Raw genomic sequence first — 115,343 nt, 5'->3', positions numbered from 1 at the left:
CATATTCCATTCCACAAATACATATCTGTAACAAGTATCAATGTTTCCTGAAAATCATATTCCATTCCACAAATACATATCTGTAACAAGTATCAATGTTCTCTGAAAATCATAAAATTTCCATACTTGCAACTAACGATTACTGTATTGTTTGGAGAATTACCAGACTTTTTTTGAGTTAAACTTTGAATGTTTTATCAGCAATAAGACATATCAGGACTATTCACACTAGAGGAGAAAGAACAATGTTTAAAATAATGTTAGATTACACCTACCTTAAAGCACTAATCTTTAAAAACCATCCAAAACACGAACTAGCTCAAAAAATGGCAGAAAACATCAGAAATACAGCTCACTTATACCTACCACCATATACTTTAAACCACATCTTCGAAGACATAAACAATAAACGCGACGAAAAAACAAAAAAACTATTTGAAAACCTCTGTTCAACCACCCGAAACATAACACCCCTAAGTCGAAAAACACAAAAATCAGCATACAAACTATATGAAACCACCAACACACTAACATATGAAGAATGTATAACCATCACATTAATGTACCTATACAAAATAAGACACATCCTCTCATTTAATGAAAACTACGACAACATAAAAAAGATCAACCGACTATTCGACATAGACAAATACAACAAAAAACAATTAAACTACCATACATATACCTAAACACAGAAAAATATAAAAATATATATATAACCCAAATTACATAACACCAATTAAGTGGTATAAACGTTAGACATTCTGTTAAATCACGGAGCTAACGCTAATTCCACTGTTAAACATGTTTTCATGTTTGTTAATGCTATAATGAAAACAATGTTATTATACAACAAATGTATCTTATAACAGATACAAATGTTGGGATATATAGTACTATTATTAGTACTATTATCTCTAACATAGTAATCACCCCCTCTAAGACCATAGAAGAAAAAAAAATAAGCTTCCATGCATTATTCAACTGCTAAGTCACATTTATAATAGTATTATTTTTATTAAATATTTAAAACTTTTACATAGACTATAACTTATTTAAAGCGATAAATAAGAGCTAAATTATTTAATCTTCATTATACCTCAAAATCTATTTATAGTAAAATTATTAAATAAAAAATAAAATGATTAATTTATATGAGAAAAAAAGTTAATAGTATAACTATATATACCAGAGGTTACATAATATCATGTAACGTGGTATAAAAGTTAGGCATTCTGTTAAATCATGGAGCTAACGCTAATTCCACTGTTAAACATGTTTTCATGTTTGTTAATGGTTAAATGAAAACAATGTTATTATACAACAAATGTATCTTATAACAGATACAAATGTTGGGATATATAGTACTATTATTAGTACTATTATCTCTAACATGTGATCACCTCCCACAAGATCATAGAAGAAAAAAAATAAGCTTCCATGCAACATTCAACTACTGGGCCATATTTAAAGTGGAAAACCAGGCTATTTTTATTACATGACACAGATGCCATAATAATAAATTAAAAAAATATTTTAATAGGAAATATATGTTATCTCCTGAAAAAAAATATTATTCTAACAATACACTACTTTCCCAGTTAGTTGCATCTTTTAGGATAATGGTACAATTAACCACCATTTATAAAGTTTTAGGAGTTATTTAGTAATTTAAGCTGTTTTAAGAACATTTTTATAAAAAGTTCTTCGTTATGCGCAGATATAACGAAACAGAAAAAAAATGATGATAGAACAAAACAGTTATTGTTAAAATTTAAGATGTTGTAAAATTGTATAGGCTTTTTTTGCGACAAATTTTTTACAAGTTTCTAATTTTTTTTCTTAATTTAAACTTGTAATTTACATAATAAAACTTATATTTTAGATTAAATCTTATATTGAATTCTATTATTAATTTTTATATTAATCTAAATTAAAATTAGCGTTAAATATACATTTAAAAAGAGAATATAAAATGTTAGTTAATGAATTAATGGTCAAACTTTCTTAACGCATAAGTTATTAATATCAACGTAGTTTTTATTGAAGATTATTTTAAATTTATTAAAGAGGAATTGGGATTTAAGCATTTACACAAATATACATTCCGATTCAATGCATAAAACCACTTCATTGATTGTACTATTGTCAGGCATAATCATAAAACTGTGTGTCAATACAAAAGTAGACTTCCAAAAGCTTTCTGAAAGTAAATATTTCTAGAACCCATAATATTATTTATATGCTTGATTGTATTAGGTATTTAAGTAGGGTAGATATTAAAAAGTCTCCTTTTTAAGAAATTCTTTAATGTTTAAATGTATGATACCATCTTCTGAAAAATCAAATGTATCATTTGAAATAATATATTTTTGGAAATTATCTTTGATTTTCTTCAAGGGTTTAAATTCTCTCTCACGTGTTTTGTCATCTTGAAGGCTTGTTGATACTTGTACGTATATTTTTTTCTTAAATTTTCGTGCAATAAAATCCACTTCTAAATTATTTACTTCACCTACAGTTACGGCATAGCCACGTCTTCTTAATTCATTATATACAATTGTTTCCAGTATTTGACCATAGTTACGTTTATTTTCATTAAGTAATGTGTAAAAGCCTAAGTCTACAACATAATATTTTTCTAAAAATTTCAGTTTTTTCTTTCCGATAATATCCTCTCGTTTACATTTTGATATAATCATAGATTTTTGTATATTATCATTATAATTTATTAAAGTTTTTACAGATATATCACTAGATTCACCTTTAATGTACTTATTGTCTTCCTTAAGATATTTTGAAATTGAATTAGCAGAATACATTTGTCCTGTATTACTTATAAGGAAATCTAATAATCTTTCCAATAAATCAAAATCTCTTATATTGCTTCTTTCAAGTATATCATGTAATACTATTGAATCATAAGTGGATTTTAAATAATTTTGTTTGGATTCATTTTCATTATACTGTAATAATCCCGGAAATCCACCATATTCCATGTATTCCTCAAATAATTTGCTTTCTAATTCTAATGTAACCTTTTTTTCCAATATTTTTTCATTGTATTCCATAATCTCCTTGAATGAAAATGGGAACAATTCTAGTGTCACATATCTTCCACTTAAATTTGTTGCTAATTCTCCAGATAACATTTTAGAATTTGAACCTGTAATATAAATATCACAGTTATAGTCAACAAGATAGGAGGCTATACTTTCTTCCCATCCGGACACTCGTTGAATTTCATCAAAAAGTAAGTATACTTTTTTATTGTTTTGTGGTATTATTGATTTGACTATTTCATCCAATTGAGTATCTATTCTAACTTTACGGTATTGTCCTGATTCAAATGATATAAAAATAATATTATCGTCATGTATCTGCCTATCTTTTAACTCTTCCATTATTGATTTTAAAAAATAGGTCTTTCCTGAACGACGAACACCGGTAATAAGTTTTATTTCATTCGTATCCATAAGCCTTTTAATTTTATCCAGGTAATAATGACGTTTTAGCATGAATTTTCACTTCCAGATAATGTAATTATAATAATTTCATGTAGTAAAAGAAATAAAATTTAATTTTTTATAATTTTTATGTATTATAATATATAAATCCTATATAATAGTTGTGTAGTATATATATAATTAATTATTTTAGATAATTTATGTAATATACAACATAAAATAACATATCATAGAAAAATAAGACTAAACTCCAATAAAGAACCTAATTTTATCAAAAATTACATATAGAAGAATTAAATTTATTATTTTAGAATATTAATAGCATAAATCAATAAAAAATTAAAAATGAGAATCAAAATAGAATTTTAGTCAAAAGTCAAAATATGATAAAAAAATTCACATCTATTCACATATTATAAAAGATATATAATACTTATTCCATAGAAAGAATTTTTTCCAAATATTTTCTAATTTCAGGAACATACTCCTGAATAATTTCCCAAATAATAACATCTACAATATTTCATAAAGAATTACTTTCGTTTTTTTATTTTCATTTCGTGATGTATCTTTCTGTTGTAACTAGTTGATCATACCAATTTGATGGAGCTATATCTTTTCTATGAATCTTTTTCTAACATCAGTTTCACTTAATGTTGGATCAAACATAAACATAACCATCACCCCATTATTATCCTGTAAGATTATATGTTTTGATTTCTTTAACTTTTTTAAACCATCCATCAAAGCTAACTATGTAATCTAAGTTGTATTGTTTGTAAAATAGTATTAATGAACAATCGATAAAGCTTAAATGGAATGTTTTCTGGTTGTACTTTTCAAATAAGTTCATTACTTGTGCATTGAAATTATGTGTGTCCTGTTCATTGATTATAGTGAAATTATCTAACATAAAGTAATATGCTTTTTTTGTAAGCTCTATATCTTTAGTTCTCATAGAAACTATTGTTATGACTTCATTAAGTACGTAGTTTGTAATATAACAATCGTGTTCTTCAATTATATGTTTATTTTTCTTTGCTATGTTGTATGCATCTTCATTTTTACGGAATAATGCAACAATGAATGATACATCCACTAATAGTTTGCTCATTCGTATATACTCCTTTTAAGTTCTACAGAACTTTTAGTACCATCATCATCCATCATACCGAGTACATCATCCACTTTTACTTTTTTTCTAAATTTTATTTGTGGTTCACCTTTATCATTTATTCCCCATTCTATAACCGTTTCTTTATCAATATGAAATTTTTCTCTCATTTCTTTTGGTATAGCAGTTTGATAATTGTTGTATACTTTGGTATTTGCTAACACTTCCATTAACTACACTTCCTATACTTTTTTATATATAATATCTAATTTCATTTATCTGTTAAATAATTTTTCCCTAAAAAAATAATTTATCTGTTAATTTCCCTTATTAAGTTTAAAATATGAAAAAACCATGTAAAGTAATTATAATAATTAATTCAACAATAATCACTACTTATATTCGTAACCTACAACCAAAAAAAAGAAACAATATCAAAATCAGCACAATACGAAGACAAATTAATAAACCAAAAACAATTCAGTGGGATGAGAAGATTAAACCCGAAATCAAATCAAAAGAAGTACAATACTAAATCACAAAGAAAATGGAAACAAATTATATATATATTCATAAAATGATGATGAAAGAAAGAATTCTATTACTAGGACAAGTAATACCAAAAAGATTTAATGGAAATTCTATTTTTTTTCAATTTACTAATGCTATATGCCATTATTTCTCTCATATTTCTAAAAATTTAATTACAAGAATTTTTAACCATGCTTGAATATTACTTCAAATATTATCATAATAAACGACGAAGAAGTGGAAAATTGGTGAGGAAAAATAACAAAGAATGATATTGATAAGATATTATAAAAAATAATAGTAAGAAAGAGAAATAAAAAGATAAAACACTGAAATTACGTGAAAATTAAACAAAATAATAAAAATATACTATTAACGAATATCTATTGTAATTATACTATTGATAGAAAAAAGATTAATAATATTAAAAATAACCTTAAGTTTCATAATTATGTTTAATGATATTTTTATTTAGGTAATAGGAATGTAAGATGACAAATATCACCTTGAAGTTATATTTTCATCTTACATACAATTATTAATATATATTCTATTAGATATTTTGTTAAATATAATAAATGTATTAAAACTAAACTCATTTATTTTTTTCTAAAACATCTAATAAATGTTTTCGCCATTCTGCAAAATCATACCATGCACAACCAATACAACCTAATTCTGCAGCTTTTCCTTTTTTAGGTATATCTTCATCCCAATTCACATCCCCTCTATAGAAATAATGAATATCAAAAGCAAAACTTCTTTTTCCTGATTGATAACATTGCTTACATACAGTCTTTTTTTCTCTGTATTACTTCTTTATTCAATAATTGAAATTTACTTTTAATTTCTTCATCACTCATCGTATCAAGATTTTCAGATATTGTATTCTCATCCCAACGAATTTCAGGAAAGTTATAATCAGGAAAACAATCTGGAGATTCTTTATCTTCATAAATATCAATATACCCTAATACAGCAATTATTCTTTTTCTTATCTTAGGAGTTAATGTTTTAACTCTTAATTTAACAGTTGATGAATTTGTAACTTTATCACTTCCAATTTCCTTTTTATAAAAATTTGTTTCCTTTTGGTTTTTAAGTAGAATACCAGAACCATTCATTAATTTCACCACTTAATTAATTTTTTTAATTTTAAGGATACCTGATGATTTTCTATGATGATTAGTATAATATTCCCCTTCCATACTTTTTAAATCATCAGAAATGAATAAACTACATGTACCTTCATGATTTCTCAATTCTTGATTATCTATACCTTTAGTTTCATTTAAATAAATATAATCTATCCTTAATTTATCTTCATTATCCATAAATAAACATTTGGTTTTTGAATAAGCTGTATCTGTAGTTAAAATCATGATTATTTCAGACCACGTTTGTATTATTTCAACATTTACTGTAATTGGAGCAAACTCATTATTATTTATTGTTCCTTTCCATTTTCCAGATATATTTGGATGTTTGTTAAATATTCCAAAAATTTTAGATTTCCATAGTTTTTCATTATATAAATAGTAAATTAATTTATATGAAGCAAAGTAAGTCAATAAAAAAATAATTGCTATCATCCAATCATTTATTAAGTCACTTAAACAAGTAACCACATAATTCATGATTAAATCAAAAAATCCAGATAATATTAATATTACAGTTAATATATCCTTTTTGTTATCCGGTTTTACTGTGTATGAATGCATATTATCACATATAACCATATATTTCTTCTAAAAATTTCTGTAATTCGAATTTTTTTAAATAATCACCTTCAATAATTGTTTCTTCTTCATCAGGAGTAAGCATTTCAGAATAATTTTCATAAGTATTTAAATAATCTAGTATTGATGTAAATCTTTCTAAAAGATTACTCTCTTTAAAATAATTATCTGGAACATTATAAAGGACTGATTCAATAATGTGGGAAGACAAATTCATATATTTTTCCGATGAATTTGTATTTATATAATTAAAAATATTTTTAAATATTCTAACCATAGATTTATAATTCTTATTTGTCTCAGTATTTTTAGAGGATAACTTTTCTTTGTAAAGTTTAGGAAAACTTATTGTTTTTGGATTTGATGGGATATAAATTCCTTCAATATAGTTAGGATATTCAGTAAATTTCTTATAACTACTACAAACTACAATATCTGCATTTATAGCTGTTCCTTCTGTAATTTTAAAACATTTATTTTTCTCAATGAATGTATAATTAGATTCATTTAATAATGTTCTAACTTGATTTTTATAATAGTTAATATCCTGTTTAGCATTAGAATAACGATTATGAAAATCGTTTTGTACTTCTGATGAAAATTCATTTATATTATGGCTAAATATTGATGTGAATTCTAGAATAATATCTACATCACTATCACCACGAATATTTGTATGATTTGCATAAGACCCTTGTAGATAAATGTCTAGATTTGCTTCTAAATTATTATTAAAGAAATTTTTTAGAATTTGGTATGTATTTTTTGAATTAATTAATGAACCTGGATTGGAATATGTTTCTAATTGTTGTTTATTGAGTTTAATATTATCATCTCCATAAAAAAATTAATGAATATTATCCTTTAATATTTCTTGATCATCTTCCTATTGTAAGTATTTGAAGCTCGAATTTTCCCATCACGTCTATGTACAATAACTTCTGTATCTTCATGTGTAATTGCTTTTGTTCTTGCAGCATCTATTGCTTCTTGTTGTGTTTCAAATAATGCTGTAACTCTTTGATTTCCACTAATGATATTTGTCCATTTATTTTCTCTTGGAGTTACATGGATTTGTCTTTGTTTAACTATTATTTCACCACCCTTGAATTTGTACTAATAATATAAAATATAATAAAAAAAAATATTACTTATTATTTTTTTCATACTTTATAATTAATATTACGATTAAGTATTATATAAATCTTTTTACAAAGTAATATTAATAAAGTATGTTGAGATGATATTATGGACGAGGGTATAGGTGATAGATTAAAATTTTTACGAAAAAAATATAATTTTACCCAAAAAGATATTGGGGATTTTTTAGATATTAGTCAAAGTTTATTAGCTAAAGTTGAATCTAACGAAAGAAATCTAAAATTATCAAAAATAACTAAATTATGTGATTTATATGATGTATCTGAAGAATATATCTTATATGGTGAAGGAGAACAAACTTCCAATATTCTAGCATTTAGAAAAGACAATAAAGCAATAGATTTAAAGACGATTGCCCGTATGAATAAAATAATGAATAATTTAAAAGAAATGAAAAAAATATATGAGGAGCATTATCAAGATGATTAATTCTACTTATTATTGGAATATGAATGATGAAGCTAATAAATTGAGACGCAAATGGTATATTGATGAATATGTTCCTATAGATATTTTTTCAATTATAAAAAATAAAATACCTAATTTAACTATGGTTTTTATGGATATGGGAGATAAAATTAGTGGAGCTTCAAGTGAATTTGAAGGATATACTATAATTTTTCTTAATTCTCAACAAACATATGGCAGACAACGTTTTAGTTTAGCACATGAACTATATCATTTATTAGTTGAAAAACATTCAGATAAAGAAGAAAATAAACAAGTAATTACATGTATGGAAAATAGCAACGAAAAAATTGAAAAACAAGCCGATGAATTTGCATCTTGTTTACTTCTACCACACAACGCATTAAAATATTATGAAGAGTTTAATGGTATCCAAAAAAATGAAGATTGGACAATAGAAAAAATTATAGATGCAGAACAATATTTTCAAATTAGTCATCATGCTTTAATGTGGAGATTAAGAAATTTAAATATGATAACTTATGAATTTTATCAAAAATATAAAAGTAATCCTGTAAAAAAAGCTCGAAAAATGGGTTATAACACTAAATTATATGAATCATACACAGGTAAAGAAGAAACTACTGATGGAATGTATATTTACTTACTTAATAAATTATATGATGATAACATAATTTCTATTGAAGAAAAAAATAAATATATAACTGATGCTTTTTGTGATTAAATAAAGGTGAAGAATAATGAAAAAATTAGATAAAATAATTAAGAACCTTGGAAAATTAGAGGGTACTCATGAATTTAGCTTATCAGAGATTTTATCTGATAAATTTATTGTCGAAAACACCAAATTTTCTTCATTTGATGATTTGGTTGAACAATCAGGATTAGAGTTTAATGTGGAAACCTATGAGGAATTATATAACAATAAAGAGTTAAATGAATTTATTTCCTTAAATACTAAATTTAACAGTTTATTTGGAATGGTTGAAGTGGCTTCCACTGAATTTATGAAAAACGAAATTTTAGAAAAATAATGTTACAGTAAATTTAATTAATCGTAATTTTTCTTTTTTTATATTATTCTTTAATTAGTGAACTACAACATTTTTCACACCCAATTTGTAGCATATTTCCTGTTTGTAGTACTTTCATGGTTTTTTGTGCTACTGTCCTTTTGTGCTACGAAATATTTTTTTTACTCATTATATGTGGATATAAGAAAAGAAAAAATATTCTGAATTTGTAAATTATAGATTGAAAAGTGAAAAAATATAGATTAACAAGAAATATTAGAATAATTATTGATAATTTCATATTTTAAGAAGTACAGAACAATAAAAAACACACACAAACAAATGAAAAACAGGTATATATCCTTAAAACTAAAAAAAAAACAAAATAAATCACATGAATAACTATTAAGAGTAACTCATAGATTTAGTATCATGAAAAAATTGTAACACAAAAATGAACTATCAGTATATTCGGAATATTTTTTTTTAATAAAAACAATAATTCATCTTATGAATTTCAATAAACTCATTTTTCAAAAGATTATTGATTATTAAATTATAGTTATTTTTTTAAAATATTGAATTTTAATGGCATATTTAACACTTAATTAGTCATGAACAATGATAAGGGATTACCCTAAAATTTATTTATTAAATTAATTAAATATATTATTATATTTTTTTCAAATAATTGTGAGTTAAAAACCATGTATAATGTTAAGTGGGATGAAAAAATAAATGGTATTTTATTAACTGATGAAGTTACTGAATTGCCATCACCACGACCAGTTTATTATGAAGAATTAGATCTTCTAGGTTTTAATGAGTTTTGGTCATATCCAAAAAGTGAAAAACCTTTATTATGGTCAGTCGGAAGAAAATATTTTTATAAAGGATTTCCAGTTGCTAGTACTAAAGGGGGGAATGCTTTAAAGTTACCCACTTTAAATATAGAAGATTCTTTTGAAAATCTAAAAATTAAAGAAGTTAATATTGAAAAAGTTATTAAAAAAAATGAGGATGCATTATTTGTTCTTGAGAATGATGCAATAGATTTTATCGAAAATGTATGTAAAAAATATGATAAATATCCATTGTCTGTATCATTTAGTGGAGGTAAAGATTCACAAGTAGTTCTTAATCTCATTACTCGTGTCATACACTCAGATAATATAGATATTATTTTTTCAGATACAACTTTAGAACACGAATATACATATCAAACAGTTGAAAGAACTATTGATTGTTATAAAGAAAAATATCCTGATTTAAAATTTAATAAGGCTAATCCTATTAAGCATTCAAAACTTTTTTTCGAAGATATGGGTTTACCAAGTAGATTTCACAGGTGGTGTACACCAGTACTTAAAACAGCACCTTATAATAATTTAATTAATAAATTAATTGGAACTAACACTAAGATAGTAGTTTTTGAGGGTGTTAGGGCTGAAGAAAGTCCACAACGTAGTAAATATAAACAAATAGCTGATGGAGTTAAAAATCCTGTTATTGTTAATGCAAGACCTATATTGTATTGGAATTATACAGAGGTATTTTTATATAATTTTTATAAAAATTTGCCTATTAACCCTTTATATAGATATGGTCTTACACGTGTGGGTTGTGAATTATGCCCTTATTCGTCAGAATGGTCAGAATGTATAACTTCTCATATTAATCCAAAATTTAAAGAAGAATATATTCCTTTAATTAAGGAATATGCTAAAAATAGAGGATTATTTGATGAGAAAGATTTAAACAAGTTTGTATCTGAAGGGCAATGGAAAAAAAGAGCTGGTGGGAAAGGAATAATTTCTGATTCATCTATTAATTTTACTCAAACACTAAAAAATTTCAAATCTATATCTATTAAACCAAATGAAAATTTTTTAGAATGGGTTAAAGTACTTGGTAATGTTAACTATTATCAAAAAAAAGATATTATTAAAGGAGAATTATATATTGATGGAATTTTTGTTCCTTTTTCATTAACTAAAAAGGATAATAAAGAAATTATCGAGTTTTATGATATTTTAGGTGATGTCAAACTTCAAAACAAATTGAAAAAAATATTGCAAAAATCTACATTTTGTGTTCATTGTGGTGTTTGTGATGTTCAATGTCCAGAAAATGCAATAAAAACTACTTCAAAACTACATATTGATTCAAATACATGTATTCACTGTGAACGATGCATAAATTTCACACGTTATGGCTGTTACCGTGCAAAATCTATTGATAGTGGATTGGGGGAAAATAGAATGAATAAAAAAACTACTGGAATTGATAAATATTCAACATTTGGGTTAAGAGAAGAGTGGTTAGAGGAATTTTTTTATTTTGGTGATGATTGGCTAGAAAACAATAATTTAGGACCTAAACAAGTTCCTGCATTATTAAATTGGTTATCTGAAGCAAATTTGATTAATCGAAAAACTAAAAAAATGACTCAATTAGCTAAAGATTTAAAAATTATATATGAAAATGAACCATTGTTTGTTTGGACTATAATCTGGATTAATTTATATTATAATTCTAAAGTTGTTAAATGGTATTGTGATACAATTGATTGGGGTACAAAAATATCAAAACAGGATTTATTAGAAAATATAATGCAATCATTTCCTAATTTAAGTAAAGGAACTTTAAACAATGCAATAAGTGCAATGATAAATATGTTTGATAATTCACCATTAGGTGAAACTTTTAATTTAGGTTCTCTTGAAAAAAAAGGTCGTGCAGTTAAATTTATTAATAAAGATTTTATTACTGATGAATTGGATATGATGGCTGTAGCTTATTCTTTATTTAAAATCAGCGAATATAACTCAAATTATGATTTAACAGTTACAGAATTATATGATGAAAACTTTGAAGGTGGACCCTATAAACAATTTGGAATTTCACAAAAAGATTTCGAACGAATTTTAAGGGGATTAAAAGAAAGAAAACACAATATATTGAAGGTAGATTTAGTTGCAGATTTAGATAATATCTTTTTAAATGAGGATATTTCTACTAATGATTTAATCAAATTTAAAAGGGATGATTATTATGAAATATAATAAAATTATTCATATAAATGAAAATTTTGTTCCAGTTTTCGATTTAGAAAATGAAGAAGAAAATTATTGGTCTTTATTTATACCAAATGAAAATTTTAGACATATTTTAAGATCTGTATTAAATTCTTTAAATATTAAAAATCCAAAGAATCCTGTTTGGTTACAAGGAACTTATGGGACTGGAAAAAGTCATGCTACTTCAGTAATTAAACATTTATTATGTGATGAGGTTTTATCGAATTCTTTTAATTTAGAAGATGAACAGTTAACAGCTAAGCTAAAAAGTTTCAGAGATAAAAATAAAGTATTTCCAGTAATAATTAAAGGTACTTCTACAATAGGAGACTCACGAAGGTTTACATTCACACTTCAAAGTGCTGTAAAAAAAGCTCTAAAAGAAAAAGATATGAATATAAGCATTCCTTCTGAATATGAAAACATGATTTCCATATTAAAGGAAGGGGGCTATGAGTTTCTAAGAGATGAAGATTTGAAAGGAACAACTTTAGAAGCTTATGGAAAAGATGAAATAATTTACAGGTTAGAAAATGAAGAGTCTGATATCTTATTAGAACTTGAAAATATTTTCATGAAAAAAAATTTAAGTCCAGTTACACAAGAAACTATTCATCAATGGTTAATTAATGTAAAAGATGAATTAAAAAATAAATATGATTATGATTATTTAATAATATTTTGGGATGAATTTACTGGTGCTTTAAATCTGCCTAACGTGGATGATATATTGTTACAAATTCAAAATATTGCTGAATCTAAAAATAAGGGTATATCTTTATTTATTGTTTCACATAGAACACGTACAAATCAAACTAATATCAATCAAGAATATATCGATAAAGTATTGGATAGATTTGAACCAATATATTATTCAATGGAATCCGTTGCAACTTACGAACTAATGGCAAGTAGTATTAATAGAGATACTGGTTGGGAAAAAGAAAAAAATAGGTTCATGGGACAATTACATCCTTTGATTGAAAAAATAAGTGCAAATGATAGTCCTAAAGTAAAAAAAGCACTTGAAGAATTATATCCAATTCATCCGTATACCGCACGTTTAGCCACAGCTATTGCAGAACATATTGGTTCATCAGAAAGAAGCATTTTTAAATTTTTACATGATGATCAAGAATTTGGATTTAAAAATTTTATTAATACTGTTGATATAGATGACAGATATTTCTTAACTGCAGAGTATTTATGGGATTTTTTTATTGATGATTTTATCAAAATTAATGATGAAAAAGTAAATAGTGCAATACAGAAATATAATATGTATCATTCTAGTCTTGAAAAAAAAGGAATTGAATATGTGACAATATTTAAAGTCATCCTTCTGTTAAATATATTATTTAAAATGGTTGATTCTAGTGGAGAATCCTTGTTAATACCATCAAGTGAAAATATTTTCAATGTTTATGTAGGTAGTATATATGAATCTAAAGTTGAAACAGTTTTAGATTATATTGATAAAAATAGAATCATTAATAAAAATCCAGAGAATATTTTTGAGTTAACAACAAATTCTTTACCTTCAGATCAAATTGATAAAGAAAAAAATAAAATAAAAAATGGTCTTAAATTAACTGATTTATTAGATTCTAAACAAAAAAATAATATTATAACTTTTGTAAGTAAAAAGTTAAATCGTGAAATGAATATGGAATTCATTGATGCGAATATTCGTGAAAACAACTTAATAGCAAGGTTAGAAAAAAATAAAGGAAATCCGGCATATTTGCAAATGTACTTATTCTTATGTCAAAATGCAAAAGAGTTTGATTCTATTAAAAAGAATATAAAATCAATTGCTGATAAAGGTTTATTAGATAATAAACTTATGATAATTTCAAAAGCAAGTTTTGATGTTGAATATTTGAATAAATATTTAGATTATAAAGCAAATTCAATAGTAGCCAAAAAACATAACTATGTAGAAGAATCTGCTCGTGATGAAAAATATGCTAAAAAAATTATTGATTCATGGGTAAATGATATTAAACGAAAATATGTTGAATATTATTTAAATGATATTCATGAAACAATATTATTCCCTGAGTTTATAGACAAGACTAATAGAAGTTTATCTAAGAAAATATTTAGTTATGGTTTAGAAAATATTGATGGTACAATTATAAATAGTAATTTATGGAGTAATTCCAAAGCAAAAGTCCTTTCAGAGAAATATATAACTTCAAAAAGTTATATAGAATTACGTGATTCATTAAACGGACTTGATAAAAAATCTACTGAAATTTTTTATGACAATAATATGAATCTTATAATAGATTCTAAATTTAATTTAGTTGATACAGTACCAGATAATCATCCTATCAAAATTTTACAAGATTTTGTTGATAAAAAATTACTTGAAGCACAAATTAATGGAAAATTTAATATAGGTGATGTATTAAAACCTTTAACTAAAACACCATATGGTTATTATCCTAATATACTTAATATTGCTGCAATTAGTTTCGTGTTAAGAAAATACGTGAATAAATTATATGATTCTAATGGACAACCAATTAATGAGACAAAAATGAAAAATAAAATTATTCCATTATTTAATTATTGGGAAAAAGGTAAAAATGAACAGGACTTATATGTTCGTTTTGGTTCAGAAGATGAAAAAAGATTGATAGATTTATTAAATGATGTATTTAATTTAGAATTAGATGTTGAAACACAATCAATAAGTAATGTTAGATGGGCAATTAAAGAATGGATAAAAAATAACAAAACTCCTCTTTGGTTGTTTGAATATTCAAATAATATAAATGAGGAATCAATAAATGCTTTAAAAGCTTTAAATGATTTATTAAAACCAGATGATTTAAATATTCCTGATAATCTTATTCAATCTTGTTATAATAGTTTAACACCAGTTAAATTTGATTTTAAGATATTCCTTAAGAGCGATAAGAATCAATTATTTGAAAAATTAATTCTTGAGATTGATGAGGAAGTAAATAAGGAAAAAATTCCTGATATAATAAAGTATATTATACAAAAAATGCCAGAAGAAGTTAATAACTGGAAAAAAGAAATTGTTATCACTGAAATTAGTAAATGGATAACTCAAGATTTAAGAAAACAAACTGATGTTAATGTGGATAAACCTGATAATTCAGAAGTACCTGCTGATGTTAGTGTAAGTAAGTCTGATAAATCAGAAGTACCTGCTGATGTTAGTGTAAGTAAGTCTGATAAATCAGAAGTACCTGCTGATGTTAGTGTAAGTAAGTCTGATAAATCAGAAGTACCTGCTGATGTTAGTGTAAGTAAGTCTGATAAATCAGAAGTACCTGCTGATGTTAGTGTAAGTAAGTCTGATAATTCAGAAGTATCTGCTGATAGTGTGGATAAGCCCGTTAAAACAGATATTAATACTCCTACAGAACCTGTAAAAGATATTTTAACTAAAGTTAGAAATATGGATGCTAATAAACTAAAAAGTATTCTTATTCAAGCATTAGAAGAGCATCATGAAATCCAAACTGTTCTTGATAACTATCTGGAGAAATGATATTATGGATTCAGAAAATATTTTTGAATATTCTAATTTAAATGATTTAAAAGAATCAGTTAAACTAGATTTAGAAGAATTTAACATTTCTTCTTCTCGTTTTCCTGTTAGATTTATTTTTTTAAATTCTTATGAAGAATTGAAAAATGTTGTTGAAATTTTGTCTGAAAATGCCACTAAAATAGAACTTAGTTCTTTTTTATTTTCTGAAAATAGTTGGTTTACAAATAGTGAGTTGATTAAAAAAATTAAAGAAATTAATGAAACTTCAGTAATAGTTCCCCTATCAGAATATATTAGATTTTTGGATGATGTTAGTTTTAATGAGATTTTTTCTTTATTGGCAGGTATTGAAAATACTAATATAAAATTATACATTCCATTAGTTGGATTATGGGAACGATTTAATGATGTTTTTTGGAATAATTTTTATAGAAAAAATAATTGGGCACCAATTTGGAAATTGAAATCTAATGCCAAACAAATTTGTATATATCAAATTGATGGATTTGATTTTAAAGATAATTTTGAAACTAATACTCTTTTATTGATTTCTAATACAAAACAATGGTTTGAATTGTGGAAGAAAGATAATGTTATGAAGATAATATCATTACCAAAACCTTTGTCTGTATATTTTGAAAATAGCTTACCGGATAAGACTTTCATGAGAGAAGTTATAACAACTCCTAAAGAATATTTATCTAAAATATTTGATATTAATTTAAATATAAATTATAACCCTAATGAAAAAGAATATTGGGAGTATTTATTAACAGATATTAGTAAAAAAAATCAAAAAAATATGTCTTTAAAAGATATATTTATAGAAAAATTTAATATTAATAATATTGCTAATTTAGAGTTAAAAGATTATTTGAATTATTATTTAGTTAGTAAAAATATTGATTGTTTTGATAAAGAGTACAGATATAAAAAATGGATTGTTAAAAATTTTTTCATTAATTCAGATAGTTTCAAAGATTCTTATCTTGCACATTGTTTAAGGAAAACAAATAATTTAGATAATATATCTTTAACTGTAAAAATATTTTTAGAAATTTTTAATTTAGAATATTCAGACAAATATTTAGAGGAAAGAAGATATTTGCTTAAAATTTTAAATCAAAAAGAATTTACTTTTCCTGAACAAGAGTTTGAAGAAAACTTTAATAAAATAACAAATATGAATTATAATTATCAACTAAATTATTTAACAAATACAACTTTTATAGAAAAAGAGAAAATAATTAATATAATGCAATCCAATAGAGAAGAATTTAATTTTATTACTTCAAAGTTGAAAGTTATATTTCCTGAATTATATAACTATTTAAATTGGAATTATTATTTGGATAATATTTCAGAATGGGTACTGAATTATTTTAAAGAATATAATAAGTGTAAAATATTAAACTCTAAAAGTGATAAATTAAAAACTTTGTTAGATGAACTAAATAGTAGTCCAAATAATTTTTATAAATGGTATTATGATTTATATAATAATCAAGAAATCGAATTAAATGATGATACATATGTTCTTTGGATTGATGCATTAGGAGTTGAATGGTTACCTTTATTTACTTATTTCTTGAATAATTATTTGCCAAAAAGTAATAAACAAATTAAATCAACATCAATACGTTCAGTAAATTTACCTAGTGCTACAGAATTCAATAAAATTGATTGTGATAAGAAAATATCCTATCTTGATAATTATATTCATAATAACCATTATGGATATCCAAAATCATTGATTGAAGAAATAGAAATAATTAGAGAAATTGCTAAAGAAATAGCTAACATAAATTCTTCAAAAGTTTTAATATATTCTGATCATGGATTTAGTTTTTTATGTAATAAAAAATTAGGAAATTCAAAAAAATATAATTTTGAAGGTTCTAGTCATGAGGGACGTTATCTTAAAATAACAAATCAAGAAATTTATGATACTGAAGATTATATGGTAACTGGAACTGAAAGTGATATTGATGAAAAATATAAATATCTTTTAACTTTAAAACATGTATCATTAAATAATACTCCTTCTCATGAGGTTCATGGTGGAGGTACTCCAGAAGAAGTATTAGTACCTTGCATACTAATTGAAGCGGATGATTTTTCAAACATTATTTATGATGTAATATGTGAAATTTCTGAAATTAATGTGTCACTTGAAAATAGAATACCTATAAAAATTTATCCAGAACCTAAGAATATGCCTTCTGCAATTTATAATGATGAAAAATTAAATGTTCTTAAAGAAGACAATTTTTATGTAATTGAGGTAAATCAAAGTTTAAGTAAAGGAAAACAGACAATTATTATTAAAATTAATAAGCAAGTAGAAGAAATAGAAATTAATATTAAGAAAGGTGGAATGGAGGAAGAAGAATATGACTTTGGATGGGAAAATTAAAAATATATTTTCTGAGGAATCTGTTTATAAAAATCCAGAGAAGTACAGTATTTTTTCTGGTTATAGCATCCCCTCTTTTGTAAAAGATTGGTTAATAAAACGATATTCTGATGATAATGATGATTTAGATGAATATGGTCTTAAAAATTTCATTGAAAACAACATGGCTTATAAAGACAGACAGATTAAAGGTACTTTGATGACTGAACATAGAAATCTAACATTACTTGCTAGGATTATCGTTGAGCCTGATGTTAAAGCAGGTATTTTAAGATTTTCTATACCTGATGCAGGTTTGAAAATGAATGAATGTCGTATTCCTGAATATGTAGCAAAGAACCATCATGAATTACGTGGTGGTGAAATATGGGGTATTGTTACTTTAAGTTATCTCGTACCAGAATCAAATGAAAAAGGAGTAATTGAATTAACAAAATTTAAATCTTTCAAACCATATACTGTTGATTTTGAATATTTTGCATCTAGACGAAAACAATTTACATTGATTGAATGGATTGATTTTTTAATTAGATCTATGGAATATAATCCAGAAGGTTTTGAATCTTTTACACAAAAATTAAGATTTATTTCCCGGTTATTAGTTTTTGTTGAGCCAAATCTCAATATGATGGAATTAGCTCCTAAAGGAACTGGAAAATCTTATGTGTTTTCTAATTTAAGTAAATATGGTTGGGTTGTTAGTGGAGGAACAGTTACAAGAGCTAAATTATTATATGATATAGCTCGTGAAAGTCCAGGATTACTTCAACAGTATCAATTTTTAGCTTTAGATGAAATCGAAACAATTAAATTTCAAGACGAAAATGAGTTGCGAGGTGCATTAAAAAATTATTTAGAATCAGGTTCATTTACAGTTGCTAAGTATAAAGGCGATTCTAATTGTGGTTTGATGGTTCTAGGTAACATACCCCTAGACGAAAATAGAAGACCTAAAAGTAAACAGTATTTTGCTAAATTACATAAGTTTTTCATGGATCCTGCATTACTTGATAGATTTCATGGTTTTATCGAAGGATGGTATCTTCCACGAATGAAAGAAGAATTAAAAATTAATGGTTACGGTTTAAATGTTGAATATTTCTCCGAAATATTAAATGAAATGAGAAGTATTCCTCATTTTGAACAAATTACACGTCAAATGATAGAGGTTCCACCTAAATCTGATACTCGTGATACCAAAGCAATAATTAAAATTACTACAGCTTATCTAAAATTATTATTCCCTCATGCACGTACTATTGATGATGTTTCTTCTGAAGATTTTGAGGAATATTGTTTAAAACCAGCAATAGAGATGAGAGGTATAATTAAATATCAAATAAGTTTAATTGATGATGAATTTACTGATAAGTTGCCTAATATTAAATTAAGATAGATAACAAGAACATTTTCTAAAATTATTTATTACTTTCATTGGTTTATAATTTGTTCATTTGGGTTTTAATTTTTCCTAATTTTACATTATATTCCAACTTTCTATTTTTTTATTATAAATTTACACATAATTCACAATTTTCACCAACATATCAAAACTTCTCAAATTTCACGCTATCTTATTCAATATTATTTTTTAATTTAGTTGTATTCTTTGAAATAAAAGGAGTTTTTTATAGTTTAAGTTATGGTTTAAATTTTAGAACATTTTGTTTTGTTATATGTGGAAAAAATGAAGAATAAGTATAAAAAAATAATAAAAAGGATATTGTAATTTTTTTTGGCGAACACCCATGTAAATAAAAAAAAAACATTCAGAATATTAAATTTTTAATGATTAAATTAAAATAATATATATAAAAATATCAAAACATTAAATAAGAATTATTAGTTAATGAATTCTTCAATATGAATAACGAGGTTGATTATTATGGGATATGAGAAAAAAAGTATCAAAGATATATTGGATTATATTAATCGAGGTGAAATATATCTTCCAGCTATTCAGCGAAAATATGTATGGACTGATGATCAGATTACAAGATTGTTGGACTCAATTATGTTAGGATATCCAATTGGTACATTTTTGTTTTGGAAAGTAAAGAAAGCAATTATAAATGATAAAGAGTATTCAATGTATGAATTTATAAAAGATTATCATGATAGAGATATGAATAATAATCCACCAGCACCACAACCATTTCCCAATCCGGGTGATGAAACTATGTGGGCAGTTTTAGATGGGCAACAGAGACTTACATCATTATATATTGCTCTTCAAGGGAGTATGAGTAGAAAACTTCCTAGAAAACGATGGAATAACGATGATGCTTTTCCAAAAAAAGAATTATATTTTGATTTAAGTAGTGAAAAGATTGATGATGAGGACATCACTTATACTTTTAAATTTTTAACTGTTGAAGATGTTAAAAAGAATAAAGATAATAGAATATGGTATAAAGTAAAGGATATTCTTAAATATTCAACTGAAGATTTGGCAGAAGTGATACTTAACAGTGACTTTGCAACAAATGAAGTTGCTAGAAAAAATTTGTCTCGATTACATACAAGATTAGTTCGTGATGATATAATAAATTATTTTGAAGTTGTAAATGATTCTATTGATAGTGTTTTAGATATTTTTGTAAGGGTAAATTCAGGAGGAACTGTACTATCAAAGACTGATTTGTTATTTTCAACTATTGTTTCTCATTGGGATGATGCTAGAGATAAGATTGATGATTTGCTTTCTGAAATTAATGGAATAGGGAAAGGATTCAAATTTTCTAATGATTTTATAATGCGCACATGCCTTTATCTATTAGATATGTCAGTGACATTAAAAGTAGAAACTTTCAAAAAGGATAGTGTACTGAAAATTAAAGATAATTGGGAAAATATTAGTAATTCCATTAAAAACACCGTGAAATTGTTAAACGAATTTGGATTTAATTCAGAGAATATGATTTCTTATGGTGCAGTAATTCCTATGGTTTATTATATATATAATGGTGGAGATTTTAAAGAAAACAGTAATAAAAACGAGTTAAGAAAATATATAGTCATAGCACAATTAAAACAGATTTTTGGTACAGCATCTCTAGATTCGTTGAAAAAAATAAGGGATGCATTAAAAAAAGCACCAAATGATTCCTTTAGTATGTCATATTTTAATCATGTTAAATTTACTGGTGATAGAACACTCGTTTACACTTCAGATGAAATTGATTCAATGTTTGATACATACGAAATGGGTTCATATACTTTCATGATTTTATCTCTATTGTACCCTGAATTGAATTATGATGAAATTGAATTCCATCAAGATCATATGCATCCACACACAAATTTTGAAGAAGAAAATCTTAATGACTTAATTCTTCCAGACAATAATGTGATTGATGAGAATACAAAAGAAGAATGGAAGAGACGTAGAGACACATTGGCAAATTTACAGTTGTTAGAAGGAAGAAAAAACGAACATAAAAATTCAATGCCACTTACAGATTGGCTTGACGAATATGGTAAAGAAAAAGTGAAATATCTTCCAGAGAATATATCATATGAACTTTCTAATTTCGAAGAGTTTATGACAAAACGACAAGAATTAATGAGCAAAGAATTAAAAAAATTATTATTATGATAAGAATTATTATGCTTAAAATACACGTGGATTTTAATTATAAATAGTTTCTATCTTCTTTTTCTTTTTATTAAAATATTGGTTTACTAATATTAGTATAATACGATTTCTATGTGCCATTATATTTTCCATAATTATTTGTAACATATTATAACTTTGTAGTACTTTTTTTATGGCTTATTTTATGCCATATTTCTTTTTGTTATATAATTTTCTCATTTTTTTTTCTTCATCTATGTGACTAAATGAATAATATTTTTTAATTTTTTTCCTTCTTTATACACAATATAACGAAACATAAAAAAACCAAAAATATTATTACACTAAAGCATATAGAAGATGAATAAATATGCAAAACATTAAAAGAATGTTCTTTGTATTAGCACTTGTTATGTTACTTGCAACAGTTGGTGCTGTACATACAGCAGATGATGCTGATAGTACAATTGCTACAGATACTAGTGTAAGTGATGTTGCAACAGTTAGTAATACTGCTGGTGATAATGTAGGGGTAAAACCTGTGCAAACTACAAGCAATGATAATAAAGTTGATACAAAAACAATAGAAAAAGAAGATAAACAAATAAAATCTGATAAATCATGTGTTGAAGTGAGTGTTTCGAAATAATAATTGTCTTTAATATATTTGATTTCCATAATTTATGATATGCAATACCATTATTAAAATTTTACTACATAAGTAATAATCATGAGACTTCGCATCAATGTTGTCAGTTCAATAAATTCAATAATATAATAACTTCTACCGAGTAGAGAGGGTGTGCGACAACTCTCAGACATAACTAATTTTTTTTATACTTTAAATCTTTCTATTTTTATTATAATTCAGTGATTTTAATTATTTTTTTTATATATTTTCTGTATTAATTTTTATTTTTAAAAAATAGAATATAATATTAAAATTGAATTAAAGTACCCATAACAATTATCCTAAAACACAATAATTGTCACACACTCTCACAAAACAAGAAAACAGATGTAACTCGTCCTGATTGTATTAAATAAGGATTTCTGCAGATTTCCACTGATTATAAGAAAATTAAAAATCTTTTAATTTAATAATGATTTTTCCTTGAGCATTATTGCTTTCCATTAGTTCATGTGCTTTGCTAATATCCTCTAAACTATTGTATACTCTGGATATTTGTGGTTTAATATTGTTATTTATTATATATTCAAATATGTTATCTATAATTTCCTGATTTGGGTAATTGCTGAAAAATGAGGTTAAATATTTTGCATTAGGAACATCTTTAATTGGATCAAAATTTTCAATTAACTCTTTGTTTCCAAGGATTCCTGTTACACAACAAATTCCATGCTTTTTTAATGCTTTAAATGAGTCATTTAATGTTTGTGGACCAACCAATTCTAAAATCTTATCCACACCTTCCAAATAAATTTCTTTCACTTTTTCTGATATGTTACCATCATCAATTACCACATAATCTGCACCTAAACTGGATAACTTATTTATTCTTTCATTATTTCTTGTTGTGGCTATAATTTTACATCCATATGCTCTTGCTAATTTTAGTGCTGCTATTCCTGTTGCACTTGTAGCTCCACGTATTAATAAAGTATCATGGGAGGATAATTGTAAGCATTCAAATAATGAAGCATAAGCTGTAAAATATGTTTCTGGCATGCTTGCAATTTCTTCAGTACTTAATTTATTCATAACATTATCTGATATTTTGAACGTGTTTTTTATGGGTAGTAATGCATATTCCTGATAACTGCCATTAAAGCTTCTTCCCATTCCACCCATTAGGGAAATAACTTTATCACCTACATTAAAATTAGTGTCGGAAGATTTTACTACTGTGCCAACACATTCAATTCCTGGTACTACTGGTAGTTTAATATAATCCTCTTCTGCTTCATATTGTCTTAAAATTATTTCTGAACGATTTATTCCAAAAGCATTTATTTGTACTAATAAGTAACCTTCCTTTAATGTTGGTTTTTTGATGTTAACTACTTTTAATTCATCTGCATTGCAACATTTTTCTAATAGTACTGCTTTCATCTTTTATCATACTTCCTTCCAGCATTGTGGGTCTGCTGAGTACATGTTATGTGTTGTTCCATAACTTACTGCTGGACATCCTCTGCAAAATCTTAATAATTCACATTTACTGCATTTTTCAAACTTTTCATATTGCCTGTAATGATTCATTTGTTCTCCAAAGAATATGTCATATATTTCTTCATCTAATGCATTACCTACTTTACTTTCCATTCTCCGACAGGCATATACATCTCCATTAGGCAATATTGTTATATGTGAATTTCCACAGTTACACCCATCATATATAAAATCTTCCTCTAAATCAGAGGGTATTGTGAAGAGGCCTTTTTCGTAGAGGAATAATGTCCATAGATGATCTTTAAGGTTAAAATTGGTATCTGATTTTTCATATTTTTTAAATTTTTCCCAGCATGTTTCTAGTAGGTTATGATATTCTTCTGGTGTCATTTGTGAACTTTTTTCTATGCTTGTTGGACAGTATCTTGCAAAAGAGAATAAATCTGCACCATGCTCTACGACTGTGTCGATAATCTCGGGTATTTCATTGATGTTAATCTTTGAAACTGTGGTCATAATGTTTGCATGTATCCCCGCATTTTTTAGACAAGATATTTTTTCTAGTGTTGTGTTATATGAGCCTTCTTTCTGAAGTAGTCATGTGTTTCTTTTAATCCATCTAAGGATAATTGATAAAATTTGCACCCGTATGAATGTAATTTCTGGCAAACTGTGTCATTTAAATGAAATGGATTGCCCAGTATTCCAAAAGGAATGTTGTTTTCCTTGAATAGTCCTAGAATTTTCCAGAAGTCGGGATGTAGTATTGGGTCGCCGCCTGTTAATATAAAGTATGCTTTTCTACCTGTTTTTTCACACATCCTTATACAATTTTGGAATACTTTTTCTATTATAGTATAACTCATTGTTATAATTGGTTTATTGTTTTCTTCTGAGAATATATAACAGTGCTTGCATCGTTGGTCACAATCATCTGTTATATGCCATTGGGAAGCAAAAAATTCTGTCATAAATAATCACATCAAAAAAAAAGATAATTTTGTAAAAAAAAATAGTGTTTTTATTATAATTGTCTTGTGATTATAATCTTTCACTGCCACATGGAACTGTGATTTCTGTACCACAAGCAGAAGAAACAACCTCACTACCACAAGCAGTACTTACTTCACCACCACAAGCAGAAGAAACAACCTCACTACCACAAGCAGTACTTACTTCACCACCACAAGCAGAAGAAACAATTTCTGTACCACAAGCAGTTTGAACTGTCTGATAATTATTTGCTATTTTTGAAACATTGAAACTTGTTTTTTCATTCCATGAATTTAATTTATACATTGTCTAAATTCCTCCTATGAACTATATAATTATATAGTTTTAATTTATACTATACATTTCATATATATAATAATTAAAGTAACCAAATGGTTACTTAAACAACATATACCTAGAACATCCATAACATAAAATAGAAAGGGAGAAATAATATGGAAAATGAAGTAAACATAGAAAAATGTCCAATAGACATAGCCCTAACCATAATTAACAAGAAATGGGTAATCTTAATAATTAGAGACATGTTCTTTGGAAAAAAACATTTCAACGAATTCAAAGAAAACAAACCACAACTATCCAACAAAGTATTATCAAACTGCCTAAAAGATATGGAAAATAATGGTTTAATAAAAAGAAATGAAGATGAAAATTCAAACATAACATACGAACTAACAGAAAAAGGCTTAGCATTAAACAAAGTACTATATGAACTAGTACGATTCACATTATACACTGACTTAAACAATACATACTACAATCGAGAAAATCAGCAAAAAGTCGAAGATCTATTCAAAAAAGTACTTAAAATAAAATAAAACAAACAAATTCCAATAATTATTTCATATATATCACCCCCAACAAAACAACTTAAGAAAAAAGATTAAACGAGATGAATATAATAAAATGATTACTAAAAAAGAATGTTTAGAACAAATACGCGAAGTTATTGATGGAGTACTCAGCACAGTTGATGAAAATGGCAATAGTCAAAGCAGAATCATTGATATCATGCATATTGACGAAGACACCATTTACTTTTTAACTGCACGAGGAAAAAACGTTTATAAAGAACTAATTAATCACCCACAGATAAGCTACGTGAATTTAAAAGATAACAAATCTGTAAGAATTAATGGTATAGCAAAAAAATTAGACGACCAAAAAAAGTGGATTGACCTGATGTTTGAAGAAAATCCTTTTATGAACAATGTATACCCAGGAGAAAGCAGATACATTCTTGAACCATTCAAAGTAGTTAGTGGAGAAATAGAATATTTTGATTTAACTCAAAAACCCATATTTAGACAAAATTTTAAAATCAACAATGGGACGATAAGTGAAAAAGGATACCTGATTACAGAAAAATGTATCGAATGTAGATTATGTGCAAAAATATGTCCTCAGAAAATAATAAACGAAGGAAAACCCTACACCATATCTAAAGAAAATTGTTTACATTGCGGACTATGTTATGAAAACTGTCCTGCAAAAGCAATAAAAATCTTAAACAAATAAAAATAGAAACAATACAATATGGAAATAACATAACAATAACAGGAACATTCACTGATGCTGATGGAAACCCAAGAACAAACAACAAACTAAACATAAACATCAACGGCAAAACAGGAAGTACAATTACAGATAAAAATGGTACATACACCTTCACAAGAAAGTAATAACCGATTACACAAGTGATACTAAAGAACTACTGGCTAATAAAATCAAAACACCAAACGGACAAGCACAATACAATAAGAGAATACCAATAATCGAACCACAATTCGCATACAACAAACACACACTAAAATACAGACAATACCACCATACTAGGACTAAACAACGCAAAAATACAACAAACACTCACGACCACAGCACAAAACATAGCAAAAATAACAACATAGAACAAAAAGAACAAACAAACAACAAAAAAATAATAAATCCAAATTAAAAAACTAGAATAAAAAGTAAATGATAAATTAGTGTCAAGGGACAATTATTCTAAAACCCAAAAATTGTTGCACACTCCCTATTTTTTTTTTCTTAAATAATTCTAGTGATAGTATAAAGTTGGAAGAATTTTCTCTTTTTGAATTTGTTTAAAGAATCTTAAATAGATGACTTTATAATTTATCTTTATTAGGATATTTTCGTAGATATATTGATATTTATCATAAAAAGTGATGTTAAGATATTATTGTTTTTTAATCCCCAAATGATTTTTATAATAATTTAATCATGAGTAACACTCTTATGGGTTAATATAATTACAGTAGTTAAAGATAGTGTTACAGACAAAGATGACTTTTATATATAATGTCATTTAGAGATGAATAAAATTTGTCTATTTCAATGATTTATTATTAACTTATAATATTAAGAAATTATTATAAAATCAATGCCGAGCACATCCAAAAGTGCTCTTTATATCAGGACGAAATATATTTACAATCGTGTAAGCTTAAAATGTTTTTTAAAGTCAATAATATTCAAATCTATTTATAATAGTTAAAATAATAATTCATATACATTTTAACAGGTATATTCAGAGTTTATTACCTAAATACAATTGTTTAATTAGAATCATGATATAATACCCATAACTAGTTAAATATAAATGTTAGTACATGATGATTCTATAAAAAAATCAACCATTTTGATAATAATTAAGTAACTACGAAAATGTTGCTTTGAAAGTTATTGGATAATGGATGAATAATTCTGTTAAATAACAATAAAATACCTTATAATTAATTAATGTTGAAATAAATATATATTAATAATTTATTTAAAACTTTAAATAATAGTGATTAAAATGTTAGTCTATGAAGATGTTAAGTCTAATTTTATGTCTGCAGTTAGGAATGATACTATTGCTGATGATATTTTAGAAAATTTTGAGGAAAAATTGGGTCATACTACTGGTCGAGCTGAGATTCGTTCTTGGGAAAATTCTATGCAGTATATGTATAAGGTTTTGGATGATGATAATATTCCTGAGGATGCTGGTGTTGCTATTGAGTTTAATATTCCTACCACTAGTAAGCGTATTGATTTTATGTTATCTGGGTTTACTAAAGAGAATTTGCCTTCTGTTGTTATTGTTGAGTTGAAGCAGTGGGAGGATGCGGATAAGGTTGAGGGTATGGATAATATTGTTCGTACTTATGTTGGTAAGGGTGTTCGTGAGGTTACTCATCCGTCTTATCAGGCTTGGAGTTATGCATCCTTATTGTATGATTTTAATGAGACTGTTCAGGAGGATGATATTAGTTTGCATCCTTGTGCTTATCTTCATAATTATAAGAAAAAAGAGGATGAGCCTATATTAGATAATATTTATTCTGATACGATAGAACAAGCCCCTTTATTCCGTAGAGGAGATGCAACCAAACTCACAGATTTTATTAAAAAATACATTAAATATGGTGATAATAAGGAAATATTATATAATATAGAATTTGGAAAAATCAGACCATCCAAACGTTTACAAGACACATTAAAAAGTATGCTTGAAGGAAACAAAGAGTTTTATATGATAGATGAACAAAAGGTAGCATATGAAACAGCTTTTGACATGGTAAAACAATCTAGAAAGAAAGACAAAAAGCAAGTATTAATAGTTGAAGGTGGACCAGGTACGGGAAAATCAGTGATAGCAATAAACTTATTAGTAAATCTCACTAACCAAAACTTAACAACGTTCTATGTTACAAAAAATAGTGCTCCAAGAGAAGTATATTATAAAGAACTAAAAGGATACAAAACACAAAAATATGTGAAAAATCTATTCAAAGGATCAGATGGATTCTATGATGCAGATTACAATGAATTTGATGTATTAATCGTAGATGAAGCACATAGACTTAAAGCTAAAAGTGGAATATTCAACAACAAAGGTGAAAACCAGATTGCAGAAATAATTAATTCATCAAAAACAACCATATTTTTCATAGATGATTACCAGAAAATACACATAAAAGATATAGGTAGAGTTTCAGAAATAAGAAAAATAGCAGAAGAACAGAATTGTGAAATTAAACATATAAAATTAGTATCACAATTCAGATGCAACGGATCTGACGGATATCTTTCCTGGTTAGACCATGCTCTTCAGATTAAGGAAACAGCAAATTTTGATGGATTTGAAGATTATGAATTCAAAGTTATGGATACTCCAGAAGAAATACAAGAGATAATCTATGAAAAAAATAAGATAAACAATAAATCAAGAATGCTTGCAGGATACTGCTGGAACTGGGACAAAGACAAAAGAGATGATACAAACCATCATGATATAGTAATAGGAAACTTTGGAATGAGCTGGAACCTTGGAAATACCAGTACATGGGCTATAGATGAAAAATCAGTACAAGAAATAGGATGTGTACACACATCACAAGGACTAGAATTTGACTATGTAGGAGTAATATTAGGTGAAGACATCCGATATAAAAATGGAAAAATAATAACAGACTTCAATAAAAGAGCTAAAACAGACAGATCACTATTCGGAATAAAAACATTATATAAAGAAGACCCTGAAAAAGCTCTTGAAATATCCGAAGAAATCATCAAAAACACATACAAAACCCTCATGAGTAGAGGAATGAAAGGATGCTATATATACTGTGTAGATAAAAACTTACAACAATACTTTAAACAATTAATAGAAAAAAATAATAAAAAATAAAATATGTATAATATAAAGTACATAATTATATAAAAAGAGTATAAGTTATGACATACACAACAACAAACATAAAAGAAACAATAAAAACAATACAAAACATAAAAAATACAGACAATACAACATTAACCCTATGGTTTGAAAATGACTACATAATAGAAATAAACAAAAAAGACCAAAAAGCAATACTATACGAATTTGAACCAAACACAGAACACTACCACTACCAAGGAGAATACAAAACATTAATAGAAGACTTACAAAAAGGACACATAAAATACGGAAAAAAACACAAATATTTAGGGATGGATGTAAATTAAAAAAATGATAATACACTATAAAATCCATAATGTTTATTGAAATCTTCTTACAACCCAATATTCATTTTTAAGTTTAACCGTCACAACATAAACCATTTTATAGATTATACAAAACAATACTTCTATGAACTAACATACAAATATTTCATTGACAAATATGAATTTTAACACAAAAAATGCATTCATTTTTCACACAGATGAAGATACAATAACAAGGATATGTTGAATTAGATTTCATCAAGGAATTAGAGAAAATACAGGTTATCATTACCTGCACCAAAAAGGTATGAACTACATTAAAAACATTCAAATAAATATTGAAGAATTACATTTGGATTATTTTCCATATTCAATTCAAAAATAATAATTGAAATGAATGATATTTTATTTTTTGAATTAATGTTATTTTGAATTAAAATCGTCTAATATCATATTTATCTTTTTTATTTCATCATCACGGTTGTAATATTCTAAAATGTATCCAAAATCCTTTAATTTTTTGATTTTTATATTAGATAATATTAAATAACCCAATATCTTCTCTGATATTGATTTTGCTAAATTCCTATCACTTTGCTCTATGATGTCAAATTTAAATTCATGTACATATTCATTTCGTTTTTTTTCAACGTATTTAATTTGTTCATATACACTTTCAGGATAACCTGTAATTATTAAAATATTTTTCATTAGTTTAATTAATTTTTCATTTTTAATATCCTCACCCATACTGTCTTTAATTATTCTTTCACTCAGTGACCAATATTTTAAGAAGGAACTTGATAAATCATCTTCAATCGATGCTAAATGATATAAGCTCAAATATATTTTTAATTCTTTTGATATGTGTTTATTCTTAAATTTTTCAATAAAAATTTCTTTAATTGATATTTTTTCTTTAGAAAAAGAAAGATCGAGATGTTCTAAACGATAACTTAGATAATCATAATGTTCTATAAATTCATTATTCACACGAACAACTTTCAATAAAATATTAAAATCTATTAATTTATATCTGTCTTGAAAATTATTTGAGAGAATTTTAGTAGTTTTATTATAATTATTTATTAAAGTTAAAAATCCTAAAAATCCATAAATATCATCAAATGATAAACCATATTGATAATCTAAATCCTTACCATTTGATTTATGTGAAATAATAACTTCATTTTTATAATTTTCATCTAGATTTAACTCTTTATTAGATTTATTCATTAAATATCTTTCTATACATTCAAATTCAAAAATTTTTAAATTAAACAGTTTAAGTGTTTCATCAAAAAGATTATCAATTTTCCTATTATCTATGTTCGTAAAATAAATAAATTCAAACTCAGTTTTATTTAAAGAATTTTTATACTCATCATATTCTCTATTTAAAATAAATATAAAATATTTATTTCTTGAACTTTTAGGCTTATTTTTTAATTCATACGCTGTATTTAATGGAAAAGATTTCTCCCAAGAATATAATGTTATTTTATCATTTTTGGCAACATCTTTTAATTTGGAATATCTATCCATATAATTCCAAAACAATATAACATAATTTTCTATTAAAGGAGTATACTCAAATCCATCATTAGTCTTTTTTAAATTAGTGATTAAGTAATCTAAAATTTTTTCAAATTCATGATTAATTGTTATTTCAATCTTTGAATTTAAAATTCTACCACATTGATCACAGTAGTATGCTTTCTCGCGAATTTTATTATTACAGTACCGACACCTTTTTATTTCAATCATCAACATAGATTATTAATATTTTTCTTCAAAAAACGTTTCATATAATAACTTTTTGAATTCTTCAGATATTTCATATCGTGGTTTATCATTTAATTCATATAACTTTCCTTTATAAAATAATTGATTATCTTTAACATAATTATAATCTAAATGAAAAACTCCATTAATGTTGTTATCTGTAAATTCAAAAATTCCCTTCTGATTTTCATATTCATTATGAATACCATAAATTGATTCATGGTACCTGAAATGATACGAACCATATAAAACATAGTATAAAGGTAACGGATTCTTTATATTACTATTATGATATTGATTTTGATATTTTTTATTCAATACATTAAACGGTTTATATTTTATTCCTTCAAAAGAAACAAAATTGCTACGATTATAGTTAGTGACACTATCTAATTTTAAATTAGCTATTTCAATATAAATTTTTTCACGTTTATATTTGACACAAAGATCAATATTAGTGATATTTTCATTTTCATTTAGAGGATAAATTTTAGATTCTAACTCAATATCAAAGTTTTTAATTAAACACCCAACTACTGCAATTTCACATAATACATCCTTTGCTCCATTAATATTAGAAATTTTACCTTTTTTAATAGTTATATTATTATCATTTAAATTTTTAAAAATTAATTCCCATTTTCTCTGTTTTTTGATATAATATTCCTTATAATCACCTATTTTTTTGGGATGTTTAAAAAATATTTGAACTAAAGGATGAGGATCATACTTATTTTTTTTCAAAGACTTACGTAAAATATCACCCATAAACAGATTAGTATTTGGGTATATCTTTAAACATTCATTTAAATCTTCAATATTTTTCGGTTCGTAATAAAGAATTCTGTCTATAGTGTATAATATAGAATAATCTGGATCTTCGTGTTTTTTAACATCATTAATATTAATATTTTTTTCTTTACCAATTTCAGTAAGTATTTCTTCAACAAAATCATTATCTTCAAAACTTATTACTTTTAATAAAACCAAAACAATTTTATCAAAATCATCCGATGATTTATGTATTCTAATCCATTTCATAATGTCTTCTTTGGATTGAAAAATAGAATTTATGTGATTTTCACAATCATCTTCAGTAAGTTGGTAATTTTTTAATTTTTCATTTAGTTCATGCAATATTCTATCTTTTTCTGATGTGGATAATTTGACATTATCATATATTAATTGTTTATAAGTATTAATGTTTAAAATAATAATTTCCAAAAATTTCTTTGAGTTAAATTCACATAACTTTTCTTGAATATCATAAAGCATTTGACTATTATCAAAATCATAATGTTTGTCATTGTATTTATCTAAAATAGCATATGATTTAAATAATAAGTCTTCATTTATTTTAAAATGACTGTATAAACTATTAAATATATATTTAGTTGAAAAAAGAGGATTATTTGAATTTAATTTTTCAGTGACTTTTTTAAAAATTTCTTCGTTATTACCCATAGATAAAATTAAACAATTAACATAATTATCATAATTATCTTCAAGTACACAATCTTCTAAATCAAGAAGAATATCTTCTTTAATAGAAAAATTATTTTTTAAAGATAAATTCAAAATTTCAATAGAACATTTTTGGATATTGACATTCTTCTTAAAAATATTTGTATAAATTTCTTTGTTAAGTAAAGAAGTATTATTAAATAAATAAAAACCAAATAAAATTTGAGGTTGATAATATTTACCTAAAGAATATTCATAAAATTCATATATTAAATCCGGATTTTTATTAACATATTCTTGAATAAGATCTATAAAATTAAATTCATAAAAGAAAATATCATTAAAACTTACTTTTTCAATCATTTCACAAAATAATTTAATAAATCGAATATTTGTAGAAAATAATCTCGTGTTAATATAGTTTATAGTTTTTGTAAAATCAAATACTCTTAAATATATTATTTCTTCTAAAATATCAAATAATTTCTGATTATTCATGCTTTTAAGACTATTGAATCTACAATCATCTAATTCTTTATCAGAAAATATTTTTAAATTCATTCATTAACACCTTATTTTAGTAATTATTATACTCTAAATCTTATAAAAAACATAATTTTCCATATTTTAAAAACAAATTTAATATTTTCTCATACTTTATATTTTACAATTTTGATAACTAACATTCAATACTTATTATAAATCACATATTATTTATTATTTATTTTGTGTTCTTTATGCTTTAAAACCAGTTATCCTTTATTCATAACTTATCATTAAGTGAGATTTTAAGTCGTTATTAAAATAATATTTTTAATCAAGTAGATTGTTAATTTTGATCATGAATATTTATTTATTATAGATAGATTAATGAATAATCTTCTTTTATTTTTTCATTCTCTATACTTAAATTAAACGAATGACATTTTTATATCTTTTTCTTCTATCAGATAATAACTAAATGTTTTCATAAATAAGAAGTATAGAATCTTTATTTCTTATTTTAATGATGTAAGTAAGCACTTGCAGTCGAAAATCTTTATATAAGAACCAATTCAAACTAATTAGTAGAGATGGAAAAGAAAAACACCCATCAGAAACATTATATTGTAGTGGTGAAGGATAATGAACCTAAAAAACATATTAATAATCGGATTAATCTTACTAGCTGCAGGCTCACTTATAGCAGCAGTCAATGCAGCCAGTAATGTGAACATAAACGGTGAAAACCTAAAAGTACTTAACGGATTTAAACCATATGAAAGCGATGTAGACACAACACACATGGACGAAGACGGCCTTGACGTAGAAGACATAGATGGAACAAGAGTAGACAACAAAGTAACACGTGAATACATAAACAGTAACGGTGACAAACTAGAACTAACAGTAGGAGTACTAAACAACGGCAAACCAATACAAGCACTAAACGCATACAGCTACACCAAAAAAGTAATCAATGGCAAAGATGGATACTACAAAACCGAGATGGATGACGGAAGACAACAATACAAATTCCAATACATCAAAGACGGAAAACTAGTAAAAATAGAAGCACCAACAGAAGACAGCATCAGCAAAGTAATGACATAAAAATTAAAAATAACAGGAAATTTGCATACGGAAGCTGAGCAAAGATTCCTGCAAACAGATTTACACTTAATCCTTCAAGACCTGCTGCAAAAGCAAATATGAGTGTTGAAATACTTGTCACCACAGTTAGAATAACAATCCAAACCAAAAACATTTACATTTATATATCATAATCTATATAATATACCTAACGAACGGTAGGTAGTAAATATGAATACTAAAGAAAAGATTTTTGAAGTATCTCTTGATTTATTTTCAAAGAAAGGGTATGATTCAGTTTCCCTTAGAGAAATTGCTGAAGAAGTAGGAATTAAAAAAAGTTCGATATATAGTCATTACTCCTCCAAAGAAGCAATACTTATGGACATATTCGACTATTTAACCAATATTTTTGAATATGATGAGATGCTCAATAGTAAAGATTTGGATTTGAATGCAAACAATGAAATACTGCTTCAAAATCCAGAAAAGTTTTATCATAAAGGTTCCGAAGCCATGAAGGAAATGTTCTCACAAGAAAAGAACCTTAAAATCTGGAAACTGTTATTCATTCAGATGCACCATAACGATGCAATCAGGAAATTTTTCCAAGATGAGATTCTTGCCAAGCCCCTTTTGTTTTGGGAGGGATTTTTCACCATTTTAAAAGAAAATCACATAATTCGCCCAGAATGCGATCCAAAGCTATTAGCAAAGGAATATTACAGTTTTCCAATTTATCTGATTTTGGAAATCTGTGTGGAATATGAGGATATTCCCCAAAGTTCTCTGGAGGATTTCTTTAACCAAGCAGAAGAGCATGCTAATTTCCTACTTGAATGTGTGAAGGTGAATTAAATGGATTTTGATATTCAAGATTATCTGGCCAAGGGTGTTGAAATCATCATGAAAGATGCAATGCGTGCAACACTAAAAAATCCAAAAGAAAGTTTATTTTTGATTAAGTTTTCAAAGTATGCAAAAAAAGCTACTAAAATCAGACAAAAGTATGATAAAAAAGGTAAAAACATTCCAGCTTTCTTGATAGCAAGCATTACAAGCAGTTGCAACCTGCACTGCACAGGATGTTATTCACGTGCACATGATGCATGTAATGACGGCAAGCCACAAAATCAACTTACAGATGATGAATGGGAAAACATATTCAAGCAGGCAAAGGAACTTGGAATAAGTTTCATTGTTCTTGCAGGTGGTGAACCAATGCTTAGAAGAGATGTCATACTAAAAGCCAGCAGATATCATGAAATTCTGTTTCCCATATTTACCAATGGCACCATGTTGGATGAAGAGTATTATGATCTGTTAGATAAAAATAGAAATCTAGTTCCAATTTTATCAATAGAAGGAAATGAAGAAATAACAGATTTTAGAAGAGGAAAAGGTGTTTATAGGCAATTAATTGATTCAATGGAATATATGAGAAAAAATAATGTCATCTTTGGAGCTTCACTCACATTTACAAAATGGAATTTGCCAACTATACTTTCAAATGAGTATATTCGTCAATTACATGATTTTGGATGCAAAGTATTATTTTTCATCGAATATGTCCCTGTTGATGCAGATACTGTAGATTTAGCCCCTAGTAATGAGGAGAGGGAATTATTATTGGATAGAATTAATTGTTTGCGTCAGAAATATTCTGACATGATATTTCTTTCATTTCCAGGAGATGAAAAGACATCAGGAGGATGTCTTGCAGCAGGAAGGGGATTTTTCCATATTAACTCACATGGTGGTGCTGAACCATGTCCCGCTTCACCATACTCCGATGTTAATGTCAAGGATGTATCCCTTATTGAAACTTTGAATTCAAACTTGTTTAAGTCATTAAGGGATGGAGATATTCTGATGGATGATCATGATGGTGGCTGTGTGTTGTTTGAGCATAAAGATGAAGTTGAAAGGATTTTGAACAGATGAATATTTAAAAATCAAATAATGTTGATCGCTTTGGTTCAATATATCTTATTACTTCTGTATCAATTAGATTATCATTTTCTTTAAGGTGTCCAAGCAATAATGGTGATTTCTCATAATGCAGTTTTATAACATTTTTGGGAATTTCAGGTTTTCGGTTGGCGTAGCAATATTTACATTCACTTAAACAGGAATTATAAGCCCCTATGTCTCTTGATGGAATTCAGTGACAGTTTTGTCTAATTCCGGTTCCTTTTACATTTTTATAAACTACATTGTGTGCCTGTTCTAATATTTCCCTTGTTGTACATCCTGCAGTATGAATATTATATTTTTCATAACTTTCATTTGTTGCACATGATTGAATAAACAGATTATACTTCCTGGATATATCACCGATTCCCTTCAATAGTCTAACCTTGTCAGATTCACTGAATGGAATTATCTCTGGCATGTTCTCTTCCACTTTCCTGTACATGTCAACAAAGCTGAAGATGCATCTGTAAACCAGTGGTGAAATTCTTTCGGCCATATATTCAAATGTTTCCAGATGTTTTTCAACAGTATATTTTTCAGTAAGAAGTATCGGATCATATCTCCAGAGAATCTTATTGCTACCAACAATATCAGATAATCTTTTCAACGTTTTAATAGATTGATTTATTGACGGGACTTTAGGTTCTATGTCCTTGCCATATGCAGTAATCGTGTAGTTGCACATGGTTGTTTATCTCTATTTTTAAGCTTTTTTTAGGAGTTTTTATTCTTTTTGGATATATTGTTTTTTGATATGGTGGGTGTGTTGTTGTGTTTTTTATACACTTTTTTTAGTGTATGTTTTTTGTTCATTTTGTGTTCGTGTTTTGTGTATTTTTTTAATATTGGTTAGAATTTTTAATGGGGCATGATGATTATGGGGTGGGAATATTAATCTAACTTTGTGGTGGTTTTTAGCATGGATGAATTTTTGTTTCGTTATATGCAAGCATAGCGAAAAAGTATTTAATTATCTTTTTTTAGAACACAAACAAACATTTTTTATAAATAACCATTTATAACCTTTATTTCTTATTTTAACGATGTAAGTAAGCACTTGCAGTCGAGAATCTTTATATAAGAACCAATACAGACTAATTAGTAGAGATGGGAAAGAAAAACACCCATCAGAAACATTATATTCTAGTGGTGAAGGATAATGAACCTAAAAAAACATATTAATGATCGGATTAATACTAATAGCTGCAGGATCACTCATAACAGCAGTCAACGCAGCAGAAAACGTGAACATAAACGGTGAAAACCTAAAAGAACTAGACAGCTTCAAAGCATACGAAAATGATGTAGACACAACACACATGGACGAAGACGGCCTGGATGTAGAAGACATAGACGGAACAAGAGTAGACAACAAAGTAACAAGAGAATACATAAACGGTGACGGTGACAAACTCGAACTAACAGTAGGAGTACTAAACAATGGCAAACCAGTACAAGCACTAAATGCTTACGGCTACGCTAAAAAATCAATAGCTGGAAAAGATGGATTCTTCAAAACTGAAATGGATGATGGTAGACAACAATACAAATTCCAATACCTAGAAAACGGAAAATTAGTAAAAATTGAAGCACCAACTGAAGACAGTATCAGCAAAGTAATGGCATGAAAAGAGTATTTTCCTCCCCCCTTTTCCTCCCATTAAAAAAAATATATATGTGGTGTTGATGATGATATTAACAATTTTATCAGAATATTATAATTTCTTTTAATACTTATTATGGATAATAATCCATTTATTATTAATTAATAGAATAAGATAAATTTATTCGGAAAAAAAATTTTTAATCCCCCTTGTTTAGTCACAATCTAAAGACTATTTTAAGAAACACATGAATAAAACTCCTAAGATAATAGAAAAGAAATTGGAGGTTAAACAATTACTAACTTCAATAAATTATTTTTTTTAGGATGTTTTAGAATACTGGTTTTACTATTACTATTATTCCTAAGCTTTTTGAGTTATGAATTTCATTTTTTTGTTATATGAGATATAACGAACAACTTTTTAACAAAATGTTCTTAAAACAGCTTAAATTACTAAATAACTCCTAAAATTTTATAAATAATAAAAAAAATAGATTGTAATTAGTGGTTAATTGTACCATTATCCTAAAAGATGCAACTGACTGGGAAAGTAGTGTATTGTTAGAATAATATTTTTTTTCAGGAGATAACATATATTTCCTGTTAAATATTTTTTTATGGTATCTGTGTCATGTAATAAAAATAGCCTGGTTTTCCACTCTAAATATGACCCAGTAGTTGAACAATGCATAGAAGCTTATTTTCTTTCTTCTATGATCTAGCAGGAGGTGATTACTATGTTAGACATAGTAGTACTAATAATAGTACTACATATGCCAACATTTGTATCTGTTATAAGATACTTATGTTGTATAATAACATTGTTTTCATTTAACAACTTCTAATAAACATGAAAACATGTTAGGTTAGTGGATATTCTAAGGCTATTATTAATTGACAAGATGCCTAGAATAGTTATGTATTCCACGTTACATAATGGTTTGTAACCTCTGTTATATATAACTATTCTATTTTAATTATTTTATTTTAACCATACTCATGTTTTAATTATTATTTTATTTCTTTTTCTAAGTATAACGAACAACTTTTTAAAAAAATGTTCTTAAATAGTTTAAATTCTATAATAATCCATAAAAGTTTAATAATAAAAATAATACATAATAATTAGTGGTTAGTTATACCATTATCCTTAAAGATGCAACCAACTGGAAAAGTAGTGTATTGTTAGAAAAAATATATAGGAAATTAAATTATAAATTTCCTATTTAATATTTTTTTAAAATTTAATTATGGAATCTGTGTCATGCAAAAAAAAATAGTCCTGTTTTCCACTCTAAATATGGGCTTCGTAGTTGAACAATGCATATAATCTTATTTTCTTTCATCTATAATCTAGTAAAAGATGATTACTATGTTAGACATAGTAGTACTATGTGCAGTACTACTACATATGCCAACATTTGTATCTATTATAAGATACTTATGCTTGTAAATAACATTGTTTTCATTTAACACTTTCTAACAACATGAAAACATGTTAGTTTAGTGGATATTCTAGAGCTATTATTAATTGACAAGATGCCTAGAATAGTTATATATTCCAATTAATAGTTTGTAACTTATACTATATATAATTTTATTCTTTAGATTGGTTTATTTTAATCATGTTCATTCCACCACTACTCATTTTTTCATTTTTCAATATATAACGAACAACTTTTTAAAAAAATGTTCCTAAATATGTTTAAAAGTAAAATAACTCATAAAACTTCATAAATAAATCATAAATAGTGATTTAGAATAAAATATTTTTTTTATATGATAACTTAACGTTGTTATATCCAAGTTAAATAATATATAACTATTTGAGAAAACAGTCAACCAAATGAAAAGATTAATTTAAGATATGAATTTTCTATGTGAATTTTTTACATTGCTTTGATTAACCATTGCATAACCCATTGTGGTATCAATTTGAACATAACCCAATAACTTTTGTACATGTTCAATATACATTCCTTTATCAATAGCCATAGTTGCTAATGTTCTTCTAAACTTATGTGGATGCACTCTCTTATTTATATTTGATTTAACACCTAATTCCCTAATCCTTGTTTCCACACCAGTAATGCCAAGACGTTCATGTGGTTTGTTTAATGTAACAAATAATGCAGGATTATTATCTTTTCTTGAATGTATGTAATCTAATAAATGAATTTTTGTACGAGCATCAAAGTATACTATTCTTTCACTTTCTCCTTTACCAAATACCACACATTCTCTTTCATAAAAGTCAATGTCATTAATGTTTAAATTTACTAGTTCTCCTACTCTTACACCAGTAGAGATTAATAATTCAACCATTGCCAAATCCCTTTTTTCAATACAGGCATCTCTTATTTTTTCCAAGTCTTCATCTGTTAGGGTGTCTTTGATTACACGTCCTTGTTTTACTTTATGTATTCTTTTAACAGGGTTCTTAATAATGTAATCTTCTTCTTCAAGCCAAGAAAAAAAACTTGAGAATATTCTACGTATATTATCTAATGTAACTTTTGAAGAATTTCGTTCTTTCCTATGATTTGATAAAAATTCTCTAAGATCATCAGTAGATACATTTAACACATCTTTATTAACTTTATTTAACATATAATTGATAGTAGTTTTATAATAAGCTACTGTTTTTTTAGAACATCCTTCAACTTGTTTTGCTGATAAAAATAGATTTAACAATTTAGAATTATGTTCTACATAATTATTATCATCAAATTTTTTCAATTCAATATGTTTTACATTATCAAAACAATCCAATAATGATTTTAATAACAAATTCTGCTGTTTCATATTTAAATAAGGTTTCATACTACTTTGTATATCATTAATTAATTTAGTCTTCATAAATTACTATGTGTAAAAAACTATGCAATAAATATACTATAATAAACAAAAGTTATTGTTTATTATATTGTTTATATTTTTAGGGGGGGGTTTTTTGGTTTTTTTTATGGTTTATTTGTTCTTTTTGGTGTATGTGGTTTTGTTAGTGGTTTGTAATATGTTTGTAAGTTTCTTATTTTTCTATTTTGGTTGTATCCTTCTTGTTTTGCTTTAATTGGTTATATTATTTATTTTTAGGTGGATAACTATATATATGTGTTGTTTTATATTATTATTCATGTTTTTAAGGTGTGATGGTTCTTGTCATGCTATTAGAAATGTTTAAATGTTAGTTAATTTATTATAGGATGGGAGGTTAATCTTATGAAATTGAAATCAGTTGTTATTTTAGGATTATTCTTATTTGCGCTTTGTGGTTTTTCAGCTGTTTATGCTGATACATTTGTTGTTGGTAATTCGAGTTTTTCGTTGCCTGATGGTTATATGCTTCAGGAAAGTGGTAATCAGGTGATTCTTTCGAATGATGAGTATGTGATGACGATGTATGAAGGTCCGATTATTGATACAAATAGGGCGAGAACTAATCGTATTAACAGTGGTTATATGTTGATGGGGGAACGGAATTATACGTTTGGTAAGGCTAAAATTAATCAGCAGAATTATAGGAAGGATGGTATTATTTCGTGTGTTTATACGGTTAAAAAGTATGGTCAATCGTATATTATTACTTTGAATTTGTATGATAATCAGACTGTGCCTGAGTATGAAGATAATCCTGTTACTATGATTATTGATACTTTAGAACCTAATAAGTAGTACCATAATATTATTTTTTTTTATTTAATTATTTTTTTTATATAACAATTAAGGGTGTGTATCTAGTGAAAAGTAGAAATTTGATGATTGTATTGTTGATTTTATTGTTTTTGTTGGTTCCAGTAACAATTGCGGGGGATGGAGACTATAAAATTCCTAGTGTTGTTAAAGATGTAACAGTAAATAATGATGGATCAGTACATATCTCCGAGAAGATAGTTTATGATATTGAGGGAAGTGTTAACGGAGTATACAGGAATATACCTTTAACTGGCAGGCAATCTGTGAGGAACATCTCGGTTAAAACTCCCGGTTACTATAATACGTTGGAAGTTGATAGAAATGATAATAGTACCATATTAAGGGTATGGTTATATGAGGATAAGGATAAAACACGAAAAACAGAAAATGCTAAGGTGGAAGTTACCTATGATTACACCATACGTAAGGGTGTGAAAGTATATAATGACATTGCAGAAATGCAGTACATGACATGGGGAAGTGAGTGGAATTCAAAAGTAGATAGTATGGAATCAAACATCCACGTACCGGGCACAAAAAATGATATAGAATACTGGAACAATCCGGAGGATAATGTAGTATCAAGTCAGTGGACAAGTGATGATACATTAACAGTTAAACTTGAAAATATTGATGCACATACCTCATTTGAACAAAGAATTTTAATGCCCAAAAATTATATTAAAAACACAACTTTTGCTCAGGTAATACATGTTGATGCAAAACAAAGGATAGAAGATGATCAGAGAAAGTATGAGGAAGAACATAATAAACAAAATATTATAGTTACTCTTGCATGGACAATACTGGGTTTACTGTTATTAGTACCCTTCGGAATATACTGGTTTTTTGGAAGAGAACCAAAAATTGAATACAATGCAGAATACGAGTATGACCTGCCGAGTGATGCAACACCACTACAGGTAAACATATTAATAAATGGGAATGTGGGAGTTATAACAGATGATGCGATGTATGCAACAATTCTTGACCTGATTAACAGGAAATACTTTAAAATAGTGGTGAATGATAGGGACAATACGATTATCAGACAAACTAGTAAGGACATGGGCCACTTACGTGAATATGAGTTGTCATTAATTGATTTTTTATCCTCGTTTGCTCAGGATGGTGATATATCAATAGGTTATGTGGGCAGACGATCACACTATCATCAATTCCAGAGATTCAGTGCCAAATGGTATAAACAGGCACGTGAAGAAACATCAGACACATGGATAAAACAGTACTTTGATGACAGAGGCTCAAATCTCTTATTGTACTGTGGAATAATGTATTGGATATTGTTTATCCTAACGATAATTGGAATGGAATTTATGCTGATACCAGCTTATTTGACAACATTAGCACTTGTTTCAATGATTGTTTTCATGATAGGTGCCGTACTGCTCTTTATTGTACCGAACACTGTTCCGGGAAGATGGACATCGGAGGGAAAGGAATTTTATGACAAATGGAAAAACTTTGAAAAATACATAAAAGATTATAGTCTGATAAAGGAAAGGCCACCATCATCAGTACAGGTATGGGGAAAATACCTTGTATACGCTTCGGCACTAGGCTGTGCCGACAGGGTAACAAAAAACATGAAACAATACTTTAAGTCAGTGAATATTGCTGAAGATACATTCACGGACAGCAGTGCAGTATCATTTGCTTACTATAATGGATTTGCTCATGTGGAATCATCATTCAACACATTATCAGAATCTGAAAGTGATTCAAGTGGATCAATAGGAAGCAGTGGCAGTGGAGGATTTGGTGGCGGAGGTGGAGGAACCTTCTAAAAAAAAATCCTCCTCAAAATTACAATAGTTGGGAGAGTGTGTTAGTATAAATGCAGGAAAAATGTTAGTATTATCATTGATTTTACTGTTTATGTTAATGCCCATATCTCTGGCAACTGAAGGTGATTTTACCATACCATCAGTTATTAAGGATATCACAGTAAAAGAAGATGGTTCAACAGTAATCATGGAAGAAATAATATATAATATTCAGGGAAGGGTTAATGGAGTATTCAGAGATATTCCACTTAATCAAAATCAGACAATACGAAATATTTCAGTAGAAACTCCAGGATACTATAATAAATTAGAGGTAATAAGGTATGGCAATTGTACAAAGCTTAGGGTATGGCTCTACAGTGATAGGGCTAAAACACAGAAAACACGCGATGCAAAGGTATCAGTAACATACAAGTATACAATAGATAAAGGTTTGAAAGTTTATAATGATATAGCAGAATTGCAGTATATGACTTGGGGTGGTGAATGGAATACAAGTGTAGATTACCTGGAATCTACCATTCACATACCATACACTAAGGAATATGTAAAATACTGGAACAACCCCGAGGATAATGTTATCTTAAGCCAGTGGACGAGTGAGGATACATTAACTGCTAAACTGGAAAACATTGGTGCACACATATCATTTGAACAGAGATTAATAATGCCTAAAGACAATTTCAAACATGCAATATATGCTCAACACATAAAAGGTGATGCAAGAGAACTCATAGAACAAGACCAAAATTATTACTCAGAAAAAAAAGACAAGAACAATGATTATGCTCAAGGAAAATATTATGATAATATCAGAGTAACATTTTTCTTCACAGCATTAAGTATACTCACAATCATTCCAATAGGAATCTATGGATTGTATGGCAGAGAACCAAAAATAGATTATAATGCAAAGTATGAGTATGATCTTCCTACACATGAATCTCCAGTACAGGTATATGCAATTACAAGAGGAAAACTTAAAAATATAGGTAATGATGCAATGTATGCAACAATACTTGACCTAATAGATAAAAACTACTTTAAAATATTGTATTCCAATGATGATACAATTATCAGATGTACCAATAAAGATACAACCACCTTGAAAGAACATGAAAAAATAATAATAGGATTTTTATCATCCAATGCAGTAAATGGTGACATATTCCTTGGAGATATAGTAAGATCAGATCGTATGGCATTCCAGAATTTCAGAAACACGTGGATAAAACAGGCCAAAGAGGAAATTCCCGATTCATATGTTGAAAAATATTTTGATGATCAGGGATTGAAAGTCTTACAAAAAATACGACGTACGTATTTTTTAATAGTAATAATTATATTTATTGTAATATTCTTTAAACTTATACCATCAATGTTCATTCTGGAATTAATGGCTGTATTAATGATGCTTATGATGGTATTTGCTATATTATTGTTTTTTATTCCAAAATTTGTTGTTGGAAGACGGACACCACAGGGAAAAGAGACATATCATAAATGGAAAAACTTTGAACGATACATAAAAGACTACAGTCTAATCAGCCAAAGACCACCATCATCAGTACACGTATGGGGAAGATACCTAGTATATGCCACAGCACTTGGATGCGCAGATAATGCAACAAAAAACATGAGAAAATACTTCCAAACAAACAGAATACAATATGATTCATTTAATAACAATGCAGTATCCTTCACATATCATGGAGGTCTTGCTGTTATGCAATCTTCATTCAATATATTATCAAGAACAGACACTTCTACTTCAGGAATTGGAAGGGCTGGTAGTGGAGGATTTGGTGGCGGAGGTGGAGGAACCTTCTAAAAAACAAGACTACTAATTCAACCACACACCCTTCAAAAATAAAATAATGGTAAAATATAAGAACATCATACCATTACATATAATCATCCTTTCTATTCTTTTTTAATTATTAGGTATATACATGTAATGATTACTTTTCAGTTTTTTAATAATGTTATTTGTTTATTGTAGTAATTATCTGTTATTATTTGTACAATTTATTTTGTTTTCTTTTTTTATTTTTAATCATTTCTTTAGTATTATTATTCGTGTTTAATGCTTAGTTTCATAAAACATTATTCTATAAACAATGTTTAGGGAAACTATTGTCTTGTTTTTTTAATATTTGTCATGCTATATTTTTCTATAAAAACAATAATATTTTCACATCATTTGTATAAATTAAGTAATTTAAAATTACCTAAACAGTATGTGTTCCAAAACTTATTAACATACCGATATAACTATATGGTTGGAAGTGTAGCTACTGGTACAACAGTTCTAGCATTACCTAAAAAGGATTTAGAAAAATACATTATTATTCCAGAAAAAGATATTCTCATAAAATATGAAAATATTATGGATAGGATCCAAAAAGACAAAGAAAGAATATGTTTTGAGAATATAAAACTTACAAAACTTCGGGACACATTATTACCTAAGTTAATGTCTGGTGAGATTGATGTATCTGGTATAAATTTTGATTAAGTTTACAATTATCCATAAAGATTCAATTATCTGGAAAAGTAGTGTAAGTAAAAATACAGGATTGCTTTTAATAATTTAGTCTATGTTAGCATATTATATTATATTCTTAAGAACCCCAAAAATTATTATATAATGCAAAATTTATCAAAAAATGATATTAATATGGTGAGTTATTATTCAATTAATTATCATTTTTGATTTTTTAAAACTTTTTTTTGTGATTTTTACGTTTTTGAATCTTTATATGGAATTGTCCATTTGTTTAATAGGATATTTGTATGTTCTGGTAAATAAGAGTATTAAGTCTATTATCATTACTATAATTGCAGCAATCATTACATACTGAACTCCCATTCCTGCAACTACTGCTCCGGCAATCGTGGTACCTAAAGTAACTCCAACATTTCCCATGCTTAAGAATATTCCGTTTGCAAATTCTGGTGCTTCAGGTGCTGCTGATACCATCCAGTATTGTGAAATATCGTTAGCTATACCTGCAAGAATTCCCCATGCAAACATTAAGATTATTACTGGTAGTTTAGCTCTGCTGAATATAAATAATCCTATCATTAATATTGAAAAAACTATTGGAAAGATCAGTGCTGTTTTTTTGCTGTTACTGTTTAATAATTTGGCTCCAAGCCAATTTCCAATAATTGAAGCTATACCATATATAAACAATACTATGCTTAATTCAAATCCTAAAATATGAGTTATCATATTTAAAAATTCTGAGATATATGCATATGCTGTATACAGTCCTCCATTTAAGAATATTACTCCTAATACTGATATTATAAATACTCCTGTGGTTGCTACTTTCACCTGGTTTCCATAGGATTGTTTTTTTCCTGGAAGACTTGGGAAAAAGATTATTGTTGCAATTAAAGCTATGAATGTCACTAGACTGAACCATAGCATAGCATACTGGTATCCTAGAGTTGTTGCAATAAATGTTGTTATTGGAACACCAATTATCATCCCTGCTGAGACGCCCATAATGACTTTACTTACTGCATCTTGTGCTTTTTCTGGTTCAACAATTTCGGCTGCTACAGTTAATGCTAGACCACAGTATATTGGGTGAAATATTGCTGGTATTATTCTGCATATTAGTGCTATGTTGAAATCTGTTACGAATGCGCTGGTTATTGAAAAAATTGTGAACACTGTTAGAACTAGTATGAAGCTTTTTTTTACGGTCGAATTTTGAAAATACTAGTGGCATGAATATTCCGCATATTGCTATTGTTAGGGCAAATAGGCTTACAAATAATCCTGCTTGTGTAATGTCAACGTTAAAGTACTGTGATATTTGGGGAAGTATTCCAACTACTCCCATTTCTGTGCTTAATACTCCGAATGTTCCAAGCATCATTATATATATTATTATATTTTCATGTTTCATAACCAGTCTCCTAACTCTTTCATAATATAACTATTATGTTAAGAAATATTTATATGTGTTCCAATATAATTGCTACCTTAAAAAACGATACAAAACCACGGAAAAATTAATAGATAACAAATACTAAAAAAGAGTTTAAAAAAAAATAATGATGGAAGACGGAAAAAACATTTCAAGAGTATTTTAATTTTCTTTAATATGTTCCTCCTGATTATGAATTTCTTCTTCAGGACGATTATACGTAATTAATCATTGAATAGATTAATAAACTTCCAATCCCCTCCCCATATTTTTCCAGGGTTTCATCCAAGTTACTACCAGCATATTATAATATTAATTATTGATTTTTTTTAGTACGTGTTGAAGTTTAAGCGTTTTGGGTTATATTCATCTAGTTTATATAATCGTTTTATTTTTTTTATTTGGTCGAATTGTTGGTTGAATGATATTATGTGTTTTATTTGTTTTGATTGCATGTATTTGATTGTTATGCAATCTAGTAGTGTTAATGAGTTGTTTGATTTGTATAGTTCATATGCGCTCTGGAATATTTGTTTGTTGTTTTGGTAGTCGATTCTTGTAGTCATTTGGATATTTTCTAGAAATTTGATGTTTGTTTCATGGTCGTATTTGTCTAATTTTTTCATTATGTTAAATAGAACATGGCATGGTATGTATAGGAAATGATCTTTTTGTATTGTGTTTGCTATTTTGTTGGCTGTTTCGTGGTTTTTGTTTTCTTCGAATATTAGTGCTTCTAGGAAGTCATAGTTTATTATTATTTTAAGCATTATTTTTTCTCCTTGTTTTTTATTAGTGCTGATATTTCTGCTAGTTGGGTTCTTTTTTGTGTGTTTACGTGTATGTGCTTGTCTTTTATTTCTAGAATGATATAGTCTAGTGTTTTACAGTTTAGATGGTTGTAGATTATGTTTGGTACTTTTATTGTTGATTGTGTGTATATGTTTCTGTATATTTTCTGGGTGTTTCCTGATATTTTATCTGGTGGTGTTTTAGTTTCTTTTATGAATTTTATTTGTATTGTGTTGTTGTTGTGGCTTAGTGTCCATTCTACCTTGTTTAATTCTTCAGTTTTTATTTTGTTTCTGATTTTTAGTGGCAGGTGGATCGATCTGTTTTTTTGAATTTTGATTGTGTATTTCATAATATTTTTTTTGATTTTCACCAATTATTATTTTATTACTTCAATATATATTAATATTACTAATTTTTTGTTATAAAATATAATCATTGTTCAGGATAAATATAAAGGTTATATTTATTTATCCAACCAATAACAGACAATTTATAATCATAGGGTAAGAATATTATCATTATTATACTATTTTCCATTTTTGTATAGAAAATAACACCACCTATATTATCCCATATTTTACTACACATAAACTTTACATGTAAATAATTATTATTCAATAATAACAAGCCCCTAGCATAGCCATACAATATATCATAGAATCTCTAAAAGTTTTATATACTTACAAATTATAAAAATGGAAGTAAGGATAATAAATGTAACGGGGTGAGTAGATGAAGAAATGTCTTAAATGTGGATATGATTGTGAAGATTCTGATAATGTTTGTCCCATATGCGGCACAAGGTTTAATACCAACGTTATTACAGATATTCTGAACCAACGCTTCAACATAGATTTAAATAACAGTAAAATATATGATGTTGTTGGCTCTACCATAAAAACAGACAATAACAGCACCACGGAAAAATCAGATATTCCAAACAGGCCAACCCCACGAAATGATGGAAACAAAATATTTAATCTCTTATGGGTAATTTTTTCATTCATACCTTTTATTAACGGTTTCGGAATCTTTTTAGCCGGTAAAAAAACATCTAAGAAAAGCTGGATTATAGAAGGATTAATATATGAAATACCAATAATATTCCACCTAATCATGGGACCTTCAGCTTTAACATTTAGCTTAGTATTTCTATCACTCATCATATCCATAGTCCGATCAGTGATGATAATTTCAGAATACAAAATAATCCTAAATAGAAGCAACTATAAAAAACTGAACCATAAATTTCTTAGTTTAATAATGTTTATTTCATCATTCATACCATTCCTGAATGGTGTTGCTTTTATTTATTACGGTAATAAATATTCAAGGCCATACCAGATTACCGGATACATTTTTGAACTAATCTGGATAATACTAATAATACTATTAAATATCCTGCCATTCACCATACGCAGTCTTGGCCTAGTAATAGGATTAGGAATATCCTCCCTAATACTATCAGGAATGAGCATGATATCATTCAATTACGATTGTGATGAATTCCATCACCACGTGGATAATCCACAAATAAACATCACAGGACACAACAAAAAATTAGACAAAGATGTAGGAAACTATTATGAAAACCAATTAAACGACTTGAAGAAAATATTTGACTCAAAGGAAAAAAAGGTCAGAGAATTAATAAAAGAACACTTCGGCACAGGCAATCTGACAAGCAACCGCTTCCTAAGCGTAGTAGATAATTCACACGAAAACGTATACAACCTATACAATTCAGGCCTAGACCTAATAAATTACACATCAGAACCATCACAACAAGTAGAAGAAGAACTAATTGAAAGAATAAACAATATAAATTCAATAAATGAAGAAATGGAAAAACTAACAGTAGAATTAATACTTAACATCCATGAAGACGATAAATCTGACGAAAATATTAAAAACTTAGTAGATGATATGGAAAACTTAATTAACGATATAAACAAATATGAATAAAAAAAGGTGAGTATAATGGCAGAATTCTCATTAGATATAGATGATATAGAAGAAGATGTAGAAAAAACATTAGAAGAAGAAAAATCCAAATTACCAACAGAAAAAATAAGGACACAAGCAGATAATAATGCAGTCGCAATATTTGAAATGGACATAGAAGACATTAATGAAAGAGAAAGTATAATAAAATCAATAGAAAACTTTGGATCAGAACCAATCAAAAAATCCACAGAAAAAAACCAGGCATTACTAAACACTCAGCTAAAAAATTACAGCCACGGCGGTACCGAATCAAAAAATGTTAGCGACAAACTATTAGAACTAAACAAACAGGTAAAAGAATTAGATCCATCAGCTGTCGATTGGGCTAACAATGGAATAATGAGCAAATTCTTTGACCCAGTGAAAAAATACTTCGAAAAATATGAAACAGCAGAAACAGTCATAGCCAATATTATCAAATCATTAGACCAGAGCAACCGAGTATTAAAAAATGATAATGTCACCCTCTTATCAGAAGAATCCAACCTAAGAGAAGTGACAAAAAAATTAATGACAGATATAGAATTAGGAAAACAAATGGATGCATCAATTGAAGCACAAATAGAAGAAGCAAAAATAAAGGGAATAGAACAGGAAAAAATTGACATAGTAAGTGAAGAAATATTATTCCCACTCAGACAGAGAATAATGGACATGCAACAGATGATCGTCATAAACCAACAGGGAATAGTCTCATTAAATGTTGTCAGAAGAAATAACAAGGAACTAATCAGAGGAATTGACCGAGCTAAGAATGTTACAGTCACCGCACTAAGAACAGGAATCATGGTGGCAAGTTCATTATACAACCAGAAAATTGCACTAGACAAGATTAACATGCTTAACTCAACAACAGAAGACATTATCAGTTCAACAACACGGATAATAAGAGATCAGGGAAGTCAGATACAGAAATTAAGTACCGAAACAGCCATATCACCAGAAGTTCTTCAAACCTCATTCAATGAAGCATTAGCTGCTATCGAAGACATCAGCACATTCAAACAGGAAGCACTTCCTAAGATGCAGGAAACCATCAACACTTTCAGCAATATTGCCATAGAAGGACAAAAAGCAATAGATAAAATAAATACAAAAGATTAAACCATTAACCACCACCCCCTTTTTCCTCCTATTCATATTAAAATCTAATTTTAAATAAAAAGAATTTATATTAAATAAACAATAAGTATACCTTAATTCCATCATCATACGTATAAGTAAATTAGCCACAGTAATTATTGCCAATAATTGTAAAGATATTATAGTATGATTTGGTTTATTTTTTTCCTTAATCAACTATCACATTTTTTTTAACAAATATAGATCTTATTATCTTAACCGAATTTATTTTACAGATTAATTATTAATGAGTAACTGTGAATTGCTGAATATAATTACTTTATCTGTTATTATGTATTTTGCTGAAAGTTAAACATAACCATAATGTGCTACGATAGCATGTTGTGCTACATTTTATTATCACATAAACAGGCTACGAAAAAATATTGTAGCACAAAAGTTAATTTTTCATAATTCTTTAGAAACCCATGGTGTGCCACAAAAAATAATTGTTCTACAATTATTCGTTTACAGATATTGTGCTACGATTAAAAATATGTGGAACAAATACTAAAAATGTAGCACAAAAACTAATGGTGGCACATTCATGAAAAATGTAGCACAAAATATAAATGTGGAACAAAAAATCATTAATGTAGCACAATAAAAAAAGGTAGCCTCAAATCCAAAATTGTAGCACAAAAATATAAAGTAGCACAAATATTAAAAATGTAGCACAAAACCAAAGAGTAGCACATTTACAGATATTGTAGCACACACGAAAAAATGTGGAACAGACAATTATAATGTAGCACACAACATATATGTAGCACAAAAGATACCGAGAAGTTTTCACCAAATATTTTGTAGCCTTTTTTATAATTGTGGCACATTTTATTGTTCTGTTGTTAAAAAATAGTAATGTGCTACAAGCAAAAAAGTGTAGCACAATACAAATTATCCCATACCATATTTATGGAAATTTAAAACAGATTATGACAAGAAAATTTTTTAAAACTATAATATTTAAAAGTAAGATGATTTAAAAGAGGTAATATAAGGTAATATTATAAAAATATAAATACTTTTTACCATAATTCAATTAGGGTTATTAATTTTATTAAATCTAATAAAAGAGGGCTATATTAACTGATGTAAAAAAATAGATTTATATAGATTATAATATGAAAAACAATAGAATAAGAATTAATGATTTAAGGAATAATAAAAGAACTAATTGTTAATTTCAACCTTTTAGTTCTTTTATGTCTTCAGGATATCTTCCAAGTATCCTGTCCATAAAGCTCATACTGTCTAGTTGTCTTAGTATTTGTTTATAATTGTTCTCTTTGACTTCTAATGCATTTACTTCTTCCTGTAATTGTCTTTGTCTTTCATCAGAATGGTTTTTCTCATTAGATACCCTGGTGTATTCTTTTCGTTTGGTTTCTAGTTCGTCCCGTATGTTATCATAGTCACGCCTTAGTTTGTCTGTGTCTTCTGTTTTTAGTCTAAGATCATCTTTCTGACTTCTGATGGTTTCATTTAAGTTATCTTTAGTTTCTTCCAATGTTGCTATTCTCATATTTAGTACTGTTTTTTCTCCATCTAGTTTATCTCTTTCTATTTCTGCTTCTGCTTTTGCTCGGTGTTCTACTTCGTATTGTATTGTTAGTGTTTTGTTTTCTTCTTTTAGTTCTTGGTTTTCCTGTTGGAGTTGTGTGATTTGTTCTTGATTTTGTGTATTTTGTGTGATGAGATTTTGGTTTGTGAGTGTTAGTTCTTGAATTTTTTGTTGATTGTCTGTTTGTTGGTTGTCATTGCTGGTTTTAAGTGTTTCTAGTTCTTGTGTTGTATTTTTATGTTGTTGCTGTAGTGTATTGTATCTTGTTTGTAGTGTGTTTAGCTGTGTTTCTAGTTGTTGTTTTTCTTCTGGTGTTATGCTTGGTTTTTGTGTTTCTTTTTGGAGTTGTGTGTTTTCTGTTTGTATTTTTTGTATTGTTTCTTGTAGTTGTGTTATTTGTTGTTTTTGTTGTTGTATGGTTTCTTCTTGTTCTGGGTTGTTTTGTTGTGGTTCGTTTAGGTAGTATTCTCTGATTAATTTTTCTATTGTTGGTCCGATGTGTCCTTTTCCTTTTTTTACTCCTGTGTTTTGTTCTAATTTTTCTATGTATTCGGTCCAGACGTCTTCATCTAGTGAGAGTGATACTTTTTTTTGCATCGGTTTTTGATCCTCCTATTATTTTTTTTAAATTGTTGTTTTTTGTGAATTTGTATTACTTTTTTTGGGTATGAAGTTAGGTAATATTGGGGTGTGATTATTTTTTTTAGGGGTAAGATTGTGTATTTTTGTATCTTACCTTATAGTTGCAATCTATGTTACCTAGGTATGATGGTGGTAAGATAGAGGTAAGATATAGGTAAGATACTGGTAAGATACTGGTAAGATTTAGGTATGATTGAGGTAATATTGGGGTAAGATTGAGGTAAGAATAGGTAAGATTGAAGTATGATATAGGTATGATGTGGTAAGATACAGGTAAGATACTGGTAAGATACTAGTAACATAGAGGTATGATACAGGTATGAAACTGGTAAGATACAGGTAAGATACTATTTTTATATCATTTTTCTTAAACTTATTCTAAAGCTTTATTTTAGTGTATAAAGCATTTTTAACTTATATTACTTACAGGTAAGATGAAGTAATATAAGGTAAGATAGAGGTAAGATTGTATCTTGATAGAGGTAAGATACTATATTACCTGGGTAAGATACCTAAATTTTGTTTTGGTAATATATTGTTTGTAATGTTATTTATAATGTTACGTTATTTTGGGTGAAAATTTGTGTATTTCTGATTTTTTTATGGTAAGATGGAGGTAAGATTGGGGTAAGATTGAGGTAAGATTGGGGTATGATGAAGGTAAGAAAGAGGTAAGATTGAGGTAAGAAATGTGGTAACATTTAAATACTAAAAAATAATATAGTAGTATATAATAAGTGTTACTTGTACATAATTACTACATTGTGTTACTTGTAATCAATGTATACATTTATATAGTGAAAACGATAAAAAGTATTACTATACAATGTACTGAGGGGACAATATATGAGTAAAAGTACAACTATAAGAGTTTCCGAAGAAACAAAAATCGCATTAAAAAAGCTAGGAACAATGGAAGACAGTTATAATACTGTTATATCAAAATTAATAGAAGAACATAATAAAAATATTAAAAAACAAGCGACGATATAAATGAATAAAATTAGGTCATTGAAAATAAATTCAACAACCCTATTCATTAAGACCTATGAATATAGTTTATTACCTCATGAATATAAATATTTTTTCAAGGTAATATGCAGGTATGATTGAAGTATGAAAACAATGATCTAACATGAAAAATATGTTAGGTTGGAATAAAAATGGTAAAAAACAGACAATTAAGAGCAAGAGTCGATGAAGAATTATATGAAAGAGTTCAATTAAAAACAGACAAAGTAAGTGATTTTGTAAGAGATGCTGTAGAAGAAAAACTGGATAAAGAAGAACAAGCGAATGAATCTTCAACAGCTGTAGAAATTAGACAATTAGAAGTAATAATTCAGTCAAGAGAAACAACCGTAGCTCAATATGAAGACATGATAAAAAAAGAAAGAGCATTAATTGCTGAATTAGAAGCAGAAATAGAAAGTAAAAGAAAAATATTAGAAAGAAAAGCAGCACGGGAAGAAAATATTAATAACAATCCAGAAATAAGAAAAGTGTTCCAGGATGCTGTGATGTTCTTGCTCAGAAAAAAATATCTTAGACTAGAGGCAAATGTAGACACTGTTCTTAGTAACAAGTCTAGGGAAGCTAAATATAAGAATGTCCAATACTTTAAAGAAGATCTTGCTAAATTCATTAAACAGGAATGTATACTTGGAAAAACATTTACCATTGAAGGAACTGAAAGAACAATTATAGAAGAAGATCTTAATTATATGTTAAACAGATTATAAACTCCAACATTACCTAACAATATCATAACCTCCCAAACATTAATTACTTTATTTTATCAAGGATTATTTTTTTACAATTGAAAATTAACCATTTTAAACAATTTCAAGTGTAACTCCATTTTGAAGAGGTACCCCCTATTACTGTGTGGTACCGTGGTACAATTGTGGCACGAGGCCACATGAGTTCCCCCTATACTTTCGTAAAATGGATTTGAGATATATAATATATAATATAATAAAATATATTATTATATATAATATAATATAAGAGCTTGTTTTAACGATAGAAAAACAGGAAGTTCACATGTTAACAGAAAACAGTTGTAATGTCATAAAACCAAGAACAACTGATGATGTATTGTTTTTTGTTTTTTATTTACTGAAAAATTGTAGCCGGATGATGAAATGTGCTACAAAAAACGTGTAGCACACGTTATATTTTGGCTACAAAAATTGTGTCACATGAGGCATTTGTAAACCAGATTTTGTAGCCTGTGTGGTGTTTTGGCTACAAAAAAGGGGCATATTTTGTGTCACAAATAGGCTTTGGGCTACTAAAAATAGCATTTTTTTGGCCACATTGTTAAAATGTGGTACACCTTTTCTGATAATTGTGTCACATTTGTGGTGTGTGGCACAAGTTAATGGTTGTGGGCCTGGTTTTTGAATATTTTTGTGCTACGTTCTTATTGTGTGGTACATATGTTTGTGTTTTCTTGTGGCACACAATAGTTGGTGTTGTGTTTTAACATCAGCAGATTTACTTTTACTTGATCCTATTTTTGTGGAACAATTTTTTTACTGTGCTACAATATTGTGGGGTACTGTTTTTTTTGTGGCCTATTTTTATTTTGTGCTACATTTATAATTTGGGGTTATGTTGAAATTCTGGTATGTTTGTGAAGTAGTATTTTTGTTCTTGGTCTTGTTATTTTTTGTGCCACTTTTATATTTTTGTGCTACGATTTTGGTGAAATTTAGTGATTTTTTGGAAATTTCTTCTTTTTTATTGTTTAATGTAGGTGCTTTTTTTCTATTTTTAATTGAAATGATTTAAGGTTAATATAATGATAACTGTGATTAATATTTCAATAGGTTACTTCTATCTTACCTCTTTAAATTTATCTTACTTTGAATTATTTTCATGTCTTGTCATGGGTAATTTTTTTAATACATCTTTTCTGTTGTAAAAACGTCTTTAGTGTCTTCTTTGTGCTACGTAATAAAAGTGTGGCACATACTCAGGTTTATTGTAGCACAGAACTGATTTGTGGAACATAATTTGTTAATCTTGATAGTATAGTATATTTTTTTGTGCTACATTATTTGACTTGTGCTACAATGGGGGATTGTAATGTGGATTAAATATTGATGTTATGTTTTATAATTTAATTAGTTATAATTTCGGCTACAATTTCTTTTTGTGCCACACCGGGTAATAAGTTTTGTTCCACAGAATTAAATCGTACCACGTTTTATGTTGTGCTACAGTGAGGATTGTTTTGTTGATCATGTTGTGGTAGTGTCTGGTATAAATTAATCTTTTTATATTGGGGCTACATTTACTTGTTGTGCTACAATTGATTAACTGTTTTTTGTTCCACATTTTCATGTTATGCTACAGTATATGATTGTGCTACAATCATCATCCGTGCTACAATAATATTGTTACTAATTAAACCAAGTTAATCCTAAAACAAGAAAAATAATCTAATGTATGGGTGATTAATAAAAAAAGGGTTCAAATGTTAAATAAATATTAACATCACCCCTCATAAATTGTAGTGTAAAACGTTCCTATAATGCTAATTTAATATCATCAGCTGTAACAGTTTTACGACCTGCGTGTTTTGCATATTTAGTAGCTTCTATTGCAATTTCTTCTGCAAATTCTTCCATAGCGTCTGCTAATGCTACTGCTGCATCATCACTAATTCTTGCTGCACCTGCTTGTTTAATGATTCTTTTTACTGGTGCGATTGGTAATTCTGCCATAAATATCATTTTTCTCCTATAATTTTATAATTAATATTTTATTAAATATCTTATATATAGTTTTATATTAAAATAGGTTATTTTATTCTATTACTGATGGATATATCAGAATATTTGGTAGTGGTGCTATTATTAATATCTGTTAGGGTAGGTTTAAATAAAATAATTATAATTTACTATAGTAAATGTCGTATACTTCCTGTATGGCTCATTTTCAGAAGTAATACCTTTTTATCCATAAAATCATATCAAAGAAAAAAAGTCTATATTGGAGGTTAGTTAATCAGTATTCTGAACCCATTCTCCATGTCCCGGACAGAGCAAATAATTCTTACACTTATTTAACAATATTTTTCTACAAGATGATGCTTTCTCTGAATCTGTATTAACAGAACCCATAAGATATGGTGCTAAAAGATTAAACTCATACTGTTCAGGTGTAAAACCATGGATGTTTACGAAGATATCACCAGTAAACACGATCTTAGTGTCCTTTTCAACCAGGATTATTTCGCCTTTTAAGTGTCCACCATTGGATTCAAAAATATTAAATGTCAAATCATTGAAAGTAAACTCTCCTATTTCCTCAAATTCTTCATCATTAGTTTTACTTCCAATAATCCTTAACTTGTTTAATAATGGCGGCTTATATCTGGACATTATTTCATCAAGCTTAATGTAAGGTTCATGCAGTGGGTTTTCTTCCCTGAAGTTTTTCTTTCCCTCATGTTCTCTTTTGAAGTTAATGAATGTATTTTCACTAACATATATCTCATCGAATATATCGGTTATGCCTGCATGATCCATATCTGCATGTGTTAATATTAGCTGTTTTTTCATTTCATCAAATGATGGGAATAATTCGTGGAAAATTTTTTTCATTTCATCCTTGTAGCATGCAAAGCCTGAATCTATAAAGAGTAACTGTGATTCTGATTCCAGGATATATGTGTTTCCTCCACATTGTGGTTCAATCAGGTATACTCTTGTATTAGTTGTAATGTTCTTATGGCTTATTCGTGGATTAAAGTTTTCATCTTTATAATCTACTGTGAAATTAGCAAATTTTCTGATGTAATTGAATGTTTTGAAGTAATTTTCATGTTTATCTTCTAGTATTTGCAGGATTTTATTGGAATTGTTTAGGAATGTGTTTGTCTCTTCTTGTGTTAATGATAGTTTTCTTTTCATTTCTTGTGCAAAGTTATGATAGAATACTGTGTTGTCTATAACTGTGTCTTGGATATCATAATTTATTGACACTATTTTACAAAATGTGGATATTTCATCCAGTGCTGTTTGTATGCGTTCAGAGTTTGCAGCGTAAAGGCCTATTTTACAGTACTGGTAGGATGTGTTGTTTTCCTGTGTATTTACGTATGAGATGTTCACATCGTATTTTTCAAAAACTTCCAGTATGTTTGTTACTGTTCCTGGTATGTCGATGATTTGTAGTGTGATTAGTGCATCAACTTCTTCACTGCTATGTTGTAGTAGGTAGTTTTTTTCTTTTAATTCATTGGTGAGGTTTGTTATGTCTTTTTCGTCTGCGTAGACTTCTATAAATACTGTGTGTTGGTCTACTACTTTGTTGTAGCTGAGGCGTGTGATGTTGGCGTTGTGTGTGGAGATTATTTTTGAAACTTCTAATAGGTGGCCTGATCGATCTTCTAATCTTAGGATTAATGTTTTATATCTCATGTTTCTTTCCCGTTCCTATTTTTTTTGGTTATTATTTTCTTTTTTCTTATTATTAGTTTTTTTGTGCTACTTTTTGGGTGGTGTGCTACAATCATGGAATATGTTGTGCTACACCTATATTTCGTGCCACATTTATTATGGTTTTGTGCTACTATTACTGATTGTGCTACATAAAATAATTTTGTTATGTGCTACGGTTATGTTTCTGTGCTGCACTATTTTTTTAGTATTCTGAAATTTTAGTCTGTTTTATATTTTTTCATAATTTTTATTAAACAGGCTATTTTTATGGAATGACTATGGTTGATCTGTTGTCAAGTGATTCTACAAGTTTTTCCAAAAAAATATTATGTGTTATAAGATAATGATTCATGCAACAAAAGTGGGTGGGGGTATATTGTCCAAATAGTTATTGTGCTACACCAATATTTCGTGCCACAATTATAGTATTTTGTGCTACTTTTTTTCTTCTGTGTTACATTATTCTTTTTATTCTGTAATTTTAGTCTGTTTTATTTTTTTTCATAATTTTTTTTAAACGGGCTATTTTTATGGAATATTTATTGTTGATCTGTTGTTGTGTGGTTATAGTAGTTATTCATATATGCTGTGTTATACTATGTGATTCTGGTTACATGTGGTGTTGTCGAAGATGTATTGTGCTACACTTGTATTTTCGTGCTACATTTATTGTATTTTTTGTGCTATTTTTTTTCTTCTGTGCTACATTATTTTTTTTATTCTGTAATTTTAGTCTGTTTTATTTTTTTTCATAATTTTTTTTAAACGGGCTATTCTGATGGAATAATCTATTGTTTATCCTTTGTCGGGTGATTCTACCAGTTACTCTTATATAATTGTGCTACAATATTTTTTCGTGCTACACGTGTAATGTTATTGTTCCACAAATATGCTATGTGCTACACTTGGTAATGATTTCATGATTTAACCAAATAATGCTGGTACATCATAAAAGCAGAGCTTATGGTGACATTCATGACCCTAATACATTTTTATACATAATAATTTAAATCATAATATCAAGTGAATAATTATGAAAACAGATAAAAAATTACCAAAAATAGCTCTAGGTGCATGGGCTTGGGGAAACGATAAGACATTCGGAAACGAATTAAACACAGAAGACCTAAAACCAATATATGATGAATCAATCAAAATAGGATTAAACTTATGGGACACAGCATACGCATATGGTATGGGAACTTCAGAAAAAGTCTTAGGAGAATTTCTTAAAACAACACCAAGAGAAGACTATATCATCTCAACAAAATTCACACCACAATGTGCAGACAATAATTCAGAAAACCCAGTAACAGCAATGCTAGAAAATAGTATGAACCTCTTAAACACGGACCACATAGACATTTTCTGGATACATAACACAGCTGATGCACCAAAATGGACAGAAAAACTAGCATTAACAGCACAGGAATATGCTATAGGAATGCTCGGAGTTTCAAATCATAACCTGGAAGAAATTAAAGAAGCTAATGAAATCCTACAGGATAATGGGTTAAAGTTAGGAGCAGTTCAGAACCATTACAGTCTACTAAACAGATCATCAGAAACTTCAGGAATACTGGACTACTGTAAAGAAAATGATATAACATTCTTTTCATACATGGTACTTGAACAGGGAGCATTATCTGGTAAGTATGATACTAAACATCCATTCCCTGAAGGTTCAGACAGGGCAGCAGCATATGGTGACAGTCTTGATAAAATAGGAGAACTAAACCGTGTATTAGGTGATGTTGCAGTTAATCATGATGTTAACATTGCACAGATTCCAGTTGCATGGGCAATAGCTAAGGGAACATTACCAATTGTGGGAGCAACCAAGATACATCATGTAACTGATGCTTTAAAAGCAAGTCAAATAGAGTTAACCGGTGATGAGATAGAATTAATTGAAAAAACAGCTGATGATATTAACTTGAACACTATCCGGTACTGGGAGAAAGAAATGAAATAATCTGTGGGGTAATATTTTATCTTCCTATTCTCCTAATTCTTCTGGTTATTTGTCCCCCACACTTTTTTTTTAGTTTAATTCTAGTTTTTCCCGGAATATTTTCTTAGGATTGTTTTTTGTTTCTTCACTAAAGTGTGATGGATCGTTATCATTATCTAATGTAAAAATTACTAAGTCATAGATTAGTTGATTTAATGATTTTCCTTTTTCTGTTAAAAGGTAATGTGTGTTCTTCTTATTTTCTTTGTCTGTGATTTTTTCTATGAGGTTTTCTGTTTCCATGAATTTTAGGCATCTGGTTAGTGCTTTATTTGTCAGGTCTGGTTTTCCTTCTTTAAATTCTGAAAATCTTTTTTTACCAAAAAGCATGTCTCTGATAATCTGTAAAACCCATTTTCTATTTATTACTCTGAGAGATAATTCAACAGGGCATTCTGTCATATCTGATTCAAAAAAAAGTCATATGTTTAGTTTCTCTATCATTAAACATTTTCGTATTGGTATTAGTTATATTTTTCATGATTTAATAAGGCAAGTGACATTAATGACACCCCAAAAGGGGGGATGGTGTATCTGGTATTAATGCACATACATATTTGAACAAGTGCTTATTTCATCATATTAATTCTAAGGTGAGAGTGTAACCTTTTTTGTTGTCTGCTGCTATTGTTTCGCATAGTATGTACGTGTTGCCACGTTTGTAGTTTTTGATTTTTAATAGTTTCTGAGGGATGGTTAACTGATATCCGGCAGTATCATTTTTTCTTGTTTCTTGTATGCGTATTTTCTTATAACTTTCATGAGAGTTTGTGTGCATGACTAGTTTATCTTCTACCTTTTCCAGGTATACAGTATCCTGTCCTATTAACTCATATAATGTTCTTGGAAACTTAATATGATAGGACACGTACTCTTTAATGCTGTTGTTTTTAAGTTTCTTCTTATATGTTAATCTTTGCAGCAGTATGTAGTATTGAACACATAATCTTCCATCCCTGGTGGTGATTTTATGTTTCTGTGTTTTCTTAGTCAACTCTAGCCCTTTCCCCAATATTTTCTTTTCATCTATATTGCTTGTTATTTATGTAAACGCTTTCTTATAAAATATATCTTTTCTATACTTTATAAAGTGTAGAATTATATATTACATTAAACAAATACATATAATATGAAAACCGCATACCTAAACCCATTCGGACAATCAGCATACCAGATTATCTACAACTATGGAAACATAACACGAATAACAGAAGAAACACAGGAAATAAACAACATCATAGAAAACACACACAACCAAGACAAAAAAAAGGTGAACACAATAAAAGAACTATGCCTAGAAAAAATAAGACAGCACTACCAACAACAGCTAAACAAGAAAAACAACAAATACAAATACCTATACACACAGGAAATAACAGAAACAGACACAATAGCAACACACACACTACTACAAGCAACAGCCCTAACCTATGGAACAAACAGCTACGAAGCAGACCTCATCACACAAATAATAACAAACACCACAAAACAGAGACTAGAAACAATACCCGGCCAGGAACTAATAGACAACACACTAAAAGACTACCTGGACCCAAACAACACAACACTAAACGACATAATACCATTAATAGACAACACAAAGCTACAACTAAAAGACCTAATACTAAACAAGAACAAGGTAATCCTAACATACACAGACTTCCTAACACAGTACGGAAAACACCTAGAACACAGAAACCCGGAACAAATCTACACACTACTATGCCACGACACAAAAAAGAAACTAATAACCGCACTAATAGAAAAACAAACACGAGAATACCTAAAACTAATAGAAGACAAACAAAAACAAATAGAACCCGCACCCATAATACTAGACATAGCCAAAAAAATAAGAAAAATAGAACAAGAAGAAAAACAAAAACAAATACAACAATACAACATAAACAACCACCACACACACATTGATGAAACAAAAGCAGCACCATACAACACAGAAGCATTCCCACCATGCATACAAAAAGCACTACGCGGTACCAAAACAGGGGGACGAAACTACACAATAAGCATACTACTAACATCCTTCCTATCATATGCAAGACTATACCCAGGAGTATACGCTAAACACAAGAAAAATCCACAAATCACAGACAACGACCCAGACCTAACAATAACAAGAAACGAAATACTGCCCATCATATACAGGGCAGCACAGAACTGCACACCACCACTACTAACAGACCAACCACACGAAAAACAAAACATACACAACAAACTAGGATTCACTGAAGGAAAAAATGGAATCATAAACATAGGAAAAACACCATGGTACACACCACCCAACTGCAAAAGCATCCAAAACACACAACCAGAACTATGCACACCCTCCACTGACTGCAAGAAAATAGGAAACCCCCTATCATACTACAACCGGAAAAGAAAACTACTAAGAGGAGATGACAAAAACGACGAACCTAGAACCAGCAACTAAAGAACAAATAAGACAATACTACCATGAAGAATACAACACCAAAGAAATACCAGAATACATAACAGGAAACATACACCGGAGAGAATTTGCATTCGACAGGATCGGCAGGGGACCAAAAGACAGATACAACCAATACACACAAACACGACACCTGGAAAAAGCAATAAAAGCCAAAGCACCATACGCAGCATACACATCAGTAGCACTATACGACAACCCAAGGAAAAGGGAAGGATGGACAGAAGCAGAAATGGTATTCGACGTAGACGCCAAAGACAACCCCCTAAGAACATGCACATGCAAACAAGGCGAAGTATGCCCACAATGCCTCGACGATGCAAAAGAAATAACACTCAAGATAAGTGACAATATAAGAGAACTAGGATACAAGGACATACACTACGTCTTCAGTGGCAGAGGATACCACATAAGAATACAAGACCCTGAACTAGTAAAAACAGATAGAAACTTCCGAACACAACTAGTAAACTACATACTAGGAGCAGACACACCAGAACTACCCGAAGGATTACAACACTTCACAATACCCTTCGGCTACCCCGGAATATACACAGACTGGTTCAAATACACAGTAAACCACCTGCAAAAAGATAAAAGATACCCAGGACTAAACAGAAAACTCAAAAAAGACATAATAAAAAGAAAACAACTAGTAAACAACAACCACTGGGGACTAATAAGAGGACAAATAACCCCACCAAGATACGATAAACTCGTAGAAATGATAGCCGGAATAAACCACCACCTATGCGACACCAAAGTAAGCATAGACACCAAAAGAATACTAAGACTACCAAGCACACTACACCACAAGGTAAGCATGAAATGCATGGCAATACGAAATATCGAAACATTCGATCCAATGAGTAAAGCCGTACCTAAATTTGTAGAAGAAAAGTAATCATCATTATTTACTTTCCTAATATTAATCTTTTTTTTTTTAGCTAAATAAAAGTATATGCACTCATTTACCCATATACTAGTAGATTATGGAATTATTAGAGAAAATAACAGCATATACTATGAAACTATTCATGATAAGTAACTAATGGAATTATGCTGGAAAAATAATGGAAAAAAAATAGCTTAATGAAAATTTAATCCAAAAATTTAATCATTAGTGAAAATCAAATATAAATATTATATAAATATTATAAAATTAATCATTAATTAAAATATATATTTTTATAAAAAAATATGTTGGAGGATAAATAAATATGAATGAAAAGGCTAACGAAAATTCTTGGATTCCATTAATAGTCGTGGCTTGTGCCTCATTTATCATAGTATTGGACTCTTTTTTCATGAATGTTAGCATTTCTCGAATTGTTGTAGATTTGAATACTGATGTCAGTACTATTCAAATGATTGTATCATTCTGTACTCTCATTACTGCTGCATTAATATTGCTCAGTACCAAACTTCAAGACATAATTGGTAAAAAGAAACTCTTTATAATTGGTGTTATACTTTTTGGTATCGGAATATTTACTGCAGTAATAAGTTCAAATGTTATAATGTTCTTTGTAGGATGGTCAGGGATTAAAGGTGTTGCAGCGGCATTAATAGTACCCGCCATAGTTTCAATAATAAGTGGAACATATTCCGGTAGAAAACGTACCATTGCTCTGGCAGCTCTGGGTATGGTAGCAGGACTCGCAGATACTCTTGCTCCACTCATCGGGGGAGTTATTACAACATTTTTAAGTTGGAGATATACCTTTGCATTTGAATTAATATTCCTTGTCTTTATTTTAGTAATGCAAAACAAAATAACTGATTTCAAACCTACCGAATCTAAAAACGATTTAGATATTAGTGGTGCTATAGTTTCTATTATAAGCCTTGTTTTGCTCGTGCTCGGAATATTAACTCTGACTAAGGAACTTACTATCAGCATAGTTGAGATAATTTTAGGATTAATAGTCATGGCAATCTTCATCTGGTATGAACTCAAAAGAAAAAGGTCAGGCAAGGTACCATTACTTGACGTTGATTTATTCAGAGACAAACATTTATGTATAGGAGCATCTATCAAGTTATTATATAATCTTGTAATATCTGGAACATTCTTTGTAATGGTCCTGTTTTTCCAAACTGTATTACAATTCAATCCATTATATACAGGTTTGGCTTCACTTCCGTTTGTTCTGGGTTTGCTTATTTTTTCATCAGCCACTCCAAAATTAATTGGAAAACTGAATCATAAGACACTCATGACAATTGGATGCATAATATCAATTATTGGATGCTTGATTTTAAGTTATCAGTTTAAATTAAATCTTTCAATGCCAGGTTTAATTATAGGACAGTTTTTACTCGGGGCAGGAATTGGTTTTATAATGGCTTTAAGTGCAGATGTAGCATTATTCGATATTCCATCTAAAAGCCAAAATAACGTATCTGGTATCATTTCAACTGGTGAAACATTAGGTTCATCAATGGGTACAGCAATTATTGGAATAATACTAATTCTTGGAGTTATGGGAGGTATTAGTACTGCAGTCGATACCTACGCACCTGATCATTCAGGAGATGAACAATTCCATCAGGAAATCTATAACCACTTCCAAAAAATAGATACTCTAGAGGGACAAGATAGTATTGTTGTGAATACTGCAGATATAATTATTCAGGAAGCAATGGCAGCCGTAATGTATGTATTGGCCATCGTGTTAGGAATTATTTTAATTCTAACGTTGCAGATAAAAAATAATAATATTAATAAACAATGAGAGTCTATTCTCTCACCTTCTATTTTTTAAAGGGGGGGAGTGTTAGTATAATAATAATTGTGCTTTTTCACTCTCTAGAAAACAAACTTTTTGATTCCCCCATTTATACACACTTAATTTTGTGTTTTTGTTCCATTTTATGGTAGTATTGGTCTATTTAATACCGTATTTAGTACTTTTTGTAAACAACCATTATAAAGCCTTATTTTTAATAGTAAGAATATATCCATATAACTAATTGAAGATTAAAACCCCCATATTATCCAAGTTCAAATCCAAAAAAAAAAGAATAAAAAAATAGTAAGTTGTGAAAAAATAAATAAATTCCTCACAACCTCATAATACCCTGAAAGAAGTTTTAACATTACTTATCTCATAGTACTTGTTTCCAGGGCATGTAACTGTTAGGGTCTGCTTCTTTGAGGGTTGTGTTACCAGTTCGCATATCTTCCTTTTTATGATCTTTTCTGGTAGTATATGTCTACTTTGTATGGCGTGTATCCACTTATTATTGGTGCTTTGAATATTGGATTGTATTGGGATTTAGTTCCTGTTCTTGTAATGAGTTGTCCCTTAGCGTTTTTGTAGTAAAATGTTGTTTTAACAATTTTATTTACTGTAGGATGACTTAATCCTCGGGAATCAATTTCTGCATATACTCCTCGATCATATTGTCCATTGACATAGGTATAATGAGCTACGAACGGATCTCCATTTATGTATTTTGTTGTCCCATAATTGGCTGAACTTTTCATGTATAATGTTATCATTTTATAGTTTGTTACTGTAAATTTTTTCTGGGCTGAAGTTTTCGCGTATTTTGTGTTTCCTGCATATGTTATTGTTATTTTGTTGGTTCCTGTTTTTGTGGTTTTGTATTTGTAGGTGTATTTTCCGTTTTTATCTGTTTTTGTCTTGTATTTTTTGCCGTTGATGTTTAGTGTTAGTTGTGTGTTTTTTAGTAGGGTTCCTGTTTCGTCTGTGAATTTTCCTGTTATTGTGATTGTTTTTCCTTTGCTTGTTGTTGGTATGTTGTTTATTGTTATTTTTGTTGCACTTTTTGTGGTTTTGAAGGTTGTGATGTTGGTTGTTCCAAGTATATTTTTGTTTCCATTATATGTTGCAATAACTATATTTACTCCTTTGTTTCTTGCTTTATATGAATAGGTGAATGTTCCTTTATTATTTGTTTTAACGGTGATTATTTTATTATTTATGTTAAGTTTTATTTTTGCATTTGATATTGTTTTTGTGTTTGATTGTTTTAATGTTCCCGTGATTTTTACAATATTGTTGGAGTTTGTATGTTGTGTGTTTAGTTTTATTTCTGTTGCTGTTTGTGAAGTGTAATTTGCATATATGTTACAGTTATTACCTGAATTATAAATGGTTCCTGAATATCCTGTGTTCTGTTTGTTTTTGTTATTTGAGGATATTGTACATTTTTCTCCCCCGTTTATGATTCCTTCGTTAATAGGTTTTTCAAATAAGTTTCCATATACTGAATTTTTATTGAATTTTGCGTTTATTTTTGTTTGATTGGCTGTGGTATATATGGCCCCACCATATAGTTTTGCATTATTTGATACGAAATTTCCATTTATTTTAGGATTAAAGTATTCATATTCAGATTTTTCTATATATAATGCTCCTCCATCTTCAGTTGCTCTGTTTTTAATAAAATTCGCATTTATTTTGACATTTTCAAGTGAGCTGATTGCTCCTCCATTTTGTGCTTGGTTATTTATAAATGTACCTTTAATGATATTATCCTCGTCAGATACACTACCTAGCGATATTGCTCCTCCCTCTAGGAGAGCTCTATTGTCTATGAAATTTCCTTTAATATTTGCAAGAGGGTAATATCCTGCTGAGATTGCCCCACCATTTAATTTTGTTGCAACATTTCCTGAAAAATTACCTTCTACCTCAATACTGCCCATTGAATCTATTGCTCCACCACCTTCTGCAGTATTGTTGATAAAATTTCCAATTATTTTACAGCCTCTGCAAGAGATTGCTCCACCACCATAGGCACTATTATTGATGAAAGTTCCTTCAATAAGATCTAAATTCATTTCACATATTGCTCCACCACATCCTAAAGCAACATTATTAATAAACGTTCCCTTTATATGACCTCCACCCATTATTCTTATAGCTCCACCGTCATTAGCAGTATTATTTATAAAAGTACCTGTTACATTCATAGGTGCATCATATGAGAATATTGCTCCACCACCAGCAGTATCATATAAACCATCATAATCACAACTAGTTGCTTTATTATTGAAGAAATTACCATCTATCCTTATACGACAAGGATTATAATAATCTCCCCCAATACATATGGCTCCACCAGATGCGTTATTTCCAAAGTTATTGGAGAAAGTGGAATTTTTAACAATTAAACTATGATTATTATATATTGCGCCACCACCGTCACCAAACGTGTTAGCGTAAACAGTATTTTTGTTGAAAATACATTTATTAATATTTAAATTACCCTTGTTTAGTATTGCTCCTCCAACACCTTTGGTTGCTTTATTATACTCAAAAGTAGAGTTATATAATATTAAATTTCCCTGGTTTGTTATTGCACCGCCCTTAGTGGATTTAAAATTTTTTATTTTAACATTTTTTATTGTTACCTTAAATCCTTTATTAATAGTTAGAAATTTATTTTTTCCACTTCCACTTATTGTTGCACCGTTACCAAGTATTGTGATAGTTTTATATTTCTGATTTTTTAGTGATAATGGAGTAGTTATCGTATATGTTCCTTTTTTGAGTTTAATTATTTTAGATTTACTAGTCGTTCTGGTTTCTTTTAACTCTTTTGTTAAACTAGCAGATGATTTAACATTAACTGTCTTTGTTCCTGCAGTCTTTATATTATGTACGGATTTTTTGTTAATTCTTTCATTGGGCAATGTGGTAGCGGAATCAGTGTCCTTAGTGGTTATTGTGGTAGTAGTTGTTGTATCATTATTATTGTTAATTTCTGTTGCACATACTATTCCTATTAACAGTATTGTTAAAATCGTTAATATGAATATTTTTTGAATTGATTTAATTTTCATCCTTTTTTCCTCCTCCTTCTATATTATGTATGGATATGTTATTCTTTTTATTAAGTTTATCCCTATTTTTCTAGTAGAATAATATTATATTATGGTTATTTTTGGTTGTTACAGTATTATAAATACTCAAAAAATAGTATCATAGTTCAAAGAAAGTAATAGTTATTAATAAGATTTCATTCCAAGATTTAACGTTTATGAAGTAACTGTATCCTCTGTTGATTAAAGGTTTAATAGTAAGAATATATCTCATCTAAAATATTGAAAATCAAAATGAGTAATGAATTACTAAACACCTGTATTATACAAAGTTTAAATCAAAAAAGAATTAAAATAGTAAGTTGTGGAAAAATAAATAATTTCCTCACAGAAATTTTTACCAATAATAGTTATTGGTCTTTCTCTTGCCTTCCACTTCATGGATGCTAGAAGTAAAGATTAGGCTTCACCTGTCATGCAACCTACCCCCACAGTTACCAGTAACGTAGTTTCAAGGGAAAATAACCCATACAACAAGGTTAAAAATATTCGTTCAAATAAATACTACACTAAACACACACCAAAAAAAAGAAAGAATTTAAGGTGCGAACAAAATTAAAGATAATTACTCGTTGCACAAAAAGAATAGGGGGGGTTATGTAATAAAAAGGAACTCTTAGTAATATGAGAACCATTTTTTTGTTTTAGGGTTATATCCGTATCCATAATACCATTTATTCTTCTCTGCGGATGTCATTTTTCGATATTCTGCCACTACTTTATATGGGGTGTAACCGGATACTAAACTATGATACATACTGTCTCCTGTCCCTGATTCAAATTTTTTACTAATTATCTTACCCGCATTATTTTTGAAATAAAAAGTTGCATCAACTATTAAATTATGTGGTGGATCACCCAAATCTTTAATATAATAATCCATGACGGTAAAATGAACTCCTTTATCATGTTGTCTGTCAGTTAACTGATACCATGCTTTAAAGACATCATCACCCACTCTTTTACTATCATCAGGGTATGGTCCAGTAAGTAGATGGGTATATAATTCAACCGTATTGAATTTTGTTACTGTGAATGTTTTTGTTGTAGATGATGTTTTGTAGTTGGTGTTTCCTTTGAATGTGGCTGTTACTTTGTTGGTTCCGGTTTTTGTTGTTTTATATTGATAGTAGTAATATCCATATTCATCAGTTTTCGTGTTGTATTTTTTTCCGTTAATTGTTAGTATTATGTTAGTGTTTATTAGAGCATTGTAATTATTGTCTGTGAATTGTCCTGTAATGTATACATAATTTCCTAGGCTAGTTTTTGATATTGAGTCCATAGTTATTTTTGTTGTTTTTATTAGTGGTATGTTGATTGTTTTTTTGACTGATGATTTTGTGTATTTATTGTTTCCTCTGAATGTTATGGTTATTGTGTTGATACCTATTTTTGTTGGTTTTGTTTGGTAATAGAAGTGTCCATATTTGTCTGTTGTTGTTTTATGATACTTTCCGCTTATGTTAATGATTATTGGTGCTTTTTTAAGGTATTTGTTTTGTTCATCATATGTGTAACCTTTAATTTCTATTTTTTTATTTGTTTTATTATAAACCGGTTGGTATTGGTAGGTGTATGTGTTCAATTTATTTACTTTGAAAGTTATTGTTTTTTTAGATCCTATGTATTTGTTTGTTCCTACTAATTGTGCTGTTAGAGTATTTTTACCTACTTTTTGGGCTGTGAATTTGTAAGTAAAGTAACCATATGGGTCTGTTTTCACGCTTTTTTTTGCCCCATTTAAATATACATATATTTTGGTATTTTTTAGGCCATCGAAGTTATTATTGGTCAGTAATCCGTTTATATATTCCGTTTTTCCAACGGTTGATTCTAGTCCGTTATCTATGTTTATTTGGGTGGGCATTCTTGTGACTCTGAATGTTTTGGTGGTTTTTACCATTGAATAGTATTTGTTTCCATTATATGTTGCTGTAATATTGTTTTTTCCAGGGATTTTTGTTTTATATGTGTATGTGAATATTCCTTCTTCGTTAGTTTTTCGTATTACCGTATTTTTATTAATTTTTAGGGTTATTGATCTGCCGTTTAGATTTTGGTCTTTAGTTGATAATTTTCCGCTTATTTCTACTGTATCTGTGTAGTATGTGTTTGGTACATTGTTTATTGTTAATTTTGTTGTTTTTTTGTTGGTTGCTGTTTTCACTGATTTTGTTGTTTTTTTATTTATTTCGGTATTTTTTTCTTGTATTGTTTGTATTTCAGTTTGTGTAGTGATTTTTTCTTGTATTATGCTAGTTTTATCCGTATTTGTCTGGTTTTCTGTTGCACTGGCTATACCTATTAGTAATAGTGTTAGTAGTCCAAGTAGGATTATTTTATGACTTTTTTTGGTTAACATATCTCTTTTTCTCCTGTAATTGTTTTTATATTAAAAAAAGGATAAAATAGTAGTAATGATGTTATTTTACTTTAAATGTTGTTTTAGCAGTGCTTGATTTATAATTGGTAGTTTTGGGGTATGAAACTGTTATAGTGTTGGTTCCTTTTTTGTTGGTCTTGTAGGTATACGTGTATACGCCTCTATTATTGGTTTTAGTATTTACTGTTATTGTGTTGATTTTAATTTTTATTTTACTGTTTTTTAGTATTATTCCTTGGTTGTCTGTTAGTTTTCCTGTTATTTTAATTCGTTTACCGTAGGTAGTGGTGCTTATCTTGTTGACTGTTATTTTGGTTGGACGTGCTACTGTTTTATAGGTGGTTTTCTTTGTTATTGTCTTGTAGTACTTGTTTCCTTTGAATGTAGCTGTTACTTTGTTTGTTCCTGCTTTGTTAGCAGTTATTTTTAGCGTGTATATTCCTTTATTATTTGTTTTCACAGTGTATGTTTTATTATTGTGTTTAATTTTTATGTTAGTGTTTTTTAGTATTGTTGCTGTATCGTCTGTTAATTTTCCGGTTATGGTTATTTTTTGTTTGTAAGTTTTTTGTTTGATATTGTTGATAGTTATTTTTGTTGGTATTTTTGTCATATCAAATATATTTGATTTAATCAGTGTGTTTGTTCCTTCTATTATGTGAATTGTGGAATAATCAGGTGATTTTTTCATGTTTTTATTGTTTATAAGTTTAGTATTTTTTCCTCTGTTGATTATGGCAGATCCTGTTGTTTTTGCTTTGTTTTGTTTAAAAATGTTGTTAGTTATGTGAGTAATAGTTATGTCGGTATTATTTCTATATTCTTCTTCATCCCATATCCGGGTTATTTCATTGATAAATATTGCAGAACCTTCCCTGGCATTATTTCTATTAAAATTATTATTATTTATGTATGTTAATTTAACATCTTCTAAATCATCATATTTTAAATCATAATTTATATATATTGATCCTCCAGCATCTGTAGCTTTGTTATAGGTTAATGTACTATTTGTTAGAGATAGTATTCCATTATTCATTAGTCGGATAAGTCGGGAGGATTACTCTTCCCTTCTCTCCTAAGAACCGTACGTGTCCCTTTCGAGACATACGGCTCAAGCATATTCTTTATCTCGAAATCAATTATAAATCCATGTTATTTTATTTAATTGCCTTTGTTGTAAAGACATTCAAATGGTGTTTTCTTAAAAGCTTTCTTTATGTAATCCTTATATTCAGGGTCATAAGGATTGCAGTTGTATTTGATTATGTGTGCATAGTGTATATGTACCCATTTCATCTTAACAAGTTGTATGTTAGGATTTTCTGGACTAGTAAGTATATAATTATCATCATGTTTATGATAATAATCTTCTTTGAAGTACCTATCTCTAATCCAATCCCATGGCTTGTTAGGATGTTGTCTACGAAGATATCGATATGTTAATTTCCAAACGTAGTCATCAATGTCGTTGAACGCTTTTTGGGCTACTGTTTGTTTCCAGTAATTGGCAGTGCCGATTATTAGACTGTTCAGTTTTCCAATTAGCTCGTCAATTTTTCCACTACTACGATATTTTAGAAACAATTCTCGTATCTTACTTTTGAGTCTTTTAATCCTGTCCTTAGCAGGTTTACTAAATACTTTAATACCATTTTGTGTTGGGTATTCTCTGATGTTAAATCCGAGAAAATCAAAACCCTTATTTAATGGTGTTATATGTGTTTTATCCTCTGCTAATTTAAGGCCACGTTCTTTGAGGTATGGTTCAATCAAAGAGTATACTTCTTCTGCATCTTCTTTTGTTCTACATAGTACTACAAAATCGTCTGCATAGCGTATCATAGCATATCTTGACTGATTTCTATAAGTGACTGTATTTCTAGCTTTTTCTTTCTTGTAGGTTACTCCTAATGCTTCATCTAGTCCGGTTAGGGCTATGTTTGCCAGTGTTGGTGAAATTATTCCACCTTGTGGCGTACCCGTATCGGTTAAATCAAACATGTCATTATGTACGTAACCTGCTTTAAGCCATTTACCTATGATATTCTTAGCAGGGAAATTACCCAACTGCTTTAATATCCAGTCATGGTCAAGAGTATCAAAACATGACTTGAAATCACCTTCAAATACCCAAGACCGATTACCTCTTTTTGTGAATTTGTGTATGCGTGCGATTGCATGTCCTGCATTGCGCATTGGTCTAAAACCATAACTTGTTGGTTCAAAACCCACCTCTACACGTGGTTCAAGGGCAAGATTAACGACAGTCTGATACACACGATCAATAATGGTCGGTATACCCAACGGTCGTATTTTACCATTTGATTTACGGATATAAACCCTACGCACTGGTAAAGGTTCATACTCTTTTAATTTCATAGATTTAAGCTTATAGTATAAAGCCATTCTCTCAGGATGAGACCTAAGCACCATCCCATCAATTCCAGGTGTTCTACAACCACTATTTAAAATGGTAGCCCTTCGAATACCATACAGAATTGTGGAATCCTTATTTAACAATAATCTTTGTAATTGTTTGGCTTTACTATATTCTTTTCTGATTTCGGCACAAGCTATATCACATTGTAACTTATAAATGCTCCGTTCAATCTTCTGCCATGGAATAGAATTCCATTCGCTAGTATAAACGGACTCATTCTGTTTAGCATCCTCCAAAATACAATTTTGGCTCAAATCTGCATAAACATCCTTCGACATAAAGTTTTACACCTCTATAGTTATAATTGATATAGTTACCTGTGTTATATACACCTGCTAAAGTCAGCCTATACCACGTAGTTATTATATCCCTTTAATTTCCTACTGTCTTAACGACTATTGTGGTCATTAGCTTTCTTAGCATCCCTTACCCTACTAGGTTTAGGAACACCGGTTCATACCGTAGTCCCCCCAGAAACACTTATGTATTCCGGGTCAAAGTAGGGCTTACCAAGTTTCTCTTCTTTCAGATACGACTAACTTAGGCTCTCCCATTACGCCGACAAGCCTATGGGTTATGCTAAATGCATATGAGCAAAGTATGCATTGCCTGCTTGCAAAACAATGGGTAATGTAATATCCTTCCCCACTGCCTATGGTTACGACGCTTATAAGAGTTCATTCATCATTAGCCAATATTAGTCTTTCTCTAGCCCACACATCCATGGATATTAGGAGTGTGATTAGGCGTTTACCCTCATGCAACCCACATCACCCGTTGCCAGTTGATGCAGTTTCGGGCGAGAATAGCCCACATAACTAGGCTAATAATACAACGTATAATTGTATTATACTGATTATAAAAGGGAAAGAGAATTGCTTGTCGCACTTGATCCACCATAAGATGTTGCTGTATTGTTTAGTAGTGTGGATTGTATAATGGTTGAATTTCCATCATTCTTGTTGCTTATTGCACCACCCATATCTTCAGCTATATTATTATTTAGTGTGCATCGTATTATGGTTAAATTTTTATCATTATTGATTGCTCCTCCATTTCCCTCATTGTTAGTTCCTTTTGCTATGTTGTTATTTATTGTAGATTGCTTTAGAATTATTTTTCCTTTATTATCTATTGCTCCTCCCTTTTCTTCTGCAATATTGTCTTTTAGTGTACATTTTGTTATGGTGGTGTTTCCATCCCAGCTATTGTATAATGCTCCTCCACATGTTGCATTATTATTATATAGTGTACTATTAGTTATGGTGGTGTTTTGATAATTGTATAATGCTCCCCCATTTGTTGCATTATTATTATATAGTGTACTATTAGTTATGGTGGTGTTTTGATAATTGTATAATGCTCCCCCATTTGTTGCATTATTATCGTATAACTTATTATTATTTATAATTAACAGGCCTTCATAGTTATATATTGCACCTCCGGAATATGCGATATTATTGTATAGTATGCTTGATTTAAATGTAAAGTTTCCCTCGTTGTATGTTGTTCCCCCGTAATCTTCTGCAATATTGTCTTTTAGTGTACATTTTGTTATGGTGGTGTTTCCGTTCCAATTGTTGTATACTACTCCGCCATGGTTTGCATTATTATTGTATAATAAACTGTCAATAATAGTTAGGTTTCCACTATTATATATTGCTCCTCCATTTTCTTCTGCAGTGTTATTGTATAATGTTGATTTTGTTATTGTTAGTAATCCACTGTTACTTATTGCACCACCAGAGTATGAGTCACAATCAGTAATTTTTATATTATTTATGATTACTTCACTATTTGAGTTAATATCTAAAAATCGATGGTAATTACTTCCATTAATTGTTTTTCCATTCCCATTTATGGTAACTTTTTTAATTTCATTACTTATCCTTATATTATCTTCTAATGTTATATTGTTTTTAATATTGAGTGTAAGTGTATCATATTCATTTGAAGTTAGTGTATTGTATAGTTTTTGGAAATTTTTTATGTTTATTGTTTTGGTTGTAGTTTTTGATGTTTTGTTTTCTGGTTGTTGTTTTCTGATTTCTTTATTATTTTTATGTTCTGGTTGTGTGTTCATATCATCCAGGATGGTTGGTTGATCGTTATTTATTTTTAATGAGGGCTTTGCTTCTTTTATTGTGTTTGTCTGGTTTTCTGTTGCGCTTGCTATTCCTATGAGTAGTAATGTTAGTAGTGTTAGTAAGAATATTTTTTGTATGTTTTTATTCATTAGTTGTTTCCTCCTTTATGTTTTTTTTATAATTTTTTTTATGTGTATTGTTTTGTTATATTGTTTTAATATAATTTTATTCATTTTTGTATTATTGTATGGGATATTTTATGTGAAATATTTGTACTACTATTGTTTGTTGTCTAGACTTTTTTTTAGAAAATATTATTCAAGTATTAAATCAACATAAATAATAAGAAGAATGTATTAATGTTATTATTCTTTTGGAAAGGGCTGATGTTGTGATTTCTGATGCTAATGCTATTTAAGTCTCATATTATAATTAAAAAGTGAGGGGATTATGTTTTATCCATTCGTTCCAATATTTTTTTATCCTCTTTTGTCATTTTACAATATGCTACTACGACTTTTATTGGGGTGTATCCCTTGATTACTGGTGTTCCACATATGTCCACATAATTTGAAATTTCGGATATGATTTTTATTTTACCTATTGTTTTATTTTGAAATAATACGTGGTCCTTTCAATCACCATTTTACTGATGATTAGTATAATAAAATTTATAACAAAAATTTTGCTAACTAACTATAAAAAAAGTTTAGGCATATGAGGTAATTTGGATGAAATTTAAACAATTTAAAATCATAAAAAAAAATTTTGGAGGGGAAAGATCATATATTTATACTTTCAAAACAGTAGTAACTTTTCCTGTCTTGTACAGACTGTTTTCTCCACTGATTATCAGTAATTCGTAGAGTCCAGGTCTTAGTGTTGTTGTGAATGACAGGTCTATTTTCCCGTTTTTACTGGTTACATTGTTTAGTAATGTTTTACCGTTTACTTTGAATGCTAGTTTGGTGCTGGTTACTAGTAGTTTGCCTGTTTCATCAGTAATTGTAGCTTTTATAGTGGTTTTCTTGTTTTTTGTTGTTATACTGTCTGGTGTGATGAGTACTGCTTTTTTCTCTAGTTTTATGCTGCCGTTGGTTTCGGTTCTCTGGTAGTAGTTTCCTCCGAATACTGCTGTTAGTGTGTATGTTTTTGCACTGTATGTTGATGGTATGGTATATGATAGTATTGCTTCTCCGTCTTTTACCTTTGCGTATAGTGTGTTTCCGTTCTTGTCTTTTAGTGTTTTGCCGTTTATTTTGAATACTACTTTATCATTATTTACACGGCCCCCATTGGTGTCTAGTATTTTTGCTCTTAGTGTTATGGTTTGTCCTGCTTTGGCTGTGATACTTTTCTCGTCTAGTGTTATCTTGGCTTTTCCTTTGCTGATGTTTAGTATGCCTGTTGCCTTTGTTCTGCTTGTAGTGTAGTTTTCACTTCCTCCATAAACTGCTTCTACATATGATGTGTTTTTCATCCATGCAGCCTGAACCTTATACTTTAACGTAGCTAATCCATCTGTTAGTGTGGCATATAGAACATTATTGTATTCATCCTTAAGTGTAATTCCATTTACTTTAAATATAACTTTTCCACCACTAACCTTTTCTCCATTCTGATCTTTAACATTGGCAGATAAGTTTACTATACTACCTACACTTGATTTTATTGGATTTAGGGTGATGGTAGTGTTTAGTGGTGGTCTTGTTAGTTCTTTGATTGTGTTGTTTAATGTTTCTATTTCATTGTTTGCCTGTTCTAGTTGATTTGTTAGGTTTTCTATTTTTTCATTTGTCTGTTCCAGTTTTTCTGTGAGGTTTTCTACTTGTTCTTCGAGTTCAGCTATTTTTTTGTCTTTATCTATTTCTACTGTGAAGTCTATTGTGGTTTGTGATGCTTTGTAGTCTTCTGTTTCTGGGTATTTGACGTTTATTGTGTAGTCTCCTGGTGTGAGCGTGTTGTCAGTTAGTATTCCACTTGTGGTGTTCTGCTTTATGTCACCTGTTATTTGTATGCTGGCATCATTTATTGGTGTCTGGTAGATTGCATCTTGTACTGTTATGTTTATCTGTACATTTCCTTCGGTGTTGTTTAAGATGTCATAGACTATTGTTGTGTTTCTTTGCTTAGTGATGTTTAGTGTGAATTCTGTTGAGCTTGGATTTGTACAGTCACTACTATATATTATATTTATGATGTAGGAGTCACTTAGTGGGTTGTAAAGGTTTTTTAGTGCATTGGCTAGTGATTCTGTTGGTAATTCATATCCATCACCTATGTTATAGTAAGTGAATAATTGTTTGTATTCGTTGTCTTCTTTTACTGTTATGTTTATTGTTCCTTTTTCTCCACTAGGATCTGTTATGATTAATGGTATTTTATTGTTTACTCCAGCATAGTATTCATATGATACTTCAGGTGTGGTTATTTGTGAATCACCCATTACCTTGAATGTAACAGTGTTTGATTGTTGGTTACATGTGGTATAGTATATTTCATATTTTCCTGCTGGTAGATCTTTTATTGTTGTGTTTTCGTATTTTGTTGTTATGTTTTTTTCTCCGTTGATGTAGAGTGTTATGTCGTTTATTCCTGTTTCAAAGTCCTTGTAGTACATAGGATTTGTTAGTTGTATAGTGTAGTTTAGGATTATGTCTTCATCTTGTTGGAATGTGTCTTGGTCATCTTTGATAGTTAATTTTATTTCATTGAGGGCAATATCTGTAGATTCATAAACATTACCCTCAAATAATCCATTCCAATATCCCTGTAAGAATATTGTATTATTAGTTTTCGCAGTATTTTCCTTAAATGTGTTGTTTGTAAGATTTACCCATCCATATGCATCTATTGCAGCACCCTCATATCCTGTGTTGTTTATGAAATTACAAGAACTTATATTAGTCAAGATATCTCGGGATAAATCAAATATTGCTCCTCCAAACTCTGCTTGGTTGTTGTTGAATGTGGAATTACTAACAGTCAATGTACCATAATGGTTACGGATTGCTCCACCATTATTGTAATTTGCTGTGTTGTTTGTGAATGTGGAGTCAGTTACTGTTAAAGTACCATAATTATAGATTGCTCCACCAGCAGTATTACCTGTAGCGTTTATTATGGTGATGTTTTTAAGAATCATTGAAGCACTACTACCTTCTCCACTACCTATCTGAAATACCTTTTGTTGGTGTCCGTTTATTGTTTGACCGTTACCATCAATTGTAAGGACCATACCACCCGTATCCCATCTGATTGTCCCTGTGTTGTTGTATGAACCTTGCAGTAGGCGAATGGTTGTATCAACTCCTGTACTACTTGCATTATTTACGGCATTCTTTAGTTCTGTGTAGTTGTGTACTTCTATTATGCCATCTTGTTTGAGGTTAGTGTCTTTTGTTTTCTTTTCTATAGATTGTGTTTTACTTTCACCTATTTTTATTGGATTATCATCCATTAAATTCTTTTCTTCAAATTTTATTGTTTCTTTATTATCCTGTGATACCGTGCTTATATCACTTACGACTGTATCATCATTTGTATAAGATTGGTCTTCCTGAGGGGTTTCTGTTGCACTTGCAACTCCCACCAAAAATACCAATACTATGATAAACAGTAATGTTTTTTCTATTTTTATCATATTAGACCCTTCTCCAATATTTATAATCTACTATGATAATGTATATGGTGGGGGGCAATATTTAAAATTTTTTAGAGATTTAAACAAGAAAAGAAGTTTATATCACTAGTAATTAAGTGATTAATGAGTTTATATTCACGAAATATTAATTATTTTCGGAGATGTCATGTGGTGGTTAATGTATTTTCTTATGTTGATTATTTTGATTTATTTTAATGATTATTCATGATAAATTAGAATATTTTGATATCTTTTTTTTATACAATTTTATTGTAGTATACTTTTCTTTTTAGTATGATTGTTCATTTTATAATTATTTTTTTGTGTATGTACTTAAAAGAGAAAACATTTCTCTGTAAAAGATATAAAAAGATTTTATTCATTTATGGTGGTGTTCAGGGTTATTATTGAAGAAAAGGAGAACTAATATAATTAAAAAAAGGATATGATGAAGAGCGTATCATTATATTCTAGCCCTTCATCCCAGCATATTTCTTTTATACTATTCGGGGGTGTCTGATTAATTATATCTTAAGTACAGTTGTAACTTTTCCTGTCTTGTACAGACTGTTTTCTCCGCTTATTATCAGTAATTCGTAGAGTCCTGGTCTTAGTGTTGTTGTGAATGACAGGTCTATTTTTCCGTTTTTACTGGTTACATTGTTTAGTATTGTTTTACCGTTTACTTTGAATGCTAGTTTGGTGCTGGTTACGAGTAGTTTGCCTGTTTCATCGGTGATTGTTGCTTTTATAGTGGTTTTCTTGTTTTTTGTTGTTATACTGTCTGGTGTGATGAGTACTGCTTTTTTCTCTAGTTTTATGCTGCCGTTGGTTTCGGTTCTTTGGTAGTAGTTTCCTCCGAATACGGCTGTTAGTGTGTATGTTTTTGCACTGTATGTTGATGGTATGGTGTATTCTAGTACTGCTTCTCCGTCTTTTACCTTTGCGTATAGTGTGTTTCCGTTCTTGTCTTTTAGTGTTTTGCCGTTTATTTTGAATACTACTTTGTCATTGTTTATGCGGTTGCCATTGGCGTCTATTATTTTTGCTCTTAGTGTGATTGTTTGTCCTGCTTTTGCTGTGATTGTTTTCTTGTCTAGTGTTATCTTGGCTTTTCCTTTGCTGATGTTTAGTATTCCTGTTTGTTTTGTACGTGTTGTGTTGTATTTTTCTGTTTCACTGTATACTGCTTCGATGTAGGTGGTGTTTTTCATCCATACACTTTGTACTTTGTAGTTTATGCTGGCTGTTCCATCTTTTACTTCTGCGTAGAGTGTGTTGCCTGTTTCGTCTTTTAGTGTTTTACCGTTTACTTTGAAGATTACTCTTCCGCCTGTTACTGCTTTGTTGTTTGTATCTTTTATGTTTGCTGTGATGGTTGTGATTTCGCCTATTGTGGCTTTCACAGGTTTTATTGTGATTGTGGTGTTAAGTTTTGGTGTTGTTTTGTTTAGTTCTTTGATGATTTCTTCTAGTTGTTTGTTTTTATTGTTTAAGTCATTTATTGTGTTTGTTAGGTTGTTTATTTTCTTTGTTGCATCTTCTAATTCTTTGTTGAGTTTGTTAATGTTTCTGTTGGCATCATCAAGTTTTTTGTTAAGTTCGTTGATGGTTTTGTTTTGTTCTGTTATTTTCTGGTTTGCATTTTCTATCTGTTTTTCTAATTCGTTTATTGTGTTGTTTAGTTTATTGATTGTGGTGTTTTGTTGCTTTATTGTATCATTCATTCCATCAATAATTTTTTGATAGTCTGGAACAACTTGGAATTCTATTGTAGTATTGATTCCTTTAACCTCACTTGTATCAGCAACTTTTATTGTAATGCTGGTATCCTGAGTGGTTGTTGTATCAGTTATTTGAATTATTCCATTTGTATCTGTTGTTGTTGTGATACTTGTACCATTAGGCAGTATTATTTCAACATCTTTGTTTTCGTATGCTTTTTGGTCATCTGTTGTTATATTCACTTTTATACTGATATTTCCTTCTGTGTTGTTAAGTATAGTTATATTGGTCATTGCCTGATTTTTAATGTTTAGAGTTAATGTGGTCCTGTTTTCTTGGCAATAATCATCACCATTATATTTTATAGTAATTTCTTGTGTACCTTTTGGTATGGATTTTATGTTAATTATTGATATTCCATTTTCAAGATATCCTGATCCTATTATTTTTCCATCAGCGTTATGTATTGATATTAGTCCTGTTACTGTTGTTTCTGTTTCAACTGCATTAACATATGCTCTTAATGAAGTATTTAATGTTGTTTGATTCTCTATTATTGTAGTGATTATTGTTGGAATTCTTATCTTTATATTTGCTCTACTGGTGGTAATATTAATATTATCTATCAGATATGTTATGTTAAGTATATTGTCTGAATATGGTAAGTATGTAGTATCTATATCAGCTACTATGAAATCAGTTTCTTCAAGGATATTAATATTTTTTAAAATGTTGGTTTGATTGCTTATCTGTATACTTCCATAATTTACTGTGTCATTGAATTTTATGAATATTATAGCTCGATCTCCCTGATTTACGGTTGTGTTTGTTATATTCATTGTTATATTCATTGTTATATTTAATCTAAAGGTGTATGTGTTTTCACAATATTCTTCCATATTTGATCCATTAACGACCAGTTTTATAGTTCCTCCTGTTGGGATTACAATATTTTCAATCATACCATTTGTTAAAATATAATTACCCTTAAATTTATTATTGATATATACTGTTACAATACCATTATCAGGAACATATCCATCAGCATTTAATAATTTAATATTATATACTTGACTGTTATTTGTAATTTCCCATGTTGGAGGAGTATTGCTTGTTAAGTTGGATTTTATTAATGTTACGTATCCATATCGGTTGTATACTGCACCTCCACCATAAGTTGCATTGTTATTTATGAAATTAGTATTGGTAATATTTATGTAATGACTATTATCACTTACATATACTGCAGCACCATATCCTGCAGTGTTATCAGTAAAATTAGTATCTCTAACTGTCATATTGGTACGGTCATATACATATAATGCTCCACCATATCCTGCTGTGTTATTTTTGAAATTATTATTTATACCATTAAGATGTGACTCAGTTTGTATGTGTATTGCCCCCCCAGTAAATGGTACATTATTGTTTGTAAAATTACTACTGGTTACTGTTAAGTTTATATTTAATTGTCCGAATACTCCTCCCCCATATCGTGCACTGTTATCTAAAAGAGTACTGTTTGTAACATTTATACTAGTACCTCTATATCCACCTATTGCTCCACCATCCGTTGCTGTGTTATTTGTGAAGCTACTGTTAGCAATATTTAGGATGGTACTATTGTTTGCTTGTATTGCTCCACCATACGTTGCCGTGTTATTTGTGAAGCTACTGTTAGCAATATTTACGTTGGTATTATTGTTTGCTTGTATTGCTCCACCATCCGTTGCTGTGTTGTATGTGAAGTTACTGTTTTGTACTATTATGTTACTTTGTAGTCTCCCATATATTGCTCCGCCTTCGTTTGCTTTGTTGTTTGTGAAGTTTGTGTTTGTAATGTATACTATGGAGTTTTGGTAGTTGTATATTGCTCCTCCACCCATTGTTGCTATTGAATTGGTTAATGATGAATTTCTTATAATTAATGTACCTTGATTGACTATTACTCCACCGTTTCCGTTTTTATAGTAATTGTTTAAGTGGAGATTGTTTAGTATTACTGTTGTTCCACTGTTTATCTGCATAAATTGGATTGTACCTTTACCATTTAGGGTGTTGTTATTCCCATTTATGATAAGAGTTTTACAGTTTCCTGTTGAATTCCATCTGATAACCTCTGTTGCATCATAGTTTCCACTTTGTAGGTTTATTGTATAGTTTTGTTGTGTGGATGTTTTTGCATTGTTTGCTGCGGTTACTAGTCCTGTGTAGCTGTTAACATTTTCTTCACCTGGTGCTGTTTTTAGAGTGTTTTGTTCGCGTTTATTAATTTCGGTATTTGTGTAGGTTTTATTTTCTTTATTAAGCTTAGTTTCTTTGCTAATAGTTTTAGTGTAATCTTTTTCATAATTATTTTCAGATATTTGTGGGGCGTTGTCCTGTATTTTTTCTTTAGAAATAGTATTCTCTGTATTGTTTGCACAAATAACTGCTAGATTTAAAAGCATTACTAAAACTATGAGAATAAAAAAAGATTTTTTATTGATCATAATAATCCAATCCTTTAAATTAGTATTATTTTTTTTTCTCAGATTAATTTAACATATTTGTATTAGGTTATAATATGGTATGGTGTTGTGTTTTAATTCATGAATAAATTATTGTTAATAAAAGTAGTTACATCTAATTATTTCTATAAATATTGAAAAATTTCGATAAAATAGTATAAATCAATTATTATAACCTTTTAATATTTTATCAAATTTTTATCTTTAATAGTATTTATAATTTTGTAGAAAAAGAATTAAGTAATTCTATCGGGTTTGGGTTAATTATCTTTTTTGTGAAAATATTGTATAATTAATTATTATTTCGGTGTAATATTTTAGAGTTTTTCTTTTACAGGTATATACTCTTAAAAAAAATAATAAGGATATTATGTGAAGTGTAGGTATATCCGTATCCTTTATTATTTGTATTGTCTGTAATTCTATTTGGGAGGTTTTACTCTATTAGTATTTTGTATAAGAGAATTACTTCCCTTAATATTTCAAGCAACAGTAGTATACATGTTAAATCTTGATACGTGGTAGACATTATAATTTCACCTCCATTGAAGTTAGTACTTGTGTTTAAGATTATATCTGGCTAGGATTATATCATAAACTGGGAGGATCTTCATCTATACCTACATTGAATTTTTTTTGTAAAATATGATATTAAAATTTAACTAAAAAAGAGTAAACGAGCTTAAATAAAAATTGTTAAAATAAGAATTTAATAAAAATGTTACTGTTATAGTGAATCTAATAAAAGATTCTAACATTAACATTTAGCCTATACTATAATATCTACCACGTAATGAATATTAATAGTATGATTAATATTATCTAATTAACAAGTATATATATTTATCTTAATCAATTAAATTGATAAAACAATATTATCTAATAAATGATAATCTATTGAATCTTAAGAGGGAGTCCTACATTAACTTTTACATAACCATTATTTCACGATTTAATTGAATTTATTAATGATGACGTGTGATGATGGTAGTTTTCATTCCCCATCTAAACCCCTAATACATGATGTTTATTATACCATCTCCTGAAGACCTCTGCGAGTAGAGCACAAATACTTTATAATCATCAAAACGAGGTTATTTAGTATGATTTATTGAGTATCAAGTAGCATAATCTTTAATTTTTAATATTAGAATCTTCTTTTTTGAAACCTTTTATCATTAATCATCATTTATTATTATAGATAATAATATTAGTTCAGAGGTATTCTTATCAGATAATAAAATAAATCCCGAGTAAAATAATCTTAATTTACTTAAAATACTAATTTCATGATTTTAAAAGAAGGAGAAAAATGGGGGAAAAATAAGTTATTTAATATTCAGTATATTACATATCTGTCCATAATATTGTAATAGGATCATGATAGAAAATATTTTTATGAATACAAAATGCTTCTTTTTTTAATCAGATAAAAAACTTTTTCCATCATTTCATCCATTCATATAATAATTTTCAGTACTTGTATTTTTTAATAAATAATACTGTTGTAATTACTGTTGCAATAACTGAAATAATATTCGCAGTCATTGAAGGCAAACTTAAACCTTCAGGAGCTTGAAGAATATAAGCAAATGCAATTAAAGTACATACAACTGCCGGAAGCAGTGTGAGGATGTACGGTTTTTCTTTCTTAATCAAATACGCAGTTGCTGCAAACAGTACAATTGTTGCTACTATTAACTGGAACCATGCAAAGTATCTCCATATTAAACTAAAATCAACATATGTTAATCCATAAGCTACTATAAACAATGGAATTGCTAATTTAAGTCTGGATGATAATTTTTCCTGATTAAGATTTAGCTCATCAGCAATAGTTATTCTTGAACTTCTAAGGGAAGTATCTCCCGTTGTAATAGGACAGACAACAACTCCAATAATTGTTAATATTAAACCTATAGGCCCAACAAGTGCCATGGCCATTTCATTAACCGCTACTGATGGTGTTGCACCATATATTACTGCAAGCTGTGGCTGACCATTAAAGAATGCCATAGCAATAGCTGCCCAACAAAGAGCAACAAGTCCTTCCAGGACCATTGCACCATAAAATACTGGTCTTGCATCCTTCTCATTTTCCATACATCTTGCTACAATAGGTGACTGTGAGGCATGAAATCCACTAATTGCTCCACATGCAATTGTAACAAACAGGTATGGGAAAATACTTTTATCTGTCAGATATAATCCACTTGTTGTAAATTCAGGAATACTATATGCAGGATTTAATAATAATGCACCAGTCATTAACACTACCATAATTATAAGCAAAGCTCCAAAAATTGGATATGCCCTTCCCATGATCTTATCAATCGGAAATACGGTTGCTATTAGGAAGTATACAAATATTATTGTAATCCATATAATTATTGAAACATTTGTTAAGTTACTTAAAAGGTCTGCTGCTCCTTTTGCAAATGTAGCAGCTACCAGAACACCTGTTATTACAATAAGTACTGTCATAACTTTCTGGATATTATGTCCCAAGTATTTTGATATGATGTTTGGCATAGTATATCCATTGTTTCTCAGGGACATAAATCCTGAGAAGAAGTCATGAACTCCTCCAATAAATATTGTTCCCAGTACAATCCATAAAAAAGCTACCGGACCAAAAAGTGCACCTTGTATTGCTCCAAAAATTGGTCCTAAACCTGCAATATTTAAGAAGTGTATTAAGAAATTCTTTATTTTAGACATTGGCATGTAATCCACACCATCTTCTAGTCTAAATGCCGGTGTTTCTCTGTTTTCATCTACTCCTGCTATTTTTGCAATTAATTTTCCATAAATAAAGTAGGAGGCTACAAGTACAAAAAAACAAATTATAAAACTATACATAATATTACCTTAAAATATCTTTTCATAAAAACTTTTGCATAAAAAAAGTGGTAGTGCTGTCAATACGTGAGAGGATTTAACCATTATAGTAAAACATTACAACAGTCCCACCTCTTCATTTTTAACTAGGAATCATGATAATAAAGCACGTATCATTTAAATTTACTTTTAACCTGTTAAGAAACTAAAATCTTCAAAAAAATGCTTTCAAAACTAATCACTTGTAGGTTATATTCATAACTTTTTACGGGGTTTGTCAATAAATCTAGGATTGACCGCAGTAGTGTCCCAGTGCGTTGGAGCGGATGATTTCGAGCAGGCAAAATACTACAACAAGAAATGCATGATGCTGGTTGTCATATCACACACCATCATAAATGCAGTGATTTTCGCCTTGCTCCCACATGTCCTTGCCATTTACAACCTATCCCCTGAAACTGCCGCCCTTGCAAGTCAAATGGTCATCTGGCAGGGAATTTTCGCCATCATAATCTGGCCGCTGGCATTCACATTGCCTGCAACATTCAGAGGAGCAGGGGATTCGAAAACCGTAATGTACATCAGTGCAATAGTGATGTTCACATGCAGGATAGGTTTGGTCTATATAATTGCCGATTGCATGGGAATTGGAGTGTTTGGAACTTGGATAGCCACATTCATCGACTGGTATGTGAGATCAGGATTGTTTGTTTACAGGTACTTCTCAAACAAATGGATGGAGTATCGGGTGATTTGACCCCAATTGACTTTAAGGCATGACGTCAAAGAATTGAGCAATTTCTTCTTGAAATCCATCCCCATTGAAAAAAAATAACCAAATCATGCCACACATTAATACAAACAATTATATATCTAAAAATAATATACCATTAACCATGAACTTTATAACAACATTTAAAGACCTATTAGTTGAATCTTTAAAGGAACATAAGAATCTGATTATTATCCTGTATGCATTGCTCATAATTACTTTCATCATTGCATGGATATATGTTTCAGGCAACACCGAAATAATGCAAAACATACAAGGTGCCAAAACAACCTCCCCCTCACCTGTTAACACATTAGGCGACAATCCTTTGGATTTGTTCATCAATAATGCAGGCGGAGGAATCATAACCTATCTAGCTTCAATATTCTTTGGAATCTTTGCAGTTGCCACCATATTGTATAATGGTTTCAACCTAGGCGCATTGGGACCCGTATTGGGCACATACATGGCTCACGGAGGACTTCAATACATCATTTACCTGATTCCGCATGGAATATTTGAACTGACCGGAACTGTCATCCAGTCAACCGCAGGAATAGTATTGTTCCAGTTCGTCTGGAGATTCCTTAAAAATATTATCCGAGGAGACAATGGAACAAGGTTATCAGTCAATGAATCATTTGAAAAGAACAAGAAGGTGTTGATTCAAAGCCTGGTGCTTTTAATCTTTGCAACAATCCTGATGCTGATTGCAGCTCCAATCGAAGCATATTTCTCAGTGCCTTTTTCCAAATGGATACTTGGTGCATAGATTTTGGACCAATCACCCAAAATCTCTTGTTTTTGGATTTAAAGGACTTTGTCAATAATTTAGATTATTGATAGTTTTTCTTATTTTTATTATTATCATGGTAAAATTGTCTTTATTTTTGATTTAAAACTAGTAAATGGTTGTTTTTTGGGTAGGTTTTTCTTGTTCTTTTGAATGTGAAATCGTAATTTTTATTTAATTTGAATAGTAAAAATTAATTTGAACATCAGGTTTTTCGTATTTTTATGTAATTTTATGAAAAACTTGTTGTTTTGGATACGGCGTACAGTCTATCTTTATGATGGATTATTGAGTTACTTATTGCATTCTTCGATCAATATGCTGTGTCTTTCAGATTAATTAATCTTGTAAGGTTGTAAATGGTGTTTCTTAGTTGGATCTCGTTGTTTACTGCATTTTGAGTAGTACCGATTAATTTCAAAACTCCATTATCACCTTTCAAAAAGCCGTTAATGCCTTCACTTCTTGAAAAACGAGCTTTATAATGAATTTTATATCTTTTATTCAAGAATTTTTCAGTCATTTCGTAAATAAGCTCTGAAATATGGATTACTAATCGTTGATGTTTGCAGTTTTCGACATATGGGCATCCTTTGCAAGAATGGGTTTTAAAAATGTACTTTTTTGTCTTGCAAATGTCTGGAAGAGCATCTTCCTTATGAGGTTTCCAACGTTTAACCTTTTTTACCTCTACTAATCTCATAAAACGTCCAAAAGGACAGATATAACCATTTTTAACTCTTATGAAATCTTTTTTTGTTGACTTTTTTCTTTTTTTTTTCATATCCATTTTCACGCCTTAAACTATTATTATGATCTTCAGATAATTTTTTAGGCATTACTAATGCATTTATTTTATTAATGAATAAATAATAGAGGTTTTCTGTGGAGAAATAACCTGAATCTGCGATTAAAATGTGTTCACGAATTCTTTTCCGTATTTCACTGTAATTTCTTCTTTCTCCAAATTCTCTTTGCATTTCAATAAAAAGGTCAATTGTTTCATAAATGTTTTTTAATACATCTTTTATTGTTTTCCAATCATTTGATTGGGTTAACAACATTCCAGTCAATATTATGTGGTTTTCTGTCATGATTTCCTGCAGATTAAAAGCGAAATCATAAATTCCTTTTTTTGTTTTCATCCAACAAGCCTCAGGAAATGAAATAGAAACACTTCCTATCTCTCTTTCATTTAAAATCTTAGTATAAATGTCTAATTTGCTGAATATGTTGGTATTGTAGAGATTAATTCTTTTTAAGATTGAATTAATTGTTTTACACATTTCTTCATCATTTTTATAAAATTCAAATTTCTCTTCTAATCCTTTTATTGTGCGATTAATGGATTTTGGTGTATTATTATGCAATAAATTCCATTTGTTCATTAGTTTTAGTCTTTCTACATCTTTTGGTGTGATTTTGTTGTTTCGGGATGCTCTGACAATTGCGTCAGTTCCATCAACAAATAATTTTACAAAATCTAAGAAGTGCAAATCGTTTAATAAAACTAATGTGGCGATGAAAACTTTTTTTATTACTTTTGCATCGCTTTTATTTAAAAAATTGGCGAATGAATTGCGTGATGGCTTTAATCCACAAGTAACGATTAGAATAAATTTGTTTTTCTTGCATTCTTCTTCCATTTTAGTATAATTGGCAATACCTATGCTAAAACAGTATAATACTACTATTAAAAGTAGTGTTCGAGGATATGCAGGACGTCCACGTTTGGATTCAAATTATGAATCCAATTGTTGCATTAAATTTTGAATCATTTTACTGAATGCAAAATTAGCGATTGTTAACAACATTTTAGGACAATCTTCCTCCAGTTTAAGTTTATTTAAAATATTGCCATCTTTATACTCTTTCAATTCCATAACTGACATTAAAAATCAAAGTATTATTCAGTTTAAAGAATTATTCAGAGGTTTTAATTTTCAATGAAAATTCCCAAAAAATCAATGGAAATTCAATGAAAATTAAATTAAACGCATAAATTTTATTTTAAAAATTTAATAAATAATTCTTATATAATAATATATAATTTAAAATATTTATAATTATTTATATTAAATTTAAAGTAATATTAAACTAAATAAAAGTAATTAAAATAATATGCATAAGTTGTTTTAAATTTAAAAGATTTTAATAGAAAAAAATTAATCTAATTTAAGAAGATTGAAAAGATCTTTTTCAGAATAAAAAAATCAAAAAATGCCAAAATAAAAATTTTTGAAAAAATTAAAAATGAGAATTCTAAAAGGAATAAAAAGAAAATAGAGGCTAATTTAATAGTCAAATAGAAAAAATAAGTAAAATTATCAAATTAAGGATTTATTGACAAACCCCTTAAAAAAATGTTAGAATAAAAAAATTACGTCCAACTTATTTTTTTCGGGGGATGATTCTTTAGGATAAAAAAAAGGAATCTTAAACTAACAACATTGAACCAAAACCCTATAAATAATATAAATAAAAAAATAATAATTACCGTTAATTAATAAATCCAGTATAAAGAATATATGACATAAATTATAATTTTTTGTAAAAAAAAATAATCTTCATTAAAAGATTTATTTATCAATAAAGTATCAAAGTTTAAGGGGGATTGGGATAATTTTTAAAAAAGTAGTTGCTCTGTTACTGTTATTACCTTGTTTATTCTTTGCAGTTATGGTAATTGAACCAGGAATGTTAGAAGTTAATGAAATAACAGTAGAATCAACACAAATACCGAAAGAATTCAATGGAACCAAAATAGCATTCGTAGCAGATTTTCATTATGGTGAATTTGTAAATGAAGACAGGGTACGTTATGTTGTATCTAAAACAAATGAACAAAATCCTGATATAATCATATTGGGAGGAGACTACGTAACCGATAATAAAAAGAACATAAATCCCTGTATAAACATGTTATCAGATTTAAAAGCACCATACGGGGTTTACGCTGTACTTGGAAATAATGATCCTAAAGATGCTACTGAAGAAGCCATAAATCAAACTCACATACAAAGTCTACGAAATCAAGGATTGTGGATAGAGAAAAATGGGGAAAAAATAAGATTAGGTGGTGTAGGTGATTTATCTACTGATCTTCACTATCCGAGAGTTACCACCAATCCGGCATCTGCTGATGATTTTGTTATTCTAGTATATCATAATCCAAATTATTTCCCTGAAATTAATCATTATAAGACTGATTTATCCTTGTCTGGACATACTCATGGAGGTCAGATTAATTTATTTGGTTATGCACCTAAGGTTCAACCGGCTAGTAATGGTAAACAATATCTTTCAGGATTATATGAAGAAAATGGTTCTAAATTAATTGTTACTAACGGGGTTGGTGAAACTAAATTACCATTCAGGTTCATGGCCGTACCTCAGATTACAATAGTAAAATTAGTATCCACTTAAATTTTTGAATTTTTCATTAAATTCATTCCTCTATTTTTTTTATAATATTTTTTCTTTCACGGGCTTAAAATGAACTTTGTTGTACTCCATCTATTGAGTATACACTGTTCGAGGAACATATTTTTTAAACAATTATATATTTAAGAAAGAATATAGAGGTTAAGTGATGGATGATAAAATGGATATGGTTTCAATGCCTAAAAAATCTTTCTGGCATTTAAGCATACCTATACGTGTTCTGTATTTTTGATGCTATTTATGGCATTGTTGATATGGTTTGGATATCACGAATCAGCATTCATGCTTCTTTTGCAGTGGGTGTTTCAATCCCTTTTGTTTCTCTTATATTTTCATTTGGAGATTCTATTGGTCAAGGTGCCAATTCTTTGATGTCCCGTTATATGGGGGTTGAGGATTATGAAAGTGCTTATAATTCATTAATTCATGGAATTATTTTAACTAATATAATATGGTTTTTTATAGTAATCTGTGCTATATTTGCTCGGGGAATATTATTTAATGTAACTCCGGCTGACTCATATCTTTTAGTTTGGGATTATTTGATTCCTATTATAGCTTTTGCGTATATATTCATGTTTGTTAATTTTTTCTCTGAAACTTTACAATCGGAAGGAAATTCAAGAATTCCAACTATATTCATAGTATTATCAAATATTTTAAATATAATATTGGATCCTATTTTTATATTTAATTTGAATTTAGGAGTTAAAGGAGCGTCATATGCCACTATTTTGTCTGCAGTGATTCCTTTTATTGTTTTTGTATATGTATTTGTCTGGAAGAACAAAAATTCCATTATCTTTGAATTACTTTAAATTCCGCTCTTATATACTTGTTGAAATTTTCAAAGTTGCGCTTCCTAATTTTCTGGATGATGGATTATGGGCTTTCTCATCATCTTTCATTAATGGAATATTGCTCGTGACAATGGGTGAGATTGGACCTGTACTTTATTCGGCATCAAATAAACTTAAAAATTTATTGAGTTCGCCTATTAAAGGTTATGGAAGGGCATTAATGAGTGTTATAGGGCATTTATTTGGTGCACATGAGTTTGATGAATTAAATGAGATGTATAAATATGCACTTAAAGTATCTGTTATAACAACAGTTGTAGTGATGGTAGGATTCATAATTTTACGTGATTATGCATTCAGCTTTTTTTCCATTACGGGCATGCAAACAGAGATATTTTGGATAGCTATTCTTGGAACAGTTATAATGATTTCAATACCTTTTTCCATTATTTCTTCAAAAATGTTGGATGGTTTTGGAAAAAGTATGTACTCACTGTTGTTCACTTGTATAAAAATTGGTCTGGAAACCTCTTTAATATATGTGTTGAATATTGTGTTGTCTGATGGTAGTTGTGTCCTGATTGGAATAACTGTTACTGAGATAATATTTGCAATTGTGTATTATCTGTTCTTAAGATATTTATTCAAGGATTTTGATAGAGAATATGAGAATAAAGATGTTGTTAAAACGTTTAAATTGCTTCAAGTTCATTAAACCTTACAAATGTAAACATTAAAGATTGTGTTTCAAACAATTCAATAGTATATAATAATGCACAATCAGTATGGGATAATGTAAGCATAACTGATTCAACAAGCCCTTACCTTGTATACTTAAATAGGGGAAACCTAACAATTAAAAATTCAAACATCACAGATAATAACTGTTCTAAATCAGCACTATACTCATATGACAGAACAAGTTCAAGATACTCCGTATTAACCCTGGAAAAAAATAATATAATTAATAACACAGCTTTAAACATGTTTGAAGCAAGAGGAGAAATTGATCTAGTGGACAACGAGGTATATGATAACCAGGCCAGTGAAGAATTCTTCAAAGTAAATGGAAACGGAAAGTATGTGATAAATGGCAACACATTCCTAAGAAACAATATCACTAATTTAACCAGTAATTACTATGAAACATCCATACCTACAGATCCTATAAGAATTAATGCCTCAGTATCACCAAATTTCCTCGATGAAAGTGAAGTATCAGGTAAAATAGTGTTAATTGAAGGTGAAACAAGAAATGAATATACTCCAGAAGAAGGCAAAGTATCAATACCATACAAGCCAACTTCAATGATTAATGAATTAACAATCAAGTACGTAGACGAAAGAGACAATTATATTGAAGAAGAAAACACGCTAACAATGATACAAAAAGCAAGCACATACATAAAATATGAAATAATCAATAATTCAGAGGGTAACGTGCAAATAAACATCACAGTAATGGACCCAACAAATAACATGCCAGTAGAAGATGCATTAATAGAAATCAGTGGCGATATAAACAGAAACATATCCAACGGATTAATGACAGATACAACACTAACAAAAGGAAAATACACTATAAAAGCCGAATTTAACGAAACAGAATATTATAAATCATCAGAGACAACAATCAATCTCAACATAGAAGAAGATAAAGACAAGATAATCACAGAACTAAAAGAACAAATAAACAACTTAACAAGCCAAAACCAGAACATAACAAATCAATTAACAGAAGCAAACCAGAAAATAAACAACTTAACAAATGCCAACAAAGAATTAACACAAAAACTAGAAGAAACCAACAAAGCAATAAACGAACTTAACAACACCATACAAGACCTTACAAAACAGTTAAAAAACAAAAATGATGAAATAGAAAAATTAAACACTATAATACGTGAACTAACTAAACCACCAGTAAACACAAAGATAACAATCAACACAATAGAATCAAGTGTAGGAAGCATAACAAAAATAACAGCAAACATAAAAGATGCAAACAATAACATAGTAAATGGCGGAAGAGTAGTATTCAAAGTAAACGGGAAAACCCTGAAAGATGAAAAAGGAAACATAATCTACGCAGATGTAAGTAAAGGTGTGGCAAGTATAAATTATAAAGTGCAAAGTGTATGGATGAAAAACACTACCTACGTGGAAGCAGTATATACTGGAAGCGAAAAATACACATCAAGTCGAGCAAATAAGACAGGCATACTAAATATCAGCAAAGGAAAAGCCACGATAACCCTTGATAAGAAAAGTATAACCGCTAAGGCAGGACAAACAATCACACTAAGAGCAAAAGTACTCGACAGTAATGGTGACCGTGTAAACAATGATAAAGTAGTATTCAAAATAAATGGTAAAACACTTAAAGATGCTAAAGGTAAAGCACTCTATGCAAAGGTTATTGATGGTGAAGCAGTACTGGATTATACAATTCCATCAGATTACAGTGCAAAAACATATACTATAACTGCAGTGTTTGGAGGAAACTACTACCAGAGAACCGAAACCAATGGCAGCATTAAACTAGAGAAAAAAGCAGTATTCATTACTCCTGATAGTGTAACAACTAAGAACAAGAAAACTACTGTTAAGGCAACTATTCGTGATGAAACAGGAAAACTATTAGTATCCACTACTAAATTGGCATTGAAAGTTAATGGTAAAACATTATTAAATAATGTTAAGAGTAATAAGGGTAAGGTAAGTGTTTCATTTACCAGTACTTTAAGGCCTGGTATGTATGAATTAATAATTATTAGTGGTGAAAATAGTTTATACAAAAAAGGAACTAGTTTCACAGTATTAAAAGTCTAAATAATGGTGCCCTTGCACTTTTTTGTAATAGATTTGTTTTTCTACAGAGGAAAGGATGAATTTTCTTCATCCTATTATCCTCTCACACCTCTTTTATTTCATTTTTTTACTCTTTTTTATTCTATTTTTAATATTTGATCTATAATATGGTGCTTATCCTTTTCTCCTATTATTTTTAAAGATTCACTAATTTTAGTCTGTTTAATATTTTTTATTATAAATTATAAACAGGGTAGAATATTATAGTAATCTATTATAAAATGATCAATATCTGTAACATGATGAAGAAGGACAGAAAATATGGATAAATTTAAAGAAAAACGTTTTATCTTATTTAAATATTTGTACTATCCCTCTATTAATTACCTATAATTTCATTTATACTTAAAAGATATTAACTGATGAAGAATTTTATAATAGATATTGGGAATTATACCAGAAAACACTATGGGGATACAAAAATGCAAATGTAACATTCAACAGCACACTACAAGATGCAGATGGAAAACAACTAACAACCAACACAACAGCAAAAATTGACATATACACACTAAAAGACAATAAATACAACCATATAACAAGCTTTAATGCAAGCATAATAAATGGAAAACTAGAATACACCTATAACCTACCAGCAACACTAACAGATAACACATACACAGTAAATATCACAGCACATAGCAACAATGACTATGCAAGCAGTTATAAAACAGTAAACATGACACTAAACAATCGCCGAAGCTACATAACAGCATCCAACATCCAATCATACATAGACTCAAACATAATACTTAATGGAACAATCATGGATTCAATAACAAGAAACAAAGCAAATACAAATACACAAGTAGACATACTAATAGACAACAAGAAAATAACAACAATAAATGTGACAAAAGGAACATTCAAATACACACTAAAAAACAACTACACCAAAGGACAGCACAACATCACCTATAACTACAAAGGAGACAACATATACAATAATAGTAACAGAAGTGTTAACTTTACAAGCAACAAAAACACAATACGCATAACAGCAACACCAATAACCACGAAAATAGGCAACCAAATAAACATCAAAGCCAACATAACAAACACAAACGCAAGCTTAGTAAAAGACACAATAAAGGCAGACATACAATTAAACAACAAAACAATAGCAAATAATATAGACATCACCAATGGAATGTTAAGCTATAACTATACTATACCAGCAGGTACACAATCAAACAGTAAAATAACAATAAACATACAAGAAAGCAATAAATACAACCAACGCAATGCTACAACCACACTAAAAATCAACAAGGACTACCAATTTATCAACCTGGAAAAAACCACAATCACCACAAACAAAGGATCCAAGATAACAATAAACGGTAATATAACAGACAAAAACAAGAACCTAATAACAGGAAGTAAATTAAACATTAAAATAGCAGGAGCAGATATACCAACATCACCCCAAAAGATGGAAAATTCAATTATGAATACACAACAACACAAAACAAAGGAACATACGATATACTAATAACAGCACAAGAGACAGATAACTACCTCTATAATGCTAAGCATATGAGCTTGAAAGTATTATCATAATATTAAAATACTAACTTTAATCATAGTATTATATAGAATATGTTCAAGTCAGTGTGATACATATTTCAAAGGGTAATCATATAAAAAGGGTAGTATTTTTTATACTATCATAGTAATATGATTTAAAGTCTAATTTTAAATGAAATATTTCATTATACTTATTTTTTTATGAATTAATTTAGTTAATTAGTTTAGAAGTTGATTTTTCTAATTTTATCTGATTTTGGTAATAAACATTATTAAAAATAGTTATAGCTTTAAAATTATTTTTCCATATCTTATGTTTAATTAAAAAGGAAATTTAGACTTACATTCGTTTTTATGAAAAAATATATTTAAAAGTTTTATTATATATTAATTATAATAAAGTTATTATAAGAGTGATTTTTTATGAAAAATAGAATTGAAATTGCTCAAGAATTTGCAAATAAGATTAATAACAAATACATTGAAAGAATTGTACTTTTCGGATCTGTAGCCAGAGGTGAAGATAATGATGATTCAGATATAGATATATTAATTATTTCTGATAATCGAGAGCTGATTGAAGATAAAATATCTGATGAAAAATATGAAATTCTGGATAATTACAGAGAGTTAATATCCGCACATATAATTACTCAGAAACATTATGAGATTACAAAAGATTATTCATTTTTGACTAATATACGAAGAGAAGGGATTATACTTGCATAAAAAAGAAATTCATGATTTTAGAATTAAAGCTCAAAGAAAACTTGATTCTGGAAAATTATTATATGAAAATGGTTATTATAGTGAATCAATAACTCATTTTTTTTATGCTATGCTTTTAACAGCAAAAGCATTATTACTTACAAAAGATTATGAAACTGGAAAACAAAAAGGAATACTCGATGGACTTAATCAATATTTTGTTCATCAAGAAGGTTTTAATTTAACTATTTATAAAAATTTCGCTAGAACTCAAGATCTTAGACAAGAAGTAGATTATCAAGCACAAGATTATATCTCTGAAGAAATAGCATTAGAAAAGATGGAAGAATGCGAAGAATTCATAGCTGAATGTGAAAAATTCTTCTAACAAATATAAATATTATTTTTATTATTATAGCATAGATATGAAAATACAGGAAAAGAAAATAATCATTACTGCACAGATAGAAAATTCAACTATGAATACACAACAACACAAAACAAGGGAACATATGATATACTAATAACCTCATTAGAGACAGATAACTACCTGTATAATGCTAAGCATATGAGTTTGAAAGTAACCTCCTAATTTTTTATTTTTTTCTCGATGTCGTATATTTTTTACATACCTTTATATATGATGTCAAATAATCTTTACATATGTAAAAAATATTTTACATTTTTGATATCAAAATATTTTGTGCACAATAATATAAAAACAGGATTTGAATCAAAATTAGGAGATGTATAATCCATGACAGAATATGTTATTGAAACAAAAAACTTGACAAAAAAATATAAAGACAAAAAAGTAGTTAACAACATCTACATGAATGTAGAAAAGGGAAAAATATATGCTTTACTAGGAAAAAATGGGGCCGGAAAAACAACCACGATGCGAATGCTGTTAAACCTTGCAACAGAAACTAATGGTGAAATAATGCTCTTCGGAAGTAAACCAAACAATGAAACATACAAGAAAATAGGAGCTATAATTGAAACACCCGGATTCTATGAGAACCTTACGGCAGAAGAAAATCTGGAAATTATAGCTAAAATAAGAGGACACTACCAAAAAGAAAAGATAAAAGAAATATTACATACAGTATCATTAGATAATAGTAGAAAAGAATACAAAAATTTTTCATTGGGTATGAAGCAAAGATTGGGTATAGCAGCAGCAATAATGCATGAGCCCGAGCTGTTAATACTTGATGAACCCATAAATGGACTTGATCCCATAGGTATAAAGGAAATTAGAAGATTGTTAAAGAAAATGTCAAAGGAAAATAATACAACAATATTAATTTCAAGTCACATACTAAGTGAAATAGAAAACATTGCAGATGTAATTGGCGTAATGGATAATGGAAAACTAATAACTGAACTAACAAAAGAAGAATTACATGAACAGTTAAACAAAAACGTGGAATTTGAAGTTTCAGACATAGATAAAGCAACAACAATACTTGAAGATATGGGATTACATAAAATTACAGACTATAATATTGTTGAATCAAATACAATCTTTTTATACACAAATATTAACCTTAGAGATAAAATAAATGAAATATTTGTTAAAAATGATATACGAGTTAAGAAAATGAATTTAAATGAAGAAAACCTAGAAGAATATTTCACAAGAATAATAAACCCGATAGAATTAATAGCATGAAAAAAAGAGGTGATTATATAATGTACAATTTTATTGAAATAGAATTTTTAAAGCTTAAACGATCAAAGATATTTCTATTAACAATACTTGGAGCAATATTTCCATCATTTATTTTGTTTTTATCAGCAAAATTTGGGGAATTTTCACAAACTATATCATTAGAAACATTTCTACATCAAGTTTATATGTATACGAGTGTGATATTTGTAATCATGCTATTTACAATCATAATTTCATACTTATTTGGTAGAGAATATAATGAACATACCTTAAAAACTGTACTGACTGCCCCTACATCAAGAGAATCATTCATATTAGGTAAATATATCATGTTTCTTGTATGGGTTCTTATTATTACAGTAGTAACAATACTTTCAGCGTTGGCATTTGGATACTTAGCAGGAACAACAGAAATAACAATGAATGTTGTGCTTGAGAATTTTAAGCAGTTGTTGTTATGTAACATGTTATTATACCTTACATTCACACCATTAGTATTTATAACTATGAAAATAACTAATCTTGTACCTGCAATAATAGGAGGGGCTATGTTGACATTTACAAATATGATAATCACAGGAAGCAAATATGGAATGTACTTCCCATGGAGCTGTCCATATCTAATAACAAGCGGTGAAATAATAGAATACACTACAAACTATATCACATCATATCTTATAATACTAACAACATTTGTAATAGGATTGGCTGTATCATACATATACTTTATAAAAAAGGACGTACCATTATAATTTAAAAAAAAGTTCCATCTCATAAATTAAATTCTATTAAATACATATAAAAACAAAAATATGTTTAAGAAAGTATAGGGTTAAGAGTTATGAAAACAAGAATTAAATATTTAAGACAGGAGATCGGAATTACTCAGAAAGACTTTGCAGAAAAAGTTGGAGTTTCAAGACAAACAATAAACGCGCTTGAAAATGGAAAATACAATCCATCACTATTGGTGGCATATAAAATAACAAAATTATTAAACAAAGAACACATAGAAGAAGTGTTCATATTAGAAGATGAAAAAAAGGATGAAAAAAATGATATTTGATATATTAAAAGATGGACTGGAATATGTTGGAACAAACAAAAACCAGATAATACTATATTACATAGGAATACTCTTATTTCCCCTAATACTAATAGAAAGTTATTCATATCATATTATTGAAAACTGCATGGATGGGATGATAAACAATAAGGACAAACTACCAGACATTACTTTAAATACAGAAAAAATCATCAACGGATTAAAACTACTAATATTAAAAACACTCTATTTCCTGCCTGAAATCATTATAATATTAATAGCATTTAATCTAGAAAGAGTAGATTATTACACCCTATTTACAATATTAATCGTACTATCATTATTAAGCTACTACCTCTCCCAAATTGCTACCGTTCTTATGATAGACAATAAACAGTTCAAAGAAGGATTTAACTTTTCAAAGATCTTTGAAATTATTAAATCAGTTGGAATAACATACATTGAATTCATAATAGCAACATTTATAATGATTCTTGGAATTATAGGAGTAACATTAATAGTAATAATGACTATAATGTTTCTAGGAAACTTTTCAAGCATACTAATAAACATATTCATAATTCTAATGATAATACTCTTCTTTGTATTCCTTGTTGTGATGATACCATCCTACGTGTTATTAAAAAACAGAGCAATAGTCTCCATATATAATCTAAAATAAGAGATAGATAAATCATTACTAGATATAATATATTAAATTTTTATATGTATCTTTAAATAAAAGTAAACATTAGTAATTAGAAGTTTATGCATACTTAATCAAGCAATTTCTAATAATTTTACGAGGAAATATAGAGAATTGTAACTGTTAGAATTCTCATGAGTAAGAACTCTAGTAAGACTCTACACTATCTTAAATAATTTAAGAATATTTACCATCTTAATAATATTTAAGAATAATATTACTACTGTGGAGATTGATTTGTACATAACAATCATCTCAACTAACAATCACTAAATAATTTAGGGAAAAATTAGTTTTAGAAGAGATGTTAGACTTACTTTACTCAACAGAAGAGATTATCATATACAAGATAATCTTCTAATTACTAATTTAAATAATAACTTCCATGATTATTATTAATGATACTGAATTATTCATGATATTTATGATAGCCTTAGACGAAAATAAATGAGGATGTACTTTAAATTTATAATATATTTATGATTGTTATAATTTTGTCCTTTTTACTTGTTTTTTATGGTACTTTTATTTTTACTTCGTTATACCGAACTATAACAAAAAAAATTATTACCAAAAACTTGTAGCACAAAAACATAAAGTAGCACAAAAAATTATAAATGTGCTACGAAATATATATGTAGCACACCATTTTAACATTATTGTAGCACAAAACATAACTGTAGCACACGACAATCAAACACACAAAAATGTGGAACAAAAAACAAAATGTAGCACAAAAAAAATAGAACCCATAAAAAAATAATAAAAAMCAAAAAAAAACGTAATATACATCAAATCCTATTTGAAAAAAATAACTAAATTATTCCATTTAAGTTTTGGTTTGTTCCCCAAGGTAATGTATTCATAATTGTACCTCCAAAGAATTTATTATAAAAAGTAATACATCACATATATATTATAAAATCCAATACATTTAATAATATATTATATTAACTAATACTAGATAACTATGTATTGGAGCTTATGTTTTTTTCGTTATAGTTCTCTATAACGAAACACAAAAAAAGAGAAAAAACTTTATTATTAGGGGATAAACTACACTTAAGGTGTGTTTGGCTTAAAAAAAAGGGGAAGACGGGAATATAATAAACTATATACTCTTAATATTTTACATTATATTTAGCCAGTAACTTTAAATGTAGTTTTAGTTGTTGTATTATAGTAATAACTGTTACCCTTGTATGTAACAGTAATGTTGTTTACCCCAGTTTTCATAGTCTTATATTTTAGTGTATATACTCCTTTATTGTCTGTTTTTGCAGAGTATATTTTTCCATTAATATTTAATGATAACTTTGTATTAGCTAATTTCTTTCCAAACTCATTGGTAAAATTACCAGTGACTTTTACAGTACTTCCTTTATTTGTTGTTGCAATCTTCTTAACTGTTATCTTAGTCCTTAATTGTTCTATCTGAGTTTTCTGTGTTGATTTAATGTTTATTATGTTCTTGTTGCCCTTGTTGTAGATAGCTCCACCATATCTGCTATTTTTATATTTTATTGGTGAAACTGTTATGTTACAGTCTTTTCCCTTGTCTAATACGAGTCCATATTTATTGTTTGCACTGTTATAATCAAATGTTCCTTTTATAATTGCAGTGGATCCATTATTATAAACTGCTCCACCATAAGTTTTAGCCTGATTTTTGATGAATTTACTGTTTATTCGTATGCCTTTTCCATTTCTTTCAATGAATATAGCTCCACCACGTCGAGCTTGATTATTTTTGAAGGTTGCATATATTTTATTTGCACTGTATCTTGTGTCGTCCTGTGTTGTGTATGATAGGCAGATAGCTCCTCCTATATTTTTTGCTTGATTATTATTGAATGTGTCCTTGTTTATTTTAAGTTTACCATTTAAGTTGTAGATTGCTCCACCATCGGCTGCTTTGTTATTGTTTAATTTACAGTCTATTATATTAAGATCACCATTATCGTAGTATAACTCACTGTATACTGCTCCCCCATTTTCTCCTGCAAAGTTGTTGTTCAGGTTGGATTTTGTAATTTTTAGTATTCCATTGAAGTTGTTATCTATTGCACCACCCCTATGTGCTTTGTTGTAGTTTAGATTGGACTGTGTGATGGTTATGTTTCCTACTCGGGTGTTTTCTATTGCTCCTCCATCTTCGTCTGCAATGTTATTGTTCAGGGTACTGTTGGTTATTGTTATAATGTTGGTATTATAGACTGCTCCTCCCTCAAATGCTTTGTTGTTGTTTATTGTTGATTTTGTAATAATTACTTCACCAGAGTTTTCTATTGCTCCCCCACTTTGATCTGCCGTGTTATTGTTTATTGTGGAGTTGGTTATAGTTAATGTGTTCGTGTTTTCTATTGCTCCAGCATAGTATGCAGTGTTACTGGTTATTGTTGATTTTGTTATTGTTAGTTTTCCAGTATTAAATATTGCTCCTCCGATAGTATCATGATTTCCGTTGTTACTTAGAGTGGATTGGCTTATGGTTAGTTTTCCATTATCGTTGTATATGGCTGCCCCTTCACTTGCTTGGCAATTAATTATCTTAATGTTGTTAATCTTTATGTTCTGGTTTTCGTTAATTTTTAGGAATTGATATTTTTGTTGACCGTTGATTGTTTTTCCTTTACCGTTTATGGTTAATTGGGTGATTGCTTTATTTAATCTTGTGTTGCTTGTGAGTTTTATGTTGGAGTTTATGTTTAGGGTTAATGTCTGGTATTTATTGCTTGTTAGTGTGTTATGTAGTGTCTGGTAGTTGTTTATGTTTATTGTTTTTGTTGCCGTTTTTGTTGACTGGTTTTCTCTGATCTGTTTTTTTATTTCCTTGTTTATATTTGTTACAGTGGATGTTTGTTCTTCGCTTATTGTGCTGGTTGTATCTTTGTCTTTTAGTGTTTTGTTTGTTTCTGTTGCACTAGCTATTCCTATTAGTAGCAAGGTTAATAGTAGTAGTATGAATACTTTTTTGATGTTTTTATTTATCATTATTATTTTCCTCCTTTAAATTTTAGATTTATATGTATTGGTATGTTTTTTATCGTAATTATTGTTATTGTATGATGTATTGTTTATTTTTGGAGTTTATGTTTATTTGCTTATCAGTTTTTTTTATTGTGCTATAATTAAAATTTGTTCTACAAAATACATAAAAATGTGCTACACATATAATTTGTGCTACACAATAATTATAAACAATTTAGAATAATATTAAAATCCTAAAAAAATAATTAGATAAAACTTAAAATTATGATATTTAACATAAAAAGAGAAAAAAAATTATTTAAAACGCTAAAAATAACATATTACAAAAACGAATTTATGCCAACACTCACATTTTAGAAAAAAAATATAATATTCTTCCCATTTATATATCTAATAAAGGAATATCGGATTTAGACACTTTAATAGTTCAAATAGTAGAAACAATACTTAATAAGATTTCGGATAAGAAATGGTCCAATAAGATAACCTCTTTTTTTGGAGAGAATATTGAAAGTGTAGGATTCATGAATCTGTCATTCAAATTAAAACCAAAAGATGATGACTACATTGATGGAATACTTAGACATTTTGATAAATTTATAAAGGATATTGTTGATAATATTGAAGATTATGAAGGTTTATTAATAATTATTGATGATGTAAATGGATTAAGCCAAAAAGCAGATTTTTCAAATTGGTTTAGAAGAATTTATCACCAATTAACATTTGAATATTCTGGTGAAATTCCATTAGGATTTATCTTAACAAGTTTTCCCGAAGTATTATTCAAACTACAGAAACATAATGAATCTTTTGCTCGTTTATTTAACCATTTTGATTTAACATATCTGGATCTTAATGATGTAGAAAAATTCTACAAGGATAAATAATAGTGTTGGAATACTAGTAAATGATGATGTGCTAGAATTAATATCCAAGGTATACTTTTGGATTGCCATTATTAATGCAAGAAATAGGAGATAATATTTACTGGTTATGTGACGAGTCAAAACGTGTGAATATGTCATTAGCATTAACTGGTATCAAAGAAGCAAACAAACGAACATATACAAAGTACTTAAATCCAATAATAATAGATAAAAATTATCAAAAAATTCTGGATATAATAATTAAAAACATAGATGAAAACGATTTAACATCATTTGATGTAGAAGACTTTGAAGATAAACTAACAAATGAAGAGAAAACTGTACTGAAAGCATTCTTGTATATGGCATTGGATGATGATGTAATAACCAGAATTAATCTACAAATAAGTACAAATTCAAAAATCCGTTATACACCACATATCTTAAAATCAACCAACTCTAATAAAAATGGGAGGGGGGGATATTTTCTCTGGAGTAATAATTCATTCTCTCCCAAAAGATTAAATTATAAAAGTATTAAAGATATATACATGAAAGAAGATGCTATGAAAAAAATTAGTGTAGATGTATTGATGATTATAGCTATTATATTGGAATTTCTAAGTCTGCCAATATTGATACATGAAATTGTAGGAATTATATTATTATTTTTAATATTGGCACATTTAAACTTTAATCAAAAGTATTTTAAATCTATAACTAAAGGAAAATATACTCTTAAAAGAACAGTAAATCTTGTTATAAATATTGGTTTGTTGTTATCTCTTTTCACAACCATTATCTCCGGTATTTTTCTCAGTCAAAAATCCTTGAAGAGCATAAAAATTGGTGGCATGAAAATGTCTCATATTCATAAATCCGCTTCGGTTATTAGTCTTGTCTTTTTAGGATTTCATTTACTGACTACTCATAAAAAACTACTTAGTGGGTTAAAAAAGTTAAAATAATATCCACATATTATATGGATATTTAATATGGAGTTTTGTTTGGAAGTATTGACAAACTTTTATTTTATCCTATCTTTTTACTTTTAAATCTTCTCTTTTTTTATGAAGTTGTAAAATCGTATAGGCTTTTTTGAAAAAAAAATTTTCAAGTTTACTATTTTTTTTCTAAAGTTTTATAACTTTAATTTTATAATCAAAATAATTTCATTATTAAAAATAGCATATTTAAAATATTGGTTATTATTTCATGAATTTGAATTAAAATTAGCGTTAAATATATATTTAAAAAGAGATAGATAAGTATATATGCAAACTAAAAACGAATCTATCTCTAATAATAGTATACATTTCATTCAACTTAAACTTTTCGATTTTATGGCAATGCTATCAAGTTAAGGATTTCTTCTTTTTAATATCTTATTTTTCTATTTAATCACCATTTTTAACTTTATTTTTACTTAATTCTTCATATTATATTATTATACTTTATACTACTAATTGTTTTGTGGTTGTTCAGAATCCGGTTGATGTTTGGTTCTGATTTTTCTTTTTTGTGTTTGAAGTTGTGTGTTTTTAGAGTGTATGATTGGGTTTATTTACAAAAAAGAGTGTGTTCTTTGTTTCGTTTTGTTTTTATTGTTGTTTGTTTTTGTGTAGTTTTGAGAGAGAGTTATTGTGTGCAGTTAATTAGGGGCTTATAAATTTAGTGTTGTTTTGGGATTTTTTTTTAGATGTATGTGTTTAGATCTATGTTGTCTGTTTCTTTTAGTACGTTGCGGTGTGTCCAGCGTATTTGTGCTATTTTTATTGCTTTTTTGAGTCCTTGTAGTGTTTTATAGATTCTTTTTTGGCTTCGGGGTAGTGTGGTTCGGTAGTAGTTTTCTACTGTGTTGTTGGTTGCTGGTATTTCTTCATCAAGCAAGTGGTTTAACATGGTTTCTAGTTCGGGTTTGATTTTTTCTAGAAATTTTGTTATGTGTTTGTTTATTCCTTTTTTTTGGTTGTGTATGGTGTTGAATCGTCTTTTGGCTTCTTTGTATGTTTTTGCTGTGAATATTTTTTGTATGCGTTCTATGTCATATTGTATTTTCTTTAGTTGTTTATTGTTTTGTCGTATTTCTTTTTTGTGTGTGGATATTGCTTTTGTTAGTGTTTTAATTTTTTGTATTTGTGTGTTTGTTTTTTTATCTTTTAAAGGTATGCGTCCGGCGTATTTCTTTTTGTTTTGTTCTATGTTTTTTATTTTTGTTGTTTTACTGTTGATTTGTTCTTCTATTGTTTTGTTTTTTCTTCGTATTTTGTTGGTGTGTTTGTTTAGTGGTGTCATTAGGTTTTTCATTAAGTGGAAGTAGCATCTGTGGTGTATTGCTCCGGTTGCTTCTATTATTGTTTTGTAGCTTTTTCTTCCATCGGTTATTATTGCTTTGAGTGGTTGGGTGTTTATTGCTGTTTCTAAGAAGTTTTGTATAGTGTTATCATTAAATTCGTCCTGGGCTACTATGTATTCGTACATTATGAGTTTATTCAGATAATCTATTAATGTCATCCGTAGGTAGAGTTTTCTTTTAATAAAAACGTACTGTTCGTCATATGAATAAACTCCTGAGGGTTGTATGTTCATTTCTTTAATTTTTTGATATTGTTGTGATGCCAGATAATTCAGTAAGTCATTAGTACATTTTTGTTCATGATATAAAATAGTGTTACGTGGTATCTGTACTTCATACTGATCATAAATACTTTCTTTTTTATTTTGATATGATGAATATCCAATTAATGATTTTATTATTCCTTTATTACAGATACTTCTCATATAACTACAGAATTTATCTTTAAACTTAATAAGGGAGCTTATACAACTGCTTTTTTCACACTGATTATGAATATATTTTTGATATTTAACTTCCACATTTTTATTTAATCGAATACTTTTAGTACCATTACACGCTAATGGTTTTTTACAGACCTTACAAATAGGATTACGTTTAATAACACGTACTGGTAGGCCTTCTTGTAAAGCTATATCAATAATATCTTCAAAAACACGTGTTTGACAATCTTCATAAACTTGAACTTCATTAGTTTTACCACAAAAAATAATATCAAGTTCAAACATATTATCTTCAGTGGAGTTGAGAGTTTGTTTCATAATAGTATATATTACTCCACATCCTATATATACTATTTTATGAGCTTATTTTAAGAAATAATAAAATAATCGGGAGCATATTATATAATAAACATAGTATATCTCGGATTATTAAAATTTAAGCTTAAATCGTTATTTTATAAAAGATAGATTTGAAGTAATTGAAACAAAGTATAAACCAGAATTTTATGTTAAAGCTAAGAGGTTCTTTGAAAAAATCAGTTATACCTATGACTTGGCGGATGATATGAATTCCCTGTTAAGAAATAACTTTTTAATTTTCTATAAATCAATTATAAGCACTGAAACTATGACCAGTTTATAAGTAAAAAAATAAGATGTCGGTAATTTAATATTATAAAGAAGTTTAATACTAGGAGATTAATCATTTTAATCTCCTAATATGTTTAGGGTTCAGGGATCTTGCATTAGTATTTTATCTTTTTCATCAATAAATAGTATGGTCAGAATAAGTATGACCAGATGTAATACTAGTAAAATCAGGGAAGTCTGATTGAATGCTATGACTGAAGCAGTATTATGTCCTATGCTTCCTCCGGCCAGAATAGCCAGTATAACAATTCCCATTGATGATCCTATTGCTGCAAAAATCTGTCTTAAAGTATTGTTGACTGCAGTTCCATCTTCAACCTTGTCGGATACCATGGTTAAAGTCCATGTTGTTGCTGGCATCAGGATCAGACCTATACCTATATATCGTATTGACTGGGTTATGGTCATGAACTCGAAGGATGAATTCTGGGTATAGAACATCATAGTTATTATTCCTATAATGGATATGACACATCCTATAATCAGGACCTTCTTGATTCCTATCCTGTTTGTAAGTAATGGGCCGATTATATTGAAGACAATTATTAATAATCCACCTGGTAGGAGTACTGAAGCGGATATAATTGCAGAATTGTATGCTATTCCCTGTATGAATACTGGTAGAAGTGCGGTACATGCATTTAAACCTGCAAATAGAATGCAGATAACAGTTGTTCCAACCAGGAAATACTTGTTTTTAAGTACGGATAGGTTAACTAAAGGTTTTTCTAACTTAAATTGGCGTTTTACAAATAATATTATGGTTATGAATCCTATTATCATTGGTAAAATTACCCATAAGTGTGTGAATCCATAATCTGCAACATTTGTGAAACCAAGCATTACTCCTGCAAATCCTACTATTGACAATATAACAGAAAGGTAGTCCAATGGGTAATCTTCTGTTGGGGTATTGTCTTTTACAAATATTATTCCTAATATTATAAGGATTATTGTTGCTATTGTGAAGAATGAGAATAATTCTCTCCAGCCATAGAATGCTATGACAAATCCTCCTAAAAAGGAACCTATTACTGGTGCTATTGCCATTACCAGTCCATATACTCCCATATAGGTTTGCCATTTTTCTTCAGGGATGATTCTTAGCAGTAATATTTGGACGTATGGCATTATAACTCCGTTTCCAACTGCTTGAAGAATTCTGCCTATAATTAGAACTATCATTGAAGTTGAGAAATAACATATGATTGAGCCTATGAGAAATGTGATTAGGGAAAAGAAGAATATTGATCTTGCACTATATTTTCGTGATATGTATGCACTTAGGGGTATCATTACTCCTACTACTAGTAGGAATGCTGAGTATGACCATTGTGCCTGTGTTGATGATACTGAAAAGTCGCTCATCAGGTATACTATTCCTGTTGTGATGATTGATTGAGCTACTGTGAGTAGGCTTGCCGCTAATATAAACAGTATTAACAGTTGTTGTTTGTCTTTTAAATGTGTATTCATTTTTTTTTATTAACCTCCTATTTATGCTTATTCTGTTATGCTTATTATTTATTTTTTATGGATTATTTTTTCGTGTTTTAAATTGTTTTTTATTTTTTTTGTAGTTGTGTTTTTACTCATTTTTTTATTTAGGTTACTTATATAGGTAACCTATATAACATTTTTAGAACAAATATAATAACAAGAAAAAAAAGGTGGAAAAAAAATACTATCATGGTGGTGTGGCTATATGAACATAGAAGAACTACTAATAGAAAAAGACAATCTCATAAACATAGAATTTAACACAAGATCCAATGCAACCAAAAAAAATTATAACATCATAATCTCAAACTTCATAAGATGGTGCAAAAACAACAACCACACCTATATCACAGACGACAATAATAGGAAAATAATCAACTTATACCTGAATTACCTAATGACAAAAACAAACAACGTAACAAATGACAAACTAAGCAACTACACAATAAACCAATACATAAAAAAAGTATTATACTTCCTCAGATACTGCCAAATAAAAACAAACAAACCCAAACTCTTCAAAGGAGCATACAAATACAACGACAGAAAATACATAACAATACAAGACCTGGAAAAACTATTAGAAAACACCAAAGACCAAAGAGAAGAAATCATACTGAAAATATTATTCTACACAGGACTCAGAGTAAACGAACTAGTAAACATAAAAGTAACAGACTACCAACTATCACCAGAAGATGAAGAAAAAAACAAAATCCTAACAATAAAAGGAAAAGGAAGCAAAACAAGACACGTACTAATACCATACAAACTAAACAAACAAATAAAAACATACCTACAAAACGAACATAACAATCACCCATACCTAATAAACTCATATAGAAACAACAATAACAAGCCATTAACAACAAACCAGGTCAGATACTTGCTAAGAGACATCTGCAAAAAAACTGATATAAAATATAATACAAACTATACTGATTATGTAACACCACACGTACTAAGACACGCACATGCAATATACCTACTAGAAAACAATATAAGCCTAAACTCGCTACAAAACCTATTAGGTCACAGTAACCTAAGCACAACATCCATATATACAACAATCAATGACAACAAGGCAATATCCGAACTAAGTAACCTAAACCTATTTTAATAAAATGAGAAATATTTTTTTTCCAGTACTTTTTCCAAGCATGATAAAAAAAGGGTAAAATCAACAAGTACACCTATATCAAACATGACAAAAATGGGTAAGTAATAAAAAATTTTTACCCAAAAAATAAACAATACTCTCCACACATTTACACCCCCCGAAAAATAATATAATAAAAAGTTAATAACTCTTTTTGCATATATAATATTACCAAGAAAACGGATTCTAATGAAAAATATTATTATAATATAATAATTAAAGAAACCTAGATAAAAATAATAAAATATCATAAAAACTGATAAATATGATGATAAAATGGAAACATTTCCTAGTACTAACAGTACTGCTATTATTTCTAAGTATTAGTATAGTAAGTGCCACTAACAACACAACAAGCGAAACAACAAACACGATAGAAATAACCACACACAATCCAGAAAAAGTAGTAACAAGTACAGAAGTAAAACAAACCGAGAAAGAAAACAAGATTATAAATAAAAAAAACACAACACAAAACACAAAAACAGCACCCATAAGCATAAACAACTACACCACATTACACGAAACATTAACAAGCGACACATCAACCGAAGTAACAATTAACATAGAAAACAACATAATACTAGAAGGTACAACAACAATAAACAATACAATAAAAACATTAAACATTAACGGAAACAATAAAACAATCAACGGAGATGAACAATGGCAATTCATAAGTATTCCCTCCGGAACTATAGTAAACATCAATAACATAACAATAACCAACTGTAGGGCCAACGATAGTGGAGCAATAGAAAATCATGGAAACTTAACCATTACAAAAACAATACTTTTCAATAACACAGTTACAGAAAATGGTGGAGCACTAATAAACTATGCTGGAAACGTTAACATAACAGAAAGCATACTAATAAACAACACTGCACACCATAATGGAGGAGCAATAGATAACTCCGGAAATATGCTAGTATATAACTGTACATTAGATAACAATGATGCTAGCTTTGCAGGATCAATAATTAACAATGGAAACATAAGCATAACACAAAGTACGATAAAGAATAGTGATGCATTAATTGGTGGGGTAATAATTAACTCACACAGTACCAGTAATCTAATCATTACAAATTCCAACATATCAAACTGTCATGCAATTACTTATGATGGTGGAGCAATAGAAAATCATGGAAATTTAATCATAACACAATCAATACTAGACAACAACACAGCAAATAGGAATGGTGGAGCAATACTAAACACTGGAGGAAACCTAATCATAACAGATTCCAACATAACAAACAATCGAGTAACTAACCCAACAGGCTATGTAATAAATATAGCAAACAGTAAAACTGTAATCATAAAAGACAACATATTCATTAACAACACAGATAAAACCCGTGACATGCTATTTAGTGATGCCAGTGAAAGTGTCAGTCTTGATATTCATGGAAACACATATATTGACAACTATTTAGATGTAAATATTACTGGAGACAACGTTCAAAACATCACAACAACTACTAATATGACATTCAACTACCCAGTCAATGTTACTTTAAGAACAATATATAACACAACTGTAAACACTGGCTACTATACTGTTAAATCAGATAATATTGATACAAAAGCCATGATTCAATACGGTAATAGTATTGTAGAAATTGAAAACAGTAACTTATCAGTAAAAGATAATGTTATCGTATTAGAATATGTGGGTGAAGGAAACAACTATCAAAATGGACGATATAATTTTACAATACACAAAATTATCCCAACATACCTATCACTCGAGTTAAGCCCTAACAGTAAAGTAGATATTGGTGATAACCTTAAAATAACTGTTACTTTAGTAGATGACCAGATAAAAGCATTAGAAGGCCATGAAATAAGCATAATAATAAATGAAGAAAAGTATGATCTTAAAGGAAAGAATAAAACAGACACTAATGGTCAGATCATATTTTATTATCCAATAACAGAGTATACCATAAACGATATACCGGGTAAACTAAAAGTAATAGCAGAACACAATGAATACAATGAAACAACATACTATAATTCATCAAAAAATGAAGAAAAAACACTTACAATAAATCAGGTAGGAACACACATACAGGTAAGTGTAGACAACCATACAATGGAAGGAAAAAATGCAACAGTCAGCATAGAATTATATGAAAATTTAACTGAACAAAAAGTTGTAGGAGAAACAATAACCTATAATGTCACCGATGCAGATGGCAACACAATAATTGCTAATACAAATACTACAACAATAAGTACTGGTATTAAAATCATATTACCAGCACTTCCAAAAACTGGTTACAAACTTAACATAGAATATGCAGGTCAAGAAAAATACTATGCTACACGAGAATCTAAGGAAATATTACCAGATTATCATATTTCTAAATTAGAAGTAATCGTTGATGGCACTGCCCTTATTAATCAGACCAAAGAAGTTACCATAACATTAAAGGACAGCAACAACGAATACATAAAAGGCGAAAATATTGTATGGATAAAAATCAACAATGATAAGGAATATCCAGCAGTACTCTCAAATGGTATTATTAAATTTAATCAAACATACCCATATGCTGCTCGGATGAACATTACAGCAACATTCCAGGGAAGTGAACAATACGATGAAAGTCAAGCACAAGCACAATATACTGTAACAATATTACCAACAAAATAAGTGGCATGACTATAGAAAACAATAAAACAGTGAACACAACAATTATCCTAACAATCAATGACGAAATAGATAACAAACCAGTAAATGGTGGAAACATAACACTAACAGACAATAATGGCAAAGTTATCAGTCAAGCATCCGTAAATAACGGTAAGGCAACATTCACTATAACTACCTTAAAAGAAGGAGAACACAACCTAAAAGCAACATACAATGGCCATAAAAACATTTATAACACAACAAAAGACAATATAAAAGTCACAATAGAAAAAATAAAAACAGACATTACAGCAACAATAACAAACAATACAAAAGGAAATGTGACAGTAGAAATAAGAGCATTTGATGAATATTCAAGACCATTAAAAGACCATGAAGTAGAAGTAACACTACCAAACAAGACAAGCATTAAAACCAGCACAGACAAAAATGGAAAACTCATAATAACTGATCCTACAATAACAGAAGGAAACACGAAAATAACAGTAACGATAAAAGACACAGACGATATCATGGGAAGCACTAAAACAATTCCAGTAACAGTAATACCTGACTACCCAAAAATCATAGAAGAACTGAATAAAAGCATACAAGACCTAAACAAGACAATACAGGACAAAGAAAAAACCATAAGTAATCTAACCAAGACAATAAACGACCTTAATAAGACAATTAAAAACTTAAATAACACAGTAGAAGAACAGAAGATAAGTATAAACAATCTAACTAAG

Annotated in this window: 87 protein-coding genes (1 of these 87 only partly in view); 49 read left to right on the top strand and 38 right to left on the bottom strand. The window is 28.7% G+C overall.

Features of this window, described 5'->3' with window-relative positions:
• The first annotated feature begins 245 nt into the window (after positions 1-245).
• Complete coding sequence (locus PXD04_RS23385; protein WP_323737516.1) at positions 246-689, top strand: hypothetical protein; 444 nt, start codon at positions 246-248, stop codon at positions 687-689.
• Positions 690-2,279: 1,590 nt separating this feature from the next.
• On the opposite strand, the gene PXD04_RS23380 is transcribed toward PXD04_RS23385, so the two are convergent.
• From PXD04_RS23380 to PXD04_RS23370, 3 genes are all read right to left on the bottom strand, one after another.
• Positions 2,280-3,518 carry an ATP-binding protein gene (locus PXD04_RS23380; RefSeq protein WP_323737515.1) on the bottom strand — a complete coding sequence of 413 codons (1,239 nt, stop codon included), beginning with the start codon at positions 3,516-3,518 and terminating at the stop codon, positions 2,280-2,282.
• 640 nt (positions 3,519-4,158) lie between these two features.
• The gene (locus PXD04_RS23375; protein WP_323737514.1) at positions 4,159-4,581 is read right to left on the bottom strand and encodes a type II toxin-antitoxin system VapC family toxin; all 423 of its coding nucleotides are present in this window, start codon (positions 4,579-4,581) and stop codon (positions 4,159-4,161) included.
• Positions 4,578-4,811, bottom strand: coding sequence for a hypothetical protein (locus PXD04_RS23370; RefSeq protein WP_323737513.1), 234 nt, complete (start codon positions 4,809-4,811; stop codon positions 4,578-4,580). Before PXD04_RS23370 ends, PXD04_RS23375 begins: the two co-directional genes overlap by 4 nt.
• Positions 4,812-4,979: 168 nt before the next feature.
• Between PXD04_RS23370 and PXD04_RS23365 the strand changes: the two genes are divergently transcribed.
• Positions 4,980-5,162 carry a hypothetical protein gene (locus tag PXD04_RS23365; protein ID WP_409988298.1) on the top strand — a complete coding sequence of 61 codons (183 nt, stop codon included), beginning with the start codon at positions 4,980-4,982 and terminating at the stop codon, positions 5,160-5,162.
• 545 nt (positions 5,163-5,707) lie between these two features.
• Here PXD04_RS23365 and PXD04_RS23360 read toward each other — a convergent pair.
• From PXD04_RS23360 to PXD04_RS23340, 5 genes are all read right to left on the bottom strand, one after another.
• Complete coding sequence (locus tag PXD04_RS23360; RefSeq protein ID WP_323737511.1) at positions 5,708-5,833, bottom strand: hypothetical protein; 126 nt, start codon at positions 5,831-5,833, stop codon at positions 5,708-5,710.
• 64 nt (positions 5,834-5,897) lie between these two features.
• Positions 5,898-6,236 carry a hypothetical protein gene (locus PXD04_RS23355; protein WP_323737510.1) on the bottom strand — a complete coding sequence of 113 codons (339 nt, stop codon included), beginning with the start codon at positions 6,234-6,236 and terminating at the stop codon, positions 5,898-5,900.
• Between the two features lie 12 nt (positions 6,237-6,248).
• The gene (locus PXD04_RS23350; RefSeq protein WP_323737509.1) at positions 6,249-6,851 is read right to left on the bottom strand and encodes a hypothetical protein; all 603 of its coding nucleotides are present in this window, start codon (positions 6,849-6,851) and stop codon (positions 6,249-6,251) included.
• Complete coding sequence (locus PXD04_RS23345) at positions 6,838-7,128, bottom strand: hypothetical protein (protein WP_323737508.1); 291 nt, start codon at positions 7,126-7,128, stop codon at positions 6,838-6,840. The genes PXD04_RS23350 and PXD04_RS23345 overlap by 14 nt, the downstream gene beginning before the upstream one ends.
• A gap of 587 nt (positions 7,129-7,715) precedes the next feature.
• Complete coding sequence (locus PXD04_RS23340) at positions 7,716-7,925, bottom strand: DUF2188 domain-containing protein (RefSeq protein ID WP_323737631.1); 210 nt, start codon at positions 7,923-7,925, stop codon at positions 7,716-7,718.
• 174 nt (positions 7,926-8,099) lie between these two features.
• On the opposite strand from PXD04_RS23340, the gene PXD04_RS23335 reads away from it, so the two are divergent.
• From PXD04_RS23335 to PXD04_RS23295, 9 genes are all read left to right on the top strand, one after another.
• Entirely contained in the window at positions 8,100-8,441 is a 342-nt protein-coding gene (locus PXD04_RS23335) for a helix-turn-helix transcriptional regulator (protein WP_323737507.1), read from the top strand.
• Entirely contained in the window at positions 8,434-9,165 is a 732-nt protein-coding gene (locus tag PXD04_RS23330) for an ImmA/IrrE family metallo-endopeptidase (protein WP_323737506.1), read from the top strand. The genes PXD04_RS23335 and PXD04_RS23330 overlap by 8 nt, the downstream gene beginning before the upstream one ends.
• A 16-nt stretch (positions 9,166-9,181) precedes the next feature.
• A complete protein-coding gene (locus tag PXD04_RS23325) occupies positions 9,182-9,475 on the top strand; it encodes a hypothetical protein (RefSeq protein ID WP_323737505.1) in 294 nt (97 codons plus the stop codon).
• Positions 9,476-10,161: 686 nt separating this feature from the next.
• Positions 10,162-12,519: a phosphoadenosine phosphosulfate reductase family protein gene (locus tag PXD04_RS23320; protein ID WP_323737504.1), complete on the top strand. Its 2,358-nt coding sequence runs from the start codon at positions 10,162-10,164 to the stop codon at positions 12,517-12,519.
• Complete coding sequence (locus PXD04_RS23315) at positions 12,509-16,069, top strand: hypothetical protein (protein WP_323737503.1); 3,561 nt, start codon at positions 12,509-12,511, stop codon at positions 16,067-16,069. Before PXD04_RS23320 ends, PXD04_RS23315 begins: the two co-directional genes overlap by 11 nt.
• Before the next feature lie 4 nt (positions 16,070-16,073).
• Complete coding sequence (pglZ, locus tag PXD04_RS23310; RefSeq protein ID WP_323737502.1) at positions 16,074-18,488, top strand: BREX-4 system phosphatase PglZ; 2,415 nt, start codon at positions 16,074-16,076, stop codon at positions 18,486-18,488.
• Positions 18,466-19,884, top strand: coding sequence for a BREX system Lon protease-like protein BrxL (gene brxL / locus PXD04_RS23305; RefSeq protein ID WP_323737501.1), 1,419 nt, complete (start codon positions 18,466-18,468; stop codon positions 19,882-19,884). The genes pglZ and brxL overlap by 23 nt, the downstream gene beginning before the upstream one ends.
• A gap of 489 nt (positions 19,885-20,373) precedes the next feature.
• Positions 20,374-22,086 carry a DUF262 domain-containing protein gene (locus tag PXD04_RS23300; protein ID WP_323737628.1) on the top strand — a complete coding sequence of 571 codons (1,713 nt, stop codon included), beginning with the start codon at positions 20,374-20,376 and terminating at the stop codon, positions 22,084-22,086.
• Positions 22,087-22,435: 349 nt separating this feature from the next.
• A complete protein-coding gene (locus PXD04_RS23295; protein WP_323737627.1) occupies positions 22,436-22,714 on the top strand; it encodes a hypothetical protein in 279 nt (92 codons plus the stop codon).
• A 432-nt stretch (positions 22,715-23,146) separates the two neighbouring features.
• On the opposite strand, the gene PXD04_RS23290 is transcribed toward PXD04_RS23295, so the two are convergent.
• From PXD04_RS23290 to PXD04_RS23275, 4 genes are all read right to left on the bottom strand, one after another.
• The gene (locus tag PXD04_RS23290) at positions 23,147-24,139 is read right to left on the bottom strand and encodes a zinc-binding dehydrogenase (protein ID WP_323737626.1); all 993 of its coding nucleotides are present in this window, start codon (positions 24,137-24,139) and stop codon (positions 23,147-23,149) included.
• 6 nt (positions 24,140-24,145) lie between these two features.
• Entirely contained in the window at positions 24,146-24,715 is a 570-nt protein-coding gene (locus tag PXD04_RS23285) for an SPASM domain-containing protein (protein ID WP_323737625.1), read from the bottom strand.
• Between the two features lie 44 nt (positions 24,716-24,759).
• Positions 24,760-25,170 (bottom strand): radical SAM protein, encoded by a 411-nt coding sequence (locus PXD04_RS23280; protein WP_323737624.1) that lies wholly within the window; start codon positions 25,168-25,170, stop codon positions 24,760-24,762.
• 70 nt (positions 25,171-25,240) lie between these two features.
• On the bottom strand, positions 25,241-25,498 hold the full coding sequence (locus PXD04_RS23275; RefSeq protein ID WP_323737623.1) for a hypothetical protein: 258 nt from the start codon (positions 25,496-25,498) through the stop codon (positions 25,241-25,243).
• 149 nt (positions 25,499-25,647) lie between these two features.
• Here PXD04_RS23275 and PXD04_RS23270 point away from each other — a divergent pair, with 149 nt between their 5' ends.
• The 4 genes from PXD04_RS23270 (at position 25,648) to PXD04_RS23255 (ending at position 30,226) form a co-directional block, all read left to right on the top strand.
• Complete coding sequence (locus PXD04_RS23270; protein WP_323737622.1) at positions 25,648-26,031, top strand: helix-turn-helix domain-containing protein; 384 nt, start codon at positions 25,648-25,650, stop codon at positions 26,029-26,031.
• A gap of 88 nt (positions 26,032-26,119) precedes the next feature.
• Positions 26,120-26,731, top strand: coding sequence for a 4Fe-4S binding protein (locus PXD04_RS23265; RefSeq protein ID WP_323737621.1), 612 nt, complete (start codon positions 26,120-26,122; stop codon positions 26,729-26,731).
• A gap of 1,300 nt (positions 26,732-28,031) precedes the next feature.
• A complete protein-coding gene (locus PXD04_RS23260; RefSeq protein WP_323737620.1) occupies positions 28,032-29,909 on the top strand; it encodes a DUF2075 domain-containing protein in 1,878 nt (625 codons plus the stop codon).
• A 47-nt stretch (positions 29,910-29,956) separates the two neighbouring features.
• A complete protein-coding gene (locus PXD04_RS23255) occupies positions 29,957-30,226 on the top strand; it encodes a hypothetical protein (RefSeq protein ID WP_323737619.1) in 270 nt (89 codons plus the stop codon).
• 402 nt (positions 30,227-30,628) lie between these two features.
• On the opposite strand, the gene PXD04_RS23250 is transcribed toward PXD04_RS23255, so the two are convergent.
• Both PXD04_RS23250 and PXD04_RS23245 read right to left on the bottom strand, forming a co-directional pair.
• On the bottom strand, positions 30,629-31,978 hold the full coding sequence (locus PXD04_RS23250; RefSeq protein ID WP_323737618.1) for a hypothetical protein: 1,350 nt from the start codon (positions 31,976-31,978) through the stop codon (positions 30,629-30,631).
• A 6-nt stretch (positions 31,979-31,984) separates the two neighbouring features.
• Positions 31,985-34,015: a hypothetical protein gene (locus tag PXD04_RS23245; RefSeq protein WP_323737617.1), complete on the bottom strand. Its 2,031-nt coding sequence runs from the start codon at positions 34,013-34,015 to the stop codon at positions 31,985-31,987.
• Between the two features lie 564 nt (positions 34,016-34,579).
• Between PXD04_RS23245 and PXD04_RS23240 the strand changes: the two genes are divergently transcribed.
• The 3 genes from PXD04_RS23240 to PXD04_RS23230 all read left to right on the top strand — a co-directional run bounded on the left by PXD04_RS23240 (position 34,580) and on the right by PXD04_RS23230 (position 36,970).
• Complete coding sequence (locus PXD04_RS23240; protein WP_323737616.1) at positions 34,580-35,047, top strand: hypothetical protein; 468 nt, start codon at positions 34,580-34,582, stop codon at positions 35,045-35,047.
• A gap of 210 nt (positions 35,048-35,257) precedes the next feature.
• Positions 35,258-35,884, top strand: a complete 627-nt coding sequence (locus tag PXD04_RS23235) for a TetR/AcrR family transcriptional regulator (protein WP_323737615.1) — start codon at positions 35,258-35,260, stop codon at positions 35,882-35,884.
• Positions 35,885-36,970 (top strand): radical SAM protein, encoded by a 1,086-nt coding sequence (locus tag PXD04_RS23230; protein WP_323737614.1) that lies wholly within the window; start codon positions 35,885-35,887, stop codon positions 36,968-36,970.
• A gap of 220 nt (positions 36,971-37,190) precedes the next feature.
• On the opposite strand, the gene PXD04_RS23225 is transcribed toward PXD04_RS23230, so the two are convergent.
• On the bottom strand, positions 37,191-37,688 hold the full coding sequence (locus PXD04_RS23225) for a DUF1848 family protein (protein ID WP_323737613.1): 498 nt from the start codon (positions 37,686-37,688) through the stop codon (positions 37,191-37,193).
• A gap of 496 nt (positions 37,689-38,184) precedes the next feature.
• Between PXD04_RS23225 and PXD04_RS23220 the strand changes: the two genes are divergently transcribed.
• Positions 38,185-38,631 (top strand): hypothetical protein, encoded by a 447-nt coding sequence (locus PXD04_RS23220; RefSeq protein WP_323737612.1) that lies wholly within the window; start codon positions 38,185-38,187, stop codon positions 38,629-38,631.
• 1,838 nt (positions 38,632-40,469) lie between these two features.
• On the opposite strand, the gene xerA is transcribed toward PXD04_RS23220, so the two are convergent.
• Complete coding sequence (gene xerA, locus PXD04_RS23215) at positions 40,470-41,468, bottom strand: site-specific tyrosine recombinase/integron integrase (protein WP_323737611.1); 999 nt, start codon at positions 41,466-41,468, stop codon at positions 40,470-40,472.
• A gap of 363 nt (positions 41,469-41,831) precedes the next feature.
• Here xerA and PXD04_RS23210 point away from each other — a divergent pair, with 363 nt between their 5' ends.
• The 4 genes from PXD04_RS23210 to PXD04_RS23195 all read left to right on the top strand — a co-directional run bounded on the left by PXD04_RS23210 (position 41,832) and on the right by PXD04_RS23195 (position 46,631).
• Positions 41,832-42,284, top strand: coding sequence for a hypothetical protein (locus PXD04_RS23210; RefSeq protein WP_323737610.1), 453 nt, complete (start codon positions 41,832-41,834; stop codon positions 42,282-42,284).
• Between the two features lie 65 nt (positions 42,285-42,349).
• Complete coding sequence (locus PXD04_RS23205) at positions 42,350-44,113, top strand: DUF2207 domain-containing protein (protein ID WP_323737609.1); 1,764 nt, start codon at positions 42,350-42,352, stop codon at positions 44,111-44,113.
• Between the two features lie 61 nt (positions 44,114-44,174).
• On the top strand, positions 44,175-45,944 hold the full coding sequence (locus tag PXD04_RS23200) for a DUF2207 domain-containing protein (protein WP_323737608.1): 1,770 nt from the start codon (positions 44,175-44,177) through the stop codon (positions 45,942-45,944).
• 447 nt (positions 45,945-46,391) lie between these two features.
• Positions 46,392-46,631, top strand: coding sequence for a hypothetical protein (locus PXD04_RS23195; protein WP_323737607.1), 240 nt, complete (start codon positions 46,392-46,394; stop codon positions 46,629-46,631).
• 240 nt (positions 46,632-46,871) lie between these two features.
• On the opposite strand, the gene PXD04_RS23190 is transcribed toward PXD04_RS23195, so the two are convergent.
• From PXD04_RS23190 to PXD04_RS23175, 4 genes are all read right to left on the bottom strand, one after another.
• Positions 46,872-47,783 (bottom strand): MFS transporter, encoded by a 912-nt coding sequence (locus PXD04_RS23190; protein WP_323737630.1) that lies wholly within the window; start codon positions 47,781-47,783, stop codon positions 46,872-46,874.
• Complete coding sequence (locus PXD04_RS23185) at positions 47,668-48,039, bottom strand: hypothetical protein (protein WP_323737606.1); 372 nt, start codon at positions 48,037-48,039, stop codon at positions 47,668-47,670. Before PXD04_RS23185 ends, PXD04_RS23190 begins: the two co-directional genes overlap by 116 nt.
• Before the next feature lie 350 nt (positions 48,040-48,389).
• Positions 48,390-48,830, bottom strand: coding sequence for a PIN domain-containing protein (locus PXD04_RS23180; RefSeq protein ID WP_323737605.1), 441 nt, complete (start codon positions 48,828-48,830; stop codon positions 48,390-48,392).
• Positions 48,830-49,204, bottom strand: coding sequence for a hypothetical protein (locus PXD04_RS23175; RefSeq protein WP_323737604.1), 375 nt, complete (start codon positions 49,202-49,204; stop codon positions 48,830-48,832). Before PXD04_RS23175 ends, PXD04_RS23180 begins: the two co-directional genes overlap by 1 nt.
• 383 nt (positions 49,205-49,587) lie before the next feature.
• Between PXD04_RS23175 and PXD04_RS23170 the strand changes: the two genes are divergently transcribed.
• Positions 49,588-50,820: a hypothetical protein gene (locus tag PXD04_RS23170; RefSeq protein WP_323737603.1), complete on the top strand. Its 1,233-nt coding sequence runs from the start codon at positions 49,588-49,590 to the stop codon at positions 50,818-50,820.
• A 15-nt stretch (positions 50,821-50,835) separates the two neighbouring features.
• A complete protein-coding gene (locus PXD04_RS23165; protein ID WP_323737602.1) occupies positions 50,836-51,966 on the top strand; it encodes a toxic anion resistance protein in 1,131 nt (376 codons plus the stop codon).
• Positions 51,967-53,170: 1,204 nt separating this feature from the next.
• Here the strand turns inward: PXD04_RS23165 and PXD04_RS23160 are convergent.
• Positions 53,171-54,145, bottom strand: coding sequence for a hypothetical protein (locus PXD04_RS23160; RefSeq protein ID WP_323737601.1), 975 nt, complete (start codon positions 54,143-54,145; stop codon positions 53,171-53,173).
• 891 nt (positions 54,146-55,036) lie between these two features.
• Between PXD04_RS23160 and PXD04_RS23155 the strand changes: the two genes are divergently transcribed.
• Together PXD04_RS23155 and PXD04_RS23150 are read left to right on the top strand one after the other, a co-directional pair.
• Positions 55,037-55,183, top strand: coding sequence for a hypothetical protein (locus PXD04_RS23155; protein WP_323737600.1), 147 nt, complete (start codon positions 55,037-55,039; stop codon positions 55,181-55,183).
• 170 nt (positions 55,184-55,353) lie between these two features.
• A complete protein-coding gene (locus tag PXD04_RS23150) occupies positions 55,354-55,932 on the top strand; it encodes a hypothetical protein (protein ID WP_323737599.1) in 579 nt (192 codons plus the stop codon).
• A 1,797-nt stretch (positions 55,933-57,729) separates the two neighbouring features.
• On the opposite strand, the gene PXD04_RS23145 is transcribed toward PXD04_RS23150, so the two are convergent.
• Complete coding sequence (locus PXD04_RS23145; protein WP_323737598.1) at positions 57,730-57,927, bottom strand: histone; 198 nt, start codon at positions 57,925-57,927, stop codon at positions 57,730-57,732.
• A 279-nt stretch (positions 57,928-58,206) separates the two neighbouring features.
• Positions 58,207-59,628, bottom strand: coding sequence for an MBL fold metallo-hydrolase (locus tag PXD04_RS23140; RefSeq protein WP_323737597.1), 1,422 nt, complete (start codon positions 59,626-59,628; stop codon positions 58,207-58,209).
• Positions 59,629-60,682: 1,054 nt separating this feature from the next.
• Between PXD04_RS23140 and PXD04_RS23135 the strand changes: the two genes are divergently transcribed.
• Positions 60,683-61,624 (top strand): aldo/keto reductase, encoded by a 942-nt coding sequence (locus tag PXD04_RS23135; protein WP_323737596.1) that lies wholly within the window; start codon positions 60,683-60,685, stop codon positions 61,622-61,624.
• 69 nt (positions 61,625-61,693) lie between these two features.
• Here the strand turns inward: PXD04_RS23135 and PXD04_RS23130 are convergent, their stop codons facing one another.
• Both PXD04_RS23130 and PXD04_RS23125 read right to left on the bottom strand, forming a co-directional pair.
• Positions 61,694-62,065, bottom strand: a complete 372-nt coding sequence (locus PXD04_RS23130; RefSeq protein WP_323737595.1) for a helix-turn-helix domain-containing protein — start codon at positions 62,063-62,065, stop codon at positions 61,694-61,696.
• Between the two features lie 175 nt (positions 62,066-62,240).
• Complete coding sequence (locus tag PXD04_RS23125) at positions 62,241-62,657, bottom strand: hypothetical protein (protein WP_323737594.1); 417 nt, start codon at positions 62,655-62,657, stop codon at positions 62,241-62,243.
• A gap of 135 nt (positions 62,658-62,792) precedes the next feature.
• Between PXD04_RS23125 and PXD04_RS23120 the strand changes: the two genes are divergently transcribed.
• The 3 genes from PXD04_RS23120 to PXD04_RS23110 all read left to right on the top strand — a co-directional run bounded on the left by PXD04_RS23120 (position 62,793) and on the right by PXD04_RS23110 (position 66,871).
• Complete coding sequence (locus PXD04_RS23120) at positions 62,793-64,115, top strand: hypothetical protein (RefSeq protein WP_323737593.1); 1,323 nt, start codon at positions 62,793-62,795, stop codon at positions 64,113-64,115.
• A complete protein-coding gene (gene priS, locus PXD04_RS23115) occupies positions 64,081-65,037 on the top strand; it encodes a DNA primase catalytic subunit PriS (protein ID WP_323737592.1) in 957 nt (318 codons plus the stop codon). Before PXD04_RS23120 ends, priS begins: the two co-directional genes overlap by 35 nt.
• 316 nt (positions 65,038-65,353) lie before the next feature.
• Positions 65,354-66,871 (top strand): MFS transporter, encoded by a 1,518-nt coding sequence (locus PXD04_RS23110; RefSeq protein ID WP_323737591.1) that lies wholly within the window; start codon positions 65,354-65,356, stop codon positions 66,869-66,871.
• A 455-nt stretch (positions 66,872-67,326) separates the two neighbouring features.
• Here PXD04_RS23110 and PXD04_RS23105 read toward each other — a convergent pair whose 3' ends face one another.
• From PXD04_RS23105 to PXD04_RS23070, 8 genes are all read right to left on the bottom strand, one after another.
• Positions 67,327-69,954 carry an Ig-like domain repeat protein gene (locus PXD04_RS23105; protein WP_323737590.1) on the bottom strand — a complete coding sequence of 876 codons (2,628 nt, stop codon included), beginning with the start codon at positions 69,952-69,954 and terminating at the stop codon, positions 67,327-67,329.
• Between the two features lie 655 nt (positions 69,955-70,609).
• On the bottom strand, positions 70,610-72,358 hold the full coding sequence (locus PXD04_RS23100) for a hypothetical protein (protein ID WP_323737589.1): 1,749 nt from the start codon (positions 72,356-72,358) through the stop codon (positions 70,610-70,612).
• Positions 72,359-72,419: 61 nt separating this feature from the next.
• Positions 72,420-73,418, bottom strand: coding sequence for an Ig-like domain repeat protein (locus tag PXD04_RS23095; RefSeq protein ID WP_323737588.1), 999 nt, complete (start codon positions 73,416-73,418; stop codon positions 72,420-72,422).
• Positions 73,419-73,543: 125 nt separating this feature from the next.
• Positions 73,544-75,100, bottom strand: a complete 1,557-nt coding sequence (gene ltrA, locus PXD04_RS23090; protein ID WP_323737587.1) for a group II intron reverse transcriptase/maturase — start codon at positions 75,098-75,100, stop codon at positions 73,544-73,546.
• Positions 75,101-75,678: 578 nt separating this feature from the next.
• A complete protein-coding gene (locus tag PXD04_RS23085) occupies positions 75,679-77,058 on the bottom strand; it encodes a hypothetical protein (protein ID WP_323737586.1) in 1,380 nt (459 codons plus the stop codon).
• 641 nt (positions 77,059-77,699) lie between these two features.
• Positions 77,700-80,552, bottom strand: coding sequence for a hypothetical protein (locus PXD04_RS23080; protein ID WP_323737585.1), 2,853 nt, complete (start codon positions 80,550-80,552; stop codon positions 77,700-77,702).
• Positions 80,553-81,076: 524 nt separating this feature from the next.
• On the bottom strand, positions 81,077-84,769 hold the full coding sequence (locus tag PXD04_RS23075; RefSeq protein ID WP_323737584.1) for a hypothetical protein: 3,693 nt from the start codon (positions 84,767-84,769) through the stop codon (positions 81,077-81,079).
• A gap of 1,491 nt (positions 84,770-86,260) precedes the next feature.
• Positions 86,261-87,649 (bottom strand): carbon starvation protein A, encoded by a 1,389-nt coding sequence (locus PXD04_RS23070; RefSeq protein WP_323737583.1) that lies wholly within the window; start codon positions 87,647-87,649, stop codon positions 86,261-86,263.
• Between the two features lie 253 nt (positions 87,650-87,902).
• Here PXD04_RS23070 and PXD04_RS23065 point away from each other — a divergent pair, with 253 nt between their 5' ends.
• On the top strand, positions 87,903-88,385 hold the full coding sequence (locus tag PXD04_RS23065) for an MATE family efflux transporter (protein ID WP_323737582.1): 483 nt from the start codon (positions 87,903-87,905) through the stop codon (positions 88,383-88,385).
• Between the two features lie 64 nt (positions 88,386-88,449).
• The gene (locus PXD04_RS23060) at positions 88,450-89,172 is read left to right on the top strand and encodes a stage II sporulation protein M (protein ID WP_323737581.1); all 723 of its coding nucleotides are present in this window, start codon (positions 88,450-88,452) and stop codon (positions 89,170-89,172) included.
• 334 nt (positions 89,173-89,506) lie between these two features.
• Here the strand turns inward: PXD04_RS23060 and PXD04_RS23055 are convergent, their stop codons facing one another.
• Positions 89,507-89,896 carry a transposase gene (locus PXD04_RS23055; protein WP_323737629.1) on the bottom strand — a complete coding sequence of 130 codons (390 nt, stop codon included), beginning with the start codon at positions 89,894-89,896 and terminating at the stop codon, positions 89,507-89,509.
• A 31-nt stretch (positions 89,897-89,927) separates the two neighbouring features.
• Positions 89,928-90,839, bottom strand: coding sequence for a hypothetical protein (locus PXD04_RS23050; RefSeq protein WP_323737580.1), 912 nt, complete (start codon positions 90,837-90,839; stop codon positions 89,928-89,930).
• Positions 90,840-91,872: 1,033 nt separating this feature from the next.
• Between PXD04_RS23050 and PXD04_RS23045 the strand changes: the two genes are divergently transcribed.
• From PXD04_RS23045 to PXD04_RS22995, 11 genes are all read left to right on the top strand, one after another.
• Positions 91,873-92,619 (top strand): metallophosphoesterase, encoded by a 747-nt coding sequence (locus PXD04_RS23045; RefSeq protein ID WP_323737579.1) that lies wholly within the window; start codon positions 91,873-91,875, stop codon positions 92,617-92,619.
• Between the two features lie 233 nt (positions 92,620-92,852).
• A complete protein-coding gene (locus tag PXD04_RS23040; protein WP_323737578.1) occupies positions 92,853-93,455 on the top strand; it encodes an MATE family efflux transporter in 603 nt (200 codons plus the stop codon).
• Positions 93,412-94,152, top strand: coding sequence for an MATE family efflux transporter (locus PXD04_RS23035; protein ID WP_323737577.1), 741 nt, complete (start codon positions 93,412-93,414; stop codon positions 94,150-94,152). Before PXD04_RS23040 ends, PXD04_RS23035 begins: the two co-directional genes overlap by 44 nt.
• Before the next feature lie 299 nt (positions 94,153-94,451).
• Positions 94,452-96,269 carry a hypothetical protein gene (locus tag PXD04_RS23030; RefSeq protein WP_323737576.1) on the top strand — a complete coding sequence of 606 codons (1,818 nt, stop codon included), beginning with the start codon at positions 94,452-94,454 and terminating at the stop codon, positions 96,267-96,269.
• Positions 96,270-96,987: 718 nt separating this feature from the next.
• A complete protein-coding gene (locus PXD04_RS23025; protein ID WP_323737575.1) occupies positions 96,988-97,803 on the top strand; it encodes a hypothetical protein in 816 nt (271 codons plus the stop codon).
• A gap of 458 nt (positions 97,804-98,261) precedes the next feature.
• On the top strand, positions 98,262-98,567 hold the full coding sequence (locus PXD04_RS23020; protein ID WP_323737574.1) for a nucleotidyltransferase domain-containing protein: 306 nt from the start codon (positions 98,262-98,264) through the stop codon (positions 98,565-98,567).
• The gene (locus PXD04_RS23015; RefSeq protein WP_323737573.1) at positions 98,560-98,934 is read left to right on the top strand and encodes a HEPN domain-containing protein; all 375 of its coding nucleotides are present in this window, start codon (positions 98,560-98,562) and stop codon (positions 98,932-98,934) included. The genes PXD04_RS23020 and PXD04_RS23015 overlap by 8 nt, the downstream gene beginning before the upstream one ends.
• Before the next feature lie 369 nt (positions 98,935-99,303).
• Complete coding sequence (locus tag PXD04_RS23010) at positions 99,304-100,224, top strand: ABC transporter ATP-binding protein (RefSeq protein ID WP_323737572.1); 921 nt, start codon at positions 99,304-99,306, stop codon at positions 100,222-100,224.
• Between the two features lie 20 nt (positions 100,225-100,244).
• The gene (locus tag PXD04_RS23005; protein ID WP_323737571.1) at positions 100,245-100,976 is read left to right on the top strand and encodes an ABC transporter permease; all 732 of its coding nucleotides are present in this window, start codon (positions 100,245-100,247) and stop codon (positions 100,974-100,976) included.
• Between the two features lie 89 nt (positions 100,977-101,065).
• The gene (locus PXD04_RS23000) at positions 101,066-101,290 is read left to right on the top strand and encodes a helix-turn-helix transcriptional regulator (protein ID WP_274870794.1); all 225 of its coding nucleotides are present in this window, start codon (positions 101,066-101,068) and stop codon (positions 101,288-101,290) included.
• Positions 101,280-101,951 (top strand): DUF4013 domain-containing protein, encoded by a 672-nt coding sequence (locus PXD04_RS22995; protein WP_323737570.1) that lies wholly within the window; start codon positions 101,280-101,282, stop codon positions 101,949-101,951. The genes PXD04_RS23000 and PXD04_RS22995 overlap by 11 nt, the downstream gene beginning before the upstream one ends.
• Positions 101,952-103,115: 1,164 nt before the next feature.
• On the opposite strand, the gene PXD04_RS22990 is transcribed toward PXD04_RS22995, so the two are convergent.
• Positions 103,116-104,969 (bottom strand): right-handed parallel beta-helix repeat-containing protein, encoded by a 1,854-nt coding sequence (locus PXD04_RS22990; protein WP_323737569.1) that lies wholly within the window; start codon positions 104,967-104,969, stop codon positions 103,116-103,118.
• A 521-nt stretch (positions 104,970-105,490) separates the two neighbouring features.
• Here PXD04_RS22990 and PXD04_RS22985 point away from each other — a divergent pair.
• Together PXD04_RS22985 and PXD04_RS22980 are read left to right on the top strand one after the other, a co-directional pair.
• On the top strand, positions 105,491-105,856 hold the full coding sequence (locus tag PXD04_RS22985) for a hypothetical protein (RefSeq protein ID WP_323737568.1): 366 nt from the start codon (positions 105,491-105,493) through the stop codon (positions 105,854-105,856).
• A 74-nt stretch (positions 105,857-105,930) separates the two neighbouring features.
• Positions 105,931-106,803: a cytochrome b/b6 domain-containing protein gene (locus PXD04_RS22980; protein WP_323737567.1), complete on the top strand. Its 873-nt coding sequence runs from the start codon at positions 105,931-105,933 to the stop codon at positions 106,801-106,803.
• Between the two features lie 727 nt (positions 106,804-107,530).
• On the opposite strand, the gene PXD04_RS22975 is transcribed toward PXD04_RS22980, so the two are convergent.
• Together PXD04_RS22975 and PXD04_RS22970 are read right to left on the bottom strand one after the other, a co-directional pair.
• Positions 107,531-108,952, bottom strand: coding sequence for a hypothetical protein (locus PXD04_RS22975; protein WP_323737335.1), 1,422 nt, complete (start codon positions 108,950-108,952; stop codon positions 107,531-107,533).
• Between the two features lie 414 nt (positions 108,953-109,366).
• Positions 109,367-110,761, bottom strand: coding sequence for an MFS transporter (locus PXD04_RS22970; protein WP_323737566.1), 1,395 nt, complete (start codon positions 110,759-110,761; stop codon positions 109,367-109,369).
• Between the two features lie 229 nt (positions 110,762-110,990).
• Here PXD04_RS22970 and PXD04_RS22965 point away from each other — a divergent pair, with 229 nt between their 5' ends.
• The 3 genes from PXD04_RS22965 to PXD04_RS22955 all read left to right on the top strand — a co-directional run.
• On the top strand, positions 110,991-111,905 hold the full coding sequence (locus PXD04_RS22965; protein WP_323737565.1) for a tyrosine-type recombinase/integrase: 915 nt from the start codon (positions 110,991-110,993) through the stop codon (positions 111,903-111,905).
• Positions 111,906-112,209: 304 nt separating this feature from the next.
• A complete protein-coding gene (locus PXD04_RS22960) occupies positions 112,210-114,612 on the top strand; it encodes a hypothetical protein (RefSeq protein ID WP_323737564.1) in 2,403 nt (800 codons plus the stop codon).
• Positions 114,613-114,617: 5 nt separating this feature from the next.
• Positions 114,618-115,343, top strand: partial view of an Ig-like domain repeat protein gene (locus tag PXD04_RS22955; RefSeq protein ID WP_323737563.1) — the 5' portion only. It continues 1,392 nt past the right edge of the window; only the first 726 of its 2,118 coding nucleotides appear in the window; the start codon lies at positions 114,618-114,620; its stop codon lies beyond the right edge, outside the window.

Source organism: Methanosphaera sp. ISO3-F5 (genome assembly GCF_034480035.2).
Classification (GTDB): Archaea; Methanobacteriota; Methanobacteria; order Methanobacteriales; family Methanobacteriaceae; genus Methanosphaera.
The sequence above is the reverse complement of the archived record's forward strand: the minus strand, read 5'-3'. Positions and strand labels throughout refer to the sequence as shown.

Excerpts from the sequence above, each read along its gene's own strand:
- PXD04_RS23385 (WP_323737516.1), top strand. The coding sequence starts at position 246 with ATGTTTAAAATAATGTTAGATTACACCTACCTTAAAGCACTAATCTTT.
- PXD04_RS23380 (WP_323737515.1), bottom strand. The coding sequence starts at position 3,518 with ATGCTAAAACGTCATTATTACCTGGATAAAATTAAAAGGCTTATGGAT.
- PXD04_RS23375 (WP_323737514.1), bottom strand. The coding sequence starts at position 4,581 with ATGAGCAAACTATTAGTGGATGTATCATTCATTGTTGCATTATTCCGT.
- PXD04_RS23370 (WP_323737513.1), bottom strand. The coding sequence starts at position 4,811 with ATGGAAGTGTTAGCAAATACCAAAGTATACAACAATTATCAAACTGCT.
- PXD04_RS23355 (WP_323737510.1), bottom strand. The coding sequence starts at position 6,236 with ATGAATGGTTCTGGTATTCTACTTAAAAACCAAAAGGAAACAAATTTT.
- PXD04_RS23350 (WP_323737509.1), bottom strand. The coding sequence starts at position 6,851 with ATGGTTATATGTGATAATATGCATTCATACACAGTAAAACCGGATAAC.
- PXD04_RS23345 (WP_323737508.1), bottom strand. The coding sequence starts at position 7,128 with ATGGTTAGAATATTTAAAAATATTTTTAATTATATAAATACAAATTCA.
- PXD04_RS23335 (WP_323737507.1), top strand. The coding sequence starts at position 8,100 with ATGGACGAGGGTATAGGTGATAGATTAAAATTTTTACGAAAAAAATAT.
- PXD04_RS23330 (WP_323737506.1), top strand. The coding sequence starts at position 8,434 with ATGATTAATTCTACTTATTATTGGAATATGAATGATGAAGCTAATAAA.
- PXD04_RS23325 (WP_323737505.1), top strand. The coding sequence starts at position 9,182 with ATGAAAAAATTAGATAAAATAATTAAGAACCTTGGAAAATTAGAGGGT.
- PXD04_RS23320 (WP_323737504.1), top strand. The coding sequence starts at position 10,162 with ATGTATAATGTTAAGTGGGATGAAAAAATAAATGGTATTTTATTAACT.
- PXD04_RS23315 (WP_323737503.1), top strand. The coding sequence starts at position 12,509 with ATGAAATATAATAAAATTATTCATATAAATGAAAATTTTGTTCCAGTT.
- pglZ (WP_323737502.1), top strand. The coding sequence starts at position 16,074 with ATGGATTCAGAAAATATTTTTGAATATTCTAATTTAAATGATTTAAAA.
- brxL (WP_323737501.1), top strand. The coding sequence starts at position 18,466 with ATGACTTTGGATGGGAAAATTAAAAATATATTTTCTGAGGAATCTGTT.
- PXD04_RS23300 (WP_323737628.1), top strand. The coding sequence starts at position 20,374 with ATGGGATATGAGAAAAAAAGTATCAAAGATATATTGGATTATATTAAT.
- PXD04_RS23295 (WP_323737627.1), top strand. The coding sequence starts at position 22,436 with ATGCAAAACATTAAAAGAATGTTCTTTGTATTAGCACTTGTTATGTTA.
- PXD04_RS23290 (WP_323737626.1), bottom strand. The coding sequence starts at position 24,139 with ATGAAAGCAGTACTATTAGAAAAATGTTGCAATGCAGATGAATTAAAA.
- PXD04_RS23285 (WP_323737625.1), bottom strand. The coding sequence starts at position 24,715 with ATGACCACAGTTTCAAAGATTAACATCAATGAAATACCCGAGATTATC.
- PXD04_RS23280 (WP_323737624.1), bottom strand. The coding sequence starts at position 25,170 with ATGACAGAATTTTTTGCTTCCCAATGGCATATAACAGATGATTGTGAC.
- PXD04_RS23275 (WP_323737623.1), bottom strand. The coding sequence starts at position 25,498 with ATGTATAAATTAAATTCATGGAATGAAAAAACAAGTTTCAATGTTTCA.
- PXD04_RS23270 (WP_323737622.1), top strand. The coding sequence starts at position 25,648 with ATGGAAAATGAAGTAAACATAGAAAAATGTCCAATAGACATAGCCCTA.
- PXD04_RS23265 (WP_323737621.1), top strand. The coding sequence starts at position 26,120 with ATGATTACTAAAAAAGAATGTTTAGAACAAATACGCGAAGTTATTGAT.
- PXD04_RS23260 (WP_323737620.1), top strand. The coding sequence starts at position 28,032 with ATGTTAGTCTATGAAGATGTTAAGTCTAATTTTATGTCTGCAGTTAGG.
- PXD04_RS23255 (WP_323737619.1), top strand. The coding sequence starts at position 29,957 with ATGACATACACAACAACAAACATAAAAGAAACAATAAAAACAATACAA.
- PXD04_RS23250 (WP_323737618.1), bottom strand. The coding sequence starts at position 31,978 with ATGTTGATGATTGAAATAAAAAGGTGTCGGTACTGTAATAATAAAATT.
- PXD04_RS23245 (WP_323737617.1), bottom strand. The coding sequence starts at position 34,015 with ATGAATTTAAAAATATTTTCTGATAAAGAATTAGATGATTGTAGATTC.
- PXD04_RS23240 (WP_323737616.1), top strand. The coding sequence starts at position 34,580 with ATGAACCTAAAAAACATATTAATAATCGGATTAATCTTACTAGCTGCA.
- PXD04_RS23235 (WP_323737615.1), top strand. The coding sequence starts at position 35,258 with ATGAATACTAAAGAAAAGATTTTTGAAGTATCTCTTGATTTATTTTCA.
- PXD04_RS23230 (WP_323737614.1), top strand. The coding sequence starts at position 35,885 with ATGGATTTTGATATTCAAGATTATCTGGCCAAGGGTGTTGAAATCATC.
- PXD04_RS23225 (WP_323737613.1), bottom strand. The coding sequence starts at position 37,688 with ATGTGCAACTACACGATTACTGCATATGGCAAGGACATAGAACCTAAA.
- PXD04_RS23220 (WP_323737612.1), top strand. The coding sequence starts at position 38,185 with ATGATCGGATTAATACTAATAGCTGCAGGATCACTCATAACAGCAGTC.
- xerA (WP_323737611.1), bottom strand. The coding sequence starts at position 41,468 with ATGAAGACTAAATTAATTAATGATATACAAAGTAGTATGAAACCTTAT.
- PXD04_RS23210 (WP_323737610.1), top strand. The coding sequence starts at position 41,832 with ATGAAATTGAAATCAGTTGTTATTTTAGGATTATTCTTATTTGCGCTT.
- PXD04_RS23200 (WP_323737608.1), top strand. The coding sequence starts at position 44,175 with ATGTTAGTATTATCATTGATTTTACTGTTTATGTTAATGCCCATATCT.
- PXD04_RS23195 (WP_323737607.1), top strand. The coding sequence starts at position 46,392 with ATGGTTGGAAGTGTAGCTACTGGTACAACAGTTCTAGCATTACCTAAA.
- PXD04_RS23185 (WP_323737606.1), bottom strand. The coding sequence starts at position 48,039 with ATGAAACATGAAAATATAATAATATATATAATGATGCTTGGAACATTC.
- PXD04_RS23180 (WP_323737605.1), bottom strand. The coding sequence starts at position 48,830 with ATGCTTAAAATAATAATAAACTATGACTTCCTAGAAGCACTAATATTC.
- PXD04_RS23175 (WP_323737604.1), bottom strand. The coding sequence starts at position 49,204 with ATGAAATACACAATCAAAATTCAAAAAAACAGATCGATCCACCTGCCA.
- PXD04_RS23170 (WP_323737603.1), top strand. The coding sequence starts at position 49,588 with ATGAAGAAATGTCTTAAATGTGGATATGATTGTGAAGATTCTGATAAT.
- PXD04_RS23165 (WP_323737602.1), top strand. The coding sequence starts at position 50,836 with ATGGCAGAATTCTCATTAGATATAGATGATATAGAAGAAGATGTAGAA.
- PXD04_RS23160 (WP_323737601.1), bottom strand. The coding sequence starts at position 54,145 with ATGCAAAAAAAAGTATCACTCTCACTAGATGAAGACGTCTGGACCGAA.
- PXD04_RS23155 (WP_323737600.1), top strand. The coding sequence starts at position 55,037 with ATGAGTAAAAGTACAACTATAAGAGTTTCCGAAGAAACAAAAATCGCA.
- PXD04_RS23150 (WP_323737599.1), top strand. The coding sequence starts at position 55,354 with ATGGTAAAAAACAGACAATTAAGAGCAAGAGTCGATGAAGAATTATAT.
- PXD04_RS23145 (WP_323737598.1), bottom strand. The coding sequence starts at position 57,927 with ATGGCAGAATTACCAATCGCACCAGTAAAAAGAATCATTAAACAAGCA.
- PXD04_RS23140 (WP_323737597.1), bottom strand. The coding sequence starts at position 59,628 with ATGAGATATAAAACATTAATCCTAAGATTAGAAGATCGATCAGGCCAC.
- PXD04_RS23135 (WP_323737596.1), top strand. The coding sequence starts at position 60,683 with ATGAAAACAGATAAAAAATTACCAAAAATAGCTCTAGGTGCATGGGCT.
- PXD04_RS23130 (WP_323737595.1), bottom strand. The coding sequence starts at position 62,065 with ATGACAGAATGCCCTGTTGAATTATCTCTCAGAGTAATAAATAGAAAA.
- PXD04_RS23120 (WP_323737593.1), top strand. The coding sequence starts at position 62,793 with ATGAAAACCGCATACCTAAACCCATTCGGACAATCAGCATACCAGATT.
- priS (WP_323737592.1), top strand. The coding sequence starts at position 64,081 with ATGACAAAAACGACGAACCTAGAACCAGCAACTAAAGAACAAATAAGA.
- PXD04_RS23110 (WP_323737591.1), top strand. The coding sequence starts at position 65,354 with ATGAATGAAAAGGCTAACGAAAATTCTTGGATTCCATTAATAGTCGTG.
- PXD04_RS23105 (WP_323737590.1), bottom strand. The coding sequence starts at position 69,954 with ATGAAAATTAAATCAATTCAAAAAATATTCATATTAACGATTTTAACA.
- PXD04_RS23100 (WP_323737589.1), bottom strand. The coding sequence starts at position 72,358 with ATGTTAACCAAAAAAAGTCATAAAATAATCCTACTTGGACTACTAACA.
- PXD04_RS23095 (WP_323737588.1), bottom strand. The coding sequence starts at position 73,418 with ATGAATAATGGAATACTATCTCTAACAAATAGTACATTAACCTATAAC.
- ltrA (WP_323737587.1), bottom strand. The coding sequence starts at position 75,100 with ATGTCGAAGGATGTTTATGCAGATTTGAGCCAAAATTGTATTTTGGAG.
- PXD04_RS23085 (WP_323737586.1), bottom strand. The coding sequence starts at position 77,058 with ATGAATAAAAACATACAAAAAATATTCTTACTAACACTACTAACATTA.
- PXD04_RS23080 (WP_323737585.1), bottom strand. The coding sequence starts at position 80,552 with ATGATAAAAATAGAAAAAACATTACTGTTTATCATAGTATTGGTATTT.
- PXD04_RS23075 (WP_323737584.1), bottom strand. The coding sequence starts at position 84,769 with ATGATCAATAAAAAATCTTTTTTTATTCTCATAGTTTTAGTAATGCTT.
- PXD04_RS23070 (WP_323737583.1), bottom strand. The coding sequence starts at position 87,649 with ATGTATAGTTTTATAATTTGTTTTTTTGTACTTGTAGCCTCCTACTTT.
- PXD04_RS23055 (WP_323737629.1), bottom strand. The coding sequence starts at position 89,896 with ATGAGATTAGTAGAGGTAAAAAAGGTTAAACGTTGGAAACCTCATAAG.
- PXD04_RS23050 (WP_323737580.1), bottom strand. The coding sequence starts at position 90,839 with ATGGAAGAAGAATGCAAGAAAAACAAATTTATTCTAATCGTTACTTGT.
- PXD04_RS23045 (WP_323737579.1), top strand. The coding sequence starts at position 91,873 with ATGGTAATTGAACCAGGAATGTTAGAAGTTAATGAAATAACAGTAGAA.
- PXD04_RS23025 (WP_323737575.1), top strand. The coding sequence starts at position 96,988 with ATGACACTAAACAATCGCCGAAGCTACATAACAGCATCCAACATCCAA.
- PXD04_RS23020 (WP_323737574.1), top strand. The coding sequence starts at position 98,262 with ATGAAAAATAGAATTGAAATTGCTCAAGAATTTGCAAATAAGATTAAT.
- PXD04_RS23010 (WP_323737572.1), top strand. The coding sequence starts at position 99,304 with ATGACAGAATATGTTATTGAAACAAAAAACTTGACAAAAAAATATAAA.
- PXD04_RS23005 (WP_323737571.1), top strand. The coding sequence starts at position 100,245 with ATGTACAATTTTATTGAAATAGAATTTTTAAAGCTTAAACGATCAAAG.
- PXD04_RS23000 (WP_274870794.1), top strand. The coding sequence starts at position 101,066 with ATGAAAACAAGAATTAAATATTTAAGACAGGAGATCGGAATTACTCAG.
- PXD04_RS22995 (WP_323737570.1), top strand. The coding sequence starts at position 101,280 with ATGATATTTGATATATTAAAAGATGGACTGGAATATGTTGGAACAAAC.
- PXD04_RS22990 (WP_323737569.1), bottom strand. The coding sequence starts at position 104,969 with ATGATAAATAAAAACATCAAAAAAGTATTCATACTACTACTATTAACC.
- PXD04_RS22985 (WP_323737568.1), top strand. The coding sequence starts at position 105,491 with ATGAATCTGTCATTCAAATTAAAACCAAAAGATGATGACTACATTGAT.
- PXD04_RS22980 (WP_323737567.1), top strand. The coding sequence starts at position 105,931 with ATGCAAGAAATAGGAGATAATATTTACTGGTTATGTGACGAGTCAAAA.
- PXD04_RS22975 (WP_323737335.1), bottom strand. The coding sequence starts at position 108,952 with ATGAAACAAACTCTCAACTCCACTGAAGATAATATGTTTGAACTTGAT.
- PXD04_RS22970 (WP_323737566.1), bottom strand. The coding sequence starts at position 110,761 with ATGAATACACATTTAAAAGACAAACAACAACTGTTAATACTGTTTATA.
- PXD04_RS22965 (WP_323737565.1), top strand. The coding sequence starts at position 110,991 with ATGAACATAGAAGAACTACTAATAGAAAAAGACAATCTCATAAACATA.
- PXD04_RS22960 (WP_323737564.1), top strand. The coding sequence starts at position 112,210 with ATGATGATAAAATGGAAACATTTCCTAGTACTAACAGTACTGCTATTA.